Origin of the sequence: Porphyromonas endodontalis, assembly GCF_052173515.1 — a bacterium.
Classification (GTDB): Bacteria; Bacteroidota; Bacteroidia; order Bacteroidales; family Porphyromonadaceae; genus Porphyromonas; species Porphyromonas endodontalis_A.
Genome location: NZ_JBQMYL010000004.1, coordinates 1 through 115,343 on the forward strand (window position 1 = coordinate 1; position 115,343 = coordinate 115,343).

General features: G+C 46.3%; 81 protein-coding genes, 2 tRNA genes and 2 pseudogenes (1 of these 85 running past the window's edge). 44 read left to right on the forward strand and 41 right to left on the reverse strand.

The genetic code is table 11. From position 1 onward, the window contains the following. Positions 1-138 precede the first annotated feature (138 nt). From ACTTHR_RS02730 to ACTTHR_RS02750, 5 genes are all read right to left on the reverse strand, one after another. Positions 139-501, reverse strand: coding sequence for an FtsB family cell division protein (locus ACTTHR_RS02730; protein WP_442605101.1), 363 nt, complete (start codon positions 499-501; stop codon positions 139-141). Positions 502-842: 341 nt separating this feature from the next. Further along, positions 843-1,295 (reverse strand): pantetheine-phosphate adenylyltransferase, encoded by a 453-nt coding sequence (coaD, locus tag ACTTHR_RS02735; RefSeq protein ID WP_442605102.1) that lies wholly within the window; start codon positions 1,293-1,295, stop codon positions 843-845. Between the two features lie 63 nt (positions 1,296-1,358). Next, positions 1,359-3,296 carry a DNA topoisomerase IV subunit B gene (locus tag ACTTHR_RS02740; protein WP_442605103.1) on the reverse strand — a complete coding sequence of 646 codons (1,938 nt, stop codon included), beginning with the start codon at positions 3,294-3,296 and terminating at the stop codon, positions 1,359-1,361. Continuing rightward, positions 3,296-4,423, reverse strand: a complete 1,128-nt coding sequence (locus tag ACTTHR_RS02745; RefSeq protein WP_424776920.1) for a hypothetical protein — start codon at positions 4,421-4,423, stop codon at positions 3,296-3,298. The genes ACTTHR_RS02740 and ACTTHR_RS02745 overlap by 1 nt, the downstream gene beginning before the upstream one ends. A gap of 43 nt (positions 4,424-4,466) precedes the next feature. Further along, positions 4,467-6,140, reverse strand: a complete 1,674-nt coding sequence (locus tag ACTTHR_RS02750) for a Na/Pi cotransporter family protein (RefSeq protein WP_442605104.1) — start codon at positions 6,138-6,140, stop codon at positions 4,467-4,469. A gap of 115 nt (positions 6,141-6,255) precedes the next feature. Here ACTTHR_RS02750 and ACTTHR_RS02755 point away from each other — a divergent pair, with 115 nt between their 5' ends. The 11 genes from ACTTHR_RS02755 (at position 6,256) to ACTTHR_RS02805 (ending at position 25,676) form a co-directional block, all read left to right on the forward strand. After that, on the forward strand, positions 6,256-7,923 hold the full coding sequence (locus tag ACTTHR_RS02755) for a nucleoside kinase (protein WP_442605105.1): 1,668 nt from the start codon (positions 6,256-6,258) through the stop codon (positions 7,921-7,923). A 12-nt stretch (positions 7,924-7,935) separates the two neighbouring features. Beyond that, positions 7,936-8,265: a translation initiation factor gene (locus ACTTHR_RS02760; RefSeq protein ID WP_442605106.1), complete on the forward strand. Its 330-nt coding sequence runs from the start codon at positions 7,936-7,938 to the stop codon at positions 8,263-8,265. 75 nt (positions 8,266-8,340) lie between these two features. Continuing rightward, on the forward strand, positions 8,341-9,390 hold the full coding sequence (locus tag ACTTHR_RS02765; protein ID WP_442605107.1) for a DUF4837 family protein: 1,050 nt from the start codon (positions 8,341-8,343) through the stop codon (positions 9,388-9,390). A 40-nt stretch (positions 9,391-9,430) separates the two neighbouring features. Next, complete coding sequence (pdxA, locus tag ACTTHR_RS02770) at positions 9,431-10,546, forward strand: 4-hydroxythreonine-4-phosphate dehydrogenase PdxA (protein ID WP_442605108.1); 1,116 nt, start codon at positions 9,431-9,433, stop codon at positions 10,544-10,546. A 27-nt stretch (positions 10,547-10,573) separates the two neighbouring features. Next, positions 10,574-13,849, forward strand: coding sequence for a UvrD-helicase domain-containing protein (locus tag ACTTHR_RS02775; protein WP_442605109.1), 3,276 nt, complete (start codon positions 10,574-10,576; stop codon positions 13,847-13,849). A 429-nt stretch (positions 13,850-14,278) separates the two neighbouring features. After that, entirely contained in the window at positions 14,279-14,860 is a 582-nt protein-coding gene (locus ACTTHR_RS02780; protein ID WP_442605110.1) for a hypothetical protein, read from the forward strand. Between the two features lie 259 nt (positions 14,861-15,119). Next, positions 15,120-15,974, forward strand: a complete 855-nt coding sequence (nfo, locus tag ACTTHR_RS02785; protein ID WP_276772634.1) for a deoxyribonuclease IV — start codon at positions 15,120-15,122, stop codon at positions 15,972-15,974. Positions 15,975-15,997: 23 nt separating this feature from the next. Beyond that, the gene (locus ACTTHR_RS02790) at positions 15,998-17,437 is read left to right on the forward strand and encodes a hypothetical protein (protein WP_442605111.1); all 1,440 of its coding nucleotides are present in this window, start codon (positions 15,998-16,000) and stop codon (positions 17,435-17,437) included. Between the two features lie 38 nt (positions 17,438-17,475). Then, on the forward strand, positions 17,476-22,380 hold the full coding sequence (locus ACTTHR_RS02795; protein ID WP_442605112.1) for a translocation/assembly module TamB domain-containing protein: 4,905 nt from the start codon (positions 17,476-17,478) through the stop codon (positions 22,378-22,380). Continuing rightward, positions 22,364-24,682 carry a translocation and assembly module lipoprotein TamL gene (tamL, locus tag ACTTHR_RS02800; RefSeq protein WP_442605113.1) on the forward strand — a complete coding sequence of 773 codons (2,319 nt, stop codon included), beginning with the start codon at positions 22,364-22,366 and terminating at the stop codon, positions 24,680-24,682. The genes ACTTHR_RS02795 and tamL overlap by 17 nt, the downstream gene beginning before the upstream one ends. Positions 24,683-24,695: 13 nt before the next feature. Further along, entirely contained in the window at positions 24,696-25,676 is a 981-nt protein-coding gene (locus tag ACTTHR_RS02805; protein ID WP_442605114.1) for a glycosyltransferase family 2 protein, read from the forward strand. A gap of 126 nt (positions 25,677-25,802) precedes the next feature. Here the strand turns inward: ACTTHR_RS02805 and ACTTHR_RS02810 are convergent, their stop codons facing one another. Then, entirely contained in the window at positions 25,803-26,222 is a 420-nt protein-coding gene (locus ACTTHR_RS02810; RefSeq protein WP_442605115.1) for a 5-fold beta-flower protein, read from the reverse strand. 181 nt (positions 26,223-26,403) lie between these two features. Here ACTTHR_RS02810 and ACTTHR_RS02815 point away from each other — a divergent pair, with 181 nt between their 5' ends. Continuing rightward, the gene (locus ACTTHR_RS02815) at positions 26,404-27,111 is read left to right on the forward strand and encodes a peroxiredoxin (protein ID WP_004334051.1); all 708 of its coding nucleotides are present in this window, start codon (positions 26,404-26,406) and stop codon (positions 27,109-27,111) included. A 269-nt stretch (positions 27,112-27,380) separates the two neighbouring features. Here ACTTHR_RS02815 and ACTTHR_RS02820 read toward each other — a convergent pair whose 3' ends face one another. The 5 genes from ACTTHR_RS02820 to ACTTHR_RS02840 all read right to left on the reverse strand — a co-directional run bounded on the left by ACTTHR_RS02820 (position 27,381) and on the right by ACTTHR_RS02840 (position 34,446). After that, the gene (locus tag ACTTHR_RS02820) at positions 27,381-29,540 is read right to left on the reverse strand and encodes an elongation factor G (protein WP_442605116.1); all 2,160 of its coding nucleotides are present in this window, start codon (positions 29,538-29,540) and stop codon (positions 27,381-27,383) included. A gap of 332 nt (positions 29,541-29,872) precedes the next feature. Beyond that, positions 29,873-31,201 (reverse strand): VWA-like domain-containing protein, encoded by a 1,329-nt coding sequence (locus ACTTHR_RS02825; protein WP_442605117.1) that lies wholly within the window; start codon positions 31,199-31,201, stop codon positions 29,873-29,875. Beyond that, positions 31,198-32,265 (reverse strand): AAA family ATPase, encoded by a 1,068-nt coding sequence (locus ACTTHR_RS02830; protein WP_314942427.1) that lies wholly within the window; start codon positions 32,263-32,265, stop codon positions 31,198-31,200. The genes ACTTHR_RS02825 and ACTTHR_RS02830 overlap by 4 nt, the downstream gene beginning before the upstream one ends. A 32-nt stretch (positions 32,266-32,297) precedes the next feature. Then, positions 32,298-33,068, reverse strand: coding sequence for a hypothetical protein (locus ACTTHR_RS02835; protein ID WP_442605118.1), 771 nt, complete (start codon positions 33,066-33,068; stop codon positions 32,298-32,300). 352 nt (positions 33,069-33,420) lie between these two features. Continuing rightward, a complete protein-coding gene (locus tag ACTTHR_RS02840) occupies positions 33,421-34,446 on the reverse strand; it encodes a hypothetical protein (protein ID WP_442605119.1) in 1,026 nt (341 codons plus the stop codon). Between the two features lie 358 nt (positions 34,447-34,804). On the opposite strand from ACTTHR_RS02840, the gene dapA reads away from it, so the two are divergent. The 3 genes from dapA to ACTTHR_RS02855 are packed head-to-tail and all read left to right on the forward strand — an operon-like array spanning position 34,805 to position 37,152. Beyond that, positions 34,805-35,716: a 4-hydroxy-tetrahydrodipicolinate synthase gene (dapA, locus tag ACTTHR_RS02845; protein ID WP_442605120.1), complete on the forward strand. Its 912-nt coding sequence runs from the start codon at positions 34,805-34,807 to the stop codon at positions 35,714-35,716. Between the two features lie 10 nt (positions 35,717-35,726). Beyond that, a complete protein-coding gene (gene recF / locus ACTTHR_RS02850) occupies positions 35,727-36,845 on the forward strand; it encodes a DNA replication/repair protein RecF (RefSeq protein WP_314812702.1) in 1,119 nt (372 codons plus the stop codon). A gap of 16 nt (positions 36,846-36,861) precedes the next feature. After that, entirely contained in the window at positions 36,862-37,152 is a 291-nt protein-coding gene (locus ACTTHR_RS02855; protein WP_276772597.1) for a DciA family protein, read from the forward strand. A gap of 176 nt (positions 37,153-37,328) precedes the next feature. Here the strand turns inward: ACTTHR_RS02855 and ACTTHR_RS02860 are convergent, their stop codons facing one another. From ACTTHR_RS02860 to ACTTHR_RS02900, 9 genes are all read right to left on the reverse strand, one after another. Next, positions 37,329-37,910, reverse strand: coding sequence for a superoxide dismutase (locus ACTTHR_RS02860; protein WP_276772594.1), 582 nt, complete (start codon positions 37,908-37,910; stop codon positions 37,329-37,331). A 159-nt stretch (positions 37,911-38,069) separates the two neighbouring features. Further along, positions 38,070-40,619, reverse strand: a complete 2,550-nt coding sequence (locus ACTTHR_RS02865; protein WP_442605121.1) for a zinc-dependent metalloprotease — start codon at positions 40,617-40,619, stop codon at positions 38,070-38,072. Positions 40,620-40,701: 82 nt separating this feature from the next. Next, positions 40,702-41,853 (reverse strand): iron-containing alcohol dehydrogenase, encoded by a 1,152-nt coding sequence (locus tag ACTTHR_RS02870; RefSeq protein WP_281676842.1) that lies wholly within the window; start codon positions 41,851-41,853, stop codon positions 40,702-40,704. A gap of 301 nt (positions 41,854-42,154) precedes the next feature. After that, positions 42,155-42,895, reverse strand: coding sequence for a tRNA1(Val) (adenine(37)-N6)-methyltransferase (locus ACTTHR_RS02875; protein ID WP_442605122.1), 741 nt, complete (start codon positions 42,893-42,895; stop codon positions 42,155-42,157). Between the two features lie 59 nt (positions 42,896-42,954). Continuing rightward, positions 42,955-46,182 (reverse strand): carbamoyl-phosphate synthase (glutamine-hydrolyzing) large subunit, encoded by a 3,228-nt coding sequence (carB, locus tag ACTTHR_RS02880; protein WP_442605123.1) that lies wholly within the window; start codon positions 46,180-46,182, stop codon positions 42,955-42,957. A 90-nt stretch (positions 46,183-46,272) separates the two neighbouring features. Beyond that, positions 46,273-47,340, reverse strand: coding sequence for a glutamine-hydrolyzing carbamoyl-phosphate synthase small subunit (carA, locus tag ACTTHR_RS02885; RefSeq protein ID WP_442605124.1), 1,068 nt, complete (start codon positions 47,338-47,340; stop codon positions 46,273-46,275). A 1-nt stretch (position 47,341) separates the two neighbouring features. Then, positions 47,342-49,234 carry an amidophosphoribosyltransferase gene (locus ACTTHR_RS02890; protein WP_442605125.1) on the reverse strand — a complete coding sequence of 631 codons (1,893 nt, stop codon included), beginning with the start codon at positions 49,232-49,234 and terminating at the stop codon, positions 47,342-47,344. Between the two features lie 24 nt (positions 49,235-49,258). Then, a complete protein-coding gene (gene yidC / locus ACTTHR_RS02895; RefSeq protein ID WP_442605126.1) occupies positions 49,259-51,121 on the reverse strand; it encodes a membrane protein insertase YidC in 1,863 nt (620 codons plus the stop codon). A 72-nt stretch (positions 51,122-51,193) separates the two neighbouring features. Then, positions 51,194-52,810 (reverse strand): CTP synthase, encoded by a 1,617-nt coding sequence (locus ACTTHR_RS02900; RefSeq protein WP_442605127.1) that lies wholly within the window; start codon positions 52,808-52,810, stop codon positions 51,194-51,196. A 588-nt stretch (positions 52,811-53,398) separates the two neighbouring features. Here ACTTHR_RS02900 and ACTTHR_RS02905 point away from each other — a divergent pair. The 20 genes and pseudogenes from ACTTHR_RS02905 to ACTTHR_RS03000 all read left to right on the forward strand — a co-directional run bounded on the left by ACTTHR_RS02905 (position 53,399) and on the right by ACTTHR_RS03000 (position 79,066). Continuing rightward, positions 53,399-53,472 (forward strand) — tRNA-Ala (locus ACTTHR_RS02905). Between the two features lie 297 nt (positions 53,473-53,769). Further along, entirely contained in the window at positions 53,770-55,590 is a 1,821-nt protein-coding gene (locus tag ACTTHR_RS02910; protein WP_442605128.1) for an AMP-dependent synthetase/ligase, read from the forward strand. A gap of 147 nt (positions 55,591-55,737) precedes the next feature. Further along, positions 55,738-57,108 (forward strand): SWIM zinc finger family protein, encoded by a 1,371-nt coding sequence (locus ACTTHR_RS02915; RefSeq protein ID WP_442605129.1) that lies wholly within the window; start codon positions 55,738-55,740, stop codon positions 57,106-57,108. Beyond that, positions 57,105-59,534 (forward strand): ATP-dependent helicase, encoded by a 2,430-nt coding sequence (locus tag ACTTHR_RS02920; RefSeq protein ID WP_442605130.1) that lies wholly within the window; start codon positions 57,105-57,107, stop codon positions 59,532-59,534. Before ACTTHR_RS02915 ends, ACTTHR_RS02920 begins: the two co-directional genes overlap by 4 nt. Before the next feature lie 46 nt (positions 59,535-59,580). Then, positions 59,581-59,654, forward strand: a tRNA-Arg gene (locus tag ACTTHR_RS02925). Between the two features lie 363 nt (positions 59,655-60,017). Then, positions 60,018-62,501 carry a bifunctional UDP-N-acetylmuramoyl-tripeptide:D-alanyl-D-alanine ligase/alanine racemase gene (locus ACTTHR_RS02930; RefSeq protein ID WP_442605131.1) on the forward strand — a complete coding sequence of 828 codons (2,484 nt, stop codon included), beginning with the start codon at positions 60,018-60,020 and terminating at the stop codon, positions 62,499-62,501. Between the two features lie 26 nt (positions 62,502-62,527). Further along, complete coding sequence (dnaG, locus tag ACTTHR_RS02935; protein WP_442605132.1) at positions 62,528-64,567, forward strand: DNA primase; 2,040 nt, start codon at positions 62,528-62,530, stop codon at positions 64,565-64,567. Between the two features lie 59 nt (positions 64,568-64,626). Further along, positions 64,627-65,838, forward strand: a complete 1,212-nt coding sequence (locus ACTTHR_RS02940; protein WP_442605133.1) for a class I SAM-dependent rRNA methyltransferase — start codon at positions 64,627-64,629, stop codon at positions 65,836-65,838. A 416-nt stretch (positions 65,839-66,254) separates the two neighbouring features. After that, the gene (topA, locus tag ACTTHR_RS02945; RefSeq protein ID WP_442605134.1) at positions 66,255-68,621 is read left to right on the forward strand and encodes a type I DNA topoisomerase; all 2,367 of its coding nucleotides are present in this window, start codon (positions 66,255-66,257) and stop codon (positions 68,619-68,621) included. Between the two features lie 6 nt (positions 68,622-68,627). Further along, positions 68,628-69,425 (forward strand): tRNA pseudouridine(38-40) synthase TruA, encoded by a 798-nt coding sequence (truA, locus tag ACTTHR_RS02950; protein ID WP_442605135.1) that lies wholly within the window; start codon positions 68,628-68,630, stop codon positions 69,423-69,425. 188 nt (positions 69,426-69,613) lie between these two features. Continuing rightward, the gene (locus ACTTHR_RS02955; RefSeq protein WP_004334415.1) at positions 69,614-70,105 is read left to right on the forward strand and encodes an SPOR domain-containing protein; all 492 of its coding nucleotides are present in this window, start codon (positions 69,614-69,616) and stop codon (positions 70,103-70,105) included. Between the two features lie 3 nt (positions 70,106-70,108). Further along, positions 70,109-71,143 (forward strand): UDP-N-acetylmuramate dehydrogenase, encoded by a 1,035-nt coding sequence (gene murB / locus ACTTHR_RS02960; RefSeq protein ID WP_442605136.1) that lies wholly within the window; start codon positions 70,109-70,111, stop codon positions 71,141-71,143. Positions 71,144-71,159: 16 nt separating this feature from the next. Further along, positions 71,160-71,834 (forward strand): annotated as a pseudogene (locus tag ACTTHR_RS02965) (MBL fold metallo-hydrolase); the annotation flags it as partial. Positions 71,835-71,954: 120 nt separating this feature from the next. Beyond that, positions 71,955-72,698, forward strand: a complete 744-nt coding sequence (lipB, locus tag ACTTHR_RS02970) for a lipoyl(octanoyl) transferase LipB (protein WP_442605198.1) — start codon at positions 71,955-71,957, stop codon at positions 72,696-72,698. 4 nt (positions 72,699-72,702) lie between these two features. Next, the gene (locus tag ACTTHR_RS02975; RefSeq protein ID WP_304285051.1) at positions 72,703-73,605 is read left to right on the forward strand and encodes a diaminopimelate dehydrogenase; all 903 of its coding nucleotides are present in this window, start codon (positions 72,703-72,705) and stop codon (positions 73,603-73,605) included. Positions 73,606-73,611: 6 nt separating this feature from the next. Further along, positions 73,612-74,478 carry a prolipoprotein diacylglyceryl transferase gene (gene lgt / locus ACTTHR_RS02980; protein WP_304285052.1) on the forward strand — a complete coding sequence of 289 codons (867 nt, stop codon included), beginning with the start codon at positions 73,612-73,614 and terminating at the stop codon, positions 74,476-74,478. A 22-nt stretch (positions 74,479-74,500) separates the two neighbouring features. After that, on the forward strand, positions 74,501-75,718 hold the full coding sequence (locus ACTTHR_RS02985) for an FprA family A-type flavoprotein (protein WP_442605137.1): 1,218 nt from the start codon (positions 74,501-74,503) through the stop codon (positions 75,716-75,718). 104 nt (positions 75,719-75,822) lie between these two features. Further along, complete coding sequence (locus ACTTHR_RS02990; protein ID WP_442605138.1) at positions 75,823-76,992, forward strand: ABC transporter substrate-binding protein; 1,170 nt, start codon at positions 75,823-75,825, stop codon at positions 76,990-76,992. Positions 76,993-77,018: 26 nt separating this feature from the next. Continuing rightward, positions 77,019-78,059: an iron ABC transporter permease gene (locus ACTTHR_RS02995; protein ID WP_304285056.1), complete on the forward strand. Its 1,041-nt coding sequence runs from the start codon at positions 77,019-77,021 to the stop codon at positions 78,057-78,059. Continuing rightward, positions 78,056-79,066: an ABC transporter ATP-binding protein gene (locus tag ACTTHR_RS03000; RefSeq protein ID WP_442605139.1), complete on the forward strand. Its 1,011-nt coding sequence runs from the start codon at positions 78,056-78,058 to the stop codon at positions 79,064-79,066. The genes ACTTHR_RS02995 and ACTTHR_RS03000 overlap by 4 nt, the downstream gene beginning before the upstream one ends. A gap of 8 nt (positions 79,067-79,074) precedes the next feature. Here ACTTHR_RS03000 and ACTTHR_RS03005 read toward each other — a convergent pair whose 3' ends face one another. From ACTTHR_RS03005 to ACTTHR_RS03100, 20 genes and pseudogenes are all read right to left on the reverse strand, one after another. Next, entirely contained in the window at positions 79,075-79,854 is a 780-nt protein-coding gene (locus ACTTHR_RS03005; RefSeq protein WP_281677113.1) for a patatin-like phospholipase family protein, read from the reverse strand. A 126-nt stretch (positions 79,855-79,980) separates the two neighbouring features. Beyond that, entirely contained in the window at positions 79,981-82,353 is a 2,373-nt protein-coding gene (locus ACTTHR_RS03010; protein WP_442605140.1) for a TonB-dependent receptor domain-containing protein, read from the reverse strand. 270 nt (positions 82,354-82,623) lie between these two features. Next, positions 82,624-83,385, reverse strand: coding sequence for a type III-B CRISPR module RAMP protein Cmr6 (gene cmr6, locus ACTTHR_RS03015; protein ID WP_442605141.1), 762 nt, complete (start codon positions 83,383-83,385; stop codon positions 82,624-82,626). Then, on the reverse strand, positions 83,382-83,825 hold the full coding sequence (locus ACTTHR_RS03020; RefSeq protein WP_442605142.1) for a type III-B CRISPR module-associated protein Cmr5: 444 nt from the start codon (positions 83,823-83,825) through the stop codon (positions 83,382-83,384). The genes cmr6 and ACTTHR_RS03020 overlap by 4 nt, the downstream gene beginning before the upstream one ends. A gap of 14 nt (positions 83,826-83,839) precedes the next feature. Next, a complete protein-coding gene (gene cmr4 / locus ACTTHR_RS03025) occupies positions 83,840-84,526 on the reverse strand; it encodes a type III-B CRISPR module RAMP protein Cmr4 (protein ID WP_442605143.1) in 687 nt (228 codons plus the stop codon). A gap of 12 nt (positions 84,527-84,538) precedes the next feature. Then, positions 84,539-85,702 carry a type III-B CRISPR module-associated protein Cmr3 gene (cmr3, locus tag ACTTHR_RS03030; protein WP_442605144.1) on the reverse strand — a complete coding sequence of 388 codons (1,164 nt, stop codon included), beginning with the start codon at positions 85,700-85,702 and terminating at the stop codon, positions 84,539-84,541. Between the two features lies 1 nt (position 85,703). Next, on the reverse strand, positions 85,704-86,975 hold the full coding sequence (gene cas10, locus ACTTHR_RS03035) for a type III-B CRISPR-associated protein Cas10/Cmr2 (RefSeq protein ID WP_442605199.1): 1,272 nt from the start codon (positions 86,973-86,975) through the stop codon (positions 85,704-85,706). Then, a complete protein-coding gene (locus ACTTHR_RS03040) occupies positions 86,960-87,304 on the reverse strand; it encodes a type III-B CRISPR-associated protein Cas10/Cmr2 (protein WP_442605145.1) in 345 nt (114 codons plus the stop codon). Before ACTTHR_RS03040 ends, cas10 begins: the two co-directional genes overlap by 16 nt. Further along, the gene (locus ACTTHR_RS03045; protein ID WP_442605146.1) at positions 87,301-88,428 is read right to left on the reverse strand and encodes a hypothetical protein; all 1,128 of its coding nucleotides are present in this window, start codon (positions 88,426-88,428) and stop codon (positions 87,301-87,303) included. The genes ACTTHR_RS03040 and ACTTHR_RS03045 overlap by 4 nt, the downstream gene beginning before the upstream one ends. A 268-nt stretch (positions 88,429-88,696) precedes the next feature. After that, positions 88,697-90,304, reverse strand: a complete 1,608-nt coding sequence (locus tag ACTTHR_RS03050) for a hypothetical protein (protein WP_442605147.1) — start codon at positions 90,302-90,304, stop codon at positions 88,697-88,699. A 544-nt stretch (positions 90,305-90,848) separates the two neighbouring features. Further along, positions 90,849-91,421, reverse strand: a complete 573-nt coding sequence (gene rsxA / locus ACTTHR_RS03055) for an electron transport complex subunit RsxA (protein ID WP_004335431.1) — start codon at positions 91,419-91,421, stop codon at positions 90,849-90,851. A gap of 31 nt (positions 91,422-91,452) precedes the next feature. After that, positions 91,453-92,043, reverse strand: coding sequence for an electron transport complex subunit RsxE (gene rsxE, locus ACTTHR_RS03060; protein ID WP_276772526.1), 591 nt, complete (start codon positions 92,041-92,043; stop codon positions 91,453-91,455). After that, positions 92,040-92,765: an RnfABCDGE type electron transport complex subunit G gene (locus ACTTHR_RS03065; RefSeq protein ID WP_004335399.1), complete on the reverse strand. Its 726-nt coding sequence runs from the start codon at positions 92,763-92,765 to the stop codon at positions 92,040-92,042. Before ACTTHR_RS03065 ends, rsxE begins: the two co-directional genes overlap by 4 nt. After that, the gene (locus ACTTHR_RS03070) at positions 92,762-93,760 is read right to left on the reverse strand and encodes an RnfABCDGE type electron transport complex subunit D (protein ID WP_281677116.1); all 999 of its coding nucleotides are present in this window, start codon (positions 93,758-93,760) and stop codon (positions 92,762-92,764) included. The genes ACTTHR_RS03065 and ACTTHR_RS03070 overlap by 4 nt, the downstream gene beginning before the upstream one ends. A gap of 26 nt (positions 93,761-93,786) precedes the next feature. Continuing rightward, complete coding sequence (gene rsxC, locus ACTTHR_RS03075) at positions 93,787-95,118, reverse strand: electron transport complex subunit RsxC (RefSeq protein ID WP_315075033.1); 1,332 nt, start codon at positions 95,116-95,118, stop codon at positions 93,787-93,789. A 49-nt stretch (positions 95,119-95,167) separates the two neighbouring features. After that, entirely contained in the window at positions 95,168-96,127 is a 960-nt protein-coding gene (locus ACTTHR_RS03080; protein WP_442605148.1) for a Fe-S cluster domain-containing protein, read from the reverse strand. A 5-nt stretch (positions 96,128-96,132) separates the two neighbouring features. After that, positions 96,133-96,561: a SoxR reducing system RseC family protein gene (locus tag ACTTHR_RS03085; protein WP_004335415.1), complete on the reverse strand. Its 429-nt coding sequence runs from the start codon at positions 96,559-96,561 to the stop codon at positions 96,133-96,135. A 583-nt stretch (positions 96,562-97,144) separates the two neighbouring features. Further along, a complete protein-coding gene (locus ACTTHR_RS03090) occupies positions 97,145-99,532 on the reverse strand; it encodes a T9SS type A sorting domain-containing protein (RefSeq protein WP_442605149.1) in 2,388 nt (795 codons plus the stop codon). A 36-nt stretch (positions 99,533-99,568) separates the two neighbouring features. After that, a complete protein-coding gene (locus tag ACTTHR_RS03095) occupies positions 99,569-101,230 on the reverse strand; it encodes a TlpA family protein disulfide reductase (RefSeq protein ID WP_442605150.1) in 1,662 nt (553 codons plus the stop codon). A 357-nt stretch (positions 101,231-101,587) separates the two neighbouring features. Then, positions 101,588-101,726 (reverse strand): annotated as a pseudogene (locus ACTTHR_RS03100) (ISAs1-like element ISPg6 family transposase); the annotation flags it as partial. Positions 101,727-102,256: 530 nt separating this feature from the next. On the opposite strand from ACTTHR_RS03100, the gene ACTTHR_RS03105 reads away from it, so the two are divergent. From ACTTHR_RS03105 to ACTTHR_RS03145, 9 genes are all read left to right on the forward strand, one after another. After that, positions 102,257-102,730, forward strand: a complete 474-nt coding sequence (locus ACTTHR_RS03105) for a hypothetical protein (RefSeq protein WP_304285200.1) — start codon at positions 102,257-102,259, stop codon at positions 102,728-102,730. Positions 102,731-102,797: 67 nt separating this feature from the next. Beyond that, complete coding sequence (gene nusA / locus ACTTHR_RS03110; protein ID WP_281677124.1) at positions 102,798-104,165, forward strand: transcription termination factor NusA; 1,368 nt, start codon at positions 102,798-102,800, stop codon at positions 104,163-104,165. Positions 104,166-104,240: 75 nt separating this feature from the next. Continuing rightward, a complete protein-coding gene (gene infB, locus ACTTHR_RS03115) occupies positions 104,241-107,243 on the forward strand; it encodes a translation initiation factor IF-2 (protein WP_442605151.1) in 3,003 nt (1,000 codons plus the stop codon). A gap of 180 nt (positions 107,244-107,423) precedes the next feature. Beyond that, positions 107,424-108,026, forward strand: a complete 603-nt coding sequence (locus tag ACTTHR_RS03120) for a CvpA family protein (protein WP_304285203.1) — start codon at positions 107,424-107,426, stop codon at positions 108,024-108,026. After that, complete coding sequence (sufB, locus tag ACTTHR_RS03125) at positions 108,023-109,507, forward strand: Fe-S cluster assembly protein SufB (RefSeq protein ID WP_442605152.1); 1,485 nt, start codon at positions 108,023-108,025, stop codon at positions 109,505-109,507. The genes ACTTHR_RS03120 and sufB overlap by 4 nt, the downstream gene beginning before the upstream one ends. A 44-nt stretch (positions 109,508-109,551) precedes the next feature. Next, a complete protein-coding gene (gene sufC, locus ACTTHR_RS03130; protein ID WP_004334178.1) occupies positions 109,552-110,316 on the forward strand; it encodes a Fe-S cluster assembly ATPase SufC in 765 nt (254 codons plus the stop codon). A gap of 11 nt (positions 110,317-110,327) precedes the next feature. Next, a complete protein-coding gene (gene sufD, locus ACTTHR_RS03135; protein WP_442605154.1) occupies positions 110,328-111,692 on the forward strand; it encodes a Fe-S cluster assembly protein SufD in 1,365 nt (454 codons plus the stop codon). A 101-nt stretch (positions 111,693-111,793) separates the two neighbouring features. Beyond that, positions 111,794-112,630, forward strand: a complete 837-nt coding sequence (gene ispE / locus ACTTHR_RS03140) for a 4-(cytidine 5'-diphospho)-2-C-methyl-D-erythritol kinase (RefSeq protein ID WP_442605155.1) — start codon at positions 111,794-111,796, stop codon at positions 112,628-112,630. Further along, on the forward strand, positions 112,609-114,555 hold the full coding sequence (locus ACTTHR_RS03145; RefSeq protein ID WP_424776871.1) for a YgiQ family radical SAM protein: 1,947 nt from the start codon (positions 112,609-112,611) through the stop codon (positions 114,553-114,555). Before ispE ends, ACTTHR_RS03145 begins: the two co-directional genes overlap by 22 nt. A 330-nt stretch (positions 114,556-114,885) precedes the next feature. Here ACTTHR_RS03145 and kbl read toward each other — a convergent pair whose 3' ends face one another. After that, positions 114,886-115,343, reverse strand: partial view of a glycine C-acetyltransferase gene (kbl, locus tag ACTTHR_RS03150; protein ID WP_314669547.1) — the 3' portion only. Its footprint extends 733 nt past the window's final position; 458 of the gene's 1,191 nt are visible here — the last part of the coding sequence; its start codon lies beyond the right edge, outside the window — the gene reads right to left on this strand; the stop codon is at positions 114,886-114,888.

Sequence of the window (115,343 nt, forward strand, 5' to 3'; positions counted from 1 at the left end):
GTAACGGGCATGAGACCATAGAACAAAAATCTGTAGTATAAGCCCTGCAAGAAGTATCGAAGTACTTATGGTGTAGACAATCGAATTGATCCAAAAAGAATTAGTTCGTCGCATATATACTCCTGATTTATCTCATTTTTAATTTTGATGAGAAGTAGTGTCTACAATCAAAAAAGTAACCTCTCCAGGCTTCTCAAAGTTATACTTTATCCGAGCAATACGCTCCAACTCTTCTCGTTCATTGAGTTGCTGAAGAGCCAAACTATCCTGCTCAAATTTTTTCCTTGCATCTCGTACAGAGTGCTTAAGGCGCGATATGGTAGCTCTGTGCTCTATCTGCTTAAAGACACTTGCCTCACCAAAAGCAAGCTCCGTTACAGACAGGAGAACAAAACAAGCAAGTGCCAATACCCACGGATGTGCTGCATTGTATTGATCAATACGCTTGAGAAAATCTCGTGTGCGCACTGCCACTCTATTGCCCAACTTCTTGCCTATCATAGTTTATACAAAACACTCTGTCCTCTAAGATTGTTTCCTTACCTCTCCCACCTTTCGTGGTATTCTGGAAGATTTGGACACAACCAGATTCTAAGTGCAAAAATACATCTTTTCCCTTAACTTCCCTCAGTTTTTAAAAGAATGTGTCCATTGGTTCAATTCCCCTTACGGGAAGCCTAAAATCCGACTCTACACTTTGATGTTTCTCCACACTAGGTGAAAACATAAAAAATCCTGCCCTGTAAGAAAAAAGTTCTTGCCCTAAAATCACCTCCAAAACCAGCCTAAAAAAGAAAAGAAATAGGGCAGAATTTACAGATTAATAGGGCAGAAAAAATAAGCTAGAGGACAAAGCCGGGAGGGAGCATGCCGGAAACATCGTGACCATGGTTGATAAGTTCTCGAATAGCCCCACTACTGACATGAGACAAATGTTGAGCCGTAAAGAGGAATACAGTCTCTATACCCGTAAGGCAGCGATTAATGTCTGCCAAAGAGCGTTCGTACTCATAATCAAGTCCGGAACGGATCCCTCTAAGAAGCACCGTAGCCCCCACTTCCTTGGCAATATCCGCTGTAAGCCCTGTATAAGCGATTACTTTGATGCGCCTTTCCTCTGCGTAAAAAGAAGAGATCTGACGAAGTCGCTCCTCCGAAGTGTATAGAGGTTGTTTCTTGTCATTAACACCAATAGCTATAACCACAGAGTCGAACAAACGCAGACCACGCGTTACAATATCGGCATGACCAATGGTAAAGGGATCAAAAGACCCGGCAAAGAGAGCGGTAGTCATTAGGCGAAAATATTTGGTTCAAGGCATAGGATAAAAGAGAATCTACCAAGAGAGGGTACCTCGCTACTGCTCATCTTCCATCACAAGGTTCTCTATGATGAAATCTTGTCTATCCGGGGTATTCTTGCCCATATAGAAGTCGAGCAAATGCTTATAGGTATCCTCTTTGCGTAGGGTTACCTGGCGAAGTTTGATATTTTCTTCTGTGATAAGCTCCTTAAACTCATCGGCAGAAATCTCTCCAAGCCCCTTAAATCGGGTAAGTAGAGCCTTCTTTCCCAAGAGGTGGAGAGCATGGTCTCGCTCCTCATCGCTATAGCAGTAGTAGGTGTATTCCTCTGAGGTTTCTTTCTCTCCCTTCGTCTTACGTTTCTTCCTTTGGGCAATCTCCCCCGGGGGTAAAGCCACACGATAGAGAGGGGTCTCAAGGATGTAGACATGCCCCTTACGCACCAAGTCGGGGAAAAACTGAAGGAAAAAGGTGAGCATCAATAGGCGAATGTGCATACCATCATCATCGGCATCGGTAGCAATAATCACCCTATTGTAGCGTAGCCCTTCTAACCCCTCTTCTATGTTGAGAGCAGCCTGTAACAGGTTAAACTCCTCATTTTCATAAACGATTTTCTTGGTCAAGCCGAAGCAATTTAGGGGTTTACCTCGCAGACTAAAGACGGCTTGATACTTCGGGTCTCGGCTTGTCGTAATAGAGCCACTTGCCGAATTTCCCTCGGTAATAAAGATGCTTGTACGCTCGGGCTCCTTATCCTTTAGTTTGGTATCGTTGAGGTGAACGCTACAATCCCTCAGCTTCTTATTGTGAAGGCTCGACTTTTTTGCTCGCTCTCTGGCGAGCTTAGCGACCCCACTCATGGACTTGCGTTCCCGCTCGCTCTCTTGTATCTTCTTGAGCATTACGTCCGCCACATCGGTATGAATGTGCAGGTAGTCGTCAAGTCGATCCTTGAGGAAATCTCCAACAAACTTCTGTATACTCACCCCATAGAGAGGCTCATCTTTGTACTGATGCTCCTCGGGAACCATATCCTTAGAGCCCAGCTTTGTCTTTGTCTGACTCTCAAAGGTCGGTTCGATCACCTTAAGACTGACGGCCGCAACAATCCCGGAGCGAATGTCCGAATAGTCAAAGTTCTTAGAAAAATGCTCCTTAATGACACGTGCTACCGACTCTCGGAAAGCAGAGAGATGCGTCCCCCCTTGCGTTGTATTTTGCCCATTAACAAAGCTGTAAAACTCCTCTCCATACTGGTTGATATGGGTAATAGCCACCTCTATATCATCGGATTGCAAGTGGATTACCGGATAGAGAGGATCGCCCGTAAGATCCTCATTCAAAAGATCTTGCAGGCCATGACGGCTAAGGAACTTCTTACCATTGTAAATGATGGTAAGCCCGGCATTGAGGAAGGTGTAGTTGCGCAACATGGCCACAACGTACTCTTCCCGGAATTGATAGTTGCGGAAAAGGGTAGCATCGGGGGTGAAGCATACCTCAGTGCCCTGCGGCTCATCACAAGGCACAACTTCGCCATCATACAAAATCTTAGCCCGCTCAAACTCTACACGTTTGGTCTGACCTTCCCTACGAGATTGAACGGAAAAAGAGGATGAAAGCGCATTTACCGCCTTGATACCAACGCCATTAAGCCCAACTGATTTCTTGAAAGCGCGAGAGTCCATCTTGGCCCCCGTATTCATCTTACTTACGGCATCTATAAGTTTGCCCAGGGGGATACCTCGGCCATAATCGCGCACGGAGACAGCACCTTCGGCAATGGTAACCTCAATTACCTTGCCCTGCCCCATTACAAATTCGTCTATCGAATTGTCTATTACCTCCTTGAGTAGAACATATATACCATCGTCACTCGCCGAACCGTCGCCCAGCTTCCCGATGTACATACCGGGCCTGCGACGAATGTGGACATCCCAATCTAGGGTGGTAATACTACCCTCAGTGTATCCCGTAACTACTTCCATTACAACTTTTTAATGAAAGCTCTACGTGTCTTATGGTGCTTACGCTCGAAATAATCCCACTGCATCTGCACCGACATATTGGTCTCTAGCTCCGGATTGCTCTCGGCATATTCCACACCAAACTTTTGGTATATGGGTATCAAGTCGTTGAAGAGAAGTGCATTGACTCCTCGGTTCATATACTCGGGTAAAACCCCCATCAAATAGAGGTCAATCACTCTTGGTCTCCCCTTCAATGCCCTCAACAAATGAATGAACCCAAAGGGGAAAAGCTTACCATTAGCGAGCTTGAGGGCTTTACTTAAGTTGGGCATAGAGATGGCAATACCCACTACTTTTTCGTCTTTCTCTCGCACAATGAGCGTAACGAACTCGGGGCGAAGCATTGGGATATAGAGTTTGGTATAGTACTCAATCTGAGCAGGACTCAGCTCCGAATAGCCGTAAAGATTACTATAAGCCTTATTGATGGTTTCGAAAACTGCAGGACCATAAGGGAGTAGCTCCTTGCGATCTTTAACCTTAACTACGCGCAGACCGTACTTCTCTTGCACAATCTTAGAGATGCGGATGTGCTTCTCAGGAATTTCTTTAGGGATATATATTTTAAACTCCTTCCAGTCCTGATCCTTGACAAAACCGAGACGCTCTAGCTGCTTGGGATAGTAGGCATAGTTATAGATGGTGCTCATTGTCCCCAATTGGTCGAAGCCCTCTATAAGCATCCCCTCTTTGTCCATATCGGTAAAACCCATAGGCCCCTGCAGCATTTCCATTCCCTTGCTTCTAGCCCAATTTTCTACCACTTCAAAGAGGGCATCTACCACGGCATTATCGTTGATAAAGTCGAGAAAGCCAAACCGAGCATTGCTCTGGTTCCAGGTTTCATTGGCTCTATGATTGATAATACCGGCAATGCGTCCTACAATGCGCCCATTGCGGTATGCTAAAAAATACGCAGCTTCGCAAAACTCAAAGGCAGGGTTGCGATCCTTATCAAGAGTCCCTAGCTCATCGTCAATAAGCACGGGTACATGGTACGGATTCTTCTTGTAAAGCTCATTCCCAAACTGCACAAAGCGTTTGAGTTCTGACTTATCCTGTACTTGTCTAATCTCTACTGCCATAATAATCTCTGTAAGTTGTATTGTGGAAAACTGAGTGTGTCGATTATACTTTTTTCTCTACAATGGCTTGTACTACATTGAGCGCATAATCTCCAAAGTGCTCGTATTCGTCTATTATATCGAGATAATATACCGACTGCTGATAGGGATATACGTGATTGTCGAGATCCTGCATATTCTTCTGTTTCAGGTCATCACGCATATTGTCTATCTCATTTTCTATGTTGTAAGACTGGTGAGCGGCATCTGCTCCGGGGTTACTCATTTGTAGTACTTCTATCATGTGTAGAGCACTCTTTAGCACCACTTCGTGTAGAGCAAGAAGGTTCTCGACCAAAAGAGGTTCGAAGGATGTATTACTACTATTACGCTTCTTGAGAGACCTTGCTATATTGAAACAGGTGTCTCCCAGGCTTTCTATTTCGGTGGCCGCACGCATCATTACACGCACCTCCTGCTTGGCGTCACTACTCAAGTCCCCATCCGAGAGAGCATTGAGATAGTTGACAATCTCTACCTCTACGCGGTCACAAATATTCTCGAACTTCTCAATCCGATTAAAGGTATTATTGAATTCTGTAGAGTCCGTAGTTGAGATAAGCACCCTATCCATCTGCAACATCTCTAACACACGATTACTATAAGAGCCGAGCTCCTTATGCACTTGGATGAGAGAAAGCTCACTCGTGGAGAGCATACGTGTAGAAATGAATTGGAGGTGACGGTCTTCGTCTTCCCCGAAGCTTGAGGTCTTGGGAGAACGGATTACTCGTTCGCAAATCTTCACATAGACTGGGACAAACCAAATCATCAGCAAAGCGTTGGCGATATTGAAGAGGGAGTGGAAAAGAGCCAACCCTACAGAGGGGTTTTCTCCCGATAAGTCTTTTACCAAATGGGCAAGCGGATAGAAAAGACAAAGCACCCAAACAACCCCTAAGAAATTGAAGAGGAAATGTGAAAAGGCCGTCCGCTTAGCAGCCACATTAGCGTTGAAAGCTGCAAGATTAGCAGTAATGGTAGTACCAATATTTTCCCCTAACACCATGGCAAGAGCAAGCTCAAAAGGAATCCAGCCATTGTAGCACATGATAAGGGTAATAGCCACCGTGGCGCTCGAGGACTGCACGATAATGGTCATGACAGTACCTATCAGCAAGAAAATAAGTACGGATGCAAAACCTAAATCTGAGTAGGCAGAGAGGAATTCCAAAGCCTCCGGATTGCTTTGTAAGTCGGGCATTGAGCTTTTGAGGAACTCCAATCCCAAAAACAATAAAGAGAAGCCTATTACAAACTCTCCAATGTTATTCCACTTCGACTTCTTCGAGAAAATCAAAGGGATAGCGAAGGCAAACAAGGGAATGGCAAAGGCACTAATATCTACCTTAAAGCCAAGCAATGAGATAATCCAAGCGGTAACCGTGGTACCGATGTTGGCCCCCATCACCACACTAATAGACTGGGCGAGGCTAAGCAACCCGGCATTAACGAAACTTACAACCATCAGGGTCGTAGCCGAAGAAGACTGGATCAAAGCCGTAATCGTAATCCCCGTAAGGACTCCGAAAAAGCGGTTAGAGGTCATGGCAGAGAGGATGTTACGCATCTTGTCTCCGGAGATTTTCTGGAGACCTTCACTCATGATCTTCATCCCATAAAGGAACAAACCAAGAGCACCAATCAGACGAATAAAGTCAAGAATTCCAAAAGTCATGTCTACACACTACTCTGCTATTATTTCTACACTTTCACTTGTGAGGCTAGAGCCTTTCTTTGCTACTCTTTGCCTAATTTTGAGGACAAATATAGTCGAAAAAGATTAGAAAGCTATGGATCCAATACAGATCATCTGCACAAATACAGGATACAAAGAACTGGTTAATAAGGGAATAACGATATTAGAACTCGCAAATAAATACGAGCAAGAACTAGGCTTCAAGCCTATCAACTGCCGTATGAACAACAATACAGTAGGGCTAACCGAGAAAATTACCAAGAGCTGTGAATTGTTCTTTGTAGGGCTAAACGAGGAGAGTGGGCAACGCACCTATTTCCGCACCCTGAGCTTTATTTTAAGCAAAGCTGTACGAGAAGTTATCCCCACAAGTAGACTACGAGTAGAACACTCTTTGTCTAATGGCTACTACTGCAGCATCAAAAACGGACACGAAGTTACCGATCAAGAGCTTGCCAATATAACCATCCGAATGGATGAAATCATAGCAGCCGACCTCCCCTTCACCACCCGTACAGCATCCCAAGAAGAGGCTATAAAGGTATTCAGAGATCTTGGAGAAGAGGACAAGGCAACCCTGCTTGAGACCTACAATGTCCCCTTCATTACGTACCAGGAGTTGGATGGATACCCCGATACCTATTACGGCTCTTTAGCCCCCTCTACCGGCTATATTCATATCTACTCCATAGAGCGATACTTAGATGGCTTTCTAGTGCGCGTTCCGTCTCGTACGAACCCTAATGAGCTTGCTCCTCTTACTGAACAGCCGAAACTTCGCGAGGTGCTCAAAGATCAAAAAGAGCTCATACAAATGCTCGAAATACCCTATGTAGGAGATCTTAACAAAGCCATCACTCGAGGGGAAATCAACGACATTATTATGGTAAGTGAGGCTGAGCAAGAGAAGAAAATATCTATGATTGCTCAAGAGATTGCTCAGCGTTACCACGAAGATGGGGTACGCATTGTACTCATATCGGGTCCCTCTTCATCTGGGAAAACCACCTTTACCAAGCGTCTTTACACCCAACTGCGCACTTGCTTTATCAAGCCTCATAGTATCTCTCTCGATGATTATTTTGTGAATCGAGACCGAACTCCTCGCGACGAAAACGGGGAATACGACTTTGAGTCCCTCTATGCCGTAGACCTTGATGCTTTCAATCAAGATCTACAGAGGCTGCTAGGAGGCGAGAGTGTAGAGCTACCTACCTTCGACTTCAAACTCGGCATTCGCTCCTATCGCAATGATGCCTTCACCCTCCGCCCAGGAGACCTCCTTTTGATAGAAGGCATTCACGCCCTCAATCCCGAGCTAATCCCTACAATCCCTAGCAATACGACATTCAAAATCTATGTTAGTGCCCTCACGGCTATTGGCTTAGATGCACACAATCGCATCCCTACAACAGACAATCGATTACTGCGCCGCATAGTACGAGACTATCGCTACAGGGGCAAGAGTGCAGTAGAGACCCTCTTCCAATGGGCTTCGGTACGAAGAGGAGAAGAACGCTGGGTATTCCCCTATCAAGAGAACGCCGATAAAGTATTCAATAGTGCTATGGTGTACGAACTTGCGGCTCTCCGCCGTTTTGCAGAGCCCCTACTTATGGAAGTCCCTGCCAACGTGCCGGAGTACAGTGAAGCACAACGCCTCCTGCGCTTCTTACGCATGATTCACTACATACGAATAGATAAGTTGCCGGGCACCTCCCTCATCAGAGAATTTTTGGGAGGTAGTGCATTCCGCTATTAATTTGATACCAATATGAGTAAGAAGAACATGGGAGGATTGGTCTACAGCACAGACCCCAATTTTTGTCCCAACAGCCCAACCGACGATACGATAGAGACTCTCCCCCCGGAGAAACAACGTCTGCGCCTACGCTACGAACGCTCAGGGCGCGGAGGGAAGGAGGTTACACTCGTTACCGGATTCGTCGGGAGTAGTGAAGACCTCAAAGCCTTGGCCACTAAGCTAAAGCAAGCTGCCGGATGCGGGGGCTCTGCCAAAGATGGAGAAATTATGCTACAGGGAGATAAGCGCTCCTTACTCGTTCCCTTGCTGCAACGAATGGGCTACAAAGACACAAAATAGCCTGCATCCACCCTCCCTAAAGCGATTATATCGTAACTTTGAGGAGATTTTGAACAAATCCCATAGAGCATTAACATGACAAAAGTAACCCATACCCTAGTACTCCTTGCAAGCTTCATAGTACTTGCAACAAGTTGCAACAAAAAGACCAATACCTTTATGGCTGCAGCAGGAAGCCCCGGCGAAATGCTTCTTGTAATGGATGGTGATTGGCTCAAAGGATCAGAAGGAGAGCTCGTAAAGGCGATGCTACAAGAAGAAGTGCCCGGGCTCCCTCAGGTAGAACACTGGATGCGTGTACAAACTGTAGCCGAAGCCGACTTTGGAGACTTCCTACGCAACACACGAAACATCCTCATTGTAAAAGCAAACGAAGATACCTACACGCACAATTCTGTCAAGTATTCTTACAACGAATGGGCACAAGGGCAACTCCTCATCGTCGTGCAAACGCCCAATGCAGACTCTCTGAAAGCACTCGTTGCCAATGATGGGGATAAGATCCGTCACCTATTGCTGCGCCACGAACTCTTCCGCTATGCCGAAGTCTGGAGTGGGGAGTTTAGTACCAAAGCGGACGGGTATTGTCAAGAGGTCTTGGGCTGCCACGTCAATATGCCCCAAGATATGCTCTCCTACAAAAAGGGTAAGGACTTCCTTTGGATGTCGAATAATTCTGATAAGAAACGTAGCGATATGGTTGTCTATAGTCTCCCCTATAGAGGCAAAGAGGATCTATCCCCGGAGGTAATGCACGCACGCCGTGATAGTGTACTCGGTAGCAATATTCCCGGTGCCACTCCCGATAGCAAGATGACAACCGTCCCTGAAGGGCTTATCCATCAATACCTACAAATGCCGGACGGATCCTATCGAGGGGTGCTCCGTGGGCTCTGGGAGACCTCAGGCAAAAGTGCCATGGCCGGTCCTTTTGTAATGCATGCCATTGCTCACCCCGAAGAGGGTAAAGTCTACTATATAGAGGGCTTTGTGTACTACCCCAACGAAGATAACCGCGACCTCGTACGCCGCCTAGAAGCAGCTCTATTCTCGCTGCGACCTCTCTCCCAAGAGACTTTCGATCCTGCTCCCATCAAGCAGATTTGGTGGTCAGACATTCACTGATAGTCGCAACAACAGCCCCCCCCCTCTATCCTCTTTACATATGGAACAAAACAACAATCGCAAACCCGTAATAGGGATCACTCATGGAGATATAAATGGGATTGGCTATGAAGTCCTTTTCAAAGCCTTTGCCGAAGCTAATATCACCGAACTCTTCACCCCCATTATTTATGGTTCGGCAGAAGCAGAAGCCTTTTGGCGCAACTATCTTGCTATAGAGACGGCTCCTTGGCGAAAAATCACAACCCCTGGAGAGGCAAAAGAGGGCGAGATCAATCTCATTTCTTGTACAACGCAAAACGTACAAGTAGAGGTAGGCGTGCCCACTCCTTTAGCCGGGAGGTGTGCATTCGACGCCCTAGAGAGAGCTATGGAAGATGCTCTAAACAATCGGATAGACGCCCTCGTTACGGCTCCTATCAACAAAGCCACAATGCCTCAAGACCTATTCCCCTTTAAGGGACATACGGACTATTTGGGAGCAAAATGTGGACTAAAAGAGAACGAATCTCCCCTTATGATACTCACGAGTGGCGATATACGTGTGGCTCTAGCTACTACACATGTTGCCATTAGCGAGGTAGCAGGGCTTTTGAGCGAATCCCTACTACTGGAGAAACTCCAAGCCATAGAGAGCAGTATGCAACGCGATTTCGATATAGAGAAACCCCGCATTGCCGTACTCTCCCTCAACCCCCACTCGGGAGACCGAGGGCTAATGGGGAGAGAGGAAATAGAGATCATTACCCCAACGCTACAGAAAGCTCGGGAGCAATACAAACTGCTTGCCTTCGGTCCCTTTGCTGCAGATGGTTTTTGGGGCTCTGCTGAGCTTTATAAATATGATGCCATCTTAGCTCTCTATCACGACCAAGGGCTGGCTCCTTTTAAGTCTCTCTTTATGAATGAAGGCGTCAATTTTACCGCAGGACTCCCCATCATACGCACCTCTCCCGACCACGGAACCGGATATGATATTGCAGGGAAAAATCTTGCCAGTTCCGCCTCTCTCACAGCTGCCATTTATTTGGCAATTGACACGATCCGTCGTCGCAATCGCTACAACTACGCCCGTCGCAATCCTCTAAGAAAAGGATACAACGAGCGTGGCAACGACAACGAAATACTTGCCCCAACGCCCCAGTCTGAGGAATAACTCCTCACCTACTCCACCCTCTCTACCATGGCTCAACTGAATGTCTATACGGCATCAGCCGGTGCAGGTAAAACCTACACTTTGGCTCTAGAGTACCTCACCCTTGCCCTAAAGTATCCGGAAGACAAATTCCGACACATACTGGCAATGACCTTTACCAATAAGGCAACCAACGAAATGAAAAGCCGTATTGTGGAGGTACTCTATCAGCTAACCACCGAGAGAGAGCCCGGTCCTCTTGCTCTTGCCTTAGGGGAGCGACTAGATCTTTCTCCAGAGCAGATTACGGACAGGGCACAGCGCACGTTGCGTAGCATATTGGGGGATTACTCTTCATTCCGTGTAAGTACAATAGACTCCTTTTTTCAGGAAGTTGTGCGCTCCTTTGCCTTTGAACTGAACTTTGCAGGAAACTACAAAGTAGAGATGGATCAAGAGCTTTGGCTGCACAAAGCCATTGTGCTGCTACTCCATAGTCTGGCAGAAGAGCAAATGAGCGATACCCGTGAGTGGGTGTATCAACTGGCCCAAGAGGAAATCAATGCCGGCAGAAGTATTCAAATTGATCAAGCCCTGAGTAATCTAGGGAAGCAACTATTTGCAGAAGCTCCTTTGGCTGCGGTGCGTGATGGATACTTCCCTCAAAAAAAAGAGATCGCCCTAGATAGGCAAGCCATTGATGCCTACACAGAAGACTTCGAAGCAGAGCGTTACAAGTTAGCAGAGGCCTTTTTGAAGAAACTACACGGGGCAGGTCTACAAACATCAGACTTATACGGCGGAGCAAGAAGCCCCTTTTTTTACTACGAAAAGGTGCTGAAGGATCGCCATCTAGGCGACCAGCCTCCCCAGAGATGTAAGCAGGCTACCGAAGATCCTCTTGCCTTATTCCCTCAGAAAAGCCCCCATAAGGATCTTCTTACAGGGCTATGGGAGCAAGGATTACGAGATATATTATCAGACACCATTTCCCTAGAAGAGGAACGCGGGATATACTATCGGACGGCTCTTTGCACACGCCAAACCCTCAACGTACTGGGGACACTCGGCGACATCAATGCCATGATGATGCAGCAAGGCAGGGAGAGCAATACCCTCCTACTTGCCAGCACACAACAATTTATCCAGCGCATTATAGACAATGCAGATGCCCCCTTCATCTACGAGCGGCTAGGGAGTGTTTTACATCATCTCATGCTAGACGAGTTCCAAGATACAGCACGCATCCAATACGAGAATATCCGTCCGCTCCTCGAGAACACACTATCCTCAGGCAACGACAACCTGATAGTTGGGGATGTAAAACAGAGTATCTACAAATTTCGTCACTGCGACCGCCACATCCTAGGCTCCACACTTCAAGAAGAGTTTAAGGACTATTATTCGCATCATCCCCTACGGTACAACTGGCGAAGTACACCGGAGGTGGTCTACTTTAATAACGCCATATTCAAGCTACTCCCCTCTTTAATAGAAGCGAATCTCGGGAAAGAACTATCCGAAGCTACAGAGCAACTAGAGAATACACCCTTTGCCCACTTGATACCGAATGAGGAGAGTATCCGCGAAATCTCGAATAGTTACACCGAGGCTAAACAGCTCATAGCCCCTCCCAATGAAGAAAAAAAGGGGGGTATAGAGGTCTATTACTATCCCACAAAGAAGAAGGGAGAAAAAAAAGAAGAGGCGCCCAACGCCCTCAACCTTCCGGAGTTTAATGTCCCCTCTGTAATCCTATCCCTGATAGAGGATCGTCACTATAGACCGGAAGAGATTGCCATTCTTGCCAATACCAATAAGGAGGTTGCATCCCTTGCTGCCTGTCTTATTACTTATGCTCAAGAGCATCCTGAGAAGGCTCCCTTACTCAAGTTTGTATCGGGAGAAGCTCTCAATATTACCAATTCTGCCATAGTGCGGTTCCTTATTTCTCTACTAAAAGACCTATCGGAGGGGCGAACGAGGAACAAAGCACTCTACCGCACTGCCCTAGTTCACTACGAGCAATTAATAAGCAATGCCCCTAAAGGAGCCGAAAGCCGACTTCTCCCCTTTGAGCAACTGCACTCTTCTTGCCTAGAGCAACTACCCTACCTCTCCCTATACGATCTCGTAGAAAGCATCATCCATCAGCTGTATCCTCTTATAACTCCTGCAGATCAACCCTATATTACGGCCCTATTGGATCAATTATATCTCTACCACTGCGACGAAGTGGCAGACCTACAGGGGTTCTTAGATTGGTGGGAGGTAAAGGGGATTAAGACTACCCTACCCTTTGACGATGGGGGTGATGCTATCCGCATTATGACCATACACAAATCCAAAGGGTTGGGATTTCCGCTGGTACTGCTTCCTTTCCTGGATTGGGATTTGAGCTCAGGCAAACACAAATCCTCCTACATTTGGAGCCACCCCAGCCCATTGCTAACTCAAGAGATAGGCTGCCGGCTCCCCATCGTCCCCCTAGAGATGAGTTCCAAACTCGCCAAGACCTTCTACATTGGGGATTACTACAAAGAGAAAACAGACGCTATTATAGATAGGCTCAACCTCTTCTATGTAGCTATGACTCGAGCCAAACAGGGGATTGTACTATGGCTACCCGACCCCACGGAACTAGACGAGAAGAAAGTCACATTCGACCTCTCAAAGCTCCTTGGCTCTCTACTTCAGCAAAGCGAAATAGAGAAACTTATCACCCCGATTCCGCCCCATTCGGGAGTAGGCCCCAGAGGGAAACAGGAAGAAACGAAACCCTCGTATCCTTTCCCCTGTATCTCCCCTCACACGGAAAGAACCCAACACATCGCAATCAAACGAACCGGAAGTCAAGCTTACAAAGAGAACCGCTCAATCCGCTTTGGCTCGGCAATGCACTATATACTTAGCCTGATCAATACGCACCACGATGTGGACAACGCCGTAGAACAGGCTCTCAACGAAGGGGCATTGCTAAGGGATGAGAAAGAATCTATTGTGGAGTACCTCCAAAAAGAACTCTCTCGACCCGAAGTTGCCCCGTGGTTTTCTCCGGAGGTAGAGGTTTTCAACGAGCAAACCATACTCCTGTCGCTCCAATCTCATACCTACCGCCCCGATCGAATTGTGGTTACTCCCCAAAACGAAGCCATCGTAATTGACTACAAATTTGGCAAGCCTCTCCCCCGCTATCGACGTCAGATACAACGGTATATGCAGCTTCTCAGCAAGATGGGTTACAGCGCTGTACGTGGATATCTTTGGTACTTCGCTTCCGAATCCTCACAGATAGAGGAGGTTTTACCGGCTCCCAATAGCTGAAATAATACTGGCTACTTCTGAAAAAATTCTTGGGCAATAGTCAACCATACTACTGCCCAGAAAATATTTTTCTTTTGCCCTAGATTCAAAAAAATCTAGGGCTGCGACGGAACCGGATTTCAGTGAGCATCCTAAAGCCTATCGGTTATCAGCTCAAAAGCTATTGTCAGGGTCCCTTGCTATCTTCACCTAGGCCCAAAAGAAGAGACGTACAGAACCTAAAGGGATCTAGACTCTACACCTCTTTTTCAGAGAGACTTAATGTTGGCAATATCTCCACGGGATATTTGCTGAGCAATCCGTGGTTTTCCTCTCTTCCAACATCTGTAACATGGTGCTAATAAATAGAGAAGAATAGAAAATTTTATTGGTCAGAATAATACTTTTTTCTATATTTGCCATCAACAAACACACTAACAGTAAATGGATATGCGTAGAACTTACTTTGCAATTCTTGGAGTATTTATTTCCCTACTCCCCCTTGTTTCGGGATGCCGATTCTTTTCCTCCCCGAAATACGACATTGACAAGGATTCGCTCTTCTTCAGTGCAATGCCCCCTCGCACAGAGAATGGTGCCAACATTGTAGCCTTTGAGTTCGATGGAGAACCCTACGTCTTCCCTAAAGAGGGAATGCGCCAAAGTTTCTTCATGGCTCCACCCTGGACATCTAAGATTTCGGTGAGAAAAGAAAAGGATACCATAGAACGAGTATTTACGTGGCATGTGAGTAGACGTAATAAAAAATACAATGCTAGCACATCCTATATCCACATTTATCTGTCCGAAGAAAACTTGCATCAAGAAACTTTCAAGGTAAAAGGAGAACTAGGATTGGGAGCATGGGACTCCGAGAGTGAGGGTATAACCTTTGAGATTACAACACATATACCCTCAAGAGGGCTAATCTGTGGACGATTCTCCGGAGTCTTGAAAGAAGGAGGGGGTGTAGGAACTGATGTCCCTAAAAAGGTTGAGAATGGATTCTTTGACCTCAAATACACTTTCTAACAAAGCTCATTCAAGCAATAAAGAGATGCAAGCTATACTAGATCCCTTCTATAAACTAGGTAGTATCGAAGTGGCAAAGGAGGATGATCTAAGTCTTGGTTCTCACCCTTCATTTCTACACAAGACTTAGACGAAATAGAAGAATAAAGGGTATATTTGCACAAGGGAAGCGTACTTTACTCTTCCCTTGTATTGCTATTTCTCCGGAATAAGAAATAGAACACTTATACGAACAAGCAGATTAGAGAGCTCTTCTCTTATGAAGACAAACAATAAGTATATCGGAGCACATGTCAGTGCTACGGGAGGCGTGGAAAATGCTGTACGCAACGCCCATGCCATAGGGGCTAAGGCCTTTGCCCTATTTACACGTAATCAACGCCAATGGAAGTCCGCACCTCTCCCTCAAAAGAGTATCGACTTATTCCAAGAGCTAATGACCGAGTTTGGCTTCAAACCCGAGCATATTCTTCCTCACGATAGCTACCTTATCAACATGGGGAATCCCGATAAAGAGATGCGCCAGAAGAGCATTGATGCCTTTATCGACGAGATGAGTCGTTGTGAGCAGTTGGGGCTCAAGCTCCTCAATTTCCACCCTGGGAGCCACCTTAAAGCCATTGACGAAGAGGGATGTCTCCAGCTTATTGCCGATGGGGTAAATCAGGCACTTAGCGTAACCCATGGCGTAAAAGCTGTATTAGAGAATACCGCGGGACAAGGGACGAACCTTGGGTTTCGTTTTGAGCACCTCGCCTATATTATCGATCGCATAGAAGATAAAAGTCGAATTGGCGTTTGCATTGATACAGCCCACACTCTCGCCGCAGGGTATGAGATCCGTACAGCCGAGAGTTATCAAGCCATGTGGAGCGAGTTCGATCGTATCATTGGCTATTCATACTTATCGGGGATGCACCTAAACGACTCGAAAAAAGAGCTCGGTACTCGTGTGGATAGGCACGACAGCGTAGGAAAAGGCACCATGGGAATGGAGCTATTCCATCTCGTAATGAACGATCCTCACCTAGACAATATCCCCATCATCTTGGAGACTCCCGACGAATCTCTATGGGCTCAAGAGATCGCTCAACTCTACTCTTTTATCAAATAGTCACCCCTCTAGAATAACGCTTTATGCGCCTTACTCGTTACATTTTCCCACTCGTATCGGCATTCCTTTTACTCATCACGTCGGCATGCCACTCGTACAAACCGCAAACACTTCTCTCCACTATCCCTCAGGATGTAGACTATCTTGCCTACCTTCATCTGGAGAAGTTGTCCAAATTAGTCAGCGATGAGGCGTTGGGCTACCATATTGAGCCAAGAGATAAGGAATGCCTAAAAAATTTGGGCAAGTACGTAGCTTGGAAAGAGATCTTGGCTTACGGAGCAGGCGACGACCTATACATCACCCTACACGTAAAGAATGCCGATGCTCTCCTTACTAACCTTAGAGACTATGCAGACTCTATCAGCTCCGAAAACGGACTGAACTACGCCTATCTCAACGGTTGGAACGTTGCCTTTAGTGAGAAGCAGATTTGGATAAGCCAACAAGGCTTCTTCACCTCTCTCTTTGAGCGCAGCCAAGATCTAGTGGTGGGTAAAGGGGAATCCGCTGCAGATATTGCAGGAATAAAAGACCTCTTGCAGCAAGACTTTGGTCTATACCTCAATCTCTTCCACACACAAGAGCAGATAGAGAGTGTATCTTGGCTAGCAGCATTAGCTCCAGACCTACAAGAGAAAGTACGCAATACACACTTAATGGTCAACGGCAGCTTCAAAGAGAAAGAACTAAAGCTCAACTATAAACTCGTAAACAACGAAGGAGATATTATAAACGATGAGTATAATATCTCTCAGAAGGTAGACAAGGAGATCCTCAACTACCTTGCAGATGATTGCGACCTCGTTGTCCTACAAGGATTAGAGGGCAAAGGACTAGTCCAACTTTTTAGCAAAATAGACAACAAAGCCAATACCAAAGAATGGAAAACCATCTTGGGAGCTTTAGACGGCACAATTGCCTTCTCAGCCTCCTTTGCTCCTAATGGCGCCTACAACACAGAGAATTGGTCTCTCGTAGCTCAAGTGAAAAAAGGAGAGGAAACTCCATCCATGGTAGCACTACTGGAAGTATTAGGGGTGGATCCCAAGCAATGTAAAAGACTAGGAGATGACTATATCGTCACCCATCCCCGATATGGAGAGTTTTATGTCGGGGCACGCAAACGTATTATATTCGCAGCTTCTCGCCCTGTAAATAAGTTCACTCCTTCGTTTGAGAGTCGCCCGATCACTCGTGCCATACAATCCGGTGTGGGTAATATATTACTCGACATTCCCTCCGATGGTTACCTCAGCCAATCTATCGCAGAAAGACATAACTACCGCTTTGAGGGGTACGTAGCCCTTCGAGCCGAGAGCCTCGGTGCCGGTAAGCTAGTCCTACACAACGATGGAGAAAAAGAGGGAAATATCCTCAATGGTATACTCAAGGCATTGCGTCCCATCCCCGTAGACGAAGCAAAAATTTTGGTGCAAGAAGAGGCTCTCAAACACGAATAAAGACTCTTTTTGTAGTACTTTTGCTTCGGTAATTTGTGATGGAAAAGGAGATCAAAGAGGTAACTCCCATAGCCGAAACCCCTGAAAGAGCTGATGCTCAAGTAGTTTCCAACGAAAATCCACAACCCCTCAAAAACAAAAGGAGTAAGTGGAAGCGTGTCGTTGTAGCCCTACTTCTAGCTCCTTTTGCCCTCATTTTTCTTCTTATTTCTCTGCTATATCTACCTCCGGTACAGCGTGGAATTGCGAGATTTGCTGAGCAACAAGTAAAGAAGAAAACAGGCATTGATCTAACTATTGGCGACCTGGGACTTCGTTTCCCCCTCACCCTCTCCCTGAGAGATATAAGAGCTATTAGCCCTGAGGGAGATACCCTGGTAGCTCTATCAAGGTTAGACACAGATATTCCCCTATTTCCCCTCTTCAATGGTCAGATAGAAACGCCTAGACTCCAAGCCGAGGGGGTCTCGTTTTGCATCCCGGACTCGGCACGTACCATGATTATAGGAGGGGGAGCACAGCACCTAGAAGTAGCAGCCGTAGCCGTTAATCTAAGCCAACAAACCGTAGATGCAGGGGCTCTGTTGCTAAAAGATGGAGGTTTCTCATTATATAGTGTAGATACGGTCAAAAATCCCAATCCCACCCCCGTAAAGTGGAAAATTGCTATTGATCGTATTGACCTACAAAGGGCAAAAGTAGATCTCACGATGCCTTTTGATAGCCTCTATGTACGAGCCGATATCGACAAAGGAACCATGGAGGGATTCTCTTACGATATAGAAGCACTACGCCTAGAGGCTAACCGAGTATCACTCCGTGCAAAGTCGGGGAGCTATGCAAGAGATGCCCGTCTTCCTAGTACGCCCTATGTAGACTACACCCATCTCTTTGGGTACGATATGGAGGTAGATGGGACTAATCTTGTGCAACAAAAAACACTCCTTATGGCAGAGGTATCGCATCTGTCACTTCGAGAGCACTCGGGAGCACGCATCAACGATGTATCGGGATCCTTTTTTATGCAAGACGGACTTATCGAACTCGAAGAGATGCAACTCACGACTCCTTATAGTAGGGCAGATGGATCTTTGAGGATTCCTCTGTCCATATTTATAGCGAAAGACACTACCGCAATACTACGTGCTGACCTCCGAACCCAACTCCATCCCAAAGATATTTTCTACTTTACAACAATAGATACACATAAGCTACTGGGCAAGCAAGCGAGTCTATTGGATACTCCCATAGCACTTGAGCTAAAAGCAGAAGGAACAACAGAAGACCTCACCCTCTCACGTGCCTATGCATCGCTTCCTCAGATGCTATCCTTAGAGCTAGAAGGTAATTTACAACATATACTTTCACCCAAGCAACTTAAGGGGAGTATTGATTTCGACCTCAAAACGAACTCTCAAGCCTATCGCTTACTCTCCTTTCTTGATAGCTCCACAGCACAACGTATTGCCATCCCCTCAGGCTCTCGCCTTCGTGGGAAAACGCGTATCACCCCTAATAGTTATGCCTTAGATGCGCTGCTCACCACAGCCCATGATGGGATGGTAACCCTCAAGGGAGCGTTCTCTCCAAAGACTATGCAGTATAGAGCAGATACGGAGGTCAAAAACCTAAATATATCTGCTTTCTTACCCCATGATTCTATTGGGATTGTAGATCTCAACTTGCATGCTATGGGCAACGGATTTAATTTCTTGTCCACACGCACCATTGCCGAGTTACAACTCAACCTGCATCATCTCTCGTACAAGCAATTCGATCTCGATAGTGTAGACCTTGTTGCCACAATGCACAAGGGAGAGTTCCAAGCCCATACCAAGAGCCTAAATCAAGGGGCTTTGCTATCCTTTGATTTGGCAGGAGCTATGCAACAAGGATCCTTAGCGGGAACTATCCACGCCCAAATAGATACAGTTGCACTGCATACAATTGGCATTTCGGATACACCCTTAGCATTTGGAGTGGGATTACAAGGGAACTTCTCTACCAATTTGAGTGACCGGCACTCTATCCAACTAGTAGCTCGCGATCTTTTTGTCCATCTAGACGATGGCCGGTACGGCTACGACTCCCTCTCTCTGCGAGCCCTAATATCCCCAGATACAACAACAGCCTCTTTTGTTGCGGGAGACCTATATCTCGATGCCTATATAGGGGCAGGGATGTCCACCCTAGGCAGCACAAGTCAGCAAATAACGGAGTATATCCCCCAGCTTCTCTCAGATTCCATACAACCAGAGGCTCTATCCAAGATGCTCGACCTCTTACCTCCTATAGGTATAGAGCTTGTAATGGGGCAACAAAACCCTATTAGCAATATCTTACGAGAGACCAAAACTTACTTCTCGAGTGCTAATGTGATGCTCACCAATACTCCTAGAGAGGGATTGGACTTAGAAGCAACCATACAAGACCTCAGACAAGATACACTCCGCATAGATAACGTATATGCGAGTATCACCTCAGAGACAGGGCACAGCCGTACCACCCTATCGGAGAGTGTGTATCAATCTCTCAAGGGATTTACATGGAGCGATGCGCAACCTATTCGTTACGATCAGGTTGCCAATACTCGAGAAGGAGCAGAAAAATATCTACGTTTGGATCTCCGTGTCAACAAGAAAAAGTATCGTGCACAACCGCCCTTTTCTGTTTACCTCCATGCCATAAGCGACCTAAGGACTCTCGACCTTGATGCAAACTACACAGGCCTAGGGCAAGGAGATTATGCGCTAAGTGCGATTCTGTTTAAGAATGCCAATGGAATTGGGATAAGTTTCAAAGACAAACCCATTGTGCTAGCCGGCTATCGACTGCATGCAAACCCTCAGAACGCTCTCTTCTACAACTTTGGGAATTCTAACGTCCACTCTTCTCTACAACTACGTAGCGACAATAATGCGGAATTGTCTCTAACCTCTCAAGAAAACGATGCTTCTCCTTTTAGTTCTCTCTATTTGAACATAAGCCAGCTAGAGCTAAGAGACATCAATCACTTCTTCGGGATGGAGAGCCTTGAGGGGAATACATTCGCAGATATAACTATTGAACGCGACCCTAAAACCGGAATTCCGAGTGCTACTGGAGATGTTTCTATCAACAACTTAGGCTACGACAAAACCAATATCGGCCATATTGGTATGGCTCTCTTCTACGAACCACGAGATAATAGCTCGCATTACGTTACTACTCAGGTCAACTATAATGGGAAGTTAGCCTTCTCAGCAGAGGGAACTTATAGCCCTCGCAACGAAGCGTCTCCTATTGATATGACAGCCAATGTTGCAGGATTCCCACTGTCTCTTGCCAATCCTTTTATCGGAGCTAAAAACGCGGCTCTTGATGGAACAATAGATGGCTCTCTCTCCATCAGAGGTACCACTAACAATATGCTTTTCAATGGTCTAATTACCCCTCACGAAGCATCGTTTTTCCTTCCTTTGGTGGGGAATAAGTTTGCCATTGATACCCCTCCCATCAAATTCCACGACAGTAAGCTAATCTTCGAAGACGTCAATCTGCGTGCACAGGGCAAGAAACAGTCCTTTAGCATCAATGGTTATCTTACTCTACTTGGTAGACAAGCCCTCACAACCGACCTCCAAATCGTTGGAAACGAGGTAGAGCTTATCGATAGCAAAGCAAGTAGAGGACAAATGCTCTATGGTAAGTTACTAACGAGTGGAAACATAAATGTGAAGGGGCATATAACCCATCCCAAGGTAAGAGGGAAGTTGGATGTCCTTGGTGGAACTAACATAACCTACGTTTATAGCCAAGCAGAAGCAAAGGCTACTGATAAGCTCGCCGGAGTTGTCGAATTTACAGACTTTACAGATACTCTCAGTAGGGCCGATGACGAGGCACGCAATAAAGTCTCGCTTGGAGGCATGGATGTAGTATTGGATCTGCATATAGATCCGGCAGTGCGAGTAGGTGTAGACTTATCGGCAGACCACCAAGATCATGTGTACGTACAAGGAGGAGGAGACTTCCGTTTTACCTATCCTCCTTATGGGGAAATGAGCCTAATGGGGCAGTATAATCTCTCGGGGGGTGGTGATGTTCGCTATGCCTTCCCCGTTGTAGGACGGAAGATATTTGCCATCGATCCCAGTAGCAATATCTCATGGAGCGGCAATGTAATGAATCCGCATATAGACTTCAAGGCAACACAACGAGTACGCGCCAGTGTAGTAGAAGGAGGGAAGCCTCGTAATGTGAACTTCGATGTACAGATTGTTGCCAAAGACCAACTAGAGAATATAAATCTGGCATTTGACGTTTCCGCACCTGAGGATCTTGGCATACAAGGGCAACTCTCTTCTATGAGTGCAGAGGAGCGAGGGAAACAAGCTGTAGGCCTTATGGTAAGCGGTACCTTCCTGGCTTCAGAGTCTAGTAAAACCACTCCTCAACAGTTACTTAGCGGGCTAGCAGTGAGCGAACTCAATAGCCTTACAGGTAAGGTATTAGAAGGGACAGACTTTAATGTAGGGATGGAATTACACGATGCTGCCGAGGCTGGATCTGCCTACACAGACTACACCTATAGCTTTAGCAAGCGGCTCTTCAACGATCGTCTTAGTGTAACCATCGGGGGTAAGGTAAGCACAGGGAAGATCCCCACCAACCATGAGCAAACCTTTATTGACAACTTCAATTTGGAGTATCGCCTAGACAAAGCCGGATCCATGTACCTCAAGGGCTTCCACAAACGCAATAGTGACAACCTCATTGAGGGGCTGGTAACAGAGACCGGTCTCGGCTTTATCATACGTAAGAAGTTTAGTCGTTTGGTAGATATTTTCCGAAAACAAATGCCTTCTATTCCCCCTAATGGCAAAGCACAAGAGCAGAATACTCTTATAGCACCAGCCCCAAAGGAATCAGAAAAACCGGTTAGCCATGACGAAGAGAAGTAACTATACACCTCTACTTGCCGAGGGTAGTTTTGTACTGCTAATTCTACTCCTACTGAGTGCTTGCTCCATCACTGCCCACCTCCCGGAGGGTGAGCAACTCTACATCGGTATAGGGAAAACTCAAATCATCAATCAAGATCATAGCAAACAAGGCAAGGAAGCTATTGAGGCAGCAAAAAAGGAGATAAGCGTTCCTCCCAATGATTCTTTTTTGGGGTCAGCTCGCTATCGATTCCCCATCCACCTTGGACTCTGGGTGTACAATAGCTATCAAGACGATAGTACTTTCCTGGGGAAAAAAATCTACAAGATGTTTGCATCAGAGCCTATTCTACTCAACAATGTAAGCCCCCAAATACGCTCTAGATTAGCACAGAACGTACTGCGCGAACATGGTTATTTCGATGCTATTGTTAGAGATAGTATTGCCCTAGAACCCAAAGACTCTCTGCAAGCTCGGGTACACTACACAATAGATATGGGACTGCCCTACCAACTAGGGAGTATACAATACTTGAGCGACAGTGCTTTTGTTGCTAAGTCTCACCTTGATCATGCCGCCATCTCCACTCTGCACAAAGGGGACCAATTCAACTTGAATAAGATACTAGAGGATAGAGAAATTGTCAGTTCCCATCTACGCAACAATGGTTACTACTACTATACACCCGAAGCTCTGGTATATCGCATTGATACAGCCATTGCACCCCAATTAATTGATATGCGCATTGGCTTTAAAGATGGACTTGAGCCACGGAGCTTAGTACCTTGGAAAATTGGCAAAGTAACCTTTGATATTGGGATCTCTCCATCCTCTCCCGTACGAGACTCCACACTCATTGATAGTATCAAACTAAGGTATAACGAAACACGCACTACCCGCCTTTCTGTACTTGGTAAGCGTGTGTTCTTACGCCCCGGGAGTCTATATTCTCAGCTCAATGAGCAGAATACACGACAGGCCTTAGCTCGCTTGGGAGCCTTCTCTGCTACAGATCTGTCTTTTTCCATTGCGGATAGTAATCTACACATCCTCAACCTCCACATCACCTCTACTCCGGATAAAACATGGGATGCCACTCTTGAGGGTGCCATAAGGTTCAAAAGCAATGGTTTTAAAGGCCCCGGCTTGCGAGCCTCGGTAGCTAAACGTAATATCTTTGGAGGAGGGGAACAATTGTCCGCTTCCCTCTATGGTTCGTATGAGAATGCGAGTAAAACAGGCTCTCTCTTGCATAGTTACGAATTTGGATCTGACCTAAGCCTATCAGCTCCGTCCATCCTTTTCCCGGGGTTAAGTAGCCTCTTGCTCACGTTCCCAACCAACAGCGATATTACCCTATCTGCCTCCATAGTCAACCGGGCTCGCTACTTCAGAATGGCCTCTTTGGGGGCTTCTGCCAATTACCTTTTCAACCCCAAAGAACATCATAAACATCGCTTTACAGCACTGCGTCTTCAATACAATTTCTTAAGCCATCGATCCGAAGAGTTCAATCGTATTTTGGCAGAAAATACAACTCTGGGACTTAGTCTCAAAAGCCAATTTATTCCTCAAATAGGTTACACCTACACCTATGACGATATCATAGAAGATCGTGGTTCGCACCATGTTTGGTTAGAGCTGTTTGTATCCGAGGCCGGCAATATTACTAATGCCATACAGTCTTTTGGGAAAAAGAAATACAACGAAACAAAGAAACTCCTTGGAGTGCCCTATGCACAATTCGTTAAGCTCATGGGCGATCTTCACTACACCTACACGATCAATCCTAACCAAACCATTGCTACACGCTTCTCTACGGGAGCCATCTTTAGCTATGGCAATAGTAGTGTAGCTCCCTATAGCGAGCAATTCTATGTTGGGGGAGCCAACAGTATTCGCGCTTTTACCGTGCGGAGTATTGGGCCGGGGAGCTACCAACCCAAGAGCGATAAATACTCATTTATCGACCAATCGGGAGACTTCAAACTAGAGATGAACATGGAGTGGCGTTTCCGACTTATCAAAGCACTACAAGGAGCTATATTTTTTGATGCTGGGAATATTTGGTTACTTAATAAGGATACGAACCGTCCTGGAGGCTCCCTACAAGAACTAACCTCATTCAAGCAGTTCATCAATCAGATTGCACTCGGATCTGGCTTTGGTATTCGCTATGATTTGGGGTACTTTGTAATCCGTGGCGATGTAGGTATTGGCTTGCACGTTCCCTACGATACAGGTGTTTCTAGCTACTACAATATACCCGACTTTTGGAAAAGTGTGGACTTCCACTTAGCTATCGGGTACCCATTCTAAAAGAAAATCCATCATGCCTGCTCCCCTATTTTCACTTATAATCCCCGTATACAACGTAGCTCTCTATGTACAAGAGTGTCTTGAGAGTTGCTTTACCCAGAGCCTAATTGCTCCGGAGGAGTATGAGGTAATTGTTGTAGACGATGGATCCAAAGACGAGAGTATAAGTCTTGCACAACCCATTATAGCCAAACACCCGAATGCTCGTATTATACACCAAGAGAATCGGGGTCTTAGTGAAGCTCGAAACGCAGGATTTAGGGCTGCTACTGGTCGATATGTATGGTTTATAGACTCTGACGACTTCATTACCCCGGGGATACTAAAGCAACTAAAGTCTTTTTTAGAAGAGGCAAACAATCCGGATATGGTTTCGCTTTCTTCCCGACTTTTCGGAGAAGGATATATACGTACCCTTGAGTTACATCCCAAGTTTACAGAGCCGATGAGTGGGCTAGAACTCCTCGATAGCGGACAACAGATTATCCCCGTGGCTCTCCACCTCTATAAACGTAATTTCCTCCTATCAAATCAGCTAACATTCTATCCTCGTATCTACCATGAGGATGAAGAATTTAGTCCTAGAGCTCTCTATTTTGCAAGAGAAGTTGCCTTCTTCCAAGGCGTAGCCTACCACTATAGACAACGCCCCAACTCCATTATGCACTCAACTAATCTCAAACGGCCCCGAGACTTAGCCATCATCGTGCAACGCCTTCTGGCATTCTCCAAAGATCATCCATCTCAAGGGCTCAATCAAGTTATTGCCCGACTTCTCCTGAGTACAATAGTACTGTATCGGGAGATGAAATGCACTAGAGAGCCAATTGCATTCCTACGTAAAGCAAGGAAAAACAAAGCATTAGTTCGAATTCTTTCTCAACATCCGGATAAGAGATTCCGCCATCTAAGCTGGGCTATACGAGTTCTTCCTTCCTCTCTCTCTTGGCATACTTATCTATTGTACAATAGGCTTACAAAAGACCGAAACTAAATACTTCTCTTTAGTATAGACTCTGAATGAGATGGGTCTAGTACCAACAATTTTGCGTCATAACGACATCGCCCACCCCCAATACAAATGAAAGGGAGTGGGCGAGTTTTTTTAGGGATGACCTACCTAGAATCTAAAGAATATGACTACAGCAGCCCATTCCTTTTTCACACCGGAAGCTCTCCCGATAGAGCGATTCTGTCTATCTCGTACGGTGCCGTCACTTTCGATTTTACCTATTTGGCTATTACGATCATCACGCACAGTACCATCCCTTTCTACTTTACCCATGGTACGCCCTTGCCCATCGCGGATAGTGCCATCACTTCCAATTTTACCAACAGAACGTCCCTGTCCATCGCGGATTGTACCATCACTATCAATCTTTCCTACGGAACGATTACTCCGATCACGGAGGGTACCATTCGAATCTACAGAGGTAACTTGCTCTCCATTGGCATTATAAATGTTTTGAGCATGACTCAGATGCACACTGGCAAGCACGGTGCAGAGAACTGTGAGAATAACAAAGAATTGTCTCTTCATTCTTTCATTGATTAGAGGGTTAATTATCTAAATACGGAGCCCTTACCAACGCGAAATCTCGTGGTAGATAGACTCCCTCTATACAAAGATAGAAAAAAGCATTTGATATCAGTAGCCCATCATTCTACCTTTGCACTAGAGAAATAATAATAAAACAATCAACTAAAACAATAAACGTATGATGGAACAGAATCAAACAATTACAATGCCTCGCCTTGGCGAAGCTGCACCCGCTTTTACAGCCGTTACCACTCAAGGTGTAATCAACTTCCCCTCCGACTATAAGGGTCAATGGAAGATTCTTTTTAGCCACCCGGCCGATTTTACTCCCGTATGTACTTCTGAGTTTATGACCTTTGGGCATCTTGCTGCCGATTTCGAGGCTCTCAATTGTCAACTCGTAGGACTATCTGTAGATGGATTGCAGAGCCACATTGCTTGGCTTCGTACCATAGAAGAGAAGATTGATTGGCACGGATATAAAAACATAGAAATAAAGTTCCCTCTCGTAGTAGACGTTTCTATGGAGGTAGCTCACAAGTATGGTATGATACAACCCGGTGAAAGCAGTACTGCTGCAGTGCGTGCCGTCTTCTTCGTTGACCCCGAAGACAAGATCCGTACGATCATGTACTACCCTCTCTCTCTCGGGCGTAATTTCGATGAAATCAAGCGTGTACTTATTGGGCTACAGACCGTTGATAACTTTGGGGTAGCACTCCCTGCCGACTGGCGTCCCGGAGACGAAGCAATCGTACCCCCGGCTACCACTTGCCGCGTAGCTAGTGAACGTGCTTCGGGTAAAGAAGCTAATCTCCACTGCTACGACTGGTTCTTCTGCACAAAGCAAATCAGCAAAGAAGAAGTAGAAGAAAAGCTAGGTAAATAAGTTACTTTTACCTATCTTTGCTCTTAGGATAGTAATCTAGGGAGTCTCCTGCTTAGGGGAATAGGTCAAAGTGAAGTAATCAGAAAGATCTGAGGAATCTTCCCATCGAATCTAGAACCAAAGCTTGAGTGCTCCCTTCTTTTGAGGGTAAATTCCTCAACACATTTACTTGCCTATCCTCCCAACTCTCAACTTACTTATACTAATAACAAGGGCTGCACTTTCAAACTGAAAAGTGCAGCCCCATCTTTTTATAAAGCCCTAGAGGGTTAATCTTCCGCCTCTTGCTCCTCGGCGTACGACTTCAATAGTTTTTCTTGTAGCTCAGTAGGAACGAGTTCATAACTTGCAAACTTCATCATAAAAGAAGCACGTCCTCCCGAGAGGGAACTAAGAGCCGTACTATAATTCATCAATTCTTTCAAGGGAACCTTAGCCAAAAGTTGTTCATAACCTTTCTTACTATTCATCCCCATGATGACGGCTCGCCGACCCTGCAAATCGCTCATTACGTCCCCGATATAATCCGCAGGCACGGATACCTCAACATCGTAGATCGGTTCCAAAATCTTGGGAGCAGCTTCACGAAATGCCGCACTAAAGGCATTACGCCCTGCGAGCATAAATGAAACTTCATTGCTATCTACGGGGTGCATCTTACCATCATAGACAATAACGACTACATCGCGAGCATAAGAGCCGGTGAGCGGTCCACGCTCCATTCTTTCCATAATCCCCTTGAGGATAGCAGGCATAAAGCGCGTATCGATGGCACCTCCTACCACGCTATTAATAAAGACAAGTTTACCACCCCAAGCAAGAGGAATCTCTTGACGGTCTCTTACGGTAATCTTAAATTCTTGCCCTCCAAATTTGTACACTTCAGGGATATTTTCTCCCTCTACATAGGGTTGGATAATAAGATGAACTTCTCCAAATTGACCGGCACCCCCAGACTGCTTTTTGTGACGATAGTCCGCCCGAGCAGCCTTAGTAATGGTCTCGCGATAGGGAATGCGAGGCTCACTAAACTCCGTAAGAATCTTATCGTTGTGTTCCAATCTCCACTTGAGGGTGCGCAGATGGAACTCTCCTTGACCATACACAATAGTCTGGCGCAATTCCTTGCTTTGCTCCACAATCCAAGTAGGATCTTCCTCCATCATTCGGTGGAGTGCTTCGCTCATTTTCTCAGCATCGGCACTATTTACCGGCTTTATAGCCCGCATAAACTTGGGTGCGGGATATTCGATAGCAGGATATTGCCAAGTGCAATCCTTTTCGTTTAGGGTATTACCGCGACGTACATCCTTTAGTTTTACGGTAGCACCGATATCTCCGGCAGCAAGTTCGTCCACCTTAGTACGCGTCTGACCTGCCACTACAAATAGTTGTCCCAAACGCTCTTTACTCCCTCTTGTTATATTGATGAGATCGCATCCTTCTCGTACAGTACCCGACATCACTTTGAAGTAAGAAACTTCGCCGATATGGGGTTCGACAGTGGTTTTGAAGAAGTAAAGACTGATGGGACCGGAGGGATTAGGAGCCACCTCTTCGGCTTCGGTAGTTATAGGATTGGGCATCTCGGTCACGTGCGGTGCAACGTCTCCCAAAAATTCCATCGTACGACGCACACACATATCTTTGGCAGCCGACACACAGAAGACAGGATACATATCTCCCAAAACAATACCTTTGCGCATCCCTTCTACGATCTCTTCTTCGGAGAGACTCCCCTGCTCAAAGAAGTGATCCATAAGGGTTTCTTCGTGCTCCGCAGCACTCTCTATAAGTTGCTGGCGCATCTCTTCTGCCGTAGCTCGCTCGCTATCGGGGATCTCTAACACTTGAGGTTTCCCACCTTCGGCTCCCCATTGGTACATCTTCATGCGAAGAAGATCCACCACTTGGTTAAAAGAGGGTCCACAAGTAACGGGGTATTGAGTTACCACTACCTTAGATCCGTAACGCTCTCGCAACTGAGCGATGCTCATTTGGAAGTCAGCTTTCTCGTGATCAAGCTGGTTTACAATAAAAATAGCAGGTTTATGAAGTCGCTCTATATGGCGAAATTGATTGATCAGCCCCACCTCTACCCCATACTGGGCATTGACTACCATAAGACAGCAATCTGCAATATTAAGAGCCGATACAGCGCCACCGGCAAAATCGTCACTCCCGGGGCAATCGATAAAATTGAGTTTGCGCTCTGCCCACTCAACACTAAAAACAGTAGAAAAAACAGTATAGCCATACTCCTTTTCTACTGGGAAATAATCGCACACGGTATTGCCTGAGGCAATGTCTCCACGACGTTTTATCACACCACTCTCGAAGAGCATAGCTTCTGCGAGAGTGGTTTTTCCTGCGCCGGAACTTCCCAAAAGTGAGATGTTCCTAATCTCTTCTGTTTTGTACGATCTCATGATAAAGGAACCTTTTTAAATGTTATACTTCTACTTACCCTAGAGCAAAAGACTGCTAAACAGAGTATTTCTCTACGGCGGTGGGAAGTTACAAAGAAAAATACAAATGGCAATATAAAAATGAAGAACAAAAGGCAATTTGCAGCTGAATACTCTATTTTACTATCATTTGTCAGAGCATAGAGGGTAATAGACTTGGTGCAATATAAATGCTACAGACAGCCAGATTATAGAAAAACCCTCCTCTATCCCATTAGCTTTATAGAGGGGAGTTACACTATTTCCTGAGGAAAAAAGGAAGCTTCAGAGAGGGGCTACTATGAGTACAACGACTAGGCTCGGATATAGAGCTTTGGAGCCCCCTCAAAGCGTTTATAAGCTGCTAAAGAACTTAAAATCCAGAGCAACTTACGGCGAGTACGCACTTGTGGCAAGGGGGCATACCCATCTGTGAATATAATGAGTCCATCGTACTCTGTGTGCTCTTCGAAGTACCGGATGAGAGGATCAAAGTTTGTACCTCCGCGTGCCATTACCTTGATACTCTTGCGCACTCGGAACATCTCTTGTACAGGAAGGCGCAATTCACTATCAAACTGCACCACCTCTATATGCTCTATGCCCTGAGTAAAGAAATGGTTAATCACGCTCAGAAAATTTTGAATATCGTCATTGGCAATAGAGCCACTTACATCCACCCCAACCAGCAATCGGGTTGTATAGGGGTGTCGAATGCCCATTTGCATGAAACCATATCGACGACTAGGCTTCATGCGACTAAGTACAACTTTATTGGATAGAATGCCGGTACGAAACTGGGCGAGCTGACGACGAATATTGACCTTGGCAAAAATAGAAGTCTCCAGAAGTTGCTGTAGCTCACGCGATAGAGTGCCCCACGTTTTTGTATTACGAGCCTTCTCAATGAGTTTTTCTATCGTTTCGTTTTGCAATTCATCTTCCTCCCACAGGGCAGAACGCTCCTCCCACTCCTCGGCATGCATCTGCAACTCACGCGCTACATCGTGCTTTTGAGAAGGCTCTCCCTCAGAAGAAGTGGCAGTTGTAGAAGAAGAAAGCCCTTCGCTCTCACCACTGGCCAAACCATCGGCCCCGTCTCGAACGCTTCCTTTGGCTCTTCCGCCCTCGGGGCTACGCTCGCCGGCACCCCCATTCACGCCTTGTTTCTTTTGAGAGGTCTCCCCCTGCTCTAGCCCCCCACGCTGAGTTTTCTTTTCTTCTTTAGAAGAGGAGTTTTGCGGAGGGATAAGTGCATCTACCATCGAATAATACTCCTCAAAACTACGGTTAGGAGGCAACTTCATCATGGTACGTGTGGCCATTGTCTCATTCGCATCGTAGTACTCGGCAATAGTCATATCACTGGCTATTGCTAAGCAGAATGGACGATGATTAAGCGGTTGCCGCTGGTAAGGGTGACGAAGTAATATCCGTACGACTTCGATACGCAGACGCTTGGCTATATACCCTTCTGAGCGATTGGAGAGCTTCTCTGTATTGTATTCTATGCGCCCTTTCCCCACACGCATTTCCACCTTTAGGTCAAGGTTTTCTACCAATTCGTGGGAACAAAGAGTGTCAAAAAGGAGTGGCTCGGCAAGGAACCACTCGTCAGAGATATGCCGCAAAAGCTCTTTCATAACTGCCTCAGGTAGTCTGTCATGAGCGTATAGATGGAGGGTAGCTTGGTCATGATAGTAAGATTTGCATTCGGATAAGTAGCCGACGAAAAGTTATTGATAAGGTGCATCAGAGCCTCTCTTTGGTCATTTTTGTCAAGCCAAAGGATGTACTTCTCCAGATTGGTACCCACTAATTCAATCTCTTCCTCCGGATAACCACGAGCCTCTAAACAGCGGAATAGGTTATCATTGACAAGAGCCAATTGGGGTAATTTCATTGTCTTAAGCCTCTTTTTTACCTCTCCGAAGTGCAGTAGGAGGTCGGCTCCACTCACTACAGAAGTCTCACTAAGCGACTCCGCCAATCGGGCAGCGGCCTTTACCCCTACAATGCCGCTAATCAGTTTAAGAGTAAGATCATCTACCTCCTCCAGACCTTTCATGATATCGGAGACACGCTCCCAAGCTCGGCGATCGGCACACTTATCAATAGAATCAGCATTTATATTGAACGGAGCATCTAGGGCATCTTGATTGTTTTCAATAAAGTGAATAACCCGCTCATCTAGCTCTTGTTCCTCAGCCCAAAGCAACCACTCCGCAACGGTGGGGCGGAAGAAATAAACATTGAATCGGGATACAAGTGCAGGGTCAAGCTCCGTAATTTGGTATTCGGCTCCGTCATTGACCGCAGAGATAACACGAGACCCCTCGGGCAACCGACGGCCAGCCAGCATTCGATTGAGTGCTAGATCCATCACCGATTGGAGCATCTCCGGGCGCGCTCTATTTAGCTCATCCAAGAAGAGAACGATAGGCTTATCTCCTTTTGGGAACCAATAGGGAGGCATAAACTCAGTGCGCCCTGTTTCTGTATTTAGATGCGGCAAACCTATCAAGTCTCCGGGGTCGCTCATTTGCCCCAAGAAGAGGGTAATTACCTCTATTCCCTTAGCTCGGAAAAACTCTGAAATGATACGAGATTTACCAATGCCGTGGACGCCCACCAACATGATATTATGATGGGCTGGTGTTTTCTCTAAGATGCTTTGTAACTGCTTATTATTGATGGTGATAGCCATACCTATATTGTATTGTTTTTTTGCCAATGTGGTCAATTAGTGGAAGTCCAAACCTGCTTATTTCCATAGGTTTTGAGGGAAGCCTCGGGATACTCTTGAGCTACAAGAGACTGCATCGCCGAGAGTGACTTCTGCGCATTACAGCGGCTTAAGAAGCCCGGGAGCTGCTGCAATTGTGTCATATAAGAGGTGGGAGAGAGTACAAGGGTGAGCATCTTTTTGCGCCGCAAACGGAAAGAAAGAAGAGCTTGCCCGGCCGAGATCTGCAAATGGTAGGGATGCTCCGATGGAGCTAGCAAACTCTCCACCACCCTCTCGATACTGCCTAAGAATAGGGTACGGATCTTTTCTTCTCGAGCACACTCCACAACAAGAGAGTCTAGAGACTCTGAGAGATGCATCAAGGCTTCTCGCTCCTCAAATAAAAGGGTGAGTAGGGGCTCTATACAGGGAATATTTTTACTACTCAATCCATAGCCCGGCTTCTGTGCCGCCCTGTCGTATTGGAGCCTTAAGTAAAAGGGATCGAGGCGTTTGGAGCGAGAGGCTCCTACCATACGGACATACTCGTTACGTGCCACCTTATTAAAAAGGACGTAGAGGGAGATATTATGATAAGAGATACGCAACCCACTACGGATAGGATACCAAAGGAAAGAGAAGCGGGTACCATCGGGCAACTCCTCCACGGCGAGCCCCAACAGGAGACAACGATCTCTGAGTTGCTGGATGTAATCTGAGGCTAAAGTGCGATAAGCTGCAGCTCCACAATGAAAGAGTTTCTGCTGAGTACTTGTCTCCAAAAAGGTAGTGGATAGCCAATCTTTTAGGGACAATTGGACCCGACTACATAAATCTAACTCTGTAACTTCATCCATTTTTATAACGTTTATCCATAAGGACTCTAGATAGAGAACAAAGGGTAAAGCCAGTTGTTCACAAGCAATAGCAATCCCCCTGGCAAAGTTACAAAGCAAGCTACAATAAGAGAAAGGATATAGCCAAATCTCTTTAGAAAAGAGAGAGGGAGGCCACCCATCAACTAGAGAAAAGAAAAAACACCCTAAGCCAAGAGAAGAATCTCTCTTTGCCTAGGGTATAAATTAGGAAATACACCTCGTCTCAGAAGTGTCTATGACTTATCTCTCTATGCCCCTACCTATACAATGTGGCTTTGCCATCAAGCACGACTACAAAAGGAGACGATGTGGTGAAATAAGCGAGCGGAGCGGAGAAAGAGTCGGTAAAAGAGGTTTCGGGCAGAAGACGCACCCCATCAAGCGAATAAACGGAGAGGCGATGCGACTTGCCATCCCTCAAATTCACACTCAGCACCCCCTCTTTCATATGTATGCTTGCCGGGGCACTCTCCACATTGTCTAAAGCGGTTGGTTCCGAAGAAATCACTACCCTCCAAGTAAAATCAGCAGGCTGGTTGCTAAGCGCATGCTGCACCCCTTTCGCATCTGTATACCCTAGTAAATACTGAGGCTTAGATCCGGTCATCGTTTTGTTTGTATAAAAGGGAGAATCTTCTAAGGTGCCAATCCCCTCTACCCATACAAGAGACATGTAAGCATTCGAAGGTGAGTAATGGATATTTGTATAGGAAATATTAGGGTAATTATAGCCTTCTCGAGTAGTATTTGAGTGGGATTGAGAAGGATACTCATAGCTAAAATAGTAGACTCTTCTATTCTCTCCTGCGATCAGTTTGGTCTCGATGGACTCTAGAGTAAACTCTTCGTAAAAAGCCTCATTCTCAGGGGAGCCTCCCATACCTATGTATTTGTCTCCCGGCTTGATAGCATAATCGAAGAGTACAAATTCCCTATCCGTACTTTTTTGGTAGAGGTAAACTTTAGTTCCCTCCTCACGGGCATAGAAGTCCACGCGCTCTGTTCCTTTGGTCGTAACAACGTGGAAGTATTCTTTGCCATTAAAGGATTCTTTTCCCTGTACACCGTACTGATAGTTCTCTCCTTCATTTACCCAATGGTAATACCCCGGCTCCCACTCTCTTTTGATGTTCTTTACGGAAACGCTCCACTTTGCACCCTCTGCAAACATGGGAATAGGCGAAGACGGCTCCTCTTGAGAGGCTGTACTCTGACCAAATAGCTCTAGAGGGAGCAACAGTGCCGTAAGTAGTAGTAATGAATGAAATAGCTGCTTCATCATAATTCCATTTAGTAATTAATCTATATCTACACTCTATAATTCAATGTACAACAACATCCAAATATACCTCTCTCTAAAGGGGGGTAGAAATGTTTTTCGCCCTAAAGATATAAGTTTTTTTTGGATAGCAATACCTATTTACACACTTATAACACATCTATCTTGTAGGGCGAGAAAGAAGTGCTCGATTTCACAAAGGAGAAAGGCAATATCAACGCCCCTAAGGAGAAGACTCTACCTCGAAAAGAATGAAGCAATACCGCTTATTTCTGAAAGGAGTAAGTGAAACATCCAAGCGAAAAGCGTATTTTTGCCTATGGATTTGAATGATCGCAGATTAAAGTAACACTTTATTCCTATGGTATACTCCCCTTTCCCTCCCGCTCAATTTATGGGACTTGGTGTAGCCCTCGTCACTCCATTTCTCGTTGATGGACAAGTAGACTACCAATCTCTCGGGGCTATTGTTCGCAATATCGTAGCCTCAAAGGCAGATTTTATTGTGGTTTTCGGTACCACAGGGGAGTCCCCCGTTGTTACTCGCGAAGAGGTGGAAAAAGTACTCTCCGCCGTACGCAGAGAGGCTGGGCCCAACTACCCCATTGTCTTAGGGCTTGGGGATAATTCTACCCAACGACTCATAGAACGACTCTCTCTTGCCAATAGCTACGATATACAGGGGATTCTGAGTGTTGTTCCCTACTATAACAAGCCATCTCAAGAGGGGATTTATCAGCATTTTTCCGCTGCAGCACAAACCAGCGACAAACCCATTATTCTATACAATATACGGGGCAGAACGGGCGTGGACATGGACCCCGATACCGTGCTTCGGCTACGTAATAACTTCCCAGATAAGATTGTCGCCATCAAGGAAGCCTCGGGGATAGAAGATCGTGTAACCAAACTAGCCAGCCTCCTAGACCCAGCCTTTACGATCCTATCCGGAGACGACCATAGCACCCTCGAATTGATCCATCAAGGAGCCAATGGAGCTATATCAGTGGTAGCCAATGCCTACCCAGCTTGGACAAAAGAACTTATCGATCTGGCAGGAAGTGAACGTGCTGTAGAGATCGATAATGCCTTTGCCGCTTGCTATCGACTTCTTTTTGAGGAGGGGAATCCGGCAGGGATCAAAGAGTGGCTCTACAAGATGCAACTCATCAATACCCCTACACTGCGCCTCCCTCTGACTCGGGTCTCCGATAAGCTCTCCCAAAAGATGGAGCAGTCTATCGACACGCTGATGAAGCTAGGAGCACACTAACCTACGCCCCATGGTATTAGAGCATCTTGAGCTTGTCGCTTTTAAGAGCATTGCTACGGCCTCTTGCGACTTTGCACCCAAACTCAATTGCTTCTTTGGCGGCAATGGTATGGGCAAAACGAACCTACTCGATGCCATCCACTACCTATCGATGGCCCGAAGTCACCTCAATACGGTAGACCGCCTTGCCATCCGCATTGGCTTCACAGAGGCTATCTTATCGGGGGACTACCGAGCAAATGATGGAGAAGAGACGGACAGAATAGCTTTGCGGCTCCGTATGGGTCAAGCCAAAGCTCTCAGCCGTAACGGTAGGCTTTACAAGCGACTTAGTGAGCATATTGGGCGCTATCCTTTGGTGATTATTTCACCCCAAGACTATCGCCTGATCCGAGGAGGTAGTGACGAGCGCCGCAACTGGCTAGACCGACTTCTCTCCCAGCACGATGCACTCTACTTAGACCTCCTCATACGCTACGATAGAGCTCTACAACAACGCAATACCCTCCTCAAGAGTGACTTCCAAGACGAGATGTTGCTCTCCATTGTGGAGGAACAAATGGCTCTTACAGGGGTAGAGATAGCCCAAAAGCGAGCAGAGTTTGTTCGGGACTTTACCCCTACGTTCAATCAACTCTACCAAGAGATCTGCGGAGATAAGAGCGAATGTGTAACTCTAAACTACCTCACAGCAACGGCTCCGAATAGGGAACTTTTTACTCAAGACCTACGCCAGAGACGGCGAGAAGAGAGGGCTACCGGATATACAACTTATGGTATCCATAAAGACGACCTTGAGATGCTTTTAGGCGAGAATCTGATGCGAAAAATCGGCTCTGAGGGGCAGAATAAGACCTTTCTTACGGCACTCAAATTCACCGAATACAATCTACTTGCCAACAAGCTACAATGCCGTCCCATTTTGCTTTTAGACGACCTCTTCGATAAACTTGATGCAGAGCGCGTGGAGCGTATCATCGGCATTGTCTCCCGTCCCATCTTTGGACAAATATTCATTACAGACACAAACCGTAAGTATCTCGACGACATTATAGAGGCACAGCACGAGTCTTTCCATCTGTATGCTGTAGACCATGGCAATATCGCCTTGCAAGCGACATCACACTAGAATCCCTACTCAGAGTATGAGACGCAGTGAACCCCAACGCCTAGGAGCTCTACTAAAGAACCTCATAGAAGAAGAGCCTGAGCTGGCACAAGGGCTTTACCGAGAACGGGCTATTGCTTTCTTCTGGGAGCGATTTGCCCCAATGCGTCCTTTCGTCCGAGATATCTTCTTCCGCAACAACACGTTGCACATACAACTACGCTCCTCCGCTGCGGCACAAACAATTTCTGATCAGAAAGAAAATATCATGCAACTCATCAATCAGGAGCTGCACTATCGCGTAATTGAAGAGATTAGGATATTCTAGACTTTAATCAAGTCCTCCCCTATCCCACAAACGAAAAAGAGGTACCCGTGATTGCTATCACAGAGGTACCTCGTCTTCTATTAAACGGTTGTTGAGGTTGGATTACACCTCAAAGATAAGAGAGAGGAGGGATACGAACACTTAGCTCCTACCCCTTCTCTCCTTTTATTTATAAGTTACTTATTGTAACGCTCTTCCACTACATCCCATCTAACAATTGACCAAAGATCTTTGATGTGGTCTGCTCTGCGGTTTTGGTAACCTAGATAGTAAGAGTGCTCCCATACGTCGAAGCCGAGCAATGGATTAAGCCCCTTACGGATAGGATTACCGGCATTGGGTTCTTTTTCGATGGTCAAAACGCCATTTTCGTCAGAGGCAAGCCATACCCAGCCTGAGCCAAAAAGGCCTGTACAAGCTTCGAGGAAGGCTGCTTGGAAAGCCTCAAACGATCCCCACTCCTTTGCGATAGCATCTGCAAGAGCACCCTTAGGAGCACCTCCTGCATTGGGGCCAAACTGTGTGAAGTAGAGGTTATGATTGAGCACCTGTCCGGCTTGGTTAAATATTTTCCCCTCACTCTTACGTACAATATCCAAGAGGTCGGCATTTTCAAATTCAGTGCCGGGGATGAGACTATTGAGTGTATTTACATAAGCGAGGAGGTGCTTGCCATGATGAAACTCTACAGTTTCTTTGCTGATAACAGGGGCAAGCGCATCGGCCGCATAGGGGAGGGTCATAAGTTCGTGAGTCATACTCTTCTAACTTTCTATTGTCTAATTTCTTATTCGTTACTATTGACATAACACAAACAGGGTACCTATGGTTCACCCTATCCCCCTAAAAAACAAAGCAGCTAGCTCTGTAAACACAAAGCTAACTGCTCACATTAGAATAAAAGTAGACTAACTACCTCACTTGACAGCAAGGGCGGAAGCAATACGGCGGAGCTGGTAACGATAGAACGCCTTGGCCGTAGCATCTCCACTATTTACCTTTTGCTTGTAGAGCTTCTCTACCTCTTCGAGGGCTGCCATCCAGTACGGAGCGATGCGCTCGGGGCTGAGAGGGCGATAAGACATTGTCATGCGAGTAAATGACTCTTCACCATCACTGTACTGATGAGCGGAGGAGACTCCACAGGGGATAGAGGGAGCATTAACCCATTGATCGAACTGCTCTTGACAAGCCTCGGTGAGAGCAAGTTTCTTATTCTCCACCTTAACGGTAGGCGTTAGTAGCGCATTCTCCAACATCAAATCTATCGCACAAGCCTCTAGCATACGGTCGTATTCGCTCGTCTTACCGGAGCGAGTAGCCGAGAAGAGAGCCGTTACAACGTCGTGTGTATAATCAGCTAGAGAATAAGCATCTTTGGCTCCCGAGAGATTAAACTCATGAATGCGACGCAAATTACCACCACGGAAGAAGTTTCCAACAAAAGAATTGGTAAACTGCTTGACAAGAGTATTACTACCATTGTCTATTCGATTGAGGAGATCTTGACGCAAGAGCCAAGTGCTGACCTCGTGGGCTTGGCTACCGAGCCACTCTACTGCACGCTTCTGCTCCGAGCGTGGCACATAGATATAAGAGGGCTTACCATCTCCCTGACGACTTTCGCTAAAAACAATCCCTCCGATATGGGCAACAATGTGCCCCACATGGCGCATATATTGACCTACAATTTGGTAATATACCTCCTCGAGGTCGCGATAGTCCTCTCCCTCTTGATAGAGCCATTTGTCAATATTCTTGGTAATAATCTTGAGATTGGAGATAGACATATCACCCGCCGTAAAATGATCATTGGAGAGATCTTCGGTTTGAGCGGTGGGATCTACAGTGTTGGGGAATTGCTGAGCACCAAAGAGAAGCATCGGATCTTTGGCATTCTCTTCGAGCATTTTTCGAAGCTGCTTTTTCTCTCCTTCGGTATCTCCTCGGAAAGTCTCAGGGAGAATTGAGTAGCCCCACTTGATGGCAGCAATATCATACTTACCTAAAATGGGAGGCGTGAGGCGTACACCTCGCTCATAGTCCCCAGGTTGGGCTACAAAATTGTTGCGAGCATAGTCCATAATACTAGGGGTTGTACCATGCTCTTTTGTGAACTCCGGCGAACGCAAGTTTTCTATAGTATAGGCGTTACTTGCCCCCATGTTGTGCATCAAACCTAGGGTATGCCCCACTTCGTGCGAAGCTACATATCTAAGGCTCTCGCGCATCACATCGTCCGTGAATACATGCGTACGTACTCGAGGATCCACTGCCCCCGTCTGTACCAAACGCCAATTGTGTACCAATCTTATCACGTTGTGGTACCAGATAACCTGAGCAGAAATAATCTCTCCCGAGCGCGGATCCACATAACTAGGCCCCATAGCATTCTCAATGGCTGTTGTGGCATAACGGAATGTATTGTAGCGAGCATCGTTGGGATCGAAAGTAGAATCGGAGGGATAATCAAGTGCCTTGATGGCGTTTTTGAAGCCTGCAGCCTCAAAAGCCGTATTCCAGTCTTCTATTCCCTGCTTGATGGTAGAACGCCACTTTTCGGGGAAAGCATTATCCACATAGAAGATAATTGGTTCTACGGGTTCGACGAGTTCTCCACGCTGATAGGCGGCTGTATCTTTGGGTTCGAGGCGCCAACGATGGATGAGTCGGAAGCTCTCTACCTTGTCTTTGTCCGAAGTAAAAAGACGACGCGTTGAGGAGAAATAGCCCATACGATTATCCGCATACCGAGGTTGCATAGGCTCTTTAGGAAGGAGTAGAATTGAGCGTTGCATCTCCACGGTATAGGGTGCACCATGAGGGCGAGTGTTGTAGGTTAGTCGGCTCACAATCTCCACATTTTTGGGATAAGCCTTAGCCGATGCTACTAGAGAAGCCTCCCCATCAAGAGTTCCCTGTATAAAGCGCTCTGCCAATGGACCGGTGACTTGTCTCAAAGGAGATATTGACTTCTCGTCTCCCGAAAAGAACTTCGTAACGTCTATTAGAGAGCGGTCTCCCTCCCTTGTAACGATGGGGAACGTCTTTACTACCCTATCCAATGAGTTTGAGCGAAAAGAGCTGGCGATGGCATCTCCCTTACGTACAACGTCAGACACGTTGGGGCATACAAGATACACATTGTTGTCGTCTTTGGTAAAGCGGAAAAGGAAAGGAGAAGATTGGATAACCCCTGCTACCAACTCTCGTGTATCACTCACCCCGGCTACGCGGTTGATGAAATAGAGATCCCTACCCATCAGAGAATCGGGAATCCCAAAGTAGAGTTTATTCTTCTTATTATGGTAAACAGAAAGGAGACCCTTGCTCTCTCTTGCATCGGCAATAGTCTGCTCATACTTGCTCTTCTCTGGAGCTTTCTTTTTCTTTTTGGTAGCACAGCCCCCCAAAAGCACACTAAGACCTAGGGCAGCGACAACCAAAAATTGTCGAGTTACATGCATTTTTTGTAGACTTATTATGTAGGTTTATTCTTTATTCCTAGAGTTTTTTTCAGACGATCTTAACCTCCGAACGAGAAGGCAATTAGCGACAATCTGCCAAAATCTCACGTACGACCTCGGGAGTTACCGTTCCATTTTCTCCAAACACAACGCCTCTCTCTGTAAACCGACGTACTATTTCGTCTTCTACCTCTTGAGAAACTCCGGCTTCACGAAGGCGCGTAGTGAGCCCCAAAGAGCGGAAAAACTGCTCCGTTGCCTGAATGGCTGCCTCTATACGTTCCTCGTCATTGCCCTCCTTGATACCCCAAATATGCTCAGCATATTCGAGCATCTTGTCGTGCTTATCGCCCATCCGGCTCATGACGCGCAGGGTAGAGGGCAAAACAATAACCAAAGAGTGCGCATGCGTGAGCCCTGCAATAGCGGTCAGCTCATGCCCAATCATATGTGTAGACCAATCTTCCTTCACCCCCCAATTGATGGAGCCATTAAGGGCGTGAGTAGCTGCCACCATAAAATCGGCTCGGGCATCGTAGTTGGGTTCTCCACTGAGTACCAAAGGGGCAATCTCTCTGAGGGTGAGCAAAATCCCCTCTGCAAAGCGATCCATCAAGCGACTCTGCCCCGGGGCTGTAAGGTATTGCTCCATTACATGCACATAGCTATCGGCAATGCCGCAGGCCAATTGGAAAGGAGGAAGAGTGTATGTAACCTCCGGATCGAGGATAGAAAAAGTGGGGAATTGGCCGTGAAATGGGAACTTCTCCTTTGTCTCCGAAGAAGAAATGACAGCTCCGGAGTTCATTTCAGACCCCGTAGCAGGGATAGTTAGCACAGTACCCAACGGAACAAACCGATCGCGTACAATACCCTGCAATACCAGCTGCCAAGGGTCTTCATCTCGCAATAGAGCGGCGGATATAAGCTTGGAGGCATCGATGACCGAACCACCCCCTACGGCTAGTACAAAATTGCTCTTCTTTTCTTTCCCTTGGGCTACAGCTCGGCGGATTGTCTCTACCGTAGGATTCGACTCCAGCCCCCAAAACTCACTATACTCAAAGCCTTGGAGAGCTGAGGTTACCTGCTCGTAGACCCCATTACGGCGCACACTCCCTCCCCCATAGGTTACGAGGATCTTCGCATCTGAGGGCAAAAGTTTGGCTAGACGAGCTATACTGCCTTTACCAAATATCAGTTGTGTGGGATTGTAATACCTAAAGTTGTTCATATCTTAGTTCCATTATTTACTGTGATTCAGGCACAAATATAGCATTTTCTTGCCTAATCTTGGAGAAATTCTTGCCCAAGAATCCTAGAGATTTCAGGCAGAATGCAGTGCTATTTCTGGCTGAAAAAGATTTGAAAATCAGGCAGAAAAGAAGGAACTTTTCAGCTGACGCCAAACGAAGCAAGAAGTTGTAGGTAAAATGGAAATGCTCCCCTTACAAAACAGGTTTAGAGAGGAAGGCAGAAAATATTCCCGAATTAGAAGAGAGGGGGGCACTCTCCCCTACAAAGTGGGCGAAGTACTAGAGAAAGGTATAAAAGGGATGGACAAGATCAAGATATTCCGGAGAATAAGAGGCGATAGTATCCCCATGAATAACAAGCGTTTGCAACAAAGCTGGCTGTAATAGCTGCCCGTCTCTCCTTGTCCATTCGCTCAATAGGCGCTTGGGTGGTTTGCCCAGAGTGGTATGTACTGCCGCTAGGCGTATAGGAATTAAGCCCTGAGTAAAGGCAAACATTCTCAGTTCTTCTAATTGGTCGTAAGGGGTAACTAGAGCAACAACACCCTGGGGACTTAGAAGAGTCGAAGCACGACGCAAAACCTCTTTTGGGGAGAGAAAACCAATCGCCCGAGCCGTATGTCTTGCCTCTGATCGCGCTTGCAACGTATTCTTGTAATAGGGAGGATTGGATACAATCAAGTCATACAACGCTTGGAGAGCTTGCCAAGTTGAAAAATCGGCTTGCACTACCCTAACCCGAGACGAAAAGGGAGATTGAGCCGCATTGTAGGTAGCTCGCTCCACAGCCGTAGGTTCGATCTCTAGAGCCGTTACCTCTGCCCGAGGATAGCGTTGTGCCAGCATCAAGGCGATAAGCCCCGTGCCACAGCCCACATCTAGAATCCGTAACGGAGTCTCTTCTCGGGTATCGATAGAAGCCCATGCGCCCAGAAGAACCCCATCCGTCCCGATACGCATTCCACATCCAGCCTGATCGAGACTGAATTGTTTGAAGTGAAAAAGATCTCCGCTCGGCATAAAAGAAGGGTGCTCCGGATCTATATCTATCCGAAGCACCCACTATAAATCAAATCGTGTTACTTATACTCGCTCCAAGACTTAATCTGAATATCATCTTCGGATAAGCGACAGAAGGCAGTAATAAAGGCAGAAGCCAAACGAGCATTCGTAATTAGCGGTATATTAAGATCGATAGCCGAACGGCGCAATCTGTACCCATTAGTCAGCTCGCCAGGCGTAAGGTTCTTGTTGATATTGACCACCAAGTCTACCACATGCTCCTGCAGTAAACTGAAAATATAGGGCTTACCTGCCTCCTTCTCCCAGTAAACTCGTACAGAGGGTATACCATTCTCTTGCAAGAAGTTGTGTGTACCTTCCGTAGCATAGAGGGTATACCCCTTCTTGGTGAGAAGGCGACATGCGTCCATCAAAGCCACCTTCTGCTTATATCCTCCCGAGGAGAGCAAAATACCCTTGCTGGGGATACGCTGCCCCACGGAGAGCATGGATTTGAGGATAGCCTCGTCCGTATCGTCTGCAATACAGCCTACCTCCCCTGTAGAAGTCATATCCACTCCGAGTACAGGGTCGGCTTTTTGCAAACGGGTAAAGGAGAATTGCGAAGCCTTAATCCCTACGTAGTCAAGATCGAATGCATTCTTATTGGGTTTCTCTACAGGCAAGCCCAGCATGATGCGTGTGGCAAGATCTATGAAGTTTATCTTAAGGACCTTGCTGACAAAGGGGAAACTTCTGGAAGCTCTTAGGTTACATTCGATCACCTTTATATCGTTGTCTTTGGCAAGGAATTGGATATTAAAGGGACCCGAAATCTTGAGAGCTTCTGCAATTTGTCGACTGATCCGCTTAATACGGCGTACCGTCTCCACATAGAGCTTCTGAGCCGGGAATTGGATGGTTGCGTCCCCGGAGTGTACCCCGGCAAACTCTATATGCTCACTAATGGCATAAGCAATAATCTCTCCATTGCGAGCCACGGCATCCATTTCCACCTCCTTAGCATGCTCAATAAACTGGCTCACTACTACGGGGTGCTTTTGCGACACATTGGCTGCCAACTTGAGAAAACGCTCCAACTCCTCGTGGTTGGAACATACATTCATGGCAGCCCCCGAGAGCACATAGCTCGGGCGAACCAATACAGGATAGCCCACCTCGCGAACGAAGTCGTCGATATCCTCTATCGAAGTTAGTTCTCGCCAAGCCGGTTGGTCAACACCAAGGCGATCGAGCATGGCGGAGAACTTGTGACGATCTTCTGCATTGTCGATACTTTGAGCAGACGTACCCAAGATACGTACGCGTTCTTGATCCAATCGGACTGCCAAGTTATTGGGGATCTGCCCCCCGGTAGAGAGGATTACCCCCATGGGGTTTTCCAACTCTAGGATATCCATTACACGCTCGAAGGTAAGCTCGTCGAAGTAGAGTCGGTCGCACTCGTCGTAGTCGGTACTTACCGTTTCGGGGTTGTAGTTAATCATTACGGAGTCATACCCCTCTCTGCGTATAGTGTTAAGGGCATTTACCCCACACCAGTCAAACTCTACAGAGCTACCAATACGATACGCTCCGGAGCCTAAAACAACAACGGCAGGCTTCGTCGTATGGTAGGAGAGATCATGCTCCACGCCATGGTAGGTAAGGTAGAGGTAATTCGTTTGCGCAGGGAACTCAGCTGCCAAGGTATCTATTTGTTTTACCACAGGATAGATACCCTGCTTTAGACGGAAAGCTCGTACCTCGTTAGAGGCTTGCTCTAGATCATTGCGATCGTGCTTCCAAACAGCTCGGGCAATCTGGAAGTCGGAAAAACCTTGCTGCTTAGCCATTCGCATCAGCTCAGGGCTAATGTCTTCCAAATCGGCGTGCGACTCGAGCTCCTCCGCCGTGTTCAGAATGTTTTTAAGTCGGCTCAAAAACCACTTATCAATACGTGTGAGATTGTGAATATCATCGACTGAATACCCAGCTCTAAAGGCCTTACTAATCACAAAAATACGTGTATCGGTAGGAGCCTTGAGGGCGGCATCAATATCTTTGATCACGAGTTCTTTATTCTCGCAGAAGCCGTGCATCCCTTGCCCGATCATGCGGAGCCCCTTTTGTATCGCCTCTTCAAAAGTACGACCAATAGCCATTACCTCTCCCACACTCTTCATGCTACTGCCCAACTCTCGAGAGACTCCATGGAATTTACCAAGGTCCCAACGAGGGATTTTGCAGACGCAGTAGTCGAGAGCCGGCTCAAAAAAGGCAGGAGTAGTACGCGTAACACTATTCTTGAGGTCGAACAATCCATACCCAAGTCCTAGCTTAGCCGCAATAAAGGCAAGGGGATAGCCGGTTGCCTTAGAGGCTAGAGCCGAGGAACGAGAAAGACGTGCGTTTACCTCTATTACACGGTAATCTTCACTCTCAGGGTCGAGAGCATATTGTACATTACACTCCCCTACAATACCAAGATGACGGATGATACGAATCGCAAGCGAACGCAATTTGTGGTACTCATTATTGGAGAGAGTTTGCGAAGGTGCAATTACAATACTCTCACCGGTATGGATACCGAGAGGGTCGAAATTCTCCATATTACATACCGTAATACAATTGTCGTAGGCATCTCGTACGACCTCGTATTCGATCTCCTTCCAGCCCTTTAGGCTTTTCTCTACAAGCACCTGAGGAGAGAAAGAAAAGGCCTTTTCACAAAGGATATCAAGCTCTTCTTCATTATCGCAAAAGCCACTTCCTAACCCCCCAAGGGCAAAAGCAGCACGGATAATTACGGGGTAACCTAGGTGCTTAGCAGCCTTACGTGCAGCCTCGATGCTCTCAACTGCCTCGCTAGCGATAGTCTTAACGTTAATCTCATTGAGCTTCTCGACAAAGAGTTCGCGGTCTTCGGTTGCAATGATGGTCTCCACAGGAGTACCCAATACCTTCACGTTGTAGCGATCCAAAACTCCCTGCCGATAGAGAGCCACACCGCAGTTGAGCGCAGTCTGTCCTCCAAAGGCAAGCAAGATGCCATCAGGGCGTTCTTTGGCGATTACTTTCTCTACAAAAAAAGGTGTCACAGGGAGGAAATAAACCTCATCCGCAACACCCTCACTTGTCTGCACAGTGGCAATATTTGGATTGATAAGGATGGTCTTAATGCCTTCTTCTCGAATAGCTTTGAGAGCTTGGGAACCGGAATAATCAAATTCCCCTGCTTCTCCTATCTTAAGAGCACCAGAGCCGAGTACTAATACCTTCTTCGGTTTGCCATTGCTAGTCATATTGTCTTCTTGATTGCTTGGTCTGAAATATAGAAATAGATGGATTCAAAAAATCTTTATCTCCCCTCACACTCTTGGGATACAACCGCCCTAGAGGAGAGAAAGAAATTCATCGAAAATGAAGAGAGTATCCTTAGGTCCTCCAAAAGCCTCAGGATGGAATTGTACAGAACGGATGGGCTTTGTCTTATGCTTAATCCCCTCATTCGATCCGTCATTGAGATTGACGAACCATTCCTCCCAGTCGGCTCCCAATGTGCTGCCATCCACTGCAAAACTATGGTTTTGACTCGTGATAAAGCAGTTATTTGTACCGACCATACGCACCGGTTGATTGTGGCTCCGATGCCCGTATTTGAGCTTATAAATCTTAGCTCCTGCAGCCAATGAGAGGAGCTGATTACCCATACAGATACCATAGATGGGCTTATCTCCGGCAATAGCTCGACGCAAGTTCTCTACGGTCTTGGTACACATCTCGGGATTCCCGGGACCATTGCTGATAAAAACACCATCGTAGGAGAGTGTGGAAAAGTCGTAGTCCCAAGGAACACGCACCACGGTAACATCCTCACGTAATAGCTGACGGATGATATTGTGCTTTACCCCACAATCGATCAATACTACCGTTTTAGAGCCTTGCCCGTAGCGCACCACTTCTCGAGTAGAAGCCTCAGCTACTAGGTTGCGCTCTTCCCATCGAGCATCTTCTATTGGGGTATCAACGCCCTCAATAGTAATTGTTCCCTTTTGAGAACCATGCTCACGAAGGTGCTTTGTAAGAGCTCTTGTATCAATGTTTGTAAGCCCTACAGTCCCCTCCTCTCTGAGGCGATCCCCAAGAGAAGAAGTAGCATTCCAATGGCTATATTCTGTAGAATAGTCTGCCACCAAGATGGCCTGCATATAGATATGCTCGCTCTCAAGATAACGCGATATTCCCTCGGGCGACACCTCAAAAGATGGGATACCATAATTTCCCACCATGGGGTAGGTCATCACCATAATCTGTCCCATGTAACTTGGGTCTGTCAAGCTCTCGGGATAGCCATTCATGGCTGTATTGAATACAACCTCTCCTACAATATTTTTCTCTGCTCCAAAAGAATAGCCCTCAAATGAGGTGCCATCTTGCAGCGTTAGGGTTGCTTTCTTCATATTACTCCTTATGCCAATCGTTTTCCACATAGTTGATGAATGCCTCATTTACAAGGTGTGCCCCTCCCGGTGTTGGGAAGTTCCCTGTAAAATACCAGTCTCCGGGATGATTGGGGATAGCGTCGTGCAACCCCTCAATGCTCTGGAATACAATCTTCACCTCAGCTTTAAGCTGCTGGGGTTTTACCAGTTCTACAATCTTTTCGGAGATCTCCTCAGGCGAAAATGGCTTGTATATAGCCTTTACCACATTGGGTACAAAGTTGTTGCGCGACACCTTGCGTAAGCCCAAAGCCTCACGGTATTGTTGCTCTATGATGTAGTTGGTACCACGCTCCTCATGCAGGGCAATAGCAGCACGGAAGGCAATGAACTCCTTCATCCTACTCATATCAATCCCATAGCAATCGGGGTAACGTATCTGAGGAGAGCTGGATACAATAACAATTAGTTTGGGGCCAATGCGATCGAGTATTTTGAGGATACTTTGCTTGATAGTCGTACCTCGTACGATACTATCGTCTATGATTACAAGATTATCTTTCCCGTACTCTATGCTACCATAAGTAACGTCATAGACGTGCGCAGCGAGGTCATTACGGCTATTCCCTTCTGCAATAAAAGTCCGTAGCTTGATGTCCTTAATCGCCACCTTTTCTACGCGAACCTTGCGATTGATAATGGCCGATAACTCCTCTGGAGAACAAGTGCCATTTTTTTCTTTTATAGCCTCTAGCTTTTCTCGATTCAGATGATCGTTGAGTCCCTCTACCATCCCATAATAGGCAACTTCTGCAGTATTAGGGACAAAGGAGAACACCGAGTGATCAAGATCATTATCAATGGCCTGTAAGATTTTAGGAGCAAGCAAATAGCCCAGTTTCTTACGCTCTTTGTATATATCAACGTCACTGCCTCGCGAGAAGTAAATACGCTCAAAGGAACAAGCCTTAAGGTTATCGGGAGCCAAGATCTGCTCCATACGTATCTCCCCTCTCTGGTTGATAAGGAGAGATTGCCCTGGTAGCAATTCTTGTATCGTATCATGCGCTACATTCATTACGGTTTGGATAACAGGACGCTCCGAAGCAATTACGGCTATTTCATCATCTGCGTAGTAAAATGCCGGTCGAATGCCGTGGGCATCGCGCACAGCGTACATCTCTCCACTACCGGTAAGCCCACACATTACAAATCCGCCATCCCAAAGGGGAGCAGCTTTGCGCAGCACTTGAGCGAGATCCATCTTCTCTTCTATATAGTGAGTGATGTCCATTCCTCGCAAGTTGTGCTCCAAACGCCCCATAGTATACACACGCTCTACCTCGCGATCAAGCCTATGCCCAATCTGCTCTAGCAGGATATGCATATCGCTAATTACGCGCGGATGCTGCCCTTTGCTGGTGATTGCATCAAAGATTGCATCTACATTCGTAAGATTGAAATTACCACAAATGGCAAGGGTGCGTGCACGCCAATTGCTACGGCGAATCATCGGATGAACAAAGGAGAGACCGCTCTTGCCCGTAGTAGAGTAACGGAGGTGTCCCATGTAGCATTCTCCTGCAAAGGGGATATGCTCTTGAGCGAAAACAGCATCACTGAGTTGCTCGGAGGTATAGTCTGCAAATAGGCGATGCGTATCGCTGAATATCTCTGCAATAGCATTAGATCCCTCTGCACGTTGGCGATAGAGGTACTCTTCTCCCGGAGCGGCATGTTGCTTGACGGCGGCGAATCCTGCCCCTTCTTGCCCACGGTTATGCTGTTTCTCCATCAGCAGGTAGAGCTTATTGAGCCCGTACATCCAGGTACCGTACTTTTCTTGATAGTAAGAGAGCGGTTTCAGGAGCCGTACGAGAGCTATCCCGCATTCATGTTTGAGTGGTTCCATAGAGGATTATCTACTTAATGGAGATTAACGACCTTTCTTTTGTTGATTGCGCATCTGCTGTTGCTGGAGACGCTGAGCCTCCTCAAGACGTGCCATAAACCCGGATTTTTTCTTGGGTTTCTTCTTATTCTCTTCCATCTTGGCAAGCACTTTCTCTTCATTGATGAGAAGACGACTTCCGAGGAATTGCAAGATGGTAATGAGGGTAGAAATAAAGTAGTAATAGCACAGCCCCGAGGCATTGTTATTGAAGAAGAAGAAGAACATGATAGACATGATATAGGGCATGTACTTCATCATCTTCATTTGCTGATTGTCCCCTGTAGCAGACATATTCATCGTGTACCTAGAGTAGAGAATATTGGTCACAGCCCATAAGAGACAGAAGAGACTCAAATGATTTCCCATCAAACCGGAGAGAATAGGTATATCAAAGTTCCACGAAATAACGGCGTCGTAGGTAGAGAGGTCTTGCGCCCAAAGGAAAGACTCTCCACGCAACGCAATAGCCGTTGGGAAGAACATATACAAAGAAATCAAGAAGGGCATCTGTAGCAACATAGGCAAGCACCCACTCATCGGGCTCGCTCCGGCTTGCTTATAAAGAGCCATAGTCTCCTGACTTCTCTTCATCATCATAGCTTGCTCCTGACCGGGATACTTGTCGTTAATAGCCTGTATCTGTGGCTTAAGTACTCGCATCTTTGCTTGCGACATGTAGCTTTTGAAGGTAAGAGGAGAGAGAGCCATTTTGATAATAAGGGTAAGGAGAAGAATGATCAACCCCCAATTGGAAATGTACTTGCTGAGGAAGTCTACAATCGGGATGATCAAATGCACGTTGAGCCAGCGGAAAACACTGCCTCCTACATACACAAGATGCTCCAAATGGAGGCGATCTCCGTCTTCGTCTATACCCTGGTCATACGCCTTTAGCAGGTGGTGCTCCAAGGGCCCCATGTAGAGCGTAAAATGCGCGCTGGCGTCTTGAGCATTGCTAAATGGGAAGGATGTTACGACCTTACAGTCTTTGGTGTACTCCCCGTCCTTGGGCATAACAGTCTGCTCTAGGCTGGAGCTTTCGAAAGCATTGGCAGCATCGGCAATCCACACCGAGGAGAAAAACTTGTCTTTGAAGGCAATCCAAGAGATTCTTTCGTTCACTTTCTCACTCTTCGACCCCTTCTCGCTCAAGCGTTCTACCTTGTCGGCAAACAACTTATAGTAGATGGCAGAGTATTGATTTTCGTTTTGCCAAGATAGCTCTTGACGGCGAATCTTTTGAGCAATCTCCAAATCTTGGTAGCGCATATTGCTTGGGAACAACCGATCGAGGTGCGCTCCGCTGATGCTCAGTCGCAAACGATAGTCATTCGGCACTAGCGTATAGGCAAAGTCTAGATAGGCGGCACTATCCACTCTCAAACGCATTGTAAGAGAGGAGTCAGACTGAGCGATAGGCTCAAAATAGAGATCTTTGGTATCAATAACCTGCCCCATCTTTGTACGTAAGGGGAGGTTAAACGAGCAATCCTCCGGTGTAAAAAGATCGAGCGGTTGCTCCTTTTGTGCTTTGTATTCTTTAAGGCGAGCTTGTACGGCAGCCCCTCCATGGTTGGAGAAAGAGACTACAAGCTTCTCATTCTCTAGTTTAACAATTTGCTCTTGCCCCCCGGATAGCCCCAAAAGAGGAGACGTCTCGGGTGCTAGCGAATCTGTGGATGTAGGCGATACTACCGACGAAGATGTGGTCTCCGCAGGAGCAGGAGAAGTGGCTTCGATAGGCTCTTTGGGAGTAGCTTCCTCGGGAGTTGGACGGTTTAAGAACATGAATCCGATAAGCACTACCGCTATCAAAGACACACCGATGATTGTATTTTTATCCATATTACTTGGTTATGCTCAAAAAGTAGAGAGACTCCCAACAGTTGGAAAGGAGTCTCTATCAGAAGAGGGGAATTACTTTGTATTATGATACGCCACAGCCGCACGAATAAAGCCCATAAAGATGGGACTGGGATTTACCACCGTGCTGTTATACTCGGGATGATACTGCACGCCAATGTACCAAGGGTGACCTTCGAGTTCGAGGGCTTCCACAAGATTTGTTTCAGGATTTTCCCCAACGCAATGGAAACCATTATTCTCAAAAGCCTCTCTGTACTCACCATTGAACTCGTAACGATGGCGGTGACGCTCGCTTATCATGGCCTTACCATAGGCTTCGCTGATCTTGCTGCCGGGTTTTAAGCGGCACGTATAAGCTCCTAAGCGCATAGAGCCACCAAGATCGGTTACCGTCTTCTGTTGCTCCATAATATCAATCACCCTATTCTTCGAAGCCGGTGCAATTTCTGCGGTATTAGCATCAGCCAAGCCCAATACATTACGGGCAAACTCAATGGCCATACACTGCATACCGAGGCAGATACCTAGGGTGGGAATACCCTTCTCGCGGGTGTATTTGAGTGCTACAAGTTTCCCCTCCACACCGCGTTGTCCAAAGCCGGGGGCAATGATCACGCCATCGAAACCCGATAGGAGCTCTGCTACATTCTCTTCCGTGATATGCTCACTTTGGATGCTGGTCAAACGCAGCTTTTTATCATTATAGGTACACGATTGCAAGAGGGATTCGTCAATAGACTTGTAGGCATCTTGTAGCTCTACATACTTGCCAACCAGGGCGATAGACACCTCTTCGTGGGCACTCTTTAGTTTCTCCACAAAAGCACACCAAGCCTTCATCTCGGGGCGAGGGCCGGGTTCTATACCCACCTTACGCAATACAGCCTCATCCATTTTCTGATCTCTCAAAAGTAGAGGGATCTCATAAATTGTGGGCATATCAATGCTCTGAATCACCGCATCCGGAGCTACGTTGCAGAACTGAGCCACCTTGGCAAGGATGTCTTTTTGCAACGCCTGTTCGGTACGAAGCACCAGTATATCGGGCTGGATACCGGCCTCTTGGAGTTGCTTTACAGAGTGCTGGGTTGGCTTGGTTTTAAACTCGCCTGCAGCATGGATATAAGGCACGTAAGTGAGGTGTACACAAAGGCAATTTTTACCAAGTTCCCACTTAAGCTGTCGCACAGCCTCGAGGAAAGGGAGGGACTCAATGTCTCCCACCACTCCACCAATTTCTGTGAGAACAAAATCGTAATTTTCTTTCTGACCAAGGAGTTTTACATTCCGTTTGATCTCGTCCGTGATATGGGGGATTACCTGAATGGTCTTACCCAAATAGTCACCTCTACGCTCCTTACGGATTACATTCTGATAGATACGCCCCGTGGTTATGTTATTGGCACGCGAGGTAGGCACGTTCAAGAATCGCTCGTAATGCCCCAAGTCCAAATCGGCCTCATGCCCATCGTTGGTCACATAGCACTCCCCGTGCTCGTAGGGATTGAGTGTACCCGGGTCTATATTGATATAGGGATCAAACTTCTGAATCGTTACCTTAAACCATCGAGCCTGTAACAACTTTGCGAGAGAAGCGGCTACAATTCCCTTGCCAAGAGATGATACAACACCCCCTGTCACAAATATATACTTCGTGTCTGTACCCATACGGTCTTTGTATTACTATGCTTTTGTTCTTTTTCGTTGCATCCGGAGGTATACACCTTTAATATATATAGGGAAATAAAGCATCGGACAAACGCTCTTCCCTCTGGGCTATACCTTTCTGCAAAGGTACAATTTTGCGTTCGAACGGACACCCTTTCTTCTCTCTAGATAGCGCAATATTGGTACGAAATGGGGGAGAAAAACGAAACAAAGGAAGATGAAAATCTTTTCTAGCCAGAATTGGACTCGGACACAGGCTGAAAAATATTTTATTTCTGCCCGAAAAAGAAAAATTTTCTGGGCAAGAATGAAAAAATTTTCACCCTGTAAATCTTTGTTTTTCAGCCTCTATTTTTAGAAGGATCAATCCGAAGCTAAAAAGGGAGCCTACCACCCTCTACCCTCTCGGAAGAGAAACGATTTTAGAGTTTAGACTAATCTAGGAAAGCCCTCCTCCTCTTTTGGCAAAGTCTCCCCCTTACTTTTGTCCATTCGTTGTACTCGATACTAGAATCTGCAATAGTATAAAATCTGCATCAACCTAATGGTTATTCCAAAAAGTATCGTACCTTTGCAGTCGAAAGTTCCGGGGCATTAGCTCATCTGGCTAGAGCGTGACACTGGCAGTGTCGAGGTGATCGGTTCGAGTCCGATATGCTCCACAATACAATTCTTTTCTTTTTCTGAAATACGTGTAGGTGTGGTGGGATATCCTAGGATGGAGTTCTCTGTACACATTAGTGTATTGTATCTCTTTCGTTCTCCTTACATCGTACAGTTCAAAAGTTTTATAGTTTACTCATAGTTACTGCTCTACGGCATTACTTTTGACCATGCAGGAGCAGTTCTCCCAATAAAAGAGCTATTCTTACGGCAAAATCGGTACCTTTGTATGGGGTGAGGCATCAAGACAGAGTCTCGTCCCTACATGATTTATAATCGCATCGAGAGAGAAACTTATGCAACTCACGCACCTTTCCCAAATCATTGGGCTACTAGAGAGCAACTACCACTCCCACAGAATACTGAAACAACTCAACCCCCAAACACAAGAATGGGAGTGGCTTACGGGCGAGACTGTAGCCCAAAATTGTATGCTGGCAGCCAAAGGGCTTGCCCAACTGGGGGTAGAACCGGGAGATTGCATAGGCATTTATAGTCCCAATAAGAGCGAAGGGCTATATACCGAACTAGGGATCTTTGCCTTGCGTGGAGTCTCTGTTCCCTTTTATTCTACCTGCTCTCCGGATCAAGTCTACTTTATTGCGTGCAGTGCCGGGATCAAAACCATCTTCGTAGGCGAGCAATATCAGTACAATAATGCCTATCAAGTACAGCACGAACGGGGACAAATCGAGCGAATTATAATCTTCGATCGGCAAGTAGTACGCCAGTTCGACGACAAAACCTCTATATATTACGATGAGTTTATACGCATAGGAGACTCTATGCCCAGCGAAACCAAGGTAAAAATTCGCATGAGCGAAGCGCGAAGCGAAGACCTTGCCGTTCTCATCTATACAAGCGGAACCACAGGAGAACCGAAAGGAGTACAGGTGCTTCACCATGCTTTTGTGGAACAAATCAGACGACATCATGAGGTATATCCGGCTCTTGGCCCCAACGATACCTCGGTGAACTTCCTTCCCCTTAGCCATATATTCGAAAAGGCTTGGGTATATGTATGCTGGGCGTTGGGAGTGCGCGTTGCCATCGTCACCAACCCCAAACGGATACAGGAGCTAATGCCTCAAATTAAGCCCACTCTTATGTGTAATGTTCCTCGCTATTGGGAGAAAGTATACCAAGGAGTTATGGCGCATATTGACGAGTCTCCTCGCTTTATGGCAAGCCTTTTTCGGCGAGCCATCAAAGTGGGGAAACGCTATAAACTTGACTATTGGAACCAATATAAACCCGCTCCCCTCTTTCTTTCTTTGGAGCATTGGATATATAAACACACCATCTACTACCTGCTAAAGCATGCCACAGGATTGCAAAACGGACGCTTCTTCCCCACGGCAGGATCGTTGCTCAGCGAACCCATCAATGAGTTCTTGAATGCGGTAGATATCCCCATCATCATAGGATATGGACTCTCCGAGACCTGTGCTACAGTGTCAGCTTACCCCGAGCGTGGATTTGTCTTATCGTCTATCGGCGAAGTATTCGAAGGAATAGAAGTACGCATCGCTCCCGAGGATAATGAAATCCAGCTACGAGGGGAAACAATTATGCCGGGATATTACCACAACGAGGCTGCCAATGCTGAGGCTTTTACCGAAGATGGATGGTTCCGTACAGGCGATGCAGGTCGTCTAGAAGGGCGCACCCTCTTTTTTACGGAGCGTCTGAAAGATCTCTACAAAACTGCTAATGGGAAGTATATTGCCCCACAGCAAATCGAAAACCTCCTTACATCTCATCGGCTTTTCGAGCAAGTAGCCGTCGTAGCCGACGGATACAAATTTGTTTCCGCACTTATCTACCCCAATTGGTCGCTCCTTATCTCCCTCGCCCAAGAGCGAGACCCCAACATAGACTCCTCATGCCCACTTGAGCAAATCGCTCACATGCCGGTAATGCAACAGGTTGCTATGGCGCACATTGAGGAGCTACAAGCAGGGCTGGCCGCCTTTGAGAAAATCAAACGTATCACCCTCATTTGCGAGCCTTTTAGCATGGAACGAAATGAGATTACTCCTTCGCTCAAACTGCGTCGTAAGATTATCTACGAACATTACCAGGCTGAGATAAAAAACATGTACAAGGAGCCCTAATGCCCCCTCGGGGAGCGACGGAGATTCTTTCCTCCACACTTTCCCTTTCGGAGGCACCTGACCATAGGGCATTACTAAGCATCACTACAGAGAATTGTTGCGTATCTTTGGTCAGATTATATAAGGATATATTCATATAGAGACAGCATGGAAAGACCTAAACTATCAAATCGTTTTTGCCCGGAGGGGATGACGGTTGAGGAGTGGCAAGTGGCTCTTCGGCATGAATTTGCACGCGATAATGAATTTATCGTTGAGCATCTCGATGACAATAAAATATGGGGGGACTATTTAGTGCACAACGGTGCAAATCACTACCGCGTAGCCTTTAGAGGAGTACGTAGTGACAAGAACTTTTGTTCGTGCCTCGACTTCCGAACCAATGGTTTAGGGACCTGTAAACATATAGAAGCCGTCTCCCTTTATTTACAGAAACACGAAGAAGGGTATCCCTGGGGGCACCGGGCTTATACCCCTCGTCACACCTCTTTATACGTAAGCTACAAAGGAGGGAGGTCTGTGCGCCTGAGCATCGGGATTAGTGACCTCAAGAGCTACGAGTCATTTAGACGCAGGTACTTCGATAGCAACAACATACTCCTAGAGGAGCATTACCCTAAGCTCGAACAGATTTATGAAGAGGGGCTGGCCATCAATGGAGACTTCCGCTGTTACGACGACGTTTGGGAGTTTGTAGAAGGAGAGCTTGAAGCCACAAATTGGCAACGACAATTGGTTGAGAGATACCCCGATAGAGAGCTCGCTACGGACTATGCCTTGACCTGTACCCAGCCCGAGTTGCGCCATGAGATGTTTGAGTATCTACTGCAAGGGAATGGTATTGTAGTGGGAGAGATGACCACAACACTCCGCAAACAGATCATTGCCATCATTGATTATACCAATTCTATAGAAGCCACTCCCTCTCTTATTGTGGCAGAGGATGCCTACTCTGTGAGCCTCTGGAAGAGACTCATCCAGCACTCCCCTCTCCGGCAAGAGAAACTGAATATTGTCACTCCTGAGTCCTTCAACGTAAAGGAACGCTTCTTTGCCAACCTATACAACTGCATCTTTATAGAGAATGCCGATCTCCTAAAAGAGTGGCACAATAAGATGTCTATCACCATCAAACGACTCAAGTTTAAGCATCTATACATGCATCTTAAGTCGGTCAATCACCTGACTCCCGTGCAATTCTCTTCTATTGCTCAGCACATTTCTCCCTACATTATTGGTCCTTTCTACCGCTTCATACGCGACTATCGCCCCCTATTCCCCCTCCTCGATAATGGAGAGAACTTCCCCGACATACTGCACTCTTTTGTATTCTGTCGCACTCATACCGAGCACCTCACTTGGGGTGACTTCAAAGGAATAGGAAGCAATGAGGGACATCTACATGATGCCCAAAAACAAGTAGAGAAATGGCTACACGATACGGTGCATATACTGAACGATGATCAAGCTCGACAGCTTCTGATCGAGAAGATAGAGGCTCTACTCAGTCACCAATGATAGACTACGAAAAGGAACTCAATCCTGCTCAGGCCGAGGCGGTACTCTACGATGATGGCCCAGCCTTGGTAATTGCCGGAGCAGGATCCGGCAAGACACGTGTACTTACCTACAAGCTAGCTCATCTACTTGAGGAGGGGTATGACCCTCACAAACTTATGGCTCTCACCTTTACCAATAAAGCGGCTCGAGAGATGCTTTCTCGTGTGGAGTCTATGGTGGGGAGTAGGGATACCTTCCGCATGAAGCTGGGTACCTTTCACTCTGTCTTTTCGCGCTATCTGCGTATATACGCTCCGCTTTTGGGGTTCACTCCCAACTTTAGTATTTATGATACGAGTGACAGCAAAAGCCTTGTCAAACGCATTATAAAGGAGATGGCGCTCGACCCTAAATTCTACACACCCAAGCTGGTATTGGGGAGGATTTCGCACTGCAAAAACAACCTAATCACCCCCGAAGGCTATGCTGCCGGAGGCGAATACGCAGAGTACGACTACCGACGAGGGGTACCCATGTTGCACTCCCTCTATGCAGCTTATGTAGCACAATGCCGTCAAGCCAACGCCATGGATTTTGACGACCTTCTGTACTATTTCAATATCCTCTTACGAGATCATCCCGACGTACAGGCCGAGTGCGCTGCGAGTGTAGACTATCTACTCATCGATGAGTACCAAGATACCAACCCCTCTCAGTACTTGATAGCACGCCGTCTTGTAGAGGCCAAACAGCGGATATTCGCCGTAGGAGACGACGCTCAAAGCATCTATTCGTTCCGTGGAGCCAGCATGCAAAACATCCTCACCTTCACGCACACGTTCCCCTCGGCACGGCTTTTCAAACTCGAAGAAAACTACCGTTCTTCTCAGCGCATCGTGGCACTGGCAAATAGTTTGATTGAGCACAACGTACACAGAATTAAAAAAGAAGTTTTTTCTAACCGAGCAAAGGGAGAAAAAATTGACCTCTACGAGATGGAGTCTGGCTATCGCGAAGCTCAACACGTTGTAGAGTCTATCTACAAACGCTACTGCAAACACTCGGATACCTCCTACGGCTCCTTTGCTATACTCTATCGCACCAATGCACAAAGCCGTCTTTTCGAGGATCAGTTACGCCAAGCAGGTATTCCCTATCGCATCTATGGAGGTATTGCCTTCTACAGTAGAGCCGAGATCAAAAATGTACTAGCTTATCTGCAACTCATTGCAAACCCTCATAACAACGAAGCCTTTGAGCGTGCTGCCAAATACCCTCGTAAGGGGATTGGTGATAAAACGCTGTCCTTAATCCGAACAGAAGCCGCCGAGAGCAAAACCTCTCTCTTCACTGCAGCAGAGTCTCTTATAGCTCGCCCGGATGCTCTCCCTTCGTCTGCCCGCACCAAACTCACGGCCTATCTAGAGCTAATCCGTGATATTACTTATAATCCCGAGGCCAAGACACTTGTGGAGTGGGTACAGTCTATCCTCCTTCGTTCTCAAATCCTGGATATACTCCGTGCAGACACTTCTATTGAAGGGCACACTCAGCTGGAGAATGTAAACGAATTCGTCTCCGGAGTACAAGAGTTTGAGGATGAAACTTCGGCTGATGGGCTCTTTTTTGAGCGAGGCGAGACCACCTCTCTACACGACCTGCTCGTGCTTTTCCTCCAAGGCGTCACCCTGATTACAGACAACCTAGAGACGGGAGAAAATGCCGATGCCGTGCACCTAATGACCATCCACGCAGCCAAAGGACTTGAGTTCGACTACGTATACATTGTTGGTCTAGAAGAGGGGCTATTCCCCTCTATGCTGAGTGCTGAAGAGGAAAATATAGAGGAGGAACGTCGTCTTCTCTACGTGGCAATTACCCGTGCCAAAGAGTATTGTTCTATCTCCTTTGCACGCTACAGAGCCATCAATGGGATGACAGAATACATGATCCCCAGCCGCTTCTTGAGAGATCTGGACATGAGGTATCTGAATCTGTACAATTGCTCGGCAGACCTTAAATTCACAAGTAGAAGTAATGACTTTGCCCCCCTCTCCTCATGGGGAAGTAGCAAGAATCGACGCGGAGAGTTAGGGCTAGATTTTGAGGATATTGCTACCCTAAATTCACCTCCTTCTCAGGGAGAAAAATTCCCTATTTCAGAGAAAAAAGAATCCTCTTTTGCCCCATCTTTACAAGGAGCTTCAGGCAGTAAACGAGCTATCCCCATCCCCTATTCGCAAAGGAAAGCTCCCAAAGGCGCCCCTAAGGGAACCGTGGATTTTTCGGTAGGAGATATTGTGCAACATCCCACATTCGGGCGAGGAGTAGTAACGAGTGTACTTGACAAGGGAGAAAACTCCAAAATACAAGTCAACTTCGATACCGCCGGAGAAAAAACGATACTGATCCGTTTTGCTAGTCTCAAAAAGCTAGTAGATTAGTTCAGTTTTTGTACCTTTGCGCTCGGATCTTCACATGATGGGTCTTGGTCAGGTAGCTCAGCTGGATAGAGCAACTGCCTTCTAAGCAGTCGGTCTCGGGTTCGAATCCCGACCTGATCACAACCTGATTATCAGGTATTTAGCCCTCAATATCGAGGGCTTTTTTGTTGTCTCACTATGAGAAAACGCCCTATTTTCGAGCGGTTTTAGTCCCAAAAAGGTTACAAAAAACACTACTTTAGCAGATACAACATGACTACCAAACGGGATGAGGGTTGAGTTTGTGCTATAATATTCTATGAGAGTTAGTTCCTTTCATTTCAGATAAAAAAGGGGAGTTGTAACCCCTTCAAAGTCGCGAAAAACACGTACCTTAGCAAGTCGTAAAGCACCAAAGAGAAAAAGAAAAAACCTCAAAAAGAGGAGCTTTTGGCTCGGGTGCCGCACCAAAGGATGTAAATAATAGAAGAGAATAAAGATCCTATGTACACTCTACAGACTATTGCAGAAAAGATACACGCTCACCAATGTGCAATTCGTAGTGAAGTCTTCATTGAGCATTTCCTCACCGATAGCCGTTCCCTCATGCACCCCCAGAGCACCCTATTTTTTGCGATTCGTACAGTCACAGGTGATGGGCATCTCTATATTGATCAGCTCTATAACCATGGAGTTCGCAGCTTCGTTGTCAAGGATGAATTCGACAAACTGACCCAACAATACCCCGATGCTAACTTTCTAGAGGTTCGAGATGTTATTCGTTCTCTACAGAAGATAGCCGCGGAGTGGCGTAGAGAGTTCAATATCCCCGTCGTAGGGGTTACAGGGAGTAATGGCAAGACCATTGTCAAAGAATTCCTCTATCAGCTACTTGCAGATACTTATCGAGTGGTGCGTTCGCCTCGCAGTTACAACTCCCAACTCGGGGTTCCCCTATCGGTTCTCAAGATGACTTCGGAGGATCAAATTGCCATTTTCGAAGCAGGCATCTCCCAATTAGGAGAGATGGCTCGCATAGAAGAGGTGATCAAACCCACCATCGGAGTTATTACCAACATAGGCTCGGCACATCAAGAAAACTTTAGTAGCATTGCCCAAAAGGTAGACGAAAAACTACTCCTCTTTGGTGGTTGCGATCGCATTGTCTACAATATGGACGAGCCCGAGATAGTGGCAGGGTTACAAAGATTGGGCCTTCTCTCTCGAGCTCGGGGATGGAGTAGAAAAGACCCAAAAGCCCATCTCTACGTTCGTAGTATAGAGACAGGGCGAGACACTACCAAGCTTAACTTTTTGGTCTTGGGGATAGAATACTCCATCGAAATCCCCTTTACCGATCAAGCCTCCATTGAGAATGTACTTACGTGCGTCCTTACCACGATCATCATTAACCCCTCGTTAATTGACCATCCTGAGCTATTCTCGAAGCTCGAACCCGTAGAAATGCGTTTGGAGCTCATCGAAGGGAATAGGAATAATCTTATTATCAACGATGTTTACAACAACGATATAAACTCCCTAAAGATCGCTCTTGACTTCCAGCAACAACGTGCAACCGACGCCGATCTTGAGCCCGTACTTATCCTGACCGAGATACAGCAGAGTGCTCTTAACGAGCGGCCTCTTTACAGCCGTGTAGGAGAACTCATTGGGAAATATAGGATTAGTAAATTCTACGGGATAGGGAAGGAGCTATTTGCTTATCGAGAGTTTTTCCCGGCAGTAATCGGCGAAAGGAACTTCTTCCCCAGTGTAGAAGACTTCTTATCCAGCGACATTCCACAACAGCTTTCACAAGCCTGCATCCTAATCAAAGGCGCTCGATCCTTTCATTGCGAACGCATTTCGGATCGTCTGTCGCGCAAAGTGCATGAGACGACCCTAGAGGTCGATTTGGATGCTGTGGCCCACAATCTCCAGTACTACCGCTCCAAACTACCACAAGGGACGCAATGCATTGCCATGGTCAAGGCTCAAGGCTATGGAGTAGGAGCCTACGAAGTCGCCAAAAAACTAGACCAAATGCACGTAGGTGCCCTTGCCGTAGCCGTGGCCGATGAGGGACGCGAATTGCGCAGTCAGGGTATTCTCTCTCCCATCCTCGTGATGAATCCGGAGCCAACAGCCTTTGATACCCTTTTGGAGTGGCACCTAGAACCCGTTGTTTTCTCGTGGAAGTTGCTGCGCGCTCTTGCAAATAAGATTGACAAACAGGGCTTTGATAATATCGGAGTGCATATAGAAGTAGATACCGGTATGCACAGACTCGGATTCCGTCCGGACGAGATTCCCGAATTGGCTCGCTTTTTTGCGCAGAGCCACCTGCTACGTGCTCGGAGTATTTTCACACATTTGGCAGCGGCAGATATGCCGGAAGAAGACGCCTTCACACGCAATCAACTTGAAGTATTCCGCACCACGGCCGATCAATTCTCAGAGATTGCAGGGTACCGCCCCCTCTACCATGCTCTTAACACTGCAGGTGTAGAGAGATTCCCCCAATACGCTTTCGATTGTGTACGACTCGGTATCGGATTGTATGGCATATCCCCAACTATGGATAAGCATCTTGAGCCGGCAGTACGGCTGCGCACCACCCTACTACAAAAGTCATATATCTCCGGAGATGAAACGATTGGGTATGGTAGACGTGGACATCTCACCCAAGGAGGCGAGATTGGTATCATCCCCATTGGTTATGCCGATGGCTACAGCCGACGCATGAGCTGCGGCAGAGGATGGGTAGTAGTGCATGGCAAGCGCTGCCCGATTGTGGGGAATGTTTGCATGGATACCTGCATGATTGACCTAAGCCAATGCCCCGAAGCTCAAGAGGGAGACGAGGTAATACTCTTTGGTGATAAAGAGGCTCGGATTGAAGACCTCGCAAGTGCCATCGATACGATTCCCTACGAACTTATTGCCGATCTTGCACCTCGAGTGCGTCGTGTATACTACCAAAATTAGCCCTAAAAGCACCCTCAAGAGAGGCAATGATAGACGAGGTTACAAAACAGAAAATCATTGATACTGCACATATTGTTGATGTAGTTAGCGACTTTGTTTCACTCCGCAGAGCGGGCGTGGATTACATAGGGTTATGCCCTTTTCACGCAGATCGTCGTCCCTCATTCCACGTATCGCCATCCAAAAACATCTGCAAATGCTTTTCGTGTGGTGAGGGAGGTACCCCGGTATCTTTCCTTATGAAGTTGGAGAAGATGACCTTCCCGGAAGCCCTCCGCTACCTAGCTCGCAAGTATGGAATCCCCCTAGAGGAGCGAGAGGAGAGCCCCGAGGAGCGAGAGCGTCGTAACCAGCAAGAAAGTATGTATTTGGTGCAAAAGTTTGCAGCAGAGTACTTTGGGAAGCAACTTCTAGAGGGCGACGAAGGGCGCAATATTGCTCTCTCCTACTTTCACTCTCGCGGCGTAACCGAAGAGGTGATCGAGAAATTCCAATTGGGATATGCCCCATCCTCTCATAATGCCCTACTCACAGCAGCGACCCAAGCCGGCTATAATGCGAAATATTTGTACGCTACGGGGTTGTGTTTCGAGCCCAGTGAGGGAAGATTGGGAGGCGACCGCTTCCGAGAGCGCATCATGTTTCCCGTCCACTCCGTAAGCGGACGTATCGTCGCCTTCGGGGGGCGCATCATGGGGAAGAGCGACAAAATGGCAAAGTATATAAACTCTCCGGAGAATATTATCTACTCAAAAAGTCGCGAATTGTACGGACTTTATTTTGCAAAAAAGGCGATTGCCCAAAAGGACAAAGTCTACTTGGTGGAGGGATATATGGATGTAATTGCCATGCATCAAGCCGGTATCGAAAATGTGGTAGCCTCCAGCGGTACAGCCCTCACACGAGAACAAATCCGCTTAATCCGTCGTTTCTCCAAAAACATTACCGTACTCTACGATGGGGATGCTGCCGGTATAAAGGCGGCAATACGGGGGATTGATTTACTCCTTGAGGCAGGAATGCATATACGAGTACTCGTCTTGCCCGCAGGTGAAGACCCCGATTCTTTCTCTCGTAGCCGAACCATTGATGAGTTTAATGACTACATTTCGGAGCACGAAGTCGACTTTATCACATTCAAAACAGGACTATTCCAAGATGATATGGCATCTAGCCCCGGGAGGCGAGCAGCCGTTATCAATGATCTTGTTCACAGCATAGGACTTATCCCAGACACTATAGAACGAAGCGTATATGCCCAAAGTGTAGCTCAAACTCTCCATATTGACGAAGAGCTACTCCTCCGGCAAGTAAAAATTGCTCGTTCCAACCACCTTATGGGTAGGGCAAACGAAGAGCAGGCTCGCAGCCGACAAGCAGCCCTACAAGAGGAGCGAAGGCGCAATGAAGAAAAGGAGCACGAAGAAGATACCCCTCTCAGCGAGACGGAAGATGAGGCTCTACCTTCTGACACTCCTACTCTACCGGAAATTCCCCCTACGCGCCAAGAGATTGAGCTCCTACGCCTTATAATTCGCTACGGAGAACGCCTTATCCCTATTGACAACGGCGATGGAACCCAAAGCGATATGCCCCTCGCGCTCTATATATACGAGTGGTTCGGAGCAGAAGAGATAGAGAAGTCTACTCCCCTATTCCAGAAAATTGTAAACGAAAGCATTGAGCAATTAAGTACTACAGAGAGCTTCCGCCCGGCTCATTTCTTTGCCAATCATCCGGAACCACGCATTGCGGACCTCACCCTAGACCTCCTGAGCGATCGGTACCAGTTGTCCCGAGCACAACGCCAAGCATTGGGCATATACAACGAAGACAATAGCCCAGAACTAGATACTATCATTAACGAGTCTCTCCACGCTATTGATGCCCTCCGTGTAGAACGTATTTTGCAAGAAATCGAACAGTGCCGGCAATCTCTAAGTGATGCACAACAGCATGGAGATGGTTCGCAAATAATGACCCTACTACAACGTATCAACGAACTCAATCTCAAAAAGAAAGAGATTGCCGAGCGGTTAGGAGGTATCACAATACTGCCCCACTAGCCTCCACAATAACAAATCCTTTTGACGTTGTCACAACCCAAATACTCTTTTTTTAATAGATGAATCCAGTCCCTTCTCCCCTACACATTACGTTACGAGCAGGTCGAGACGAATCAGTCTGCCGCTTTCATCCTTGGATATTTAGTGGTGCAATTGCCCACATAGAGGGCTCTCCGGAAGTAGGAAGTTTAGTCGAAGTTTTCTCTCACGATGGCAAAGCTCTAGGCTCCGGTTTTTACGAAGGAGGTAGCATCGCCGTTAGAATGCTCACCTATGGGCATCAGACCATTACCGACCTTTCCCTCTTCTTCCTCGAAAGGATATCGGCAGCTTACCGGCTACGCAAGGAACTACACTTAGTCTCGTCTACCAATACAGTGTACCGCTTGATTCATGGCGAAGGGGATGGGCTTCCGGGGCTCATCATTGACATCTACGGATCCACGGCGGTAATACAGGCTCATAGCTTGGGTATGTACCGGCAAATAAAAGTCATTGCAGATATACTTATAAAGCTACTTTCTCCCGAGGTAACAGCTGTTTACGACAAATCTTCGAGCACACTACCCTCACACAGCGAGGAGTACGTGGGTGATGGATTTATAGTGGGGAACAATAAAGCCGAGATTGTATTAGAGAATGGCATCCAGTTTATTCCGGACTGGGAGCACGGACAAAAGACAGGATTTTTCATTGATCAACGAGAGAATCGCCAACTTGTAGGAGAGATGGCTTGTGGCAAAAGGGTTCTCAATATGTTTTGTTATTCCGGAGGCTTCAGTCTCTATGCTTTGCAAGGGAAAGCAGAAGAGGTGGTCTCGGTCGATAGCTCAGCACGTGCCCTTTCCCTAGTTGAGGAAAACGTTGCTTGCAACTGGGGAGACTCCATTGCAGGCGGTAGACACGAAGGGGTTGTAGCCGATGCCTTCGAATATCTAAAGGGTATCGCCAAAGGGAGTTTTGACCTTATTGTTTTAGACCCTCCGGCATTTGCCAAGAAACGTTCCGCTGTAAAAAACGCTCTCAATGGCTACCGCAAACTCAATGCCCTTGCCTTAGAAAGGATTGCTCCGGGAGGTTTGCTCTTCACCTATAGTTGCTCCCAAGCTGTCTCTCCCGAAGAATTCCGACTAACGGTACTCACAGCAGCGGTACAGACCGGGCGCAGTGTACGGATTCTACGACAGATGCGCCAAGCCTCCGATCATCCCATAAGTATTTACCATCCCGAGGGAGAATATCTAAAGGGGCTCCTCCTATACGTAGAGTAATCCCGACAGTGCCCTCTCCCCTTAGCATGGTTCGTAATTACTAGCGACCCCGTGATGAGACAAAATAGAACGAGGATTTATAATTCCTCTAGATATAAGTCATAGCAAAGGGAGGGGATTCCTCACATCCCCCTCTGGGTGATTTCAAATAAAATCTCACCCTAATCACAGACTCGATACAGCCCTAGATTTCCCCAGATCTAGGGCTATTTATTTTTTATTATCAGGCAAACATTGATGAGAGGAATAGGTAATTTTGAGCAAGGGTCTAGTTCTTTTCTCCTTGGGAATAACTGACCTCTAAGAGAACGCTCCAAAGGGATTTTTAGAGAACAAGCGTAGGCGACTCTGCTCTCGTGGAGACTTTTCTAGTTCGCATGAACCTATTACCTTTGTCCGCAAAATACGGAAAAGCGATGCAAAAGACCCCTAACCTCGTGATTGTCGAATCACCTGCCAAAGCTAAGACGATAGAGAAATTCCTTGGGAAAGGCTTCCGAGTACTCTCAAGCTATGGACATATTCGCGACTTAAAAAAGAGTGGATTAGGTATAGACATTTCGCATCAATTCGCTCCAAACTACATTGTAAGTAAGGATAAACTTGCTGTAGTACGAGATCTAAAACAGGCAGCCGACAATGCCCAGATGGTGTGGTTAGCATCCGATGAAGACCGCGAGGGAGAGGCTATTGCTTGGCACCTATACGAGGTGTTAGAACGTGCAGGAAAGCCAACAAAAAGGATTGTTTTTCACGAAATAACACAGCAAGCAATTGACTATGCCATCGCCCATCCTCGGGATATCGATCTCAACCTTGTAGATGCACAACAAGCTCGTCGCGTACTCGACCGCATCGTAGGTTTTGAGCTTTCTCCCATCCTATGGAAACGCATTAAGCCGGCACTCTCGGCAGGACGTGTACAGTCGGTAGCCGTTCGTCTTATCGTAGATAGAGAACGGGAGATTCAGCAGTTTGTCCCCTCCTCTTCGTATAAGGTAGTAGCCTCTCTTTGCAAACAAACAGGGAAAGATTGCTTGCAAGCCGTTGCAGAAAAAACATTTGATACCGCAGAAGAAGCCAAGGATTTCTTAAGCCGCAATAGTGCTCAAGAGATGGAGGTACTAAGTCTCGTGAGCAAGCCCGGCAGGCGCTCTCCTGCAGCCCCCTTTACCACCTCTACTCTACAACAAGAGGCGGCTCGCAAACTAGGATACACCGTAGGTACAACCATGCGCATTGCGCAAAAACTATACGAATCCGGGCACATTACCTATATGCGAACGGACTCCGTTAACCTCTCCACATTGGCACTTAATAGTGCTGCCAAAGCCATAAAAGAGCGATGGGGCGAGAGCTACTACCAACTACGAAAGTACAAGACAAAGAGTAAGGGAGCACAAGAGGCACACGAAGCTATCCGCCCTACAGATCTGAGCAAAGAGAGTATCTCGGGTACTCCCCAAGAGCAAAAACTCTACGAAATGATCCATAAACGGACTCTAGCCTCCCAGATGGCAGACGTCGTTTTGGAGAAGACAACGGCAACCTTTAGGGGTCAGACCTCTAACGACGTTTTCGTAGCAGAGGGGGAGGTGATCCGTTTCGAGGGATTCCTCAAAGCCTATAACTATACTTCTCATAGCGACGAAGAGGAAGAAAAGAATAATCCCCATCAACTCCCAACTCTTAGTAAGGGAGAAATGCTCAATACCCAAGAGCTCGTTGCTACAGAGCATATAACACGTGCTCCGGCTCGTTACTCAGAGGCCTCTCTCGTACGCAGATTAGAAGAGCTTGGTATCGGACGACCCTCTACTTATGCCCCCACAATACAAGTTATACAAGCTAGAGAGTACGTACAAAAAGGGACCAGTAGTGGGAGCGAACATAAGTACCATGACTATATCTGCAACGCCCAGCATCCCACACCTACTCTCAAGATACGTACGGAGAAAATAGGTGCCGATAAGGGCAAACTTCTCCCCACAGACATCGGGATTGTGGTGAATGATTTTCTTGTAGAGAACTTCCCAAAGGTTATCGATTACAACTTTACGGCTCAAGTAGAAGGGCTCTTCGACCGAATAGCCGAAGGGAAAGAGATTTGGACCAACACTATGGAACAATTCTACACCCTCTTCCATCCCATGGTGGAGACGGCCCTAGAATCTTTTGACAATCACGCTAGAGGAGAACGAAATCTAGGTATTGACCCTGCCACAAATAAAGCTGTAACAGTACGCATTGGCCGCTATGGACCTTTGGTACAAATAGGAGAGAACACGCCTACCGAGAAAGCAAGTTTTGCATCACTACGGGAGGGGCAATCCATCCAAACCATTACGCTGGAGGAGGCTCTAGACCTCTTCAAACTACCTCGTACCGCGGGTCAATTTGAGGGGAGTGACGTAAAAGTGGCTTCGGGTCGCTTCGGTCCCTACATTCAACATGCAGGCAAGTTCACCTCCATTCCTAAGCAGTACGACCCCCTTTCCATCACGCTAGATGAGTGTATAGCTCTCATACAGGCGAAACGTGAAGAGGAGATAAAATCTGAGCTAAAGAGGTTCTCTGAGGATCCGGAACTCACCATACGTACGGGACGTTTTGGACCTTTCCTCAAACATGGGAAGGAAAACTATAAACTAAGCAAAGAGCAAAAAGAGCGGGCAGCCGAACTCACATACGAAGAGTGCCTTGAGATCATAAAGAATGGTCATCCATCAGGTACTCGCAAAGGATCAACCGGTAAACGAACGGTCACCAAATCTAAAAAGTAGCTCTCTATGCCTCGCTATTTCTTAGATATAGCCTTCGATGGAAGTAGCTACTGTGGTTGGCAGCGTCAGCCCAATGGGCTTGCCGTGCAGCAAGTAGTAGAGGAGGCTTTATCCCTTCTTTTCCGTGTCCCCGTCTCTATTGTAGGAGCGGGGCGTACCGATGCGGGGGTGAATGCCTACTCTTTGCCGGCTCATGTGGATATACCCGAGATGGCAAAAGGCTCGCCTTATCGCTGGCGCAAAAGTCTCAATGGCATCTTACCTCATAGCATAAATATCCGAAGCATTACACCGGTGCAGCCTTCTGCCCACGCACGCTTCGATGCAACATCTCGCCGCTATCTCTACTTTATAGCGGAAGAACGCGATCCCTTTAATCGGCAATGGGTGCTACCGGTGCGCCCTTTTCCCGACATCAAGAAGATGAACCAAGCGGCTCAATACCTTCTTGGTACGCACGACTTTATCAGTTTTAGTCGTCTGCATACCGATACGCATACCAATATATGTACGGTACAGGAGGCTTTTTGGTCTCCCTCGCTCTACCCTTCTACTTGGCAATTTAGCATCACAGCCAATCGCTTCTTACGCAATATGGTACGTGCTATTGTGGGCACTCTCTTAGAGGTGGGGGCTTCGACCCTTGCTCCGGAAGATATTATAGAGATTATTCATGCACAAGATCGTAATAGAGCAGGAGCCTCCGTGCGTGGAGAGGCCCTCTTTTTAGCTCATGTAGAGTACCCAAAAGAGATTTACTTAGATAGCAACATAACCCAAACAGATAGCAACACTTCTCTCTAACAAGGGGGTAAAAGTGGCTCAAAACAAAAAACTCACTACCTTTGTGATGCTGCGTAGAATCGATGGAGATTCCTTCGACTCTTTGGTTCAGTCTCAACCTATGGAGAAAATCGGGAGAGCGACTCTCGCACAAAGGACTCCCTAAGGTGTGCACATAAGTATTAGAAACTCTAAATATTGATAGACAGATGAAGAAATCAATTATTGCACTTTCTGCACTAGCTCTCGTGGTTTCTCTCGGAGCCTGCAAGCCCAAACAAAGCACCTATCGCCAGGTATACGAGAAAGCAAAGCAACGTGAGATTGCTCAAAATCAATCTTCGAACCATGCTCCAGAGGCGGACGAAAACGACATCATCGTGTCAAAGCCTGCTCAGAGTTCTGTACAAATGCGTCGCGAGCGTCTAACTCCCTCCGAAGGAGAAGATGCTAATCGTCTCAATCGTTATAGCGTAGTTATCGGAAGCTTCCAAAACCGCACCAATGCTCTTTCTCTAAAGGAACGCATGGAAGAAGCAGGTTTTAAGCCCATTCTTGCAGAAAACGAACACGGAATGATCCGCGTAATCGTGGCTAGCTTTATGAGCCGCGAAGAAGCTGTTTCTAGTCGCGAACAAATCAAAGAACGTTTTGCTCCTCAGTTCCAAGACGCTTGGCTGCTTGAAAGAGAAGCTCGCTAATCGATGGAAATAAAAGAGAAATTCCCACTAGTCTCGCACAACACCTTCGGTATCGAAGCCACTGCGGACTGGTGGGTTTCGTATCATTCTCTCGACGATCTTGATCGTCTAGCCCGCGATGAATACTTTACAAGTCTTCCCTACCTAGCTATCGGTGAGGGAAGTAATTTGCTATTCCTCAACGACTACCATGGAGCTATACTCTACTCCGAGATCAAGGATAGAGAGGTGCTTCCTACGCCCAAAGGCGAAGATCAAGACAGCGTTTTACTACGCATTGGATCGGGTATTATTTGGGATGAATTTGTAGCTTGGTCTCTAGAGCAAGGCTACTACGGAGCCGAAAACCTCTCTTGGATTCCGGGTTCTGTAGGCGCTGCTGCCGTGCAAAATATAGGAGCTTATGGTAGCGAAGTAGCCCAACTAATATACCAAGTAGAGACATTCGACCTCAAAACACGGTCGAAACGAGTTTTCTCCCCCAAGGAATGTCTCTACGACTACCGCTATAGTTACTTCAAAGAGAAGGAGGCCGAGCGTTACATCATTACACATGTAGTCTTCGCCCTCTCGCGTAAAGCGAATGTTAATCTCTCCTACAAGGCTCTACACGACTATCTCCCAAGTGGGAATATAACTCCCCGAGATGTGCGGAGAGCCGTTATCGAGATTCGCCAAGCAAAGCTCCCAGATCCTAAAGTACTTCCCAACGCAGGAAGCTTTTTCATGAACCCTATTGTCTCCTCGGAGGTTTACCAAGAGTTACAGGAGAAGTATCCCGATATGCCTCACTATCCGGCATCGCAAGGGGTAAAACTATCGGCAGCTTGGTTATTAGATAATGCCGGTCTCAAAGGGTATCGTGTAGGAAATGTTGGTACCTATGAGCGGCAACCGCTTATATTGGTCAATCGAGGAGGTGCAAAGGGTACAGAAGTTGCTCAGTTTGCATCCCTATTGGTCGAAAAAGTAGAAGCAGCCTTTGGTGTGACCCTTCACCCAGAAGTCCGTTATATCGGAGCTCCTACTCGTAGCTAACCCAAATAGCGCAGAGATGCAAAAAAAAGAGATTAGATCTGTACGGATTTTAGGATCCGGCACCAGCACCGGAGTACCCGAGGTGGGCTGCTATTGTAGTACCTGCCTAAGTACTGACCCTGCCGACAATCGAACCCGTACCTCTGTCCTTTTAGAGACAAACGAAGGGAAAAAGATCCTCTTAGATTGCAGCCCCGACTTTAGGCAACAAGCCATCCTTGCAGAAATAGATGAGCTAGACGCTATTGTATTAAGCCACGAACACTACGACCACATTGCCGGACTCGATGATCTACGTACCATTGCGTGGGCACGAGATCTGCCTATCTACGCAGAAAATCGTGTCCTAGAAGCAATCCGATACCGACTACATTACTATTTTGGGAAGACACCTTACCTTGGAACTCCAAGACTTAAACTTAGGGAGATCTCACTAGCTCCTTTTGAGGTAGAAGGGCTTACATTCGAACCCATACGCGTGTTTCATGGAAGGCTCCCCATCACGGGATTTAGGGTTGGCGACTTTGCCTTCATTACCGATCTAAAGACAATTCCCGACGAAGAGGTAGAGAAACTCCGCGGAGTAGACACCCTTTTGGTCAATGGGTTACGCTTTACCAAGCCTCATCCTACCCATCAAACGATCGAAGAGGCAATAGCTCTTAGTAAGGGAGTAAAGGCTAGGAACACTTTCATAATACACCTATCTCATCATGCGCCTCGCGCTGTAGACTTAGCCCTAATGCTCCCGGAGGGAGTGTTTGCTAGTTACGATGGTCTCAGTCTTGAACGCATAAATGGCCGTCTAGAGATCCACAACAAAACAAACTTTAGAGCCTCTCTTGCTCCCCATCTCCCCTACGAATTCAGAGACTGCCACAGTATCCCCTATGCAGAGGCTTATGCTCTACAAAAAGAATTATTCCAAACAGCCATAGAGCAAAAGCAGCGGGGAGAAGCGCCCAAAAACACGCTTCTTTTTTGTGAGCATGAACCGGTTTTTACGCTCGGGAAGCACGGCAAAGAAAGCAACCTCCTCCTTCCCGAAGAGGCTTTGCATGCAAAGGGGATTTCCCTTCACCATATTGACCGAGGCGGAGACATTACCTATCATGGGCCGGGGCAGATAACGGGTTATCCCATCTTCGACCTAGAGCAATTTGGGATGGGCATCAAACAATACATATATACCTTAGAGCAATGTATTATTGATGTACTAAGGGTTAATGGCATCCATGGGGAACGTTTAGAAGGTGCCACGGGAGTTTGGATAGACCCCAGTACCCCACAAGCTCGCAAGATTTGTGCTATTGGCGTACACTCTTCTCGCTACGTTACATTGCATGGGTTTGCCCTTAATGTGTTTACCGATCTATCCTATTTTTCCTGGATAAATCCTTGTGGTTTCACCAATAAGGGCGTAACATCCATGGCTCAAGAAATGGGCAAACCCACCACCATGGAGCTTGTAAAACAACAGGTTGAGGAGGCTTTTCATCGTCACTTCTTCCAAGCCTATAAAAAGAAACACGACAAAGCAAGTATAGAGATATAGGAGTATGAATCAGAAATATCGCGTAGCTGTTGTGGGCTATGGCAATATAGGACGTTATGCCCTTGATGCCATTAAGGCTTCTCCGGACTTTGAACTGGCTGGGGTTGTACGTCGTTCCTTAACGGAGAAACAACCCACTGCCCTCCAAGATATTCCCGTAGTAACTTCGATTGATGCACTTGGCAAGGTGGACGTGGCTCTACTATGTACCCCAACTCGTGCCGTAGAAGAGTATGCCCTAGATATCCTCTCTCGAGGGGTTGCTACGGTGGATACATTCGACATTCACAGCGGTATCGTGCCCCTTCGCCGCTCTCTGCACGCGGCAGCGATAGCCCATAAGACAGTGGCCGTTCTATCAGCAGGATGGGATCCCGGGAGTGACTCCATGGTGCGTACCCTGATGGAAGCAATAGTACCCCGAGGCATTACGTATACCAATTTTGGCCCTGGGATGAGTATGGGACACACCGTAGCTGTAAAAGCTATTGAGGGGGTAGAGAGGGCTCTCTCCGTTACGATCCCTATCGGAACAGGGCTTCATCGCCGTATGGTTTATATCGAATTAGCCCCAGGGTACAACGAAAGCGAGGTAGCACAGCGCATCAAACAAGATGATTACTTTGCCCATGACGAAACGCATGTAGTCGTGGTAGACGATGTGGATCAGCTCGTCGATATGGGACATGGAGTATCTATGGAGCGCAAAGGCGTATCGGGAGCGACCCACAATCAACACCTCAACTTCGAGATGAGAATCAACAATCCGGCTCTCACGGCTCAGGTAATGGTTTGTGCTGCCCGAGCTGCCCTCAGAATGGCTCCCGGTGCCTATACCATGCCGGAGATTGCTCCAATAGACCTTCTACCGGGGGATCGTGAAAAATGGATTACCAAACTCTGCTAAAGAATTATGTTTACCCTTAATGCTATAACGTGGGACGTTGACCCTACTCTATTCACCCTCTTTGGGAAAGAAGTGCGCTGGTATAGCCTGCTTTTCAGCCTTGGGCTCATCCTAATAGGGCCCTACATCGAGCGACTTATCTGGAAGCGGGAGCAACTTCCCGATAGTTGGTTCGAAAAACTTTGGTGGTACATTGTCATCAGCACTCTCGTAGGTGCGAGACTAGGGCACTGCCTATTCTACGACCCGGCTCATTACCTAGCCAACCCCATAGAGATATTCAAAGTTTGGGAAGGAGGACTTGCCAGCCATGGAGGAACCATCGGGATTATCATTGCCGTGTGGATCTTCTCGCGTAGGGTTACCCATAAGCCTATTACATGGACACTAGACAGACTTGCCGTACCCGTGGGGCTCGTTGCGGCCATGATCCGTATTGGCAACCTCATGAATAGTGAGATATTTGGCGTGACCACAGACCTCCCCTGGGCATTCCGCTTTATACGCTCTCAGGAATATCTCGCCCTCAACACAGATATGGGATGCCACCCGACGGCCATCTACGAAGCCCTAGCCTACCTCATCGTATTTGGGGTGTGTTGCTGGCTTTATTGGGGTCGAGATGCTGCTCGCCGCCGCCCGGGATTGATTTTAGGATGGTTCCTTTTTGGCACATTTACCGCTCGAATCTTCATAGAGAAATTGAAGTTTGTACAAGAGGCTTGGGAGCTAAAATGGGTGGATACCATTGGGCTAAACCAAGGACAAATCCTCAGTATCCCATTTATAATTGTAGGGCTCGCTCTTATCATCTACGCACTGCGACGCCCGGCATTAGAGGTTACTCCTCTCCCCGAAAAAAAAGAAAACTAAATCCACTTTTAATACATATCCTATGATTCCGCAGATAAACATTACCCCATCCATTTACTACGTAGGTGTAAACGATCGCACCAAAGATCTCTTCGAAAGCATGTGGCCCCTCCCCCATGGGGTAAGCTACAACTCGTATCTTATTGTGGATGAAAAGATCACCCTCATAGATACGGTAGATATCTGTTACTCCGAGCAATTCTTCCGCCAGATAGAGAGAATCATTGGGGATCGTCCTATTGATTATCTCGTAATCAACCACATGGAGCCCGACCATAGCGGCTCTATCGGGATGCTACAACGCCACTACCCCAATATCCAGCTAGTCGGCAACAAAAAGACCTTTAACATGCTTCAGGCCTATTATCCGGACCTTAAAGCAGAACTCATCACCGTAAATGATGGAGACACGTTGTCTACTGGCAACCACAACCTCTCCTTCATTATGGCTCCCATGGTGCACTGGCCCGAGGTAATGTTTACCTACGATGCTACCGAAGGAGTACTCTTCTCGGCAGATGCCTTTGGTACTTTTGGCACCCTCGATTCGCACGTGCTCGACCACAAGCTCTCACTGGAGATGTACTATACAGAGATGTATCGCTACTATGCCTGCATCGTTGGGAAATATGGTCCTTTCGTGCAAAAAGCACTTACCAAAGTACTTGGGATGAACCTCACCCTCAATGCAATTTGCTCTACACACGGGCCCGTATGGACCAATGAAGGCTTCCCACGTGCCCTTGCCATCTACGACCAACTAAGCAAATACGATACCCAAAAAGGGGCTGTGGTACTCTACGGAAGTATGTATGGCAATACTACGGTAATGGCAGACACCATAGCACGAGGACTTGGAGAAGCCGGTATTAAAGAGGTGGTTTGCCATGACGTATCGCGCACGAACCCCTCCTACATTCTTCGCGACCTATTCCGCTATCGTGCCCTTGTGGTAGGCTGCCCCACCTATAGCAACGAGATCTATATGCCTATCCAAAATATGCTCAACATGATCCGACTGAGGGAAGTAAAGAATCACATTTGCGCTATATTCGGTTCTTGCTCATGGGCTGGACAGGCTGTACGCAAGCTTACTCCCTTTGCAGAAGAGATGGGGTGGGAACTTGTTGGCACTCCTCTAGAGCAAATGGGAGCTCCCAACGAAGACGATCTAAACAAAGCCTTTGAGCTGGGTAAAGAAGTAGCCGCTCGCCTGCACGAGCTATACCCAGAGGCTTAATCCATTCTCCCTACAAAACCACCGAACGGGCCCTTTCTCGACTCAGAAAGAGGAGCTCTTCGGTGGTGCTTTATTAGATTCTCCCTCTTGCTAGCTAACTTCGTATGAAAAAAATCCTCTTCTATTCCTTCTTCACGCTCCTCCTCTGGGGGGCTGTTTCGGCTTGCTCCAATGGGAAACAATCCGACCAAAAAACAGAAGACTCTTTGCAGTACACCGGAGACGCTGCCAAGCGGATCGAGGTAGAGTATGCTGAGGGTTTTCGTCTACAATATATCCCCGGAGCAGTACTCGCTACCCTATCGGATCCCCAAAACCCCGAAGAGGCGACTCAGTATCACTTTGCCTTTATTCAGGATGCAGCGCAGTGCGACAAAAGTGCCATCCCTAGCGAATACACGCAGATTTCGATCCCGCTTAATCGGGTTGTTTGTATGACTACCCTACAGCTATCCAACTTCATCGCTCTCGATCAACTAGACAAGGTGGTGGGGATGAGTAGCACCCGACATCTATTTAATCAAGAGGTTAAGGAGCGAATAAAGAGCGGGAAAATCAACAAAATAGGCATCGAAGGGAATTTCGATAGAGAGGTAGTAATGGCGATAGAGCCTGATATTATCTTGATTTCACCCTTCAAACGAGGAGGTTACGACGACCTCAAAGACGTAGATATCCCCCTAATCCCCCATCTGGGATATAAGGAGAATAGTCCTCTTGGCCAAGCGGAATGGATTAAGTTCATTGGGCTACTGCTGGGTAAAGAGAGTGAGGCTAATAAGGTATTTGCCGAGCTAAGAGACGAATACAACAAGTGGAAAGAGATAGCCGAGAAGGCAACACCTCGCCCAACGGTCTTTAGTGGCGATCTCAAGAGCGGCACTTGGTACGCTGTAGGTGGTAAGAGCTTTCTTGCACAACTATTCCGAGATGCAGGCGCTGATTACTTCCTCAAAGATGACCCCAATACCGGAGGCGTTACCCTAGACTTCGAGACCATCTATAGCAAAGCCGCCGAGGTAGATTACTGGCGCATCCTAAGTAGCTTTGATGGAGAATTTACCTACAAGGCTCTACAAGCTCAAGACGAGCGGTACAAAGACTTTAAGGCGTTTAAGGAAAAGGGGGTTATCCATTGCAACCTATCCACTACCCCCTATTATGAGTCGGCCATTATCCATCCCGACCTACTACTCAAGGACTTCATAAAGGTATTCCACCCCGAGTTGCTCCCGGAGTACACCCCTACTTATTACCACCGACTCGAGCATTAAAAGCAAACTAGCACGTTTTCCCCTTTATGAAACAGCTTGCCTTATCCTCCAAAATCATCCTTCTTGTAGGGGGTATTGTGCTGCTGTTTCTGCTCAATCTCGCTCTAGGCTCGGTCTCCATTCCCCTAAATTCGATTATAAAGATCTGCCTAGAGGGCGACGCATCCGAACCTATTTGGTTCAACATAGTAACGAAATCTCGCATTCCCCAGTCTCTCACGGCCATGATTGCCGGAGCCGGACTCTCTGTTAGCGGTCTACTGATGCAAACGGTCTTTCGCAATCCCCTTGCAGGCCCTTCTGTACTGGGTATTAGCTCGGGAGCAAGCCTTGGGGTTGCCCTTATCGTCCTACTATCGGGTAGCTTAGGCGGGGTAGCCCTTAGTTCTTTAGGTATCTTGGGCGAAGTCGCTGTTACCCTAGGTGCTATACTAGGTTCGTTTACCATTATGATACTCATCGCCTACGTATCACAGAGGGTAAAGGGGAATGTAACGCTCCTCATCATTGGGGTAATGATTGGTTATGTGGTGAATGCCGTGATAGGGGTACTCAAATACTTTAGTGTAGAAGAGGATATCAAAGCTTATGTCTTCTGGGGGTTGGGCAGTTTCTCTCGCATCTCCCCGTCGCAAGTGCCCCTATTTGTCGTGCTGATTCTCGTACTCCTCCTACTTAGCTTTTTACTCATCAAAACGCTCAATCTCATGCTCTTGGGCGAGAGTTATGCACGTAGTTTGGGTTTGAATATCAAGAGAGCACGCCTCCTAGTCATCACCACGTCGGGGGCACTGGTTGCCTTGGTAACGGCCTTCTGTGGACCCATCATCTTCCTCGGATTAGCCGTTCCGCATCTCTGTCGCAGCCTTTTCCAAACCTCAGATCACCGCATACTGGTACCTACATCCATCCTTTTGGGGAGTGCCATTGCCCTTCTGTGCAATCTCATTGCACGACTTCCCGGGTTTGAGGGGGCTCTTCCCATCAATTCGGTAACAGCCCTCATTGGCGCCCCCGTAGTCATATCTGTACTTTTTAGCAAGCATCGCGGAGAAATACGAGAATGAACAAACAGCCAAGTATCACACTAGAGGGGCTTAGCACAGGCTACGAAGGGCGTTGGGGCGAACACATTGTCTCCTCGCAACTCTCGGCTTCGCTCTATCGTGGGGAGCTGACCTGCCTACTTGGCGCAAATGGTGCAGGCAAGTCTACCCTTCTCTATACCTTGGCAGGCTTCTTGCCGAGAAGATCGGGCACAATTACCCTACTTGACAAAGATTTTTCTTTCTACAAACCGAAACAGCTTGCCCAGCTCATAGCCGTAGTACTGACCGAGAAATGCAACCTCCGCAATATGACTGCCTTTGAGATGGTAGCTCTAGGACGAAGCCCCCATACCGGATTTTGGGGCAAACTCATGCCTAGGGATAAAAAGATTGTGGAGGAGTCCATCGAAGCCGTAGGTATAACCCACCTGCGAGATCGCATGGTACAGACGCTCAGCGATGGGGAAAGACAAAAAGTAATGATTGCCAAGGCTATAGCCCAAGAGACCCCTGTTATTTTCTTAGACGAGCCCACCGCCTTTCTCGACTTCCCTGCCAAAGTGGAGGTAATGTATCTTTTGTTTCGTCTTGCGCACACCCTCAAGAAAAGCATATTTTTGAGCACGCACGATCTCGAACTTGCCCTACGTATTGCGGATAAGATATGGACGCTTGACAAAAAAGAAGGCTTAAGAGTAGGCACTCCGGAGGATCTTGCCTTGGATGGTACGTTGAGTAACTTCTTGGCAGGGCGCGGTATCCGATTCGACCTCCAAACGGGATTATTTTCGATCGAAAGGGATACGAAATCCACTATCGCTCTAATCGGCGACGGCCAGCGAGCCTCGATGGTGCAAAAAGCACTCTCTCGCTACAACATAGCCACTCGCCCCTCCTCCGAAGACGAAGTGAGAGGGGAATACATCAAAGTGTGCCCTTCAAAATTTATATATGGCTCTCTCAATCAATCCGAACGAGAGGCAAGCAATATAGAAGCCCTTCTAGAGATTATCCTAGAGAAATAGTAGAAGGATTACTCCGAGGGCAACTGTATGGGGAGGAAGTGCTCCATGCCACTACGCTGTGCCATACGATAGCCAAGCGCCATGATCTCTGCGGCACTACTCACCTCAAACATCCCGAATTTCATTACCTTAAAGGTTTCTAGGAGGAGGTCGCAAGCCTCCTTGTCAATGCGTGTATTCTGACGAAAAACCAACTGCCACGAACGCTCAGCCACCCCCCTAATGGTTTTCTTGTAGCGACGAAATGTTTCGGGGCCTAGGTTTACCCCAATTACCTTGTCGCACTCCTCTCGGATCACCGTCACGGGGAAGTTGCGGAATAGCCCGCCATCGACATAGGAAACCCGATCGATCACGACAGGTTGAAACAGTACAGGGACACTACAAGAGGCCATGATGCGCTCAGCAAGAGCCCCCTCGGAGAAAACATGCTGACAACCATTATCCAAATCGGTAGCCACAATACGCAGCGGGATGGGTAGCTCCTCTATATTCTGGTGATGCAGATAAGTTTTGAGCCTCTCCATGAAGTTTTTCGTTGAGAACATCCCCCCTCGCTTAGGTAATAGAGAGGTCATCCCTCGGAACCCAACAGAAGAAAAAATCTCAAATATCTCCTTGGGGCTGTATCCATCAGCATAAAAAGCCCCCATGATAGCTCCGGCACTTGTACCGGCTATTATATCGGGTTTAAGCCCAATCTCATCCATATATTGGAGCACCCCGAGGTGAGCAAACCCCTTGATACTACCCCCACTGAGAGCTAACCCTATCTTGTAGCGAATCATACTCTTCTTTTTTACTTCCACAAAAGTACATAAGAAAATTGACCACTCCGACCTATTTTCCCCTTTATTATACGCTCTTCGCCATCCCTCAGCTTGGCGTGGGGAAATTATCCCCAGAGCCACTCCCTACCTACTCATACGACTAACCTCACGGTCAAGAGCTCCTCGCCCACGATAATTACTCTTTGTGGTATTAAACCGATAGGAGACGGAAAAAAAGATCTCAGGAGAGTAAAAATTAGATATTAGAAGGCGAGAATACCGAGAAACCATGCGGTAATGTTCGTTTCTAATGGGATCCGAAAGGTATAAATTCGTCGAAAGTTTTCCTCCCAACCATTGCTTACCCAGCTCTAAAGAACTCCGGATCTGGGGTTTCTCGAAGGAAACATTCTCTATATCTCCAAATCCTAGAAGTTCGAAATTAGCCCCAAAAAGGATACCATAGGGTAGAGCAAAATTATTCTTGAGAGCAATATGAAGACATGGCTTAGAAAGAGCTACTCGCTCCTCAAAATCGTAGCGATAAAAACCAAATTGTTTGAGGACTCCAAAAGTATAGGAGGGGCTCCAAAACCCAATCTTAGGAGAGAGGATAAGCATTGCCTGCATCCCATGAAAAGGCTGCTCATTGATTTGAGTGAGAAGCGTAGTAAAGGGGCGATACTTCCCTTCCTCTCGTATATCGGGCATACGAGTTGTAATCTGCTGAATGCTATACTTGAGATACTGATGGGATAGAAGGAATGTAATCCATTTACGATTGAGCGTAAACTCCGTAGCATAGGTGAGCCCAGGGCGAAGGTTGGGCTCTCCCGTTTGGTATTCAAAACGGCTGATATAGCTATAATCCGAACGCAACTGCCAATATTGGGGACGCTCAATGCGAGAGTTAAATGCAAGTTGTACATTCATTCCCCAAAGGCGAGTTGCCAAAGAAAAATTAGGGAAGAGATTGAAATAGCGACGGCTAAGCTCCGGCACTCGCTTACCTTGAGAGGTATAATCGCTCTCTACTCGCTCCAAGCGCAGCCCCAACGAGCACTGTACCTTATCGGCAATAAGCCTAGAGTGCCCTAGATAAAATGCGAATTGCTGCTCTTTGATTTGGGTATTATTACTCGGGAGATTTAGCTCTGCGGCAGCTTGATAAGTATCCCCTCGCTTCGTGCTTGAGTACTCCATCCCCAAAGAACTTGTTCCTCCCCAAAGGGGGCCGCGCACTTCGGAGCGAACACCCCAAGCCTGATTAGTAGCACCTTTCTTACTGACATAGGTATGATCAATTTGGTCGAAGCTCTTCCCCTCTACCACTACTCCCTCTCCCTTATAAGAGGAGCTGTAAAAGTCTCCATCTGCTGATAGCTCCCAAGAGCCTAACTTACGAATATAGTAAGCATTAGCCCGATGTGATAGATGAGGAAAGGTTCGCTGATGATCCCGATTACAAAGCTTCTCCTCCGGCCCACTATTGCGTAGTGAGTACAATTCGGTAGAAAGTACCTCTCGAGACAAAGGTTCCCACGTGCCTTTGTACTTTACCCCTGCACTATTGAGGGCATCCGTATAGCTAAGACCAAGGGAAGACTGAATGCGATGACGATCTTCTTCATAAGTCAAAGTAGATCTATTATGCCACTCATTGCCATCCGCTCTCCCCCAAAAGTCGGCCTTTATATCCTTTACAAAGAAACTATTACGCTGACTCACAGAAGCAAGAATATCCCACTTCCCTGCGCGATAGTTAAGGTCAGCAAGAAGGTAATCCCCCAAAGCTATTTTTTCCTGCTTGCGGAGATAGGTCTCAGCATCCCCTCGTACAATACCGCTAAGCCCACTCCCAGGTTCGCGGCGTACCGTTATGAGAATAACGGCTCGAGACGAAGCTGAGTATCGTGCATCGGGGGTAGTTACAACATCTATCTTCTCAATAAGATGTGGAGATAGACGCTGTAGCTCGGTGGCATCAGTCATCTTACGACCATTGATATAGATGAGGGGAGTACCTCTGCCCAGCACCGTTATACCTTCATTTTGCACTTCTACCATGGGCAGTTGGGCAAGCATACGATAGATATTGGGCAATTGGGCTAATGTTGTGCCCTCAATGGTTGTACTAATCCCTCCATTAACAAGGGTATGTGAGGGACGATGAGCCGTTATGGTTACCTCTTCTAGTTGACTAGTAAGAGGGTGCATACGTAGCTCTATCTCGCTCTCCTTTGCAATCGTATGGTAGACATCCTCCATGCCCATGTAGCTCCCTTTTAGTAAGAGAGGGAGAGAAACTCCCTTACGATCCACCTCAAAGGAGCCATTTGCATCGGAGACGCCGCCATTGATAACGGTAGAGTCTTGCGGCACAAGAAGGCGCATCGTAGCAAATGAGATTGGCACACCATTCTCGTCTAATACCCTCCCTCGTACGCTTTGTGCCGAAGCCAAAGAAACACTTCCTAGTAGCAGGATAGTTATTTGGTAAAACAATCGTCGTCTCATATATATACCCTCTCTATTTCTAGGTTAAAAGATATTTTTTCCGTCTTCTACGGCTCTACACCTTTCTCTACCGAAGTGGAGAATATTTCCTGCCTAGGAGAAGAAAATATTCTGCCCAATTATTCCGCGATTTTCACCCAATTTTCCCTACCAGTTTTGCCTGATTTCTTGATAAAAATCAGCGAGAATTCTCCTCCACTTTTACCTAGAAAGCGGAATAGCACAAAGATATATATTTTCAGCCAAAAAGAAGATTCTTCTGTATTAACACTAGCATTGATATTTTTCTCCTGTAAAATGTCCATATCCCACATTAGTTTTTGCTCCAATCCCAAATGTCAGTATAATCTCCCGAAATAGTTCTTTCTTCACTTCTGCTGTGAAAGTGTCATTATTCCTGAATAGAAAACGGAATTGGTAAGTAACACCGGAATTTATTCTAAGAAAACGTATTGGCTTGGGATCTCTTAATGGATTTTCATGATGCGTAATATAATCTTCTCCAAAGAGAGTGCAACCATCAGTTACGGTGAAAGGATAAGCATCCAGAAAAATATCTTTATCGTAGATAGACTTCCCTTCCCCCTCAAAGCTCTCTCTTATAAACTTTTTCTTGTCCCAACCATTCCACTCTTTTTGTTCATCTCCCTCCTTATATCCGAAGAAATCCCACTCTTCAATAGCAGATCTTAACGCACCCTTTATGGAAGAACCCGGGATAACCGGCAGACCAGAAGTGTAATCAAAATACATCCCAAGGTTGTAAACCTCTAACTCCTCCTTTTCTTGCAGCTCATTCTTAGGATTATTTATCTCGTGGTGATAGCCCACGCCGCACAGCAATCCCGGGTAGCAGGTCGTTAGATCAAAGGTCGTTAGACCCTCAATATTCTCTTTATAGGGAGGAAGAGTGGCTCCCTTTAATTTATCATTCTCCCCTTTATTGAACTTAGAGAAGTTAGTCACAATCCCCTCGCTATTGAGATTTATTGTATCGAAATACTCTTGGTAGTACCAGTGTCCAAAATTCATAATTCACTCCCTTCCTGTTGTTCCATTTCGTCTTTCTTGGGCTCTTCAACAACAAAAGTCCGAAGAGCCAGTTTGAGAGCTATCGCATACTCAAGTATTTTGTGCTCCCAGTCTCTTGTCCTGGACTTTAAATCTTTTACTCTTCCCTCTTCTCCTCCTGTTATAAGTTTGATAATGGCCGTAGGCTCAATGTCCGCAGACTCTGTTTCTCTACTTATAACCTCCTGCATATAGTACAGTGCTTTGAGCCATAGCTTTCGCTCATCTTTGTTGTAAAATATGAGAGTAGGAAGTAGCCCCGACTGGACGATATTAGGACCAAGAGCATTGATATAGCCCTTATGAACTTTATTGAACTTCTCATCCGTACCAACAATACCAACTTGCTTGATAGCCAGCATAGCCTTTGGTATCAAATCTTGTATAGTCTTCGTATTCATCTCTGTCGGGATCTTCAAACTTTAGTAATCTTGCAAAAACCGTAACCAATAGAGCCATTAGCTCCTATTTGGATGAGTTCCTTTTGGATTATCTCATCGAACTCCTTAAAGATCTCTTCATTATCGTAGGATACAAAGAAGACAAATCGACTCTCAGCAGGTACGACCTCTTCGTACCATAGATTCTCACTCTTTCCATCTTCCAATTTGTTGCGAGCTATGACTGGGAGATGTTCGAGGTGAGTATAGAGTTGGTCATCTTCCTCTAAGTTGAAAGACTCGCTCTGGATGTAGTTTTCTACACTGAGATGTTTTGCCAAGTCTTCCATTGGTCTTTTTAATCCATTGTTTGTTTTAAGGATGTAAGTAGTGCCGTTATCGAGGCTCTGAACAGGATATGCCAGTAAGTTGGCTTGGAAAAAAGTGAAGTTGCCAACGCTATATTCTTTTTCATTCTTCTTGTTTTCGTTCTCCCCATCTCTGCTCATATCAGAACCAAACACATGGTCAATGTAGGCAAATTTACGACTCGTAAAGAAGTGCCTCAAAGCCCCTTTGAGGCTGGAGGAGTAGATGCAGGGTACCCCTGTGGTCACATCTCGTTGCACACATTTGTCCACCACTTCGTAGGTGGCATCTCCCTTACCCACATGCATATTGGTAAGGCAACGAATCATGTAAGCTACTGTTTTCAATTTCATATTGAGTTTCTTTTATTTTTCTGATGAACTTGGATTGAACATTGCGGCATGATTATAGCCGACGGTATAAAAGCTAGATACATTCTTAAGGTGGTTGCAGAATTGCTTCGCTTGCTCTTCTCTTTCAAAGTAAAACACAGAGCCTCTAGCGTATAGCTCCTGTTGCAGACTTAGGGCAGTTGCAGATTCCTCGAGGTACTGTTTTTGCCTCTTTCTCTCCTTATTGTAGAAATTTTGAGTCCCGACATGAGTGAGCAAACAGGCAAAGTCTTTCACTTCTGTACTTGCGAATTTCACGTCGCTAAGATGATCAGGCTCAATCACAGCATCAGATAGGAGTACTACGGTATAGTATTTCTTATCGCTCGTAAAAGGGGTACTTTTGAAGGCAAAGGTGTGAGTCTCCTCGCTTACCTCCAGAAGGAAAGGTTGTCGCTCTCCTCCGAGGTAGACGATTCTCTTATCCAACTTCGATAGCTCTATTTCTTTTTCGTCCTTTTTCTCTAGAAGAACCGCGAAGCAGAAGTTGTGCTCACGTAGAGGTGGTTGCTTGCACTCCCCATTTTCTTCTCTCTCTACCTCCCGGAAATTATTAAATCGGTAGTACCTCTGACGAAAGAAAGAATCATCTTTCGTTGCTCCTTTATAATCTTTGCGTATTCCAATACGCTCATCTTTTATAAAGAAGTCTTCTTCGCTAAGTCGTGTATTATTCGTGGACGATAGCCAGCAAGATGTCATTCCCCTCTTGGCTTCGTATCCGTCAAAGATAGGAGGGTATCCACCTTCACATGAGAGGTGCAAGAGCTCGTATGTTTCGTCCCCCTTTTGAAACCGTCTGCCCACAGGCAGAAAGTATTCTTTTGTCTCGTTATCTATGATAAAGATAGGAGAGATCGATTCGATAACACCAAACTGTAAGTCCTCAACGATTGGATTAAAGCTCTGTTTACCAATCAATTTTGCAGCTTTCTCTTTGTCTTGTATTTTATTATTCTTGAAGACTTCCTCTCCTGCTATTTGCAATACTTGATAGCGCAAAAGCCCCAACAAGGCAGTTTGCTGAGGAAAGAAGGAGGAGTACACAACGTAATTCACATTATCATCGCCAAAGGTTTTCTTCTGCCCAAAGAAAAACTTATCCAATGGAGTAAGTTTAATGAGATAGGTAGCCATATTATTTCTCTGTTTTAGCAGTTACAAATTGACAATAACGCAAGATTCCATGCAAAAGTTTCTTCTCAGAGAGCTTGTTGGGAACATCTTCGGAGAGGTGCATAGAGTAGATAAAGTCCTTGAGGTGGTCGAAAAACTCTTTGTTCTTTTTGTGAATCTCTTCATCGAAAAAGTTATCAAAGACAGCATTGATACGCTCTTGAGATTGCGTAACCTCATCAATGAAAAGTATCTCATACATCTCTTCTATCCAGTAGATAAGACTATTGAGCATATTCCCATCGCCTTTGAAATCTCGTATAAGGAGAATAATCTTTTCGTACAAACATCCTTTTCGCTTTGCTTCATCGGTACTATGCTTACGCGGCAGCAGGCACTCTATCTTCTGTCCACTGTGTCTCTGTATAGATATAGCTACGGCATCTCTCGTTGCACCTTTTGCTTTCTTCAACATACTATCGGCTATGTCTATTGCCTCAGACATTGGACTCTTGTAGTAAAAAATACTTACGCCGTAAGACATGGAAAGACCTATACCTATCTTCTTTTGGATAAATAAGTCATCTATCTTCTTGATAAGATGGAATACATCCTTCTCAATATTACCCCCCAATACAGGAGTAAAGAGAAAGAGATCATCTCCTCCGATATAGACAGGTATAGCCTCCGGCTCCTTCAACTCTTTGGCTACCCCAACAGAGAAGTCCGAGAATGACTTTGTAAATCTGCTTAGCTTGTTTTTCTTTTCTCTGTCTTCTTCTATTTCCTCTTCCTTGTCTACTTTGAGAGTTTTAATGTACGTTCCAAAGCGATCTCCATCCGCCTTTATAACTGCTAGATACTTGTAACAATTACGAAAACCAGGCTTTGAGGTTAACTGGGTGTACTCTACCTCGCCCTTTTCATCCTTGGGTGGTTCTTTTTCCCATCCTAACACAGCTATCTCCGATGTGCTTGGAAAGGCTCTCTTAGTTGAATAAGCCTTTAAGAATGGATTATTGGTAGCCTCGATAAAAAGCTCCATATAATCCTCGTCAATCTGTATGGAGGCTCTCTTGAATAACTCCTGTGTGTCTAAGTAGTTGTTGAGTTGCTCCAAAATTCCACAATCGGAGTCGAGCTCTACAGTTATGCAGGAAATAGAAAGGTAATTCTTTAAGTACTCGCAAATATACTCCTCGTCCTTCGAAGCAGCATCGCTATACCGACTTTCTATTTCTTCAAGCTCTCTCTTCCGCTTTTGGTTACTTTCCTTTTTTATCTTTTGTTCAATGTCTTTTTTTCATTCTGAAAGGCCTCCTTGAAATTGCCGGCAAGATCGCCGAAGATTTTCCCTTTTACCTCTTCAAATTTCTTCTCTTTAAGCTCTCCTTTGGCAAAAAGCCCATCGGGATATAACCCCACCTTTTCAGAAATCTCTCCCAAAACATCTTTGCCAACTAGAGCTGGAGAAAGAACTTCAAAGCCCCCTTTGGACAATTCTGTGAGCAAATTCTGCATTATCCAGGAAAAGAGGTAGCTCGCTGTCCAAAAGGACTTCACGCTTCGAGCCTTGTCTAAGGTTTTACCTATCGGTCCAATGGTTATTGCGGTATATATCATAATAGTTTTTTCACATCTATCAATTCTTCATCTTTAATGAAACCCAGGAAATCAGAAAGATCAAAATCCTTGGGTGTATGTATAGTTTGCTTATTTGCAGAATCAGATGAAAATGTAAACTCTGCATCAAACATTTCATAAGGAATCTCCGACAATATTATATAAACAACCCCTCCAATAGGCTTGTAGGTTATTGGAGAGGCGAAACGCTTTATGTTATCATGAGATACCCTAATTAGCTTTTTATTGGGGAACTCAAAATGTTCGTGCAATCCCAATAAAGCTCGAATATAGCGCACGGAAAAATTTTGTCTAATACCGCCTTGCTTCTGTCGGAAATCAATAATCTTTAATTCCAATATTTTTTCCCACTCTATTCCTTTTGCCAGAAAGTAACGTCTTAGTTCTGAGATTGTCTTCCTTTTCCCAGTCTTAATCTTCCTATGAAAATTCACAATCTGTCTAAATTGAAAACTGAGATTATCACTTTTGCTTTTTAAACAAAATAGAACTCCAATATCTATCATCTTCTGGGATATATATTTCTGAGAGTCACCAATCCTTATTCCTGATATTGAAGATATGGTATAGCTTCCAAAACCCTTTGTTTGCCTCATTCCAAAGTTATGTAGCAAAAAAAAGTCTTCTAAATGAGATTTTATTTTGTCACACAGATCCTGGTATTTAGAAAATATCTCTCCTTCTATATTTTCTTTGCATCGTATTGCTAATCTCAACTCAGAACCCTTTTTCTCTCCATTCTTCAACTTCTCTTCATTAGCAAAAAAAGGAGATGGAGACAATATCTTGATATCTTTTAGCTCTTCTCTTTTTTTATAAAGTTCTCCTTTCCTATTTTCATTGATATTATGTGCAGGAAGATAATGCTCCACTAGAGTGCTTTCCTTTAAGCTAAAACTAAGTTTGTAGTTCAATGCTTCTTGTCCGGGAATCCTCCACTTCTCAATCAGACTAGTATCAAGGTCTTCTTTTTCAAACTGCTTCATTAAATACCTATCCAACTTAGGTTTTACCTCTGATGCTCGAAGCGTCGCTCCCATATCCTTGGCCTGAAAGTGAATAATTGGAGTATGCTGAATAAGTTCAAATATTAGTCTTTGCATATCTCTTTTCTCTATTTCTCTTCACACTTTCCTCTATACAATTTCACAAGCTCTTCATTAGACTTAAGTACAGATTCCATTACCTTCTTCAAAATAGAATGAGTATCTTGGTTTACTGCCTGACGAAAATTTTCGATCTTCTCCTTATGCTCTAGCTCTTTTTTTCGGATCTTCAGTTTCACACATCTATCAATCACAACAATTAAGACAAAAGCTACTGCCAAAACCACAACACAACAAAATATGCAACAAACAACTTCCATAGGTTTCACTTTTTATGAATTAAATAATATCGAATAGGGACAAATAAGCACAAAGCCATAACAAGGAGTGTTACAAGATCTCCTGCAACCCATTGAGTAGACGATGCATTATCAAAGAGTTTAGAAAAGATCCCTCCTTTTGCAAAAGTGTTTATTCCCAAAACTCCTGTCCATAACCCCAAAGGTAGATACAGACTGGCAATTCTATTGAGTTTACTCTGTTCATCTATATCCAAATAGCTAAATAGTTCTTTCATTTCTCCTTCCAAGCCCTTAGTATCACGCTCAATATTCATGTTCTTTTGAAACATCTCATACATCTCCATTCCTTGTATCTGCGATGTAACCTCTCGAAAATAAAGTTCATTCAAAAAACGAATATAGTTTCCATAAAGCTCTTTGATATTAGTGCCGACTTTTCTCTTTCCCCTACGAATCTGACTTGTGAGATAAGATATCTCACCACTAAATCTCAGAACAGAAGCACGCTGAACTAAACATAAAATAGCCATCTGATAGTACATGCTCATAAAATGCTTTTCTAGTAGCTCCCAACTTGTCACATATACAGCAGAGTCTCTCGTAATGCCAATCAGAGTCCCATTTTCTACCCACCTTGCATAAGAGCTTCTTCTTATTTCTTCTAACTGCATCTGTTCGTTTTCCACCCCCCTAAAGAGTCCATCTCCAAATAAATAGCGATACCAAAAATCCTTCTTTTTTCCAACTTCATATGCATATCCCATCCCTGGCGAAGAGCCTAGCTTGGATCGTATTTTCTCTCTTTTTGAAAAATACTTTTTATCTTCTTTCAGGCTATTGACTAAATCTTTATTCTGGAAATAACTCAAAAAATACATTCTATCATCCATAACTGGAGATATTCTAATTCGCCCAGAGTCTTCATCTCGATCCCTAAAGACAAACTTACACCAGCTATCTCCGAGCCTGTCTGTTGGCTTATAACCAAAGACTTGACGAATATGATCTGGAGGTAGAAATATATCAGTATGATCTATAGACTGCTCAAATTGGCTGAAATCATCATGAAAACAAATATCTCCAATACTGCCGGAAATAGAATTTGCCAAGAAGCTTGATTTTGCCCCTAACCTATTATCCGAAGTCATAAACTGAGGATAGAGACGACGGCCAAAGTCATTTATATATAGAATATCCTCCTCATCAACATATTCATCATTGTAAAGAGAGAAAGAAATAACACCGACACCTGTATTAAAAGCATGAAGGGAGATACTTTCAAGTTTCAGCTCATAAGTCTTAGACAAAGAGCCTGTATTTATGTCTATGCAGTAGCGTCCCCCTTCTACATCTAGTTCATAAAAATAGATTGATCTATTTTCTTTGGTTCCATAGAGGGCTTTTCGAGCAAATGAATGAAAATAAACATACTCACTATAATGCTCTGCAGAAGCCCCTATTTCAAAGTAACGTCGCTTCAATGGGCTTACTTTTGTAAACAGCCTATCAAAGGCATCCAAATCAGTTCGTCTAGCATACGGAATACTTTCTTTTTTACTAGAAGAAGAGTCTATATAATCCCACTGAAAAGGGAAGATGAAAACATGCCTACTATGATCAATATTTTCCATAAAACAAAAAGAAAAATCAATTTATCCGATACGAAATCTCTATAATCTTTACCTGATTTTCGATAAATATCAGCTAACATTCCCATCTACTCTTACCTGGAGGAGGGAATAGCACAAAGATATACATTTCTTATATATCAGCCTGCCAATATGAATATATTCCGCGAGAGGTTTGATTCCTACGAATCTCTCTAGAGAGGCTGGGGATGCCACAAACATACTGCTGGCAATAGCTACTTATAAGATCAAAAGAGCGATCGATGAAAGCTCTTTTAGAGGTAATCGAAATTATAAGACGGATGAGATTCAATAATGACCTCTCGCTTAAAGATGCTTTTTAAGGGACGACTACTTATGATACATTAACAAGAAAGAAAGGGCAATTCATCCCAAGCTAGGAGGGGGAGATCCTAGTTCTCATAGGGTAACTTCTCCAAAGTTCCTAAAAAAGAAGCGGTGCTGCTCCCCTGCTAGATGGGGAACAACACCGCTCCATTCTCTTTCAAATTCAGTTGTTTACCGAATCTCCTGAATCGGCTAGCAATTAAGCGATACCACTGAATCCCATGAAAGCCATAGCCAAAATACTGGCACTAATCATGGCAATAGGGATATTCTTCATAGCCTTGGGGAGATTGGCTTTTGATACTTGGTCACGAATTCCTGCAAAGACTACCATTGCCAAGAAGAAGCCCAAACCTGTAGAAATAGCGTAAATCAAACTCTCTAGGAAGGTAAATTCTTTCTGAATTACAAGGATAGCCACCCCTAGTACACAGCAGTTAGTAGTGATAAGAGGGAGGAACACACCCAACGCTTGATAAAGTGGAGGAGAAACCTTCTTAAGCACCATCTCCAACATCTGTACAAGCGAAGCGATTACCAAGATGAATGCAATTGTTTGCAAGAACTCAAGTTGATAGGGAACCAATACAAACTGATTGATGAGGAAAGTTACCATCGTACTAATAGCAAGCACGAACGTAACGGCAGCACCCATCCCGGCAGCTGTATCAATCTTCTTAGATACCCCAAAGAAAGGGCAGATCCCTAAGAACTGCGACAATACGACGTTATTGACGAAAATTGCCGCGATTATAATCATTATATAGTGCATAACACAATCGTATTAAGGGTTCTACAAATCATCAAGACTTCTTCGTGATTACGTTGAAGAGAGCAATAAGACAGCCCAATACCATGAAGGCTCCCGGAGGAAGGATAAAGAGCAATGCTCCATACGAATCGGGGTAAATGAGCTGCTCAAATACCTTACCCGAACCGATGAACTCACGTACCGAACCTAGAATGGTCAGCGACATAGTAAAACCAAGGCCAATGCTCACTCCGTCGAGGATAGAGAGCACGGGGTTTTGCTTAGAAGCTACCGACTCTGCACGACCCAATACGATACAGTTTACCACAATAAGAGGGATAAAGATACCCAAGCTATTGTTTAGGTCGGGGAGGAAAGCCTGGATGAGAAGTTGCAACACCGTTACGAAACCGGCGATCACCACAATAAAAGCGGGGATACGCACAGCATCCGGGATCAACTTCTTCAGAAGCGAGATAACCAAATTCGAGCAGATAAGCACGAAGGTTGTAGCAAGCCCCATCATAAGACCATTCTTGCCCGATGTGGTTGTTGCCAGCGTAGGACACATACCAAGGAGAAGTACAAAAGTAGGATTCTCCTTGATGAATCCATTAGTAAGCGTCTTTACGTATTGATTCATTTGTTATCTCCTTTCTCGGCAGGAGCCGCATTATCTTCAGTAGAGGGGGTTTCTGCTGCAGTGGAAGCCTCGTCTTGAGGTACATCTGCAGAAGCATCCGTAGCTTCAGCACCGGCAGGTGCACTACCGACAGCCTCTAAATAATATTTATAAGCACGATTAACAGCATCGAGGAAGGCACGACTTGTAATGGTAGAAGCCGTAATGGCATCCACCTTACCGCCATCTTTCGCAACCACTAGCGTACCATTCTCAGCAGCCATATCCACACCTTTCATATTTTGGATATTACCACCTTTGGAGTCGGCATGGAACCATTCGTCCATCTTGGCTCCGAGTCCTGGAGTTTCACCATGCTTGAGTACTGAGAAGTCACAGATAACGCCCTTGGCATCGAAACCTACCATAAGGTCGATACGACCACCAAAACCATTTTTGGTAAAGGTCTCTACGGCATAACCAACAGCTTCGCCAGCCTTCTTTGCCACGTACACCTTCACAACGTCTTTCTCACCCTCTTTGAACTCTTGTACCTCATCAAGGGGATTGTTGTCGAACTCGGGTACAACCTTTTCGATGGCAGCAATCTTGTTACTAAGCTCTGTTTTGGCAATAGGCTCATCAGTAACCGACTTCATAACTCCTAGGATAGCCCCCACAAGCAAGCAAATGAGGGTAAGCGATAGGAGCATATTGGGGAATGTAGATGCAAGCTTTTTCATTTCGTAGCCTCCTTCTTTATCTTTTCTCCAAAGTGTTTAGGTTTCGCATAGAGGTTAATGATGGGCGTAAAGGCATTCATAATAAGAATGGCAAACGACATCCCCTCCGGATAGGCTCCCCATGTACGGATAATCACAGTTAGCAACCCAATACAGCAACCATAGATGAGTTGACCACGATGCGTAATGGGAGAAGAAACATAGTCCGTAGCCATAAAGATGGCACCAAGCATAAGACCTCCGGTCGTTAGGTGCTGGATAGGATCAGGATAAACTTCGGGATTAATGAGCCAAAGAATACCACCAAAAACAATTACCGAGAGGAAGATCGAAATAGGAGTATGCCAAGTAATAATCTTACGGCAAAGCATATACACAAGGCCGATAAGCAATGCTATGGCAGAAATCTCTCCCATCGAACCCGGGTTTAGCCCAAGGAAAAGATCGAGATGAGAGGGAAGTTGCTCAAGGGCACTCGTATCGCCGTGAATTGCCTGCTTCATAAGAGACAAAGGCGTAGCCATCGTCTCCCCATCCACCATTGCAGTGAGCTTATTGGCAACAGGCCAAGTAGTCATCTGTGCAGGGAACGAAATAAGGAGGAATACACGTCCTACCAATGCAGGGTTAAAGACATTATTCCCAAGCCCCCCGAATGCCATCTTGCCAATAGCAATGGCAACGAAAGCGCCAAATACTACAATCCACCAAGGGAGCTCCGCAGGGAGGTTAAACGCAAGGAGTACCGCCGTGAGGATAGCAGAGCCATCCAAAATATAATTCTCGCGGCGGAGCATAAAACGGGTAATAAACCACTCAGTTAGGCAGCACGTAACGACACATATAGCCGTTACCAAAAGAGCATGCCAACCGAATTGATACACCGAGAAGAGGAACGCCGGGATAAGTGCGATAAGCACCCCGTACATATTCTTGCTGATGCTATCCCCACTATGGATATGAGGGGAAGGCGTTATGATTAATTTATTTTCCATCACTCTTGAATCACTGTATGAGGTTCTTATTGTTTACGCGAACGCATGATGCCCATTACCGTCTGCTTACCGATACGGATGTGATCTAAGAGAGGACGATCTGCCGGGCAGGTGAAGCTACACGAACCGCATTCGATACAGTCCGCCACATTCATCTTCTCACAGTTATCCCAATTCTTAGCCACGGTATCACGCATAATAAAGGCAGGGTTAAGCCCCATAGGACATACGCTCACACACTTACCACAACGGATACAATCACGCATAGGACGGCGAGTAGACTCCTTACGATTGAGGAGGAGCAAACCACTAGAGCCCTTAGCTACAGGCACTTCCGTATTAACGAGAGCACGTCCCATCATAGGACCCCCTCCAATTACCTTACCGGTATCCTCGGGCATACCGCCGGCATGATTGATAAGGTCAATCATAGGAGTACCAATGCGTACAAGGAGGTTAGAGGGCTTCTGAAGCATCTTACCCGTAACTGTTACTACGCGCTCAAGAAGAGGTTTATTCTTCTGTACAGCCTCGTAAACAGCATATACCGTACCTACATTTTGTACTACAGCACCCGTAGAGATAGGTAGAGCGCCACTTGCTACTTGGCGACGAATTACAGCATCGATAAGTTGCTTTTCACCACCTTGTGGATAACGCTTCTTGAGAGGAACGATCTCAATACCCGAGAAAGAGGCTGCCGCCTTCTCCATTATGCTGATAGCTTCGGGCTTATTAACTTCGATACCTATCTTAGTTTCGGTTACCCCAATCGCCTTCATAATGATGGAACATCCCACCATAATTTCTTCGGCGTGCTCACGCATCAAAGCGTCGTCGCTCGTAAGGTAAGGCTCGCACTCTACGGCATTGATGATAAGTACAGTAGCCTTTTGCCCCGGAGGAGGAGAGAGCTTCACATGAGTTGGGAAGGTAGCCCCCCCCATCCCTACGATGCCCATCTCGGCAATCTTATCTACAATTTCTTTAGCAGAAAGAGCACACTCACGCTTAATATCCGGCGTGCGGTCTATAGACTCTTCCCACTCATCTTCTATTACATCTATAAAGATGGCCGGCTTCTTATACCCACTTGCATCATAGATAGCATCTATCTTTGCTACCTTGCCAGATACAGAAGAATGGATATTAGCAGAAACAAAGCCTCCTGCTTTTGCTATAAGGGTACCCACCTTTACTAGGTCACCCTTGGCAACTACTGCCTGTGCAGGAGCACCAATATGCTGCCCCAAAGGAATCACAGCCTGCTTAGGCAAGGGCAATACCTCTATGGGACGCCCGGCCGACAACTTACTTTCGGGAGGATGGATACCTCCGATACGAAAAGTCCTCTGCATAGTATCTATAAATGATCGATGTATTTCCTTCTAATAAATTACGTATGTGTTACGCATTAGCTCGTGGAGCTTCACTCTGAGGGGCAGTAGGCTGAGCCACAACCTTAGGAGCCTCACTAGCGGGGGCTTCTGCAGCTTGCTCTGGTTTAGGAGCAGCGGGCTTAGCAACCTCTTCCTTTGGAGCTTCGGGTTTGCGAGGAGGGAAATTCTCCTCATGGATGGCGTGGGTAGGACATACAGCCACACACTTACGGCACAAACGACACTTCGTGTGGTCTATATATGCTAGGTTGTTTTCTACGGTAATAGCACCAAATTGACACTCCTTAGCACACTTACCACAGCCAATACAAGCATTCTTACAAGCCTTCATGGCCACGCCACCCTTGTCTTTATTGACACAAGAGACAAAGATGCGACGGTTCTTGGGTCCCTTCTTGCGCAGCTCAATAATGGTCTTAGGACACGCCTTCACACAGGCTCCGCACGAAGTACACTTGTCTTGATCCACAACGGGCAACCCTGTAGTAGCATCCATATGCAACGCATCGAATCCACAAGAGTCTGCACAATCGCCTAGCCCAAGGCAACCAAAAGAACACCCTGTTTCACCAGCATAGAGCACAGAAGCTATTTTACAACTTCTGGCACCCTGATACTCATTTACTTTAGGGCGGGCATCGCAAGTACCATTACAACGAACTACAGCAACCAAGGGATCGGATGCTACACTTGCCATACCCAAAATCTCAGCCACCTTGCTCATCACAGGGGCTCCTCCTACGGGACAAAAGAGACCATCAAGCGAATCTGCTCCTGCGCACGCCGATGCGAAGCCGCCACATCCGGGATACCCACAACCGCCACAATTGGCCTGAGGTAACACCTCTGCCACTGCACCAATACGAGGATCCTCTTGTACTTCGAACTTCTTCGACACAACATAAAGTAGCAATGCACTGATAATCGCAATTGCTCCCAGTACAATAACTGTAAGAGTTAGTATCATATCGTTTAGTTAGATTGGATTTTCTCTATATAGAAGACAAACTTTTTGCTCAGCGACTTGCGGAAGAATGAAAGGATAAGATAGTACACTCCCACTCCCCCCAAGGTGCAAAGAGCTGCATAAAGATCGCTGAGGTGCAAAACATGCACAGCAAGCAATGCAACAACGAGCAACAACACTAGAGGCACTACGAAGCTGATCACCACAGCCGTATTACCCATAGCATAACGACCTTTGAGTAACACCGGCTCCCCTATTTTATACTCTCCCATCGGGCGATATATGGTAATAGGGCGCTCCTTATGGTCCGCAGCAGTGCAAGCTTTGGCGGCATGGCACCCACTACACGCACTTGATTGCGTGATAGTAACTACCACTCTATCAGCATATACGGCACTAACTACAGCTCTATGCTCCAGTACACTACTCTCCATACTAAATGTTTATCGCAGATCTACACTTGTCTTTTGCTCCACAAAAGTAGGTATAAAAATCTACTTTCACCACATTTTGGGTAAGAGGAATTGATAAGTTTGGAATACACACTTGGCAAACATGCATTACAAAGTGTAGAAAAAGCATAGAAAGGGAGAGAGTAAAATAATACACAAGAAGAGAAAACAAGACAAAAAGAAAGGGAGAAAGGCTGTTATAAATAACACTGATATACAATAGGATAGGCAGCAGAATTCTCTAGATGAGAAAGAAAAGAAAGCAATAGACTCTCTATAAGATCGTCCGCCAAACAGAGTACACTCCCCTCCTCTCTCCTAGGTAGCAACTAACAACTAGACACTTGTAGGTATCTTATGACACTAGATATCGGTAATCCTCAAGAAGGGAGAAGATCCTACTCCGTTTAGTCAATCTAATTGTAGTTTTCGTTTTCTCTCCCATAAGTAGCCGCTGCAGTCAAGAATGTATAAAGCGAAAAAGGGCTTGGTCAATGACCAAGCCCCTTTTCATTCAATTTTCAAACAAAGAATATAAGAGGAGAGACAACCTCCTCCCTACGAGCTATCGCTTGATAATCTGCTTTGTATCAGAGCCTACTTGTAGAACATAGTATCCGGGAGTGAGTGCAACCAACTCTACAGAGGCAGCACCTATAGCAGATGTAGTACCTTGGTATAGGAGTTGACCATCGGGTGCATATAGAGATATGGAGGTACCTGGAGCAGCTCCCGTTATGTAGAGCCAATCTGTAGCCGGATTCGGGTAGATAGCGAGGTTAGACTCTGCAATCTTGTCTACAGCGACGTCACTACCCTCGAAGGGAGCTCCTTCTTCTCCGAACTTCCCACCACAAAAGTCCTTGACAAGCCAATGCTTGGCTATTGCCTTATCTACAGTACTCTTATTTAGGACATTCTTGTCACTTGGGTTGCACTGGGTATCTACGGCCATAAAGACTCCTGCCTCAGCAGCACCAGGAATGGTGGGGAGTGCCTCAACGAATTGCTGGAAGGCTTCGTCTCCGATATTGTTGCGCATACAGTCTACATAGGTAATCTTAGGACAATTGCTGAGCCCTATACCTTGTAGCTTGTTACCCCAGAGGGATATAGTCTCTAGGTTATCACAGGTTGAGACGTTCACCTCGGTAAGGGCGTTTTCACTCAGTAGGAGTCGCTTGATATTCTTGTGATTAGAGATGGTAAAACTGGAGAGTTCATTCTTGTAAGCGTGCAGATCCTCTAGAACTGGGCATTGAGAAACGTCAATTTTTTGGATCTTCTGCCCACTGCATACTAGGACTTTGACATCACCTTGTATCGTGAGCTTGGTATCGGTCAGCGTATACTCCTTGTAGTAAGCTTCAAAAGGTTCGGCAACACCTGTTATAGCTACATTATCTGATCCGCTGATCTCTAAAGCAATCTTGTTTCCTATGGCTAGTCCGGTCTCTAGAGTAATGAGAGCATCGGAGATAGCGACATCAGTTATCTGAATGGCATTGCCGGCTGCCCAGTCATACACATCCCAGTTTTTGCCTCGAGCAGAGGTAATGATCTCATTGGTGAGCTTATTGCGCTCGCGAATCTTATTATTCTTTGTATCAATGACAACCAATATACCGTGGCTATCTTCTTCACAACTTCTCAGCCCATCAACGAAAGTATTTAATGCCTCCGTAGATAGGTTGTTGAGGTATATATCACATCTGCTGAGCTTGGGACTATTTTTGATGCTGAGTTGAGTCAGTTCGTTGTTAGAGCTATTGAATTCTGTCAACTCGGCATGGTTGTCTAGGCTTAGCTGAACGATCTTGTTGTTGAGACAGATGAGCTTCTCGAGTTTGGTATTATTGGAGAGGTCAAGCTCCGTAAGTGCATTAGAGCTGCAGTCTAGTCTGGCAAGAGAGGTAGCTTGAGAGACGTCGAGTTTTGTAAGCCCAAGTATGGAGCAGGTAAGGTCAGTGACCTCGCCACGTATGGTTATCTCTTGTTGTTTAAAGGTGTAGCTATTTCGATTGGGGTCATAAGCCTCCTCTACACCATCAATAGTTATCTCACCAACCCCCTTGATGGTTATAAATTTAGATTGTCCTACGATGTCGCTTCCGATAGTCATAGAGACCTGCTGGGTGATTACCTGTGGGTCTTCTATGCCCTCATAATCCCCAATTTCGCCTTCCTCACTAATGCCATTGCAAAGGTAGCCTCGTTGCTCCTTGGCTAGGACTATGTCGGAATGCCATGCCCAATTCTTTTCGTCCTTGTTCCTCTGATTGACCAATAATATGCTCGCCCACTCCGAGGATGCACTGAGGTCGGGTAGTGAGCGAAGAGCCGCTCTCATCGCCTCTCCATAGATTTGGTTGTTTTCACACCTTATCTCCTTTAGACCGCTTGCTCCCGAGGGAAACAGTAGCGACCCTAAACAGTTAGTTGAGACAGAGAGGAAAGTGAGAGCATCACACCCCTCAATATTTATTGTCTCAAGAGAGTTCCTATCAGCGTAGATGAGCGAAAGCTTGGGACAGTTGGCTAGATTGATGTGCGAAAGGAGATTCTTCGTGACAACAAAAGTCTCTAGTTTGGGAGCCCCAGAGAGATCAATAGAGCCCACCATTTGATTGAAGTTGCCCCATACCGCTTTCAAGGTACTGTGCTGAGGAGAGAAGGAGGCAGCCGTGATGCCACAATTGGTAAAGCGTAATTCCTCCACATCACCCACGATAGAGAAGGTACTGGAACCCACAGTGTAGTTGCCGCTGGCATCTTCCTCCAGCCCCTCATAGGATAGAGAGGCACCCGGTACAGACTTGATCTGCAGTTTAATCTGCTCTCCAACGGTTTTCTTGGTAGTCAAAGTAATCTTGTTCTGACCATACAAAGTACATCCACCCCCAAAGCAGAGGAGGATAAAGGTCAGAAGTAAAGAAGTAGTTCTTTGCATCATAATTCTTAGTCTATTGAGTTTGTTAGTAAAGTAGTCTTAGGATATTTGGATCTTATAGGAGTAGCGACCTTTAGGTCCTTTGGTTGAGAGGATGTATAGACCTTTAGGGAGGGGGGATGACGTTAGTTTGCGCGATCCGTTGCTCAGTACACCCCGGCCTTGTAGTTCTCCTGTGATGTGGTATAGATACCACTCAATATCAGAGGAGGTGTCTAGGTCTAGATAAAGTATGCCATTGATGATCGTGAGTTCTCCTTGGTTGGAAGATAGGGAGGAGGTGCTTTGATGGATCGTTGTCTCAATAGAGAAATCGTCAATCAGTAGTCCTGTGGCTCCATAGGTCTCGTGCGCTAGTATGAGCTGGATGTTTTGTCCTCGGAAAGGAGATAAGTCGCACTCAACCTTTTTCCAATTGTAAGATACAGGAGTTGTTTGTAGTTTAACCAACCCTTCTGTCCAAGAGAGCGGATTAACCGGTGCCGGCACGTAATATATAGAGAGGGTGTCCTGTCGCTGGAATTGTTTGCTAAAGGAGCGAGCATACAGGGTGAGAAGCGTCTCTATCTCCTCGCCCTCTGGTACGCTTATAGGAGGAGGGAGGAGCCAGTTCTTGCTTGAGACTCTATAGCCGACTAGGTTTGTATAGCTCTTAAACTCTGTCGGATAGAAAGACCAAGAGATCATACAATCTTCGCCAGAGTGTGCCATGGTCTTTGCAGAGAGTTGATCTTCAGGTACCTGGAGACGCGAGAGCTCCTGAGAGAGGGAGGTCCATCCGATAAGGTCTCCGTCTACATCTGCACGGCTCCAGTCTATCAAGCCCTCTTTTTCAAAGGATTCTCTGATGGGCAAGGGAGTCTTCTCTTCGCCCAATCGCACCTTAATTTGCCTGGATAGAGGGGTGCTGGCTCCATGCTGATTGACAGCAGTTAGTGCAAGTTCTATCTCCCCTTCTGTTGGCCAATTCAAGATTAAGCGAGGCTCTGAGGTAGTTTCATAGTCTTGACCATTGACTTGCCAGATATACTTCGTAATTGGAGTAACAGAGCCTACATAGGCTTGTATCTCACAAGGCGTTTTATTTGTCATGCCCCAGGTGGGAGCATAGAGATCCCGAACAACGGGAGCATCTTGTGCAGAAAGACACTCTTTACCCTTGTTGTAAACGCCCTCTTCGCTAATTTGTAATATTTCTTGTACCTCAGTATAGGTGCCATGAGCAGAGAGCAGCACGATGCAGGGGACGTATGAGAGGGGTATTCCTAAGGCGTCTGCCATGTAGGCATCCGAAACAATCGGATAGGGAACGGTGCCGCCATTTGTCCAGTCACCAAGAGTATCCCCTTCTTTTCCTTCAATGGTAGCTTTACTTGCACCAGTAGCCTCAATCCAAATAAAGAACATCTCGTCACTCCCTGGAGGACCATACTTTTTCCAAAGGCGTTCTGCAGTACCTCGTTTATGTATGGCCCAGCAAGGCCTGCAAAATGTACCAGAAAAGTCTAAGACGACTTTCTTACCAGCCCTCACAAGTGAATCAATGTTAATACGTTGCCCGTCAATAGTCTGAGCAGTGTAGTCAAAGCCCTTGAGAGGCTTCCACTCTGAGTCTGGATCTTGAGCCAAAGCTACTCCACAGACGGATAGTGAAAGGAGGAGAGTGTGTGCGAGAAGTTTCAACAGCGTTCTTGCTTTCATCTGATCAATAATTCTTTGGTGTTATTATGGAGTCTTATATCTTGCGGGAAGCTATCGCCAGTAGCAACAGAACCGAAAAGACAGGGTAAGGATGTTTATCTCTCCCCTCTTCTTATCATTCATCGGCTAAGATAGATATATATTTTGATTAAAGCATCAATTTGCAATGATTTAACCAAAATAAGCAACACAATATCTTACGCCCTCCATTATTATCGAACCATTCTTCAGTAAATGAATATAAGAATTCTACTTATTGTCTTTCTTAATGAATAGGATTGGAAGCACAGCCGTGGAGAAAGAAGGCTCGGTGTGCTGACAGGGGAGTGCGACACCAGGGACTCCCGCATCAAATCTTTAGAAGCTTTTGAGATAGTCTATATTCAGAGCAGCTTTGAATAAAGCTCTTTCGTAAAGATAGTTTGTCTTTGTATTGAGAGACAATGGCTAGAGCGAACTTTCCTAGCGTATTTAGGTTGATGGCTGAATGATTCTTGCCATTGACTATATATCCTTCGTCGAAAACCTCCTAAACAAGCAATGTAGTACCAGGTTCGCTTCTCAATACGAGCATGATTTTTCTCCAAAGTCTCATAACGTGAGTACTGTATTGCCCTATGAATGTTGTAGAATAAGGTTGCTGAGCAATTGTGTATCCTTGCTCTCGGCTCAAATGGTTGTAGGTTTTCATATTCAACGTAAACATAAACTTCTTGAGTTCAGCCTCCATACAGATTCCCCATGGCGGGTTTCATTTATCTAAGCGTTGCTCTTACAATTGGAAAATACAAAACAGGAATAATAGCGAGGAAAGTTGGGCAATCCAATTTTTCATTGTATCTTTGCACTAGGAACCGGTAGAATGAGGTAATGCTCCGTTTTACATCCGGTACGTAGGTGGAGGAAACCATGCGTAACAGCGGTTCCCTCCTTTTTGTCTTTAGACCCTTCGCTAGAAGAATGGACTAAAGACGGAGGGTTTATGCGGCATCAAGATAGGACGCAAGCGAAGAATAGGCTCAAAAGATGAAGAGTGTAACAGAAGAAATAGTACAGAAAAAGCTCAACGAGATGCTGGACCCTGCTGAAGAGTTTGTAGTCTCTCTCAGCATAAGCTCGGCTAACGACATCGTGATTGTGCTTGATAGTCTATCAGGCATAACTATAGAACGCTGTAGTGCCATCAGCAAAGGAATAGAGGCAGCTCTTGACCGCGACAAGGAGGATTTTTCCATCGAAGTAGGCTCAGCAAGTCTTTCGGATCCATTCCGCAATGAGCACCAGTTTGCCAAACATCAAGGAGATCCTATTGTAGTACTATTCTCGGACGGCATGAAGCGAAATGGCATCCTCTTAAGCTCTGATCAAGAAGGTTTTGTACTACAATATGAGGAGATGATACCTTCTCCTGATGGCAGGCACAGCAAAAGGCGTTATGAAAAGCGAGAGTGCCGCATCCTCTACTCCGAGACCAAGAGTGTAAAATACAACTTCGACTAAGAAACGGCTTCCACGGAAGAGAAACGAAATAATACAACGGATACTAAACTATCACAGATATAGACCTATGGCTCAGAAACAAGCACATGCGAGCATGACCGAGACTCTGGCAGAGTTTAAGGAACTAAAAAACATCGACAAAGAAACCCTTATCAACGTGCTGAAAAGCGCGTTTATGAGCGTTTTATCTAAGATGTTTGGGACAGACGAAAACTTTACGATTATCGTAAGTCCTGAGATGGGGGATTTGGAAATCTGGCGTAATCGCATGGTCGTTGCCGATGGGAGCGTACAAAATCCCAATTTGGAGATTAGTCTGAGCGATGCTTTACCCTTGGACCCTGATGCCGAGATCGGCAGCGAGGTTACAGACTCCATCAATTTTGCTTCCTTTGGTCGTCGTGCCATCCTCAACCTCCGCCAAGCCCTACAAGGCAAGGTGCTAGAGCTACAAAAAGAGAACCTATACAAAAAGTTCCAAGAGCGAGTTGGCCAGATGGTCTCTGCCGAGGTCTATCAAGTGTGGAAGCGCGAGGCTCTACTTGTAGATGACGAGGGTAATGAATTGCTCCTCCCCAAATCAGAGCAAATCCCGGGAGACTACTTCCGAAAGGGGGAGAGCGTACATGCTGTAATCGACCACGTAGATTATGAAAACAACAACATCAAAATCTATGTGTCGCGCACCAGCCAAGAGTTTCTAAAGCGGCTCTTCGAACTCAATGTACCGGAGATTGGCGATGGGCTTATCACGATTAAGCGAGTGGCTCGTATCCCGGGTGAGCGTGCCAAGATGGCTGTCGAGTCTTACGACGATCGTATTGACCCCGTAGGTGCTTGCGTGGGTATGAACGGAAGCCGTATCCGTGGTATCGTGCGTGAGCTAAAGGGTGAAAACATTGACGTAATGTCTTATACCACCAACTCAAGCCTCTTTGTACAACGAGCTTTAAGCCCCGCAAAGGTATCATCTATTGAGATCTTGCCCGAAGAGCTGAAGGCAGAAGTCTACCTCAGCCCCGAAGAAGTCCCCATGGCTATCGGTAAGAATGCCTCTAATATTAAGTTAGCATCGGCCCTAACAGGGTACAAAATTGAGGTATTCCGAGACATCGAGGAGAACGACGAAGAGGATATTTTCCTCAACGAGTTCAACGACGAAATCGAAGATTGGGTACTCGAAGTTCTCAAAAACATCGGGTGCAATACGGCCTTGAGCGTGCTACGCATCCCTCGTGCAGAGCTAATCTCAAAAGCCGACCTCGAAGAGAGCACCGTAGATCATGTATTAGAAGTTCTATCCTCTGAGTTTGACCCCGAGGAACTTGAGCGCATCGGCTTTACAGCCCCCGAAGCTACTGAAGAAGTAGAAATCGAAGAGGAATCAGCTTCAGAAGACAGCGAACCCCTCCCCTCAGAAAGCCCTGAGGCATAAGAGACAAAAGGTAGGAAACATCAATAAGCGAGATCAACTAGTAGGTTATATATAGAGGATAGAGGAGAAATAAGAATGGAGATAAAACTTTCGGAAGTACAAAAAGAACTCAATATCGGGTTAGGGTCTCTCAGACCTTTTCTTGAGGAGCATGGTATTGCACAGGGTGCAACCCCCAACACACGTATTGATAAGAAAACGGCGCAACTCATTATTGATGAGTTTCGTCCCAAGATAGGGAAAGAAGAAGGCGAGAAGCTACTCGCCCTATTCGCTGCGGAGAAAAAGAAGGAGAGTAAACCAAGCAAGGCCGCACCATCTCAAGAGTCAGAAAAGACTCTAAAAGAAGAGATCTCCGAACCCTACTCTCCCTCCAATGTGACGGAGCAAACACCCACACTCAAAATATTGGGTCACCTCGACAAAAGTGGCAAGGCCGTTATGAATGATAAGCCTATAGAGCTTGTTGTGGACTCCTCTACCCCATCTACTTCCGAGACTTCAGATATCCCCACAGCACCTGTCAAGGCTAAAGAGACTAAGACGACCGCTTCTCCTACAAAAACGAGTAAGGAAAAAGAGGTAGAAGTCAAGGAGAAAGCATCTCCAAAAAATGCTGCTCCTAAGGCCACTCCCAAAGAAGAAACGAAAAAAGTCTCCACTCCCGATCCCTCCTCAAAAGAAGAAAAGACTTCTTCTAAACAACACAAAGAGGAGAAAGAAGTAAAGAAAGAAACAACGGCTCCGGCAGCTCCCCAAAGTGAGGAACCTGTCACACCCAAGGTAGAGACTCCAGTCCAAGAGGTAGCACCCGCGGCTCCTAAAGGAGAAGAAAACCACACCAATTCTGAAATCTATCGTCCTTCGGAACGCAAAGAATTGGGTGTAACTGTTGTCGGAAAAATCGACCTAAACACCATCAATCCTCCTAAGAAAACAGATAAGGGAGAACGCAATAGAGGACGGAGAAAACGTATCGGCTCACAAGCTGTTGACGTAAAAAGTGAAGCAGCCAAGGGCATTGATCCGGTAAATCCCAATATCCGTCGCAATTCCGGTGGCAATAAAAATGGAGCTGCTCCCCAAGGTTCTACCCCAAATAATCAGCGGAGACGCAACAAGAAGGAGAACAACAAACCGGTAGCTCCTAAGCAAGAAATTACCGAAGAAGATGTACAGAAGCAGGTAAAGGAAACACTTGCTCGTCTACAAGGCAAAAAGACTTCTTTTGAAAAGAAAGCACGCATCCGCAAAGATCGTCGCGACGCAGCTCGTCAAGCTGCCGAAGAGGCTATCGAAGCCGGAGAAAGAGAAAGCCGCATCCTCAAACTTACCGAGTTTGTAACAGTAAGCGACTTGGCAAACATGATGGACGTGCCCGTAAATGAGGTAATCGCCACTTGTATGAGTATTGATATGATGGTATCTATCAATATGCGTCTTGATGCCGAAACGATCAAACTCGTGGCAGAAGAGTTTGGCTTCGAGACTGAGTTTGTAAGTGCCGAAGTGGTAGAAGCCATCCAAGCAGACGAAGAAGAGGATAAGGAAGAAGACCTCGTTCCCCGTGCTCCTATCGTAACCGTAATGGGACACGTAGACCATGGAAAAACCTCTCTCCTCGACAATATCCGTAAATCAAACGTAATTGCCGGTGAGGCCGGGGGTATTACTCAGCACATTGGTTCCTACAATGTACAACTCCCCTCCGGGCGCCGTATCACATTCCTAGATACACCGGGGCACGAAGCCTTTACGGCCATGCGTGCTCGTGGTGCCCAAGCAACCGACATTGCGATCATCATCATTGCCTCAGACGACAAGGTGATGCCTCAAACCAAAGAGGCTATTAACCACGCAGCAGCAGCAGGAGTCCCCATTGTATTTGCTTTCAACAAGATTGATGTACAAGGGGCAGATCCTAATAAGATTCGTGAGCAACTTGCTGCCATGAACTACCTCGTGGAGGATTGGGGCGGTAAGTATCAATGTCAAGAAATCTCTGCAAAAAAGGGTATCGGCGTCAATGAGTTGCTAGAAAAAGTACTGCTCGAAGCCGACATGCTCGACCTAAAGGCCAATCCGAACCGCCGTGCTCAGGGGCTTATCATTGAGTCTTCGCTAGACAAGGGACGTGGTTATGTATCCAACATCTTGGTGCACAATGGTACTCTGCATGTGGGGGATATCATCCTCGCCGGTAAGTATTATGGCCGTGTAAAAGCCATGTTCAACGAGCGCAATCAGTCCCTCAAATCAACTGGAGCCGGGCCATCAGTCCCCGCTACCATCCTCGGGTTCAATGGCGCTCCTTCGGCTGGAGATACCTTCAATGTACTAGAGAGCGAGCAAGAGGCTCGCGACATTGCAACACGCCGTACGCAACTACAGAGAGAACAGGGCTTCCGAACTCAGAAGATGCTCTCCTTGGACGAAATTGGACGACGCATTGCCATCGGGAACTTCCAAGAGCTCAACCTTATTATTAAGGGGGATATGGACGGATCTGTGGAAGCTCTATCGGCAGAGATCGAAAAGCTATCAACAGAAGAGATTGGGGTTAATGTAATCCACAGAGGTGTGGGACAAATCTCAGAGTCGGATGTTGTACTCGCAGAAGCATCGCAGGCCGTTATCATCGGATTCCAAGTACGCCCCAGTGCCATAGCTCGTAAAAATGCAGAGCAACAGGGGGTAGAAATACGTACCTACTCCATTATTTACGATGCAATTGCAGACGTAAAGAGCGCGATGGAGGGGATGCTATCTCCCGAAATAAAGGAGGTGGTTACCGCATCACTCGATGTACAGCAAACCTTTACGATAGGCAAAGTGGGTACGATTGCAGGGTGTCTTGTAAAAGAAGGAAAGATCAAACGCACCGACAAGGTTCGTGTAATCCGCGATGGTATCGTGATACACTCGGGAGAACTTGAGTCTCTCAAACGCTTCAAAGACGATGTAAAGGAAGTCGCTCTTGGGCTCGATTGTGGACTCAATATCAAGGGCTTCAACGACCTGCATGAGGGTGATGTTATCGAATCGTACGAAGAGATAGAAGTAAAGAAAACACTCTAAAATGCATAGCAAAATTCCCCTCTTGTCGATCAGGAGGGGAATTGACAAAGTATTCTCCATACAGATGAATAATAAAAAGAGTTACTGAGGTACTTATTTGCGTACACACGAAAATAGGTATCCTTGGCAACTCTTTTACTGTTTGTCGGAGCTTGAGAATTAGCCGATAGATAGGGAAAAATGAACTGGTTAGATATTGCTATTATCATTATCGTTGGGCTATCTCTCTTCAAGGGATTCTCCAAAGGGCTCATACATCAGGCTGCTTTCTTTGTAGCTATTCTGCTAGGGATTGCAGTTTCTGGAGTGGTAGCGGATTGGCTAGGCGGCGCACTCTCTTTTTTGCTCAAGCTAAGTGATAAGATAGCGAACTCAGTAGCTATTGCCCTATCCTTCCTGCTTATCTTGGGAGCTGTATATCTAGCGAGTAAGATTATAACAAAAATCCTCAATGCTACTCCCCTAGGGATATTCAACAGGCTGCTAGGAGCCTTGGTGGGAGGGCTTATGTCTCTTGCCATCCTTGGCTATATATTTGTTTTTGTAGACTCTGTATTTATTCCGGCTGCCACCCTTACCAAAAAGTTGAGCAGTACCCTTGAGTCTACTACTCGACCCAAAGGACAAAGAGAAGCCCCCAAGGAAGAAAAAGATATTCGCAAAGAGTCTGCACTATACTACCCCGTAAAGAACTTTGTGCCAACTATTTTGGCTCCTCGGCTGTTGGATAAAGAGAATGAATTGATAGAACAGACTTCTAAAGAGAAAGAAGAAAATAAATGAAAGATAGCACTCACCCTCAACCCTCTTCTCAAGGAGAGCCTAAAGAAGACATACTACAAGAGGTAACGCAGGGAGACTATAAATATGGATTCGAAACGAAGATCTCTACTGAGACCATCGAACGTGGGCTCAGCGAAGAGGTAGTACGTTTGATTTCAAAGAAAAAGGAAGAGCCCGAGTGGCTTCTCGACTTCCGTCTCAAAGCTTACCAGCATTGGCTCACGCTAAAGCAACCCAAGTGGGCACATCTCCACATCCCTCCCATTGACTATCAAGACATAATCTACTATGCAGCTCCCAAGCAAAAAGTCTCTAATGGTACGCCCGGGGAGATTGATCCGGAGCTGATGGAGACGTTCGATAAGCTGGGGATTCCCCTGCACGAGCGACAGATATTAGCAGGGAATACTGCCGTAGATGCTGTAATGGATAGCGTCTCGGTAAAAACCACATTCAGGGATAAACTCTCTGCTCTAGGCATTGTTTTTTGCTCTTTCAGCGAAGCAGTAAAAGAGCATCCCGAGCTAGTAAAGAAATATCTTGGCAAAGTGGTGAGTTATAGGGATAACTACTTTGCAGCACTCAACTCGGCTGTCTTCAGTGACGGTTCGTTTGCTTATATCCCCAAGGGTGTACGATGCCCTATGGAGCTCTCCACCTACTTCCGCATCAACGCTCGCAATACGGGGCAATTCGAGAGAACTCTCATTGTGGCAGACGACAATGCCTACGTGAGTTACCTAGAGGGGTGTACAGCTCCCATGCGTGACGAGAATCAATTACACGCTGCCATCGTAGAGATCATTGCAGAGGAGAATGCCGAGGTCAAATACTCCACCGTACAAAATTGGTATCCGGGCGACAAGAATGGCAAAGGCGGTATATACAACTTCGTAACCAAGCGAGGGCTTTGCCGTGGTAACAACTCAAAAATCTCTTGGACCCAAGTAGAGACAGGCTCTGCCATTACCTGGAAGTATCCAAGTTGTCTCCTTGTGGGAGATAACTCTGTAGGCGAGTTTTATTCGGTAGCCGTAACCAACAACTACCAGCAAGCCGATACGGGAACAAAGATGATCCACATAGGGAAAAATACACGCAGCACCATTGTTTCTAAAGGTATCTCGGCAGGCTCTAGCCACAACAGCTATAGAGGGCTGGTGAAGATATCTGCAAGCGCGGAGGGAAGTCGCAACCACTCGCAATGCGATAGCCTTTTATTAAGCGACCATTGTGGCGCACACACATTCCCCTATGCCGAGGTACTCAACGATACGGCAATCATAGAACACGAGGCTACGACCTCCAAAATAAACGAAGATCAGCTTTTCTACTGCCAGCAGCGAGGTATTACCACCGAAGAAGCAGTAGGCTTAATTGTAAACGGCTATGCCCGGGAGGTAATGAATAAGCTCCCCATGGAGTTTGCCGTAGAGGCACAAAAACTACTGAGTGTAACCCTAGAGGGATCGGTAGGTTAAGTGCAAAAGAAGTAAGATCTAGCAATAACTAAGACTTTTAGAAGATGAGCAAGAAGCTATTAGAGATAAAAAACCTCCACGCCTCTATCAACGGCAAGGAGATACTAAAGGGTATTAACCTCTCGATTAACGAGGGCGAAATACATGCTATCATGGGCCCCAACGGGAGCGGAAAGAGTACACTCTCTTCCGTACTTGTAGGGAATCCCGCTTTTGAGGTTACCGAGGGGGAGGTTACATTCCGAGGTGAAAACATTCTGCCTTTGAGCCCGGAAGAGCGTTCTCACCGTGGGCTATTCCTAAGTTTCCAATACCCTGTGGAGATACCGGGCGTAAGTATGGCCAACTTCATGAAAGCGGCTATCAACGAGAAGCGCAAGTCACAAGGGCTTCCCCCTATGCCTGCTGCAGAATTCCTCAAACTGATGAAGGAGAAACGAGAATTCGTGCAATTAGAGAGCAAACTTTCTAATCGTTCGGTAAACGAAGGATTCTCGGGAGGGGAGAAAAAGCGGAACGAAATATTCCAGATGGCCATGCTAGAGCCCCGTCTCTCCATCCTAGACGAGACGGATAGTGGTCTCGATATCGACGCTCTGCGCATTGTTGCAGAGGGGGTAAACAAGCTGCATACTCCGGAAACAAGCTCTATTGTGATCACCCACTATCAACGTTTGCTCGACTATATTAAGCCTCAATTTGTACACGTACTCTACAACGGACGCATCGTAAAAGACGGAGGTTCTGAACTTGCTCTAGAGCTAGAAAAACGTGGCTACGACTGGATTAAGGAACAACATACTCTCTGATTACCCTCAATATGGAAAGTATTGCAAAAACCTATCTCGACCTCTTCGATGAGAATAGGCAAGCCATAGAAAAGGGATCCTTTCCTCTAATGAACAATGCCCGAGAGGGGGCTAGAGAGGATTACAGCGCACACGGACTTCCCTCTCTGCGCAACGAAAACTACACTCGTACGGACATTCACGACCTATTCAGTCTCGACTATGGTGTAAATATCAACGGAGTACAATTCCCTCTCCACGATACCAAAGGATTCTCTTGCGATGTAGAGGATATGCCCTATATGCAGGGGATAATCCTCAACGAACGCTTTGATAGAGAGCTTTCGCAAGGCTTGGAGCAACTCCCTACCGGTGTATATATCGGGAGCCTTAGAGCTTTCCTCACGGAGCATCCGGAGCGAGAGTCTCAGTTTGCTAAGATATATGGCAAATATGCAGAGACGGATATTGATGGCATTGTCGCCCTCAATACCATGTTTGCTCAAGATGCCGTTTTGCTATTTGTACCCAAGGGGGTGAAGATAACTGAGCCTCTGCGACTTATCCAATTGGTGCGTGCAGACGTGCCCATGCTCCTCTTCCGTAGAGTTCTTATCGTACTTGAAGAAGAATCAGCAATCGAAGTGCTGGTCTGCAACCACACCTTAGACAAGCATGATTTCCTAGTAGATCAAGTGATAGAGGTGCATGTTGCAGAGAACGCTCAGCTCAAACTCTACGACGTAGAGGAGTCTAGCAGCCGGATGCGCCACCTCTCTACCCTCTGTTTGCGCCAATACGAATCAAGCAAAGTACTGATCAACGGACTAACACTCAACAATGGCATTACAAGGAACTCATACTGGACTCGCTTTATGGGGCCTCATGCCGAGCTTACCCTGGCAGGGCTAGCCATTGGCACTCAAGCACAGCACGTAGACAACTTCACCTACATAAGCCACATATTCCCCGAATGCAAAACCAACGAGTTATTCAAGTACATAATGGATGATGAGGCAGTTGGTGCCTTCGCCGGACGTGTCTTTGTATCAGCACAAGCTCAAAAGACCGATGCTCAGCAGAGCAACCGCAATTTGCTACTCTCACCCAATGCTCGCATATACTCCAAGCCTCAGCTTGAGATTTATGCGGACGATGTAAAGTGTAGCCATGGTATGACTACAGGGCAACTCGACGAGGAGGCCCTCTTCTACATGCAGCAACGTGGTATCTCCAAAGACGAAGCTCGTACGCTTCTTAGCATCGCTTTTACCGACGATGTGGTCAGACTCATTGAGCTTGAGCCCCTTCGTGCCTCTATCGTAGACGTTATATCCTCTCGCTTTAATAACCAAGAGATACGCCACTGCAATAAGTGTGGTAAAGTCTGCTTCTAGAGTGCTTATAAGCAATATATTAACCCATTTATAAGGAGTATCGCAGGGGAGTTGGTCAATCCTCACACCCCCTGCGATACTCCCTTTTGTAACTATCCGAGATGATCACTTTCCCCAATGCCAAACTCAATTTAGGTCTTCGTATTCTAGGAAAACGTACCGATGGCTACCATTTACTAGAGACGATATTTTTACCCATCACCCTAACCGATGCCCTAGAGATAGTACCTCAAAAGGCAGCGCAAGAGGATACTTGGCGGCAAAGTGGTATCACCATCGACGGCGCCGTAGAGAGTAATACGGTAATTCGTACAATACAAATGATACGAGAGGAGATCGCTATCCCCCCTCTGGAGGTCGAACTGCTCAAAAAAATCCCCTTTGGGGCAGGACTTGGTGGGGGTTCCGCGGATGCTGCTTTTGCCCTTAAGATGCTTAATCAGCGGTTCTCTCTAAATCTATCGGAAGAAGGAATGGCAAAAAAAATGGCGCGAATAGGAGCCGACTGCCCCTTCTTCATCTATAATAAACCTATGCTGGGTACGGGTATCGGGGAGGTGCTAACTCCCATTGAGATACCCCACGAACTGCGACAAGCAAGTGTGGTACTCATCAAACCTAGCCTTTCGATCTCAACCAAAGAGGCCTATGCCCAAATTATCTGCCACCCTGAGGCTGAGGGATCTCTCCCATCCTTACTCCAAAAGCCCCTTGATCAGTGGCAAGATCTCTTTATCAACGATTTTGAGGCATCACTCTTCGGTCGCTATCCCATTCTCCCAAAAATCAAAGAATCCTTACACAAAGCCGGAGCATTCTACACAGCAATGACCGGCTCCGGATCGGCTATTTATGGCTTCTTCCATACCCCCATTGCCATAGATCATCTGCAATCAATCTACCCTGATAGCTTCGTATGGCAAGGCAATATAGCCTAACGGACTTCCTCCCCACCTCTAAAAAAGAAATGGACGCTCGTGGCTGGGACGAGGCGGACGTTATTTTATTCAGCGGCGATGCCTATGTGGACCATCCCTCCTTTGGGGCGGCCGTGGTCGGGCGTTTCCTTGAGAGCCATGGGCTACGTGTTGCCATCGTACCCCAACCCAACTGGCGAGACGACCTGAGGGACTTCCGCAAGCTGGGCAAACCTCGGCTCTTCTTCGGAGTTTCTCCGGGAGCTATGGACTCCATGGTAAACAAGTACACCGCAGCCCGAAGGCTCAGGAGCGAAGATGCCTATACACCCGACAAACGTATAGACATGCGTCCGGAGTATCCCTCCATCGTATACAGTCGCATTCTCAAAAGCATATACCCCGACGTCCCCATTATCCTAGGAGGGATCGAAGCCTCTCTTAGGCGATTGGTGCACTACGACTATTGGCAAAACAAACTCTTGCCAGGAATGTCCATCCTAAGCCCTGCAGACCTAATCATCTACGGGATGGGAGAGCTACCACTGGCCGAGGTGGTGGAAAAACTCAAAGCCGGAGCTGATATTGCCGAACTGCGCAAGGTACTCCAGACCACCTACGCCGTAGACGCTCAAGACTTCCACCCCCAAGAGGGCGACCTCCGTCTTTTTAGCTACGAAGAGTGCCAAAAGGACAAGAAGAAACAGGCAATGAACTTCAAGCATATAGAGGAAGAGAGCAATAAATTCCATGCCAGTCGCATCGTACAACCCTGCGGCGATCGGGTTATTGTTGTGAATCCGCCCTTCCCCCCTATGACTACCGGACAAATTGATGCCTCCTTCGATCTCCCCTACACTCGCCTCCCCCACCCTCGCTACAAGGGCAAGACCATCACAGCCTATGAGATGATTAAGCACTCAGTGAATCTGCACAGAGGTTGCTTCGGAGGGTGTGCCTTCTGTACCATCTCTGCCCATCAAGGCAAGTTCGTAGCCTCCCGAAGCGAAGCCTCTGTACTCAAAGAGGTAGAAGAGATTACGGAGATGGACGACTTCAAAGGCTACCTAAGTGACGTAGGAGGTCCCTCCGCCAATATGTATAGAATGGAGGGAGTCAATCGGGAGTTGTGCGCCCGTTGTGTACGCCCTTCCTGCATCTTCCCTGCCATATGCCCCAATCTCAACGCCAACCACAAGCCCTTAAATGATCTACTGGACAAGGTAGACAAAATCCCTGGAATCAAGAAGAGCTTTATCGGTAGTGGGGTGCGTTACGACCTATTGCTCGAAGAGTACAAAAATCCCGAATACCAACGCGAAGCCAAGCGATACACCGAGTCGCTTATAGCCCATCACACCTCGGGCCGACTAAAAGTAGCTCCGGAACACACCTCTCCCAACGTGCTGAAAATCATGCGAAAGCCTCCGTTTTCTCTATTTGAGCGCTTTACTCGCATTTTTGACGAGGTAAACAAAAAGTACGGACTCAAGCAGCAACTGATTCCCTACTTCATATCCTCACACCCCAATTCTCACGAAGTGGATATGGCAGAATTAGCCGTGCTGACCAAGCGGCTTAACTTCCATCTTGAGCAAGTACAGGACTTCACTCCCACTCCTATGACCCTTGCCACTGAGATTTATTACACGGGATACCATCCTTATACACTAGAAAAACTCTACTGCGCCATCTCTCCCGAGGAGAAAAGGAAGCAAAGACGGTACTTCTTTTGGTACAAACCCGAGGAGCGACGCGAACTTATACAAGCATTGCAATCCCTGCATAGACCCGACCTTATAGAAGCACTCTTTGGTCAGTATGTTGCTCGTCAACCCGAATCTTCTAAAAAGAAGAATCCGCGACAAAGCTCGGAACAGCACAGCTCTCATACGCGCTCATCCAAAAACAAGTCCTCGAAAACAAATTTCTCCAAAAGGCGTTAAATAGCCCCTCCCCCAGAGAAAAAATAATACCAATAGGTTGTCGAAGAAAAAAACTCAGCCTCCTCATGAATCCTTGTAGGGTGAAATCTGCCCAGGAATCAGCCTAAAGCCTTCACCCATTTAGGGTGAAAACGGGCGAAAAACCGCCCAGATATCCCCTCTCCTTCTAGCTAAGAATCTTTTGCCCCAAGCCCTCTTTATTCCGGCATTCCTATAAAGGGGCTACTCCCATCCCAAGAAAAAACCTCCGGCAAGCACCCTTGGATGCTCAACCGGAGGTTGTAAGAATTAGAAAAAAGGGGAGAAGCCCCTCTCTCCATGTATAGGTAATTACTTAATTACACCAAGCTCTTTACCCACCTTGATAAAGGCGTTGATACAACGATCGAGGTGCTCACGCTCATGACCGGCAGAGAGCTGTACACGGATACGAGCTTCGCCTTTGGGTACAACAGGATAGTAGAAACCCGTTACATAGATACCCTCTTCGAGCATGCGCTTAGCATACTTCTGAGACAGAGGTGCGTCATAGAGCATCACAGCACAGATGGCACTCTGAGTTGGTTTGATATCAAAACCGGCAGCAATCATCTTGTCGCGGAAGTAGTTTACATTCTCCATAAGTTTGGTATGGAGCGAATCGTCCTCTTTGAGCATCTTGAAAACTTCAAGACCGGCACCTACTACTGCGGGGGGAATTGAGTTACTAAAGAGGTAGGGACGAGAGCGCTGACGAAGCATATCGATAACTTCTTGAGGACCTGCCGTAAAGCCACCAACAGCTCCAC

Coding starts and splice junctions, on each gene's coding strand:
- ACTTHR_RS02730 (WP_442605101.1), bottom strand. CDS start 501: ATGATAGGCAAGAAGTTGGGCAATAGAGTGGCAGTGCGCACACGAGAT.
- coaD (WP_442605102.1), bottom strand. CDS start 1,295: ATGACTACCGCTCTCTTTGCCGGGTCTTTTGATCCCTTTACCATTGGT.
- ACTTHR_RS02740 (WP_442605103.1), bottom strand. CDS start 3,296: ATGGAAGTAGTTACGGGATACACTGAGGGTAGTATTACCACCCTAGAT.
- ACTTHR_RS02745 (WP_424776920.1), bottom strand. CDS start 4,423: ATGGCAGTAGAGATTAGACAAGTACAGGATAAGTCAGAACTCAAACGC.
- ACTTHR_RS02750 (WP_442605104.1), bottom strand. CDS start 6,140: ATGACTTTTGGAATTCTTGACTTTATTCGTCTGATTGGTGCTCTTGGT.
- ACTTHR_RS02755 (WP_442605105.1), top strand. CDS start 6,256: ATGGATCCAATACAGATCATCTGCACAAATACAGGATACAAAGAACTG.
- ACTTHR_RS02760 (WP_442605106.1), top strand. CDS start 7,936: ATGAGTAAGAAGAACATGGGAGGATTGGTCTACAGCACAGACCCCAAT.
- ACTTHR_RS02765 (WP_442605107.1), top strand. CDS start 8,341: ATGACAAAAGTAACCCATACCCTAGTACTCCTTGCAAGCTTCATAGTA.
- pdxA (WP_442605108.1), top strand. CDS start 9,431: ATGGAACAAAACAACAATCGCAAACCCGTAATAGGGATCACTCATGGA.
- ACTTHR_RS02775 (WP_442605109.1), top strand. CDS start 10,574: ATGGCTCAACTGAATGTCTATACGGCATCAGCCGGTGCAGGTAAAACC.
- ACTTHR_RS02780 (WP_442605110.1), top strand. CDS start 14,279: ATGCGTAGAACTTACTTTGCAATTCTTGGAGTATTTATTTCCCTACTC.
- nfo (WP_276772634.1), top strand. CDS start 15,120: ATGAAGACAAACAATAAGTATATCGGAGCACATGTCAGTGCTACGGGA.
- ACTTHR_RS02790 (WP_442605111.1), top strand. CDS start 15,998: ATGCGCCTTACTCGTTACATTTTCCCACTCGTATCGGCATTCCTTTTA.
- ACTTHR_RS02795 (WP_442605112.1), top strand. CDS start 17,476: ATGGAAAAGGAGATCAAAGAGGTAACTCCCATAGCCGAAACCCCTGAA.
- tamL (WP_442605113.1), top strand. CDS start 22,364: ATGACGAAGAGAAGTAACTATACACCTCTACTTGCCGAGGGTAGTTTT.
- ACTTHR_RS02805 (WP_442605114.1), top strand. CDS start 24,696: ATGCCTGCTCCCCTATTTTCACTTATAATCCCCGTATACAACGTAGCT.
- ACTTHR_RS02810 (WP_442605115.1), bottom strand. CDS start 26,222: ATGAAGAGACAATTCTTTGTTATTCTCACAGTTCTCTGCACCGTGCTT.
- ACTTHR_RS02815 (WP_004334051.1), top strand. CDS start 26,404: ATGGAACAGAATCAAACAATTACAATGCCTCGCCTTGGCGAAGCTGCA.
- ACTTHR_RS02820 (WP_442605116.1), bottom strand. CDS start 29,540: ATGAGATCGTACAAAACAGAAGAGATTAGGAACATCTCACTTTTGGGA.
- ACTTHR_RS02825 (WP_442605117.1), bottom strand. CDS start 31,201: ATGAAAGAGCTTTTGCGGCATATCTCTGACGAGTGGTTCCTTGCCGAG.
- ACTTHR_RS02830 (WP_314942427.1), bottom strand. CDS start 32,265: ATGGCTATCACCATCAATAATAAGCAGTTACAAAGCATCTTAGAGAAA.
- ACTTHR_RS02840 (WP_442605119.1), bottom strand. CDS start 34,446: ATGATGAAGCAGCTATTTCATTCATTACTACTACTTACGGCACTGTTG.
- dapA (WP_442605120.1), top strand. CDS start 34,805: ATGGTATACTCCCCTTTCCCTCCCGCTCAATTTATGGGACTTGGTGTA.
- recF (WP_314812702.1), top strand. CDS start 35,727: ATGGTATTAGAGCATCTTGAGCTTGTCGCTTTTAAGAGCATTGCTACG.
- ACTTHR_RS02855 (WP_276772597.1), top strand. CDS start 36,862: ATGAGACGCAGTGAACCCCAACGCCTAGGAGCTCTACTAAAGAACCTC.
- ACTTHR_RS02860 (WP_276772594.1), bottom strand. CDS start 37,910: ATGACTCACGAACTTATGACCCTCCCCTATGCGGCCGATGCGCTTGCC.
- ACTTHR_RS02865 (WP_442605121.1), bottom strand. CDS start 40,619: ATGCATGTAACTCGACAATTTTTGGTTGTCGCTGCCCTAGGTCTTAGT.
- ACTTHR_RS02870 (WP_281676842.1), bottom strand. CDS start 41,853: ATGAACAACTTTAGGTATTACAATCCCACACAACTGATATTTGGTAAA.
- ACTTHR_RS02875 (WP_442605122.1), bottom strand. CDS start 42,895: ATGCCGAGCGGAGATCTTTTTCACTTCAAACAATTCAGTCTCGATCAG.
- carB (WP_442605123.1), bottom strand. CDS start 46,182: ATGACTAGCAATGGCAAACCGAAGAAGGTATTAGTACTCGGCTCTGGT.
- carA (WP_442605124.1), bottom strand. CDS start 47,340: ATGAAGAAAGCAACCCTAACGCTGCAAGATGGCACCTCATTTGAGGGC.
- ACTTHR_RS02890 (WP_442605125.1), bottom strand. CDS start 49,234: ATGGAACCACTCAAACATGAATGCGGGATAGCTCTCGTACGGCTCCTG.
- yidC (WP_442605126.1), bottom strand. CDS start 51,121: ATGGATAAAAATACAATCATCGGTGTGTCTTTGATAGCGGTAGTGCTT.
- ACTTHR_RS02900 (WP_442605127.1), bottom strand. CDS start 52,810: ATGGGTACAGACACGAAGTATATATTTGTGACAGGGGGTGTTGTATCA.
- ACTTHR_RS02910 (WP_442605128.1), top strand. CDS start 53,770: ATGCAACTCACGCACCTTTCCCAAATCATTGGGCTACTAGAGAGCAAC.
- ACTTHR_RS02915 (WP_442605129.1), top strand. CDS start 55,738: ATGGAAAGACCTAAACTATCAAATCGTTTTTGCCCGGAGGGGATGACG.
- ACTTHR_RS02920 (WP_442605130.1), top strand. CDS start 57,105: ATGATAGACTACGAAAAGGAACTCAATCCTGCTCAGGCCGAGGCGGTA.
- ACTTHR_RS02930 (WP_442605131.1), top strand. CDS start 60,018: ATGTACACTCTACAGACTATTGCAGAAAAGATACACGCTCACCAATGT.
- dnaG (WP_442605132.1), top strand. CDS start 62,528: ATGATAGACGAGGTTACAAAACAGAAAATCATTGATACTGCACATATT.
- ACTTHR_RS02940 (WP_442605133.1), top strand. CDS start 64,627: ATGAATCCAGTCCCTTCTCCCCTACACATTACGTTACGAGCAGGTCGA.
- topA (WP_442605134.1), top strand. CDS start 66,255: ATGCAAAAGACCCCTAACCTCGTGATTGTCGAATCACCTGCCAAAGCT.
- truA (WP_442605135.1), top strand. CDS start 68,628: ATGCCTCGCTATTTCTTAGATATAGCCTTCGATGGAAGTAGCTACTGT.
- ACTTHR_RS02955 (WP_004334415.1), top strand. CDS start 69,614: ATGAAGAAATCAATTATTGCACTTTCTGCACTAGCTCTCGTGGTTTCT.
- murB (WP_442605136.1), top strand. CDS start 70,109: ATGGAAATAAAAGAGAAATTCCCACTAGTCTCGCACAACACCTTCGGT.
- ACTTHR_RS02975 (WP_304285051.1), top strand. CDS start 72,703: ATGAATCAGAAATATCGCGTAGCTGTTGTGGGCTATGGCAATATAGGA.
- lgt (WP_304285052.1), top strand. CDS start 73,612: ATGTTTACCCTTAATGCTATAACGTGGGACGTTGACCCTACTCTATTC.
- ACTTHR_RS02985 (WP_442605137.1), top strand. CDS start 74,501: ATGATTCCGCAGATAAACATTACCCCATCCATTTACTACGTAGGTGTA.
- ACTTHR_RS02990 (WP_442605138.1), top strand. CDS start 75,823: ATGAAAAAAATCCTCTTCTATTCCTTCTTCACGCTCCTCCTCTGGGGG.
- ACTTHR_RS02995 (WP_304285056.1), top strand. CDS start 77,019: ATGAAACAGCTTGCCTTATCCTCCAAAATCATCCTTCTTGTAGGGGGT.
- ACTTHR_RS03000 (WP_442605139.1), top strand. CDS start 78,056: ATGAACAAACAGCCAAGTATCACACTAGAGGGGCTTAGCACAGGCTAC.
- ACTTHR_RS03005 (WP_281677113.1), bottom strand. CDS start 79,854: ATGATTCGCTACAAGATAGGGTTAGCTCTCAGTGGGGGTAGTATCAAG.
- ACTTHR_RS03010 (WP_442605140.1), bottom strand. CDS start 82,353: ATGAGACGACGATTGTTTTACCAAATAACTATCCTGCTACTAGGAAGT.
- cmr6 (WP_442605141.1), bottom strand. CDS start 83,385: ATGAATTTTGGACACTGGTACTACCAAGAGTATTTCGATACAATAAAT.
- ACTTHR_RS03020 (WP_442605142.1), bottom strand. CDS start 83,825: ATGAATACGAAGACTATACAAGATTTGATACCAAAGGCTATGCTGGCT.
- cmr4 (WP_442605143.1), bottom strand. CDS start 84,526: ATGAAATTGAAAACAGTAGCTTACATGATTCGTTGCCTTACCAATATG.
- cmr3 (WP_442605144.1), bottom strand. CDS start 85,702: ATGGCTACCTATCTCATTAAACTTACTCCATTGGATAAGTTTTTCTTT.
- ACTTHR_RS03040 (WP_442605145.1), bottom strand. CDS start 87,304: ATGATATATACCGCAATAACCATTGGACCGATAGGTAAAACCTTAGAC.
- ACTTHR_RS03045 (WP_442605146.1), bottom strand. CDS start 88,428: ATGCAAAGACTAATATTTGAACTTATTCAGCATACTCCAATTATTCAC.
- ACTTHR_RS03050 (WP_442605147.1), bottom strand. CDS start 90,304: ATGGAAAATATTGATCATAGTAGGCATGTTTTCATCTTCCCTTTTCAG.
- rsxA (WP_004335431.1), bottom strand. CDS start 91,421: ATGCACTATATAATGATTATAATCGCGGCAATTTTCGTCAATAACGTC.
- rsxE (WP_276772526.1), bottom strand. CDS start 92,043: ATGAATCAATACGTAAAGACGCTTACTAATGGATTCATCAAGGAGAAT.
- ACTTHR_RS03065 (WP_004335399.1), bottom strand. CDS start 92,765: ATGAAAAAGCTTGCATCTACATTCCCCAATATGCTCCTATCGCTTACC.
- ACTTHR_RS03070 (WP_281677116.1), bottom strand. CDS start 93,760: ATGGAAAATAAATTAATCATAACGCCTTCCCCTCATATCCATAGTGGG.
- rsxC (WP_315075033.1), bottom strand. CDS start 95,118: ATGCAGAGGACTTTTCGTATCGGAGGTATCCATCCTCCCGAAAGTAAG.
- ACTTHR_RS03080 (WP_442605148.1), bottom strand. CDS start 96,127: ATGATACTAACTCTTACAGTTATTGTACTGGGAGCAATTGCGATTATC.
- ACTTHR_RS03085 (WP_004335415.1), bottom strand. CDS start 96,561: ATGGAGAGTAGTGTACTGGAGCATAGAGCTGTAGTTAGTGCCGTATAT.
- ACTTHR_RS03090 (WP_442605149.1), bottom strand. CDS start 99,532: ATGATGCAAAGAACTACTTCTTTACTTCTGACCTTTATCCTCCTCTGC.
- ACTTHR_RS03095 (WP_442605150.1), bottom strand. CDS start 101,230: ATGAAAGCAAGAACGCTGTTGAAACTTCTCGCACACACTCTCCTCCTT.
- ACTTHR_RS03105 (WP_304285200.1), top strand. CDS start 102,257: ATGAAGAGTGTAACAGAAGAAATAGTACAGAAAAAGCTCAACGAGATG.
- nusA (WP_281677124.1), top strand. CDS start 102,798: ATGGCTCAGAAACAAGCACATGCGAGCATGACCGAGACTCTGGCAGAG.
- infB (WP_442605151.1), top strand. CDS start 104,241: ATGGAGATAAAACTTTCGGAAGTACAAAAAGAACTCAATATCGGGTTA.
- ACTTHR_RS03120 (WP_304285203.1), top strand. CDS start 107,424: ATGAACTGGTTAGATATTGCTATTATCATTATCGTTGGGCTATCTCTC.
- sufB (WP_442605152.1), top strand. CDS start 108,023: ATGAAAGATAGCACTCACCCTCAACCCTCTTCTCAAGGAGAGCCTAAA.
- sufC (WP_004334178.1), top strand. CDS start 109,552: ATGAGCAAGAAGCTATTAGAGATAAAAAACCTCCACGCCTCTATCAAC.
- sufD (WP_442605154.1), top strand. CDS start 110,328: ATGGAAAGTATTGCAAAAACCTATCTCGACCTCTTCGATGAGAATAGG.
- ispE (WP_442605155.1), top strand. CDS start 111,794: ATGATCACTTTCCCCAATGCCAAACTCAATTTAGGTCTTCGTATTCTA.
- ACTTHR_RS03145 (WP_424776871.1), top strand. CDS start 112,609: ATGGCAAGGCAATATAGCCTAACGGACTTCCTCCCCACCTCTAAAAAA.